Source organism: Bacillus sp. (in: firmicutes) (assembly GCF_031983925.1).
GTDB lineage: Bacteria > Bacillota > Bacilli > Bacillales > Bacillaceae_G > Bacillus_A > Bacillus_A pacificus.
Window position 1 is genome coordinate 115,344 of sequence record NZ_DALYZR010000007.1, and the last position, 91,995, is coordinate 207,338.

The window sequence follows — 91,995 nt, forward strand, 5'->3', positions numbered from 1 at the left end:
AATTCTTCTGGGGTATCTATAAACAAGGCTACACTAAAAGCAATAATACCAACGATTGGAACAGCCTTTTTATGATTAGTAAGGTTGAATATATGTCCGATTCCGATAGAAGCAGCACAATAATAACTAGCAATAGAAGCAGCAACAGTTATCATCCAAATTGGTATGAAGAGTAAATCAGTCCGGTCTATAATTCCGATGTGTAAAGAGCGTAATAAGTAAGCAACTGGTTCAGGAATAAGCTCAACTTGTTTCGGACTAAATACGATAAAGCAAATCCAAACAGTAAAAGTATAAAAAAGAGTTACAAATCCATTCGCGATAGAAATTGCTTTTAGTCGTGCCACAGGATTCCCATTTACTTTTGGGAAAGCGATAAGAATAATTTCAAAACCATACATAGCTGTAATTGTTTCCTTTGATGCTTGAATAATATTCCACCATCCGGCTTCTGTAATAGGAAAAATATAAGAAAAATCAGCTCGCGTGAGTCCTAGGGCAATTAAAAGAGCCATTGGAATAATAAGAATAGAGGCCATGACATAAAATCGTACGATGACTTTAAACGTATTATAAGCTATATAACAGCAAGCTATTGTACATAGTATGAGAATTGCAGACCATGGAGTTGCTTGTAAAACCCATACTTTAATGACATTACAAGCATTTAACATAACTGTCATACCGATAAGCGTAAAATAAAGAACATATAAAAAACCTAATAGTTTTCCGAATTTATTACCAAACATTATAGAAGAAATGTCATACATAGTTGCATCGGGAAATCTTCTTAATAAAAACCACATAAGTAAAATAATAAGTTGAATCGCAAGCCCGGCGATGAGTGCAGAAATCCATCCACCACCTTTTGCTATCGGGTGAAGACGGTTAGGTAGAGAAAGTATCCCCACTCCGATTTGGCATTGAATAACGAAAAAGGTAAATTGAACAAGTGAAATTTTACTTTGCGTGTTTGTCACCATTCTCATCCTCTCTCGTTACGTGTTGGCGTTGCATTTTTTTCGGTTTTGGATCATGTGGTCGTTCCCAAAATGACCAAATTGGTAGTCTTACAAAAGAATCTTTCATATCTTTAATCCGCATTGGTGCAACAGGAGAAAGATATGGTGTATGAAAAGAATGAAGCTGACATAGGTGAACGAAAGTTATAATGAGACCGAATGATATTCCTAAATATCCGAATATGGCAGCAAGAATCATTAGTGGAAAACGAAGAATTCGAACTGCTGAACTCATATCGTTTGATGGAACGAGAAAAGATGAGATTGCAGTTAAAGCTACAACGATAATCATTGTGTAAGAAACGAGTCCAGCTTTTACAATTGCATCACCAATTACTAAACCACCTACAATACCGATTGTTTGGCCAACTCGGCTTGGTAAGCGAATACCAGCTTCCCGTAATAATTCGAAAATCAATTCCATCAAGAGAGCTTCAAAAATAGGAGGGAGCGGTACTTTCTCTAATGAAGCTTTAATTGTATACACAAGTTCAAGCGGCAATACATCAGGATGAAAGGCTACGGTTGCGATATATATAGCTGGTAAGAGAAAAGCAATCAAAAAACTCACTAAGCGAATCATTCGGACGAAAGAACCGACAATCCAGCGGTTATTATAATCGTCTGGTGATTGATAGAAGGCAAATAACGTAACAGGAACGATAAGCGCTGTTGGATCTCCATCAGATAAAATAGCAACTCGTCCTTCCATTAAATTTGCTGCAACTCTATCTGGACGCTCTGTATTTAATTGCTGCGGAAATGGTGAGAAAGACGTATCCTCTATAAATTCTTGTATATATCCTGGAGGCATAAGTGCATCTGTCTTAATCGTTTCTAATCTTCTTTTCACTTCTGTAACTAAATCGTCATTCGCTATATTTTGCATATAAGCAATTGCCACTTTCGTGTGCATTTCTTCACCGATTGTAAAATACTTAACAACTAGATTTGGACTCTTAATGAGTTTACGAATAGAGGTTAAATTAGTTGCTAGATCCTCTACAAAACCAGTATGTGGTCCACGTACAATCCCTTCATTATCAGGCTCTGCTATATCTCTCTTTAAAGATAAAGCTGTTTCGAAAATACAAAAACTGTCGACTTGTTCATGAAAATATAATGATTTGCCTTGTAATAAGAGCTGCACGCCATAATTTAAATTCGTTTCCTTTTTCATATTTAATGTAGAAAAAGCTTTATCTAAAGCTAAATCTGACCGCGTCAATAAAGGCTCAAGGGCTAATTGATGAATTAGATTTGGGTCTGCTAAAGATTCGATATATAGGATTGCTCCTTTTCCGTTTTGAAAAGGGAGATCCAATTTTTTTATATCGTCTGAATGACAGAGCTTATTTTCGATATAATTAATGTTTTCCGGAAGTGATGGAAACATATGCTTTTGATCCGTACTCTCTTGTTGTTCTTTTTGCTCTGTCATAATTTCCACCTCTTTAGAATAAAGTTACTTCTGTTAATTTTTGTTTTTTGTGAGAAATTTATGCTTGGATTATATGAGAAAACAAATTCTATTTTATCGGCTATGATTGTCCACGCATTATTCAATTTCATAGCAGTACTTCTCACATTTGTGTCGAATTAAGAAGATATATAGGAGGGATACATATGGAAATAGCAGTAGAACGAGTTTTTACAAAAGAAATTTTAGCAAGAGCAGCAAAGACATTTCATGTAACAGTGGAAGAAAAGCCACTTGGAGATTTTGAAAATTATATTTTTAAGGCAAAGGGTGATCGTGGCGAAGATTACGTATTGCGTTTAACTCACTCTTCTCATCGTTCTAAAAAAGAAGTCGAAGCTGAACTAGATTTTTTACGATATGTTGCGGAGAATGGGGCAAAGGTAGCAGGACCCCTTTATTCAGCATCTCAAAATCTTGTAGAAGAAATCAGAGCAGAGGATGGGACTTTCTTTTTCGCTTCCTTATTTACATATGCAAAAGGGGAGCAAGTAAAAGGAGAAGAATCGCCTTATTGGGGCGAGCCTCTCTTTGAAGCATGGGGAAAAGCGATTGGACAACTGCATCGTCTAACAATGAACTATCCTAAAACGGATCATCGTGATACGTGGGAAGAAGATGAGAGTGGGATTGTTAATGAATTAGAAGATGATCAAGTGAAAAAGATCGCTGCGGTATTAATGGCTGAGATAAAGGCTCTTCCAATTGAAAGAGAAACGTTCGGCCTTATGCACGGTGATATTCATCCAGGTAATTTTCATTATGATGGTAAAGAGCTAACAATCTTTGATTTTGATGATGCGGCTTATAATTACTTTATACACGATTTAGCGATGGTTCTTTATTACTCTGTTCTATTTACACCGTGGACAGCGGAAGAGAAGACCGATTTTGCTCGTAAACAATTACAAGTGTTAAGAAAAGGATACGAATATGAACATAAGCTAGCGGATAGTTGGTATGAATCATTGCTGTTATTTTTACGTTTACGCGATATAGGTTTATATGGCACGATTCAAAAGAAGTTTAAAGGGAAAGATATGCCTGATAACTTCTTGAAATTATCAGAAGAGCTATACGAAAGAATTATAAAAAAAGAAGCAATTGTGAATATATAATACATTCTGTTCAAAACAAAGTATATAAAACAAATATATACTTTGTTTTTTTATACAAAAATATGTTTATTTTATTAAAATAATATTGTCATAGATTCGGTATACATTTATAATTTTTATATATTCTGAATATTCTTGATAAAAAGGAGGGGGAATATTGGAAGCTTTCGTAAATTGGTTAAATAATATTGTTTGGAGTCCAGCACTTGTTTATTTATGTTTAGGAGCAGGTTTATATTTTTCAATTCGAACGAGGTTTTTACAAGTAAGGCATGTAGGAGAAATGGTGAAGCTGACATTTAAAGGAGAAAAATCAGAGGCGGGTGTTTCTTCATTCCAAGCGTTAGCACTTTCGTTATCTGGACGCGTTGGAACAGGGAATATAGCTGGGGTAGCAACGGCGGTTGCCTTCGGCGGACCAGGAGCTGTATTTTGGATGTGGGCAGTAGCCTTTTTAGGAGCAGGATCAGCTTATGTAGAATCTACATTAGCACAAATCTATAAGACAAAGCATCAGGGACAGTTTCGCGGTGGACCTGCTTATTACATTGAAAAAGGTTTAGGTGTGAAATGGTATGCTCTAGTATTTGTTGCAGCGACAATTCTTGCAACGGGGCTTTTATTACCGGGTGTGCAAGCAAATAGTATTGCTGTAAGTTTAGAGACAGCTTTTGGAATTAATACTACTCTATCAGGGGCTTTATTAGTTGTTGTATTAGCTCTTATCATCTTCGGTGGAGTAAAACGAATTGTTAACGTAGCGCAAGTTGTCGTACCGTTTATGGCTGTTGGGTATATTTTAGTAGCTTGTGTTATTGTCGCTATGAATATTGAAAAATTGCCAGAAGCATTTATGTTAATTATAAGAAGCGCTTTTGCATTAGAAGCAGCATTTGGTGGTATTATCGGTTTAGCAATTTCTTGGGGAGTAAAACGTGGTATTTATTCTAATGAAGCAGGGCAAGGAACAGGGCCACATGCAGCGGCAGCAGCTGAAGTATCACATCCAGCTAAGCAAGGTTTAGTGCAAGCATTTTCCGTTTACATTGATACATTATTTGTTTGTTCAGCAACAGCGTTTATGATGATTATTACAGGCATGTATAACGTATTTGATGCAAGCGGAAAAAACTTTATCGTAAATAAATTAAATGGTGCTCAGCCAGGGCCGGGATATACACAGGCAGCGGTAGAATCTGTTTTCCCTGGATTTGGAAACGGTTTCGTTGCAATCTCATTACTATTCTTTGCATTTACAACAATTATGGCGTATTACTACATTGCAGAAACGAATATCGCGTACTTAAATCGTGATAAAGACCGCCCTTGGCTGTCTATGGTACTAAAGTTTGTATTTTTAGGAGCTGTATTCTACGGTTGTATAAAAACAGCAGCAACGGCTTGGGCTTTAGGCGATATCGGTGTAGGAATTATGGCATGGGTAAATATCATTGCGATTTTACTATTACAAAAACCTGCATTAGTTGCATTAAAGGATTATGAAAAGCAGAAAAAAGAAGGAAAAGATCCAGTATTCGATCCAGGGCCATTAGGAATTAAAAATGCTGATTTCTGGGAGCATGAATATGGAAAAGATAAGAAAGAAGAAGTATCGTAATGGAATAGAAATGAAAAAGCAAAGGGGAAATTCCTTTGCTTTTTTTATGGACAAAATGAGGCTGGAAGTTATTTTTTTGCCTATTTTTGAATATAAAAAGAATGTACATGCTTTGTTAGGGGAAGGGGTGAGTATGTTGATAGAGTTTCGTAACGTAAATAAATATTATGGTACCTTTCAAGTTTTAAAAGATATTAATGTGCAAGTGAAAAAAGGTGAAGTGGTAGTAGTTGTTGGGCCTTCAGGATCAGGAAAAAGTACATTACTTCGGTGTATAAACCAGTTAGAGTCCATTACGGATGGAGAGTTAATTGTACAAAATACGGAGGTACACAATGCAAAAACAGATATGAATGAATTACGCCGAAATATCGGAATGGTCTTTCAACATTTTTATTTATATCCACATAAAACAGTTCTTCAAAATATTACATTAGCACCTATTAAAGTAAATAAAATTTCAAAAGAGGAAGCAGAACAAACAGCGATGTTTTATTTAGAGAAAGTAGGAATTCCAGAGAAGGCTAACGTGTATCCACATCAATTATCTGGAGGACAACAGCAACGGGTGGCAATTGCTAGAGGGCTTGCGATGCAGCCGGAAATTATGCTATTCGATGAGCCTACGTCTGCTCTTGATCCGGAGATGATCGGGGAAGTATTGGATGTTATGAAAACGTTAGCTAAAGAAGGGATGACGATGGTTGTTGTCACGCATGAGATGGGATTCGCGCGGGAGGTAGCCGATCGGATTTTATTTATGGATGATGGCAAAATCATTGAGGATACAACACCGGCGCAATTTTTTGCAAGTCCTGAACAAGAAAGAGCGCGGCTATTTTTAAGCCGAGTGTTAAACCATTAAAGGAGGAGTTTTATGCTTAAAATGAAAAAGTTGTTTACGTTAATCGTATTTTCATGTCTATTCGTACTTGTCGTTGCTGGATGCGGAAGTAAAAAAGATGAGGCGAAAGAAACGAACACGAAGCAAGGCGGTGCTGTTGAACAAATTAAGAAGCGAGGGAAGTTAGTAGTTGGGGTGAAGAATGATACGAACTTATTTGGATTGAAAAATCCTTCGACAGGGCAGGTAGAAGGATTTGATGTTGATGTTGCAAAGGCGCTTGCGAAAAAGATTCTTGGGGATGAAAAGAAACTAGAGTTGAAAGAGGTAACATCTAAAACGCGTATTCCACTACTGAAAAACGGTGACATTGATGCAATTATTGCAACAATGACAATTACAGAAGAACGTAAAAAAGAAGTCGATTTTTCAGATGTATATTTTAAAGCAGGGCAATCGTTACTCGTGAAAAAAGGGAGCGATATTAAAAGTATTGATGATGTGAAAAAGGGCGTAAAAGTGTTAGCAGTAAAAGGTTCAACGTCTACAAATAACATTCGCCAAAAATCACCAGAAGCGACTGTATTAGAATTTGAAAATTATAGTGAGGCATTTACAGCGTTAAAAGCAGGAAAAGGTGATGTTTTAACAACAGATAATGCAATTCTTTACGGCATGGCAAAACAAGATTCAAATTATGAAGTTGTCGGGAAAATTTTTACGGATGAGCCGTACGGAATTGCAGTGCAAAAAGGTGCAGATGATTTAACGAAAGAGATTAATAGTTTAATTAAAGACATGAAAGCAAGCGGAGAGTATGACAAATTATATGAGAAATGGATTGGGCAAAAACCAGAGAAGTAAAGTGATGAATAGTAAAAGCGAGAGGATGAGAGCACTCATCCTCTTCTTGTAAAGAAAGAGGGGAGAATATGTGCCTGATTTTTCTATATTAACGAATAACATTGATATGTATTTAGAAGGATTTAAATATACAGTGATGTCTAGTGTAATCGCATTAATAGGCAGTTTTATTTTAGGCATAATATTAGCGGTAATGCGTATTGCACCGATTCGCATTTTAAATTGGTTGGGAGCTGCTATTGTAGAATTTGTAAGAAATATTCCGCTCGTATTAATTGCATTTATATTCTATTTCGCTTTACCTGTAATAGGAATTACTTTAAATGGTTTTGTAGCAGGAACAGTTACGCTTACCGTATATACGGCAGCGTTTATTGCGGAAGTCATTCGCGCTGGTATTTTATCAGTCGCGAAAGGCCAAATGGAGGCAGCACGTTCTTCAGGATTGACTTACACGCAAGCGATGTACCATGTCGTTTTACCCCAAGCGATGAAAATCGTAATCCCTCCTCTAGGAAATCAATTTCTCAATTTAGTAAAAAACTCTTCCATACTCGGAATTATCGCTGGTATGGATTTAATGTATCAAGGAGATTTAATTTCAACGAAGACGTTTGTTACGTTCGACGTTTATATATTTGTCGGGATGTTTTATTTAATATTAACAATTCCGCTCAGTATGTTAGTGCGTTATTTAGAAAAACGCTTAGCAAAGGAGGCGGTGTAAATGGATTTTAAGGGAGCAATAACAGGTGATCATATTCTCTTTTTATTAAAAGGGTTACTCATCACATTAGAGGTAGCGCTCGTAGCGATTGTACTTAGCTTTATTATTGGTAGTGTAATAGGAATATTGCGCTACATGAAAATCCCTGTCGTCTCACAAATATTAGGAATTCTCGTTGAAGTGGTTCGAAACTTACCACTACTTTTAATTATATTTTTCACGTATTTTGCACTTCCAGAAGCAGGATTGAAATTAGAAATTATAACAGCTACAATTGTTGCGTTAACAATATTTGAAGCAGCAATGATATCTGAAATTGTTCGAAGTGGTCTATTATCGATTGAAAAAGGACAGATTGAGGCCGCAAGATCTTCAGGATTAACGTATGTTCAAGCGCTTTGGCATGTTATTTTACCACAAGCATTAAGAAGAATGGTTCCGCCGCTTGTCAGTCAGTTTATTTCATTGCTGAAAGATACAGCGCTAGCAGTCGTTATATCACTGCCAGAGCTTATTCATAATGCTCAAATTATTAGCGGACAAAATGTAAATTATATGATTCCAACGTTTATAGTAGTAGCTTGTATGTATTTTATCGTAAATTATAGTTTATCAATTTTATCGAGAAGGTTAGAACTCCATTGACTCTTACAATATATGTAAGAGTTTTTTCCTTGTTTCTCCTTATTTTCCTCTAAATAGAATCTAAATCTTGCAATAATTCGATTTTTTATATTATTTTATCAGAAAAGTTTTAATTTTATATAGAAAATGTAATCGCTTTCGTGTATATTTTTATTATCAGAAAATTTTAACAAGATATAGGGGTATTGGTAGGGGGAGGATTTAGATGCAGCAACAAACGAATGAGAAATTACATCGTACGATGAAGAGTAGACATTTATTTATGATCGCACTAGGTGGTGTAATCGGAACTGGTTTTTTCTTAGGTTCAGGTTACACCATTAATCAGGCTGGACCAGGGGGAGCCATCCTTTCATATTTAGTAGGCGGATTTATTATGTATTTAACAATGCTATGCCTTGGAGAGTTAACGGTAGCAATGCCAGTTTCAGGTTCTTTCCAAAAGTATGCGACGAAGTTTATTGGACCAGGAACGGGCTTTATGATCGGTTGGCTATATTGGCTTGGCTGGGCAGTAACAGTAGGACTAGAATTAACGTCAATCGGTTTAATGATGAAAAGATGGTTTCCGAATGCTGATGTTTGGGTATGGTGCCTTGTATTCGGTGTTATTTTATATGCTTCAAACGCAATTTCGGCGAAAAGTTATGCTGAATTAGAATTTTGGTTTTCTAGTATTAAAGTAATTACAATTCTTGCATTTGTTGTTCTTGGTGGTAGTGCATTATTAGGGTTTATATCATATGACGGAAAAGAAGCAGCACCTCTTTTCTCTAACTTTGTAAGTGAAGGCGGGTTATTCCCGAATGGACTAGCTGCCGTATTACTTACAATGATTACAGTGAACTTCTCGTTCCAAGGAACAGAGTTAATCGGGATTGCAGCGGGAGAAAGCGAAGAGCCTGAAAAAACAATTCCACGTGCAATTCGTAATACAGTATGGCGCATTATGTTATTCTTCATTTTAACAATGACGATTTTAGTAGGATTAATTTCTTGGAAAGAAGCTGGCGTAATTGAAAGTCCGTTCGTAGTTGTATTTGATAAAATCGGTATTCCATATGCAGCTGATATTATGAACTTCGTTATTATTACTGCGTTATTATCTGTAGCGAACTCTGGATTATATGCAGCGACGCGTATACTATGGTCACTTGCAAATGAAGGAATGGCACCAAAGTCTTTCCAGAAAGTAAATAAGCGTGGTATTCCAATTACAGCACTAGTTGTAACAATTGCTGTAGCTGCTTTATCTTTATTAACAAGCTTCCTTGCAGAAGATACAGTATACATGTACTTATTATCTATAGCTGGTTTATCAGCTGTATCAAGTTGGATTATTATTGCCCTGTCGCAACTTCGCTTTAGAAGTCAGTATATAAAAGGCGGAGGAAAGTTAGAGGACTTAAAATATAAAACACCGTTATATCCAATCGTTCCTATTTTAGCTTTAATTACAAATAGTATCGTTGTTATTAGTTTAGCGTTTATTCCAGAACAAAGAATGGCGTTATATTGTGGTATTCCATTTATCATTTTCTGCTACATATATTATTATATAAATAAGAAACGGCAGAAACCGATGAAGGTGGAGACAACAAATGAAACTAACCATCAAACAAGATGATATTGAGGCAGATTTATCGTATGGTCAATTAGCGATTGGAAAAGAAAACGGGTATTCACCGTTACAATTACTCGTTTCTTCTATCGCAGGATGCAGTGCAATTGTCTTTCGAACAATTTTAGAAAAGAAACGTATTACATACGATACGTTTACAATTGAAACGGAAATTGGTAGAAGTGAAGCTTTATCAAAACCAGTTGAAAGTGTTCATTTGCACTATAAAATTAAAGCGCAAAACATTACAGAAGAGCAGTTGGATAAGGCACTGCAACTGGCAGTGAAAAATTGCACGATTGTTCAATCTGTAAAAGATAGTATAAAGGTTACGGAAACAATTGAACTAATAAAATAAAACATAAAAACGTGAGAATACGGCTCTCACGTTTTTATGTTTTTAATAAAGGGGGAAATATGATGGAATGTTTAGGGTGTAAATTAGCCAACGAAGAAGAAATTATATATAAAATATATGAAGATGACTATGTAACATGCTTTTTAGATCATGCACCTTTCTATCCAGGACATACTTTAATTGTGCCAAAACAGCATGTTGTAGAAGTAGATGAATTAGATGATGTTGTAGCAAAATCCATTATGGATGCTTCTAAGCTTATTGCAAAAGCGATTAAGGCATTATATAAACCAGATGGAGTTACAGTTTGTCAAAATGGTGGAGTATTTAATGAGTTAACACATTACCATATGCATGTCGTACCAAGATATAAAGAGCGCTCGTTTGCTGAATTTTATACGGTACAATCGGGAGAAAAGCACAATCATAATTTTGAAGAGATTAAGCATTTGTTAAAAGAAGCGATAGAGCATATGCTGCTTATTGAAAAGGCGTAGCGGTCAGGAAAATTCTAATATTAAAAAGCCCAATTTCTCAGTTAAAATAGAGAAATTGGGCTTTTGTTTATTCTATTATTAAATTTTATCTATAAAAAGATTTTGCAGTGTCACAAAGTATGGGGCTCATTCGTTATATAGAGTGAGAGGAGGAATTATATGAAGGTTACAAACAACGATTATGAAAAGATGGAAGAGCTATATGAGTTGTATGAACAAAAGATTTATTATGTAGCGTATTCTATTTTAAATAATATTCAACAGGCTGAAGATGCGGTTCAAGAGACGTTTATTACTCTTTATAAGAACCTGGCAAAGCTCTATAGCTTGAGCACTGAAGAGCTTAAACGCTACATTTTGAGGGTCGCGAAAAACAAGGCGATTGATAGTTACCGGAAAAATAAACGACATGAAACATTTTTAGAAGAATATGAAAGAGAATCAGTAGAGGCAGTAGATGAAAATATTGAAGAGTGGGAAAAACGTAAAATGTCTGAGGTTCAAATTGATGCATTGCTAAAAGAGTTAAATGAATCTAATAGACAGGTGTTTAAGTACAAAGTCTTCTATAACTTAACGTATCAAGAAATTTCAAGTGTTATGGGGATAACGGAGGTCAATGTCCGCAAGCAGTTTGAACGCGCTCGAAAACGAGTCCAAACTATTATAGGAGGTATACAACATGACGAATTCAAAGAACTCCAAAGAAATATATGAACTTGCTGAAAAGATTGCTTTAGATGATTTTGATAAAATCGAAGAACAACATGAATTTTCACATACATATACGCGCAAAAAGAAATTGTTTATGGAAGAAATGAAGCTGAAAGACGAGAAGCCACAGAAAAAGCGTAAAAAACATCGTATGTTAATCGCTGCTGCTTGCTTATTGATTGGTATGCCGACAACCGTTTTTGGTGCAGTAAAAGTCTATAATATGATTGTCCAAAAACAAAATTACGAAGTAAATGTTTCGGTAACAAATAAGGACTCAAAAAAGAGTGATAAGTGGTATAAGCTGAAAATAGGTAAATTGCCAGAAAATATGGAAGCAATCGATGACTCTGCTATGAAATATTCATTTAAAGATAATGACGCAATGGGTGGGTTTTCATTCGTTCTTTGGAGAGTAGGAAAAGATTCAAATTTTAAAACGCTGTACTCAAAAAGCTACGAAGAGAAAGAGATAAATGGTAAGAAAGCAGTGATTGTTAATAAAGAAAATGGAAACAATAATTTAGCGTTTAACAGAGAGGTCTTTCTCTTTTTTGAGAAAGAGGGGATCATGTTACAAAGTTATATTGGAAACGATATAAACGAAGAACAAATGGTGGATGTGTTAGGGAACATTTCACTTGAGCCTACGTCAAAAGAAAAGGCATCAGATATAACAGATTATGATAAAAAGTATTTTAGCGAAGAAAGTAAGCCTAAAAAAACTAAGGTGATTCCTTTGAAAAAAGATAGTAAACGACTATTTCATATAGGACAAAAGGTTCCAGTAACGATATCTATGGATAACAGCCAAATTGAATATGTGATAGAAAAAGTTGAAGTCTTTGATTCAATCAAAGATTTTACACAAGAGAACTTTAATGAACTTGGCCTAGAGATATTAAGCAAGAATAAGGCTTTAGATCAGACGGGAAAATTACTATCGTACAGACGAGATGAATATAAATTAGGGAATGGTAAAGATTCAATTGATACATTAGTAGATTCGAAATTAGTTAATGTTAAATTTGTCTATTTAACAACAACAGTGAAAAATATTGGTAAAAAGTCGACAGAAGAAATCTATATGCATCCATCTATAAAACAGCTTAAATTTGAAGGGAATGCATGGAACTACGCTAAAGAAGAGGGAATGGACGCAACGCGTATTATGACGGGTGAAGTTGATTACTTGGAACCTCACGGAGACGGAAAAAGCTTTTATAATATTGGCAGTATCCGATCTGGACAAACGGTGAAGGTTAACTTAGGTTATTTTGTAGATGAGGATAAACTAAATTCAATCTTTTTAGATGCTTTCCATTACAGAGGGAATGGTGGCACTGAAAATATGAATGCGGAATATCGTTGGTGGATTGATATTCGTCAATAGTAACAAAGAGACTAAAAAGCTGCTTATATTTAGCAGCTTTTTTCGTCTCCATACATATGTAAAATTTCTTTCGCACGTATACGTAAACCATCTATCAATTCTATCGGTTCTAACACTTGTGCATCTTTTCCAAGCCTATAAAATAAAGGGGTAATAAAATTAATTTCACCTTTATCAATTGTTGAATGTATATATCCTGTCCCGTCCTCATTTACTACAACGAATTCTTCAAGGTAAGGCACGCTTTTACATTGGCGCACACCTTCTGTCGTTAATAAAACATGTAACTGGGTAGGAATGTTTATGACGTTAGAGCTAGAGTTAAACCATTCTTCTAAATTCATGAACGTACTTTCACTTTCTTCTGTTGATAATATAGAAAGAATACGATCAACGCGATACAGTAATACTTTTTTTCTACTGAAGTCGTAGGATGGTAAGTACCATAGCCCGTCATGAGCATATACACCGATAGGATGAACATGTTTTGTTTTTATCCCCGATTTAGATTCGTATTGAAAGTGTAAATCTTTATTTTCAATAGCCGTGGTTAACACTTCATTTAAAAGAGGTGTATCAATTGTTCTCTTCGGATTCCAGAAAGCAATATAAGAGCGTATTTTATCAATTTTCGCTTTCGCATCATGTTGTAGAGAGCTGTACAGTTTGTGTGTAACGGAATTGATTTCTGTATTAAAAGGTAAGTCTCGGTAGTAGCTTAAAGATTGAAATGCAAAAAAGATGGAGACTGCTTCTTCTTCCGTAAATAAAATAGGGGGAATGACTCTATTCGTTAATACTTTATAGCCGCCGTTACGACCTTGTTCTGCGTAAATGGGCAACCCCATATCACTCAAATCTAAAATGTATCTATGAACCGTACGAACGGAAATATTAAATTCATCAGCTATTTCTTGCGCTGTAAATGTCTTTTTTGCAGAAGCAAATATAAGAATATCTAATAAGCGTTTAGCTTTTGACAAATGTATCACCTTTTTCTTTTTAACATGACATAAATTGTCATGTTTTATTGTTAGTATATTGTTTACATCATATGTTATCAAGATGAGATGCAAGGAGGGAAAGAGATGTCACGTGAAATTGTTTTATTTATTGCGGCGAGCTTAGATGGATATATTGCCAAAGAAGATGATGATTTACAGTGGTTAATGGAAACAGAAGGAGAGGGAGATAACGGTTATACAGAAATGTATGAAACAATTGATACGATAATCATGGGAAAAAGAACGTACGATTATGTAGTAGAGCATATGGAAACATTCCCGTATGTAGATAAAAAATGTTATGTTTTCTCTAACTCAGAAAAAGGTTCAAATGAATACGTGGAGTTTGTAAGTGAAGATGTAGTGGAGTTTACAAAAAGGTTGAAAGAGCAAGAAGGATCTAAAATATGGATGGTTGGTGGAGGAAGTCTACTAAGAGAATTCTTTAAGAATAATTTAATTGATGAATATGTTGTTACGATTACACCGCATATATTAGGCTCGGGAGTTCCGTTATTCCAAGATAAGAACCCGGAAATTCATTTAACTTTAACAGATACGAAACGTTTTGGGCAATTTGTAAATTTATATTATAAAGTAAGATGATAAAGAAACACGACTACTGATGGTAGTCGTGTTTTTGTATAGATGGCAATGAAATAATAAAGCAAGATCCGTGGTCGACTTCACTCGTTACAGTAATATTCCCACCGTGTAGCTCTACAATTTCTTTCACGATAGATAATCCTAAACCAGTTCCGCCTGTAGCTCGTGATCTCGCTTTATCAACTCGATAAAAGCGGTCGAAAATGTGAGGGAGGTCTTCAAGCGGAATACCTTCACCTTCATCTTCAATTGTAATGGAAATACTTTTATGTTCTTCAGTAACAGAAATGTGGATAAGAGAATACTCTTTTGAATGTCTATAAGCGTTATTTAAAATGTTCACCACAACTTGTTCGAAGCGTTGTTCATCTAGGTTCACTAGCAGTGTAGGAGGACAAGAGAAAGAAACTCTAATGTGTTTTTCTTTATATATGGCATTTACTTTTTCAGCTATGCGAGTCAGGAAGTTGTGTAAATGCACTTCCTTTACTTGAATAGAAAAGTTATGTTGTTCCATTTGTGCAAGGGAAAACAAATCTTGAACTAAGTTTGTAATGTAATCAGATTCATCTTTTATAATAGATAAATATCGTAAACGTTGCTTGGAAGATGTGGTTTCTTTTAAAGCAATGTCAGCGTAACCTCTTACGTATGTCAAAGGTGTTCGTAATTCATGAGCAACACTTGCTAGAAATTCACTTCGCTCTGTTTTCATATAATGTAAATCATTAGCAAGTGTTTGAATTGATGAGGCTAGTTCACCAATTTCATCATTTCGAGTAGTTGTTAATGAAACGGATAAATCGCCTTTACTCATTTTTTCAGTGGCATGTTTCATGTGTAACAATGGTTTTGTTAACAACCGTGATAATAGAAAGATGGTGATGGCTGTTAATAGAAAAGTAATGATCCCAGCAATAATGAATTGTCTTGTTAGCCCATTCACCATCTTTTCAATGGATTCTGTCCCAAGAAACATGTACACATAGCCTTCATGTTTTCCATCTATTACAATGGGACTAACTGTACATATATAATTAGATGTTTTCCAATGATTCTCTATAATTGCGCCTTCATGATCTGTCCGTGTTTGCATCTTTTCAATATGTCTTTTTATAGTAGTATTTATTTCGTTGGATTTAGCTAGTACATCCTTATTTGCATTTGTAATAACAACAGTCGTTTCGGCCTCGGATTCCATTAGCGCAACATGGGAAATTGTTTGCTTATCAAAATACTTTTCAAGGACATCTCTGTGACTATTTCCGCGCTTTAATAAAGCTGTCATTTCTTCATTTACTCTATTGTTGACAAGGCTATAATAAAGCAAGACAAATAGAACACTTTCGATTAAAAGTGTAACAATTAAAAAATAAAATCCGAGCTGAATAGAAATTCGCTTCATCGTTTTGCTCCTTAATCTAAAGTATCAACCCATCGATATCCGACTCCGTACACAGTTTTTAAATGATTATCAATAGGGAAATTTACTTTTCGTAATTTATCACGCAAATTACGAATATGTGAATCGACTGTTCTATCTTCTGTATTTGTATTTAATCCCCAAATTCGTTCAATAAGCTGATCTCGGCTTAATACGTAGTTCACATGACGTAAAAATAATCCGAGTAAAGAGAATTCGATTGGAGTGAGAAGAAGTTCTTCATTATGTACAGAAACGAAATGCTTTGCCTCATCCCATAAAATGCCGTCATATTGGATTTGCGCGTGTTGATTTGTTCGCCTTAAAACAGCTTTAATTCTTGCGAAAAGCTCTTCTTCATGGAAAGGTTTTGTTACGTAATCATCCGCTCCGAGTTTTAATCCTTGGACGACATCGATGGTTTGATCACGAGCGGTAACCATAATAATAGGAACGTTACTAAATGAACGGATTTTTTTGCACGTTTCCCATCCGTCCATCTTTGGCATCATAATATCGAGTAAAATAAATTTAAAGTTTTGATTTTCTATATGTGAAATCGCTTCTTCTCCGGATTGTGCACATATGCAGTTATATCCAATTGGAGTAAGATAAAGCGTTAATAATTCAAGCATTCGCGGTTCATCGTCTACGAGCAGTATATCAATCATAGAGAGCCCTCCATATATAATTTTTACTTAAATTGTAATGCAAAATCATGAAGAAATGGTGCAGATTGTAATGCGTCTGCATAATTTCTTCAGAATTGCTTGTTATTGTAAAGTTGAAATTCCATTTTAGGTAATGATATTGGCTCGAAAACGATTTATACGGAGGCGGTATAGTGAAAAAGATGACCCGAATCTTTGGGATAACAATAGTTACAGCAGTTGGTCTTGCTGCATGTGGACAAACGAACACGGATCATAAAAATCATGAATCGAAAGAAGAGAAGAAAACAGAGCAGAAGGAAATGAAAATGAATCAGGAGGTAACTGCACCGAAAGAAATGAATCAAGGTGCATCAAATGATTTATTAACGACAAGTTTAAAAAATGTAACGAGATTAAACACAAATGATCCTCTTCAAATGGTAGTATTAACTTCGCAGACGATATGGCCAGCAACACATAAAGAGAATCAGCCAGGCGCTGTTATTTTAGTACCAGTAAACGAGTGGCAATTAGGTATTGCAAGTGCAGACCTTATTCATCATCCGAATAACGGACCGATTTTATTTATAGAAAAAGAAAAGGTACCCGAGATGACGTTAAAAGAAATAAAACGGCTAAATCCGCTCGGAACGAAAGATGGAACACAAATTATGGTGATGGGGGATATAGGGGCAGCCGCACTGGAGCAATTAAAAGATTATAAAGTAAAGCAAATAAAGGAAACGGATCCAGCTATCTTTGCTAAAGATGTTGATAAAGAGTATGCGGATATAACAGGTAGTTATCCGAATAGTGTTATTATCGGTTCGTCTGAAGAAGAAGGGCGTTTATATACAACACCAGCTGTAAACTGGATTTCTCATATGCCAGAACCATTACTTTATACAGAAAAGAATAAAGTGCCAGAAGCGACGATAGAGGCATTAAAGATGCGAAAAGATAAAGCAAATATATATGTACTAGGACCAGAAAAAATCATTTCAAAAGAAGTAGAAAAAGAGTTAAGCAAATACGGGAAAGTAACGCGTATTAGTGGAGAGACTCCAGTAGAAAATTCTATTGCATTTGCAAAGTTTAAAGATGAAAAAACAAAATTTGGGTGGGGGTTCACAAAACCAGGACACGGTGTATCATTTGTTTCAAACAAAACACCAGACTTAGCAGTTGCAGGAGCACCATTTTCACATATGGGTAAACATGCCCCCGTCATCTTATTAGAGGAAGGAAAAGCTTCACAACCAGTGTATGATTTCCTTGCTACTATTCAACCGAAGTTTAAAGATGACCCAACACTTGGCCCGTACAATCATGGATTCTTATTAGGAAATACTGAAAATATTTCATTTGAAACGCAAGGTATATTGGATGAGAGGCTAGAGATTGTGCAAGAAAGTGGTCAAGGGCACGGTGGACATTAATGAAATGAGAGAAGACGCTATGAAGATAGCGTCTTTTTTAGGAAACTTTTACATAGCGAAAAATCCTCTACTCGTTATATAATAGCCTTCGTGCAGTCGGCTAGATTTTCTTATGGAGAAAATCAAATGAGAAAAGAGTAGAGGAGTGGTATTTTGTTTCAAACGATAAAAAATGACTGGTTCTCCAACGTGAAAGGAGATGTGCTATCAGGAATTGTCGTTGCTTTAGCGTTAATCCCTGAAGCAATTGCTTTCTCTGTTATTGCAGGCGTGGATCCGACCGTTGGGTTATACGCAGCCTTTTGTATTGCAGTTACCATTTCATTTGTTGGCGGAAGAACTGGAATGATTTCAGCTGCAACAGGTGCAATGGCATTGTTAATGGTAACGCTTGTTAAAGATCATGGTTTGCAATATTTATTTGCTACAACAATATTAACGGGGATTGTCCAAATTATTTTCGGTGTATTCAAACTGAGCTCATTTATGAAGTTTGTTCCGAAATCTGTTATGAGTGGTTTTTTAAATTCACTTGGAATTTTAGTTTTTACAGCGCAATTGCCACATTTTAAAAATGCAACTTGGCAAATGTATGCACTTGTCGCATTAGGACTTGCAATTATATATGTATTTCCACGTATTACGACGGCTGTACCGTCTACACTTATTTCAATTATCATTGTGACAAGTATTGCACTTATGAGCGGATTACAGTTAAAAACAGTCGGGGATATGGGAAGTCTGCCGAAAGAATTACCGTTCTTTAGCATGCCTGACGTGCCTTTTACACTTGAGACATTAGGGATTATTTTACCGTACGCAGTTATGCTTGCAATTATTGGTTTACTAGAGTCATTATTAACAGCTTCAGTTTTAGATGATATGACGCATACGGAAAGTAATAAGCATAAGGAAGCACGTGGACAAGGGATTGCAAACATTGTTGCTGGTTTCTTCGGAGGAATGGCAGGATGTGCAATGATTGGACAATCTGTTATTAATATTAAATCAGGTGGACGCGGGCGATTATCGACGTTTGTAGCGGGCGGATTTTTAATCATATTACTATTTGTTTTAGGTGATTATGTCGTTCATATTCCGATGGCAGCTTTAGTTGCAGTTATGATTATGGTTTCAATTGGAACATTTGATTGGAACTCTGTAACAACGATTCATAAAGTACCAAAAGGAAATGCATTTGTTATGATTGTAACAGTTGTGGTGGTCTTAATTACACATAATTTAGCATTAGGTGTAATTATCGGAACAGTAATTAGTGCGGTTTTATTTGCATTCAATATGGCAAAGATTCACGTGAAACATTTATATATTGAAAATAAGAAAATATACGAAATTCATGGCCAACTTTTCTTCGCATCTACGGCAGATCTTATCAATAATTTTTCATTTGAGGAAGATGTAAAAGAAATTGAGTTGAATTTTTCTCACGCACACATATGGGATGATTCAGCAGTGGCGTCAATTGATAAAGTTATTATGAAGTATGAACAAAGTGGCGTGAAAGTAAGTATAATGGGATTAAATGAACGTAGTGCAAAACTTGTTACTAATTTAGCTACTTATAATAAAAGAATTGCTAGTTAGAAGCCTCCTTTTTAGGGGGCTTTATTATATAATACGAGTAGGATAACGAAAAGGGGATTCAGCATATGTATAAACAAATTATATTAGCATGTGACGGTTCTGAACATGCACTTCGAGCAGCGGAACATGCAACATATATTGCGAAATGTAGCGAAGAAGCAAATGTTGAAGTTGTGTACGTAGTAGATAATAGAACAGCAAAATCAGATATTATACAAGGTCAAACAGATTTAGAAACAATAACGGCTAGTCGAAAAGATAAATTAAAAGAGATTGAAGGTTTATTAAAGAAAGAGAATATTTCTTATAAAATTACGATATTACATGGCGATCCAGGAGATACGATTGTTCAATATGTAAATACAGGAGATATAGATCTTGTTATTGCTGGGAGTAGAGGATTAAATACACTGCAAGAGATGGTGCTTGGTAGTGTCAGTCATAAAATAGCAAAGCGTGTGAAATGTCCGGTGATGATTATCAAATAAATTGAGTGAGATATTTTGTAGTGTAAGCAAGACCTTGATATAATTCGAGGTCTTTTTTGACGTATAAAAGGTAAGAGTGTGGACATAATAGATACATAAGTTTTAGAAAATATTAACTTACAAATTTGTAAGTTTGTTGTCAGAAAAATCGATGTTATGAAAATTATTCTATTGGTAAAATAAACATATCGAAGGGGAGATAGGGAGGATGAAAAAGATGAAAGCACTTCAAAATTTATCATATAGCCAAGGTGTCGGTCTTATTTGTTTAGGGGGATTTGCTGCATCTGTTACGTTAGCTGTTGTAATAAAGATAATTCATCAAATCTTTTAATTTTAGAGTAGGGAAGGAATTGGTTGTTATAAATAGTAAGAGAAGGATTGTAAATAAAAAATAGCTCCTGGCATGTATGTAGATGCTGGGAGCTATTTTTATGATTATTTTTCTACTTCTGGCTTCTCACTTGTTACAGTAACGTCTTTCCAATGTGAAGTTATTTGATTCACTTCAGTGTTGACATCATAATTTTTTACGCGCTTATTAACACCTGTTAAATCGAATGTGTAATGAATTGGAATCATCGGTGCTTCGTCATGAATTAATTTTTGCCATTTATCATATACTTCTTTACGATATTTTTCATCAGTAGCTTTTTCTGATAATCCAGCGTCTAATAATTTAGTATTTTCATCATTTACCCAGCGTTGATAGTTAAATCCAGCATTTTTACCCCATAGACCAGAAAGGTCAGGATCAGAACCAGTGTTCCAAGCACCAGAGAAAATATCAACCTTTGGATCATCTTTTTTAATCATTTCACGCATAGCATTAAATTCATGTAAGCGTCCATCAACAAGCTCTACTTTTAAGCCGATATCTTTCCAAGATTGAATATAGAATTTTGCAAGTGGTTCACTTGTTTCACTGCCGTTACTAGCTAGGAAGTTAATTTTAAATTCATTACCTTTTGGATCCTCGCGGAATCCATCACCATTTTTATCTTTATAGCCAGCTTCATCTAATAGTTTTTTCGCTTTATCTACATCTAAGTTATATGCGCCAACATTGTTATTATGGTACTTTGGCATAGATGGTGGAATTGGAGAGTTAGCTGGAACACGAAGTCCGTGATATACTTTTTCTCCTAATTTTTCTCTATCAATTGCATAAGCCATCGCTTGACGTAAACGAACGTCTTTGAACTTATCGTTATCCATTACAGCTTCATTCTTTGCTTTGTCCATATGTCCGAACTTAAATCCGATATAAGTATAAGCAAGATCAGTTTTACCAATTAGTTGTGTATTTTTTAATTTACTTACGTTCGGATATTGATCAGCAGTAATTGCTGCAATATCAATATCACCTTTTTTCAGAGATGCACTAACAATAGATGGATTTACAACTTTTAATGTTACATTTTTTAGTTTAGGTTTGCCACCCCAATAATCATCGAAGCGCTCATACTCAACTGATTCACCAGGGACGATTTTCTTCACTTTAAATGGTCCGAATCCAATTGGATTTTGACGGATCTTATCAGATTCAGCCAGTTTTTCAATTGGTACATCACCTAAATATTTTTTAGGTGTAGGATATGTCCAAATACCAGTTTTCAGTGAAGGGTTTACTTCTTTATAAGTAATGGAAATTGTTTTTGGATCGACTACTTTAATACCAGAAATTTTGTCAGCTTTTCCAGCGTGATATTCTTCCATACCTTCAATCATTTGCATTTGTGTATCGTAACGAATACCTGTATATTTGCTATTCCCAATAATCAAGTAAGAATATTCTAAATCCTCAGCCGTTACAGGGTTACCATCGTGCCATTTTACATTATCTTTAATCTTAATTGTAATTGTTTTTTTATCTTCAGAAATTGTATAAGTTGCAGCACCATCATTTGTAATTTCCCAGTTTTTATCTGTAGCTAATAATTGTTCATCAAAGAAATCCATAATTTCTGAATCTGGAGCAACTTCATACAATACTCTACTTAAAACACCAGCGAAAGGTGAATTTGAAACGAGTCCATAAGTTAATGATCCGTCTTTAATCTCTTTGCCATCATTTTTTACAGCAGCACTAAATTTATTTGTTTCTACTTTTTTCGTATTTGCTTTTTTGCTACCGCTATCAGCACCCCCACATGCAGATAGTAATAATGTTGAAGCAGCAAGTGTACTTAATACTTTGTACAGTTTTGGTTTGTTCATAACTTCTCCACCCCTTATCCTTTTCTTTGTCTCGCATCAGCCGCACGTTTTAACGCTTGACCAATAAAATTTATACACAGCATCAACACTAAAATCATGATTGATGCGGGTAACCAAATCCACCATTTTTCTTGCAATACATCTGGGTTTGTTGCATAACTTACAAGTGTACCAAGACTCGGTGTACTTTCTGGTAGACCAAAACCTAAGTAAGTCAAACTAGATTCAATCCCGATGTTACCAGCAAGATTTAATGTAATATTTACGATAATAATAGAGCTCAAATTAGGTAATATTTGCTGAAAGATAATCTTCCAATTTGGTGTTCCTAAAGTTTTTGATGCAGATACGTAATCAAGTTCTTTCTCAGTTAATACTTTAGAGCGTATAAGCCTTGCTTTTCCGACCCATAAGAAAGCGGTCATTATGAGAATAAATGTAGTAATATTGAAAGTTGGAACAAGTGAGATAAATACGATAACAATCATTAAGAATGGTAAAATCATCATAAAGTCGATAAAACGCATGATGATGTTATCAACAACTCCTCCAAAATAGCCAGCAATTAGTCCCATGGTAAGACCGATAAGGGTTGATAAAAGAGTAATGGCTAAACCAACTGTAAAGGAATTACGTGTACCAATAATTAATTGTCCGAAAATATCACGGCCACCATAATCAGTTCCTAGCCAATGTTCAGCTGAAGGAGGATCATAAATGGCGAACAGATCAACTCGAACGATATCTTCTTGTTTCATAATAAATGAAGTTGCGTAAACGGCTATTAATATTAAAGCTAAAAAGAATAGGGAAAACATTGCTAGTTTATCTTTACGAAATTCTCGCCACATAATGGAGAAACCAGAAGGGCTCTTTTCGTAATGAATGACCTCAGTTTGTTTTTCAGGATTTGCTAACATAACGTTTCTTCACCTCCATTAATCAATACGAATACGTGGATCAACGATGCTTAGAATAATATCGGAAAGAAGAGTCCCGAGTAGCGTTGCGAATCCAGTAAATAATACAAGAGCAGTTACGACACTGAAATCACGTTGAGTAATAGATTGGAAAAATAGTTGTCCAATTCCTGGGTAGCCGAAAATATTTTCTAGAATAATAGAGCCACCAACTAAACCTGTAATTTCATATCCTAAAAATGCTGCAATTGGTAAAAATGAATTTCGTAAAATATGTCTGGAATATACTTTAGATTCTGGTACACCTTTTGCTTTTACTGTGCGTACAAAATCTTTATGTTTCGTATCAATAATTTCACTTCGTAAATATTGTACAGTTCCTACAGTGCCAATTAATGCCCCAGATAAAGCTGGTAAAATCATATGATTTAATTTACTTAAATAATAATCAAATGATCCGGCTGCCACTTGTGGATCAACGCTACCACTTGTAGGGAAGATCGGGTATAAAAAGCCGAATAAGAATAACATTACTAATCCGAAAATAAATAGGGGTGTACCAAATCCTAAAAAGTTATAGAGTGTAATGAGTCGATCAGCCCACGTATCATTCCAACGCCCACTTATAACGCCAAGTGGAATGGCGATTAAATAAGTAAGAATAAGAATTAGAAGAGCTAACAGCACTGTATTACCAAGGCGTTCCCCAATAATGTCTGTTACTTGTATTTTATGTGCGTAAGAAATACCGAAATCCCCTTGTACGGCATTTGAGATCCACCTTACATATTGTGTGGGAATAGGATCATTTAACCCAAGTTTCTCACGTTGTTCTTCAATTACTTTTGGATCGGCTTTTGGGTTTGCTAGTTCAGCGCCACTTAATGCATCACCTGGCATTGCTTTAGCAAGTGTAAAGACGAGTACACTTAATACGAATAATTGCGGTATCATAACTAAAATCCGGCGTAATATAAATTTCCACATGTTTTATCACTCCCTTATGGTAATGCCACCCGGTGAGTTGGCGAGATTGGTTTTAAATCGTAAGCACGTCCATTTTCATTGAAATAATTTTCGTATGATTTTTCGTACTCAGCGCTTACTTCACGACGCAATTTACGCTGTTGTTCGCGGTTTTCTGGACGAATATCAGGAATAGCTGATATTAGGCGCTTCGTATAGATGTGCTGTGGATTGTTATAAATTTCAGCACTAGTTGCTTCTTCCACAATGCGTCCACGATACATAACACCTATACGGTCACACATATGGCGAATTACACCTAAATCATGACTGATAAATAAGTATGTTAGTCCGAGTTCGGATTGCAAATCTTGTAAGAAGTTTAAAACTTGCGCTTGTACAGAAACATCCAGTGCAGATACAGGTTCATCTGCGATAATAAGCTTCGGTTTTAGTGTAAGTGCGCGTGCAATACCAATCCGCTGTCTTTGTCCACCGGAAAATTCATGTGGGTATTTATAAATTGACTCTGGATTTAGACCAACTTTATCAAGATAATCTTGAACAGCTCTACGCTCTTCATCAGGTGAGAGTTTCTCAAAATTTCGAAGTGGTTCAGCGATAATATCCATAACACGTTTCTTCGGGTTTAAGGATGAATAAGGATCTTGAAAAATCATTTGAATATCTTTTCGTTGTTCTCTTAGTTCTGAGCGACTTAATTTTGTTAAATCTCTATTATTAAAATGAATACTACCGCCCGTCGCTTTCGTTAAGTGCATAATTGCTTTTCCAGTTGTTGATTTACCGCTCCCAGATTCCCCAACGATTCCGTAAGTTTCGCCAGATTGTAGTTCGAAGCTTACGCCATCAACAGCACGAACGTAATCTAAGGTACGACCGAAAACACCACCTTTAATTGGAAAGTGTACTTTTAAATCTTCTACTTTAAGCAGTGCCATGAGTTACGTCATCTCCTTTCTTATCTTGGAAGTTAAAATGCTTGTAGCAAGTACAACGCACCCAGTGGTCTGGTTTTACTTCATGTAAAATTGGATTTTCCTCGTGTTGATCAGGTCTAATCCATGGAATTCGTGCCTGGAATCGACAGCCTGTGCGAGGTAACTTAGCTAATGTCGGTACAACGCCTTGAATAACATGTAATTTTTCCTTTTCAGCATATGCAGATGGAATGGAGTTTAATAGAGAACGAGTATATGGGTGAAGAGGGTTATTAAAAATCTCTTCAACTTTTCCTGTTTCTACAACTTGTCCAGCGTACATAACGACGATACGATCGGCTGTTTCTGCGACAACACTTAAATCATGAGTAATTAAAATGATGCCCATTTTCGTTTGTTCTTGAATAGATTTTAGTAAGTCTAAAATTTGTGCTTGGATGGTTACATCAAGAGCCGTTGTTGGCTCATCTGCAATAATAAGTGCTGGGTTACAAGCAATTGCAATTGCGATAACAATTCTTTGTCTCATTCCGCCAGATAATTCGTGTGGGTATTGTTTATATGTAAGTTCTGGTTTTGGAATACCAACTTGATGAAGTAGTTCTAAGGTGCGTTCTTTCTTCTCAACTTTTGAAAGGCTTGTGTGGTAGTCTAAGTTTTCTTCAATTTGTTTTCCAACTGTCATAAGAGGATCGAGTGCTGTAAGAGGTTCTTGGAAAATCATGCCGATGTTTGATCCGCGTACTTTATTCATCTCTGCGGCTGACATCGTTAGTAAATCCTTATCTCTATAGTTAAGCTGCCCTTGTAATTTTGTATTTGCTTCATTATGCAGTCGCATAATGGAAAGGGCAAGTGCACTTTTTCCGCAACCTGATTCACCGACTATCGCGACAATTTCATTTTCATGGACTGTTAACGAAACATCATCAACTGCGGCATGATATTGATCTTGTATGCGAAAGGAAGTCTGTAAGTTTTCAATGCGAAGAAGTGGATTCTTCATGGCTATCCCTCCATCTTTCTGAAAAGACTAAATATTTTGTATGTTGTTGTTATTTTAATATAAATTGACAATGTTTGACAAGAGAAAGTTGAGAAAATATTCAAAAATCTTTTTATATAGAGATTGGATGCATGTATATAAGTAGTTGGAGTGTTTTGAAAACGCTAACATGTATAAGGAAGGGAAATAAATCTTTTGTAAGAAAAAAGTATTATATGTAGAAAAAAGAGAGATGTTCTGTAAAGAACAGTCTCTCTTTTTTTGGTAAGAATAATATTAGTGCTTAAGCTTGCTTTTGTTTTGGAGATCCTGTCTTTAAAGTAAGAGCAAGGAAGAACATTGCAAGTACACAAGATGCAAGTAACAAGATGAATCCGCCATCCCATCCAAATGCATCGACGATAAAGCCCATAGCAGCACTAGCGAAAGCTGCTCCGCCTAAGTAACCGAAGAAGCCAGTTAAGCCCGCTGCAGTTCCAGCAGCTTTCTTTGGTGCTAAGTCAAGAGCGTGTAGACCAATTAACATAACCGGTCCGTAAATTAAAAATCCAATTGCGACAAGTGCGATACTATCAACCATTGGATTACCAGGAGGGTTTAGCCAGTAAACAAGAACGGCGATAAATACACCAACCATAAATAAAATACCAGCAGGTGCGCGGCGTCCTTTGAATAGTTTATCACTCATCCAGCCGCAAAGAAGTGTACCTGGAATACCAGCCCATTCATATAGAGCGTAAGCTGTACGTGAACTACTATGAGTAAAGCTTTTTTCTTCTACTAAATAAGTAGGAGCCCAGTCTACAACACCGTAACGTACGAAATATACGAAAACGTTCGCAATCGCGATGTACCATAAAAATTTATTGTTTAGTACGTATGTAAATAAAATTTCTTTTACCGAAAGTTCGCGTTCGCGATCTTGTACTTTTTCATCTGGTGGATATTCTCCAGTATGTTCTTCAATAGAAGGTAATCCACAAGATTGAGGTGTATCTCTCATCGTAATTAATACATAAATACCAACTAAAATTGAAAGAATACCTGGGAAGTAAAAAATACTTTTCCAATCATTTGCAAAGAAATATAACCCTAATGTTACAAGGGAAGGCATAAGTGCGCCACCGACATTATGAGCGACGTTCCAAATAGACATTTTTGTACCACGTTCACTAATAGAGAACCAGTGAACCATTGTACGACCACAAGGAGGCCATCCCATCCCTTGTACCCATCCATTTAAAAACTGAAGTACAAACATAAGTATAATGCTCGTTGTAATGAAAGAAAATGAGCCGAAAACAATATTAATGATACCTGATAAAAATAGCCCAGCTGCTAAAAAGTAGCGAGGATTACAACGATCGGATACGATACCCATAAGAAATTTACTTAATCCGTAAGCGATAGAAACTGCTGAAAGGATAACCCCAAGCTCCCCTTTACTAAAGCCTTGTTCAATTAAGTATGGCATTGCTAGTGAAAAGTTTTTTCGAACAAAGTAATAACCTGCATAGCCGATGAAGATACCTAAAAATACTTGTAAACGTAATTTACGGTATTCACTATCAACGCGATCAGCTGGTAAGCGTTCCACGTGGGGCGCAGGTTTAAAGAATTGTGTGAAAAACATAAAATGAAAATCCTCCCCAATTTAATTCGAAGTGTTGTAAGTCAGAGAGAATATAAAAAGGCCATGAAATATAAAAAAGTTTCCTTTTTTATGATTCATAGCCGTGTACTCCGATTCTCCGTGACTGTCAATATTAACTTCGACGAAAATTATACAACTTTGTGACAAAAATGTAAACGTTTTTATAAATAAAAAGTGTTGACGGATTTTGTTCGCGGTATTAATATTTAAATACATTAAATATTTTGGTGCTTAAATAAGAGGTGGATAACATGCCAAATGATATGACGCATATCGATAAAATTCAAGCTCTTGCTTTTTCGATTGGAAAGAAAATGCAGACAGAGTTATTAGAACAAATGCAAGCAACAGGACTTACACCACCGCAGTTTTATATTTTAAAGATTTTAGATCATTATGGAGCTTCAAGGGCGACAAAATTAGCGAAAAAAATGTATGTAAAGCCTAGTGCAATTACAGTGATGATCGATCGCTTAATTGACCAAGAGCTTGTCGAGCGTTATCACGATAAAGATGACCGTCGTGTTGTCGTCATTGAGTTAACAAAAAAGGGGAAAGCTAGGGTAGAAGAGGCGATGACTGCTCGTAATGAGCACATTGCAAAATATTTCTCACATTTAGAGTTGCAAGAAAGAGAAGATTTGTTACGCCTTTTTGAGAAGTTAGAAACTATTATTTGCGGGACACAAGAGGAAAAAGAGAAAAAATAAGAGGAATTGAGGAGATTACATGGAGCAACAAGACAATATAAATAGAAAGTTGTTGTTAGTCGGTTTAGTAATTGCGATGCTATTTGCTGCCTTAGATGGAACAATCGTTGGTACAGCAATGCCACGTATCGTTGGTGAACTAGGCGGATTAAGTTTAATGACGTGGTTAACAACAGCTTATATGTTAACATCAACAACAGTTGTACCAATTGCAGGTAAATTAGCGGATTTGCTTGGTCGTCGTAACGTATATATAACAGGGTTAGTTATCTTTATGGTTGGCTCAGCATTATGTGGTATGGCAAATGGTATGACAGAATTAATTATTTTCCGTGGTATTCAAGGTCTTGGCGGCGGTATTATGATGCCGATGGCTATGATTATTATCGGAGATATGTTCACGGGGAAAGAACGTGCGAAATGGCAAGGTATTTTTGGTGCGTTATACGGTCTTGCTTCTGTAATTGGACCACAAGTGGGTGGTTGGATTGTAGATGCAGTGAACTGGAGATGGGTATTCTACATTAACTTGCCAGTTGGTATTTTAGCAACAATCTTTATTGCAATGGGATTAAAATCACATAAACAAACAGGACCAATTAAAATTGATATTGCTGGGATCTTTACGATGATTCTCGGTGTTGTCAGTTTATTACTGGCATTAACGTTTGGTGGAAAAGATTACGCATGGGATTCTTGGCAAATTATCGGGTTATTTGCATTAGCTTTAATTGGTATCGTTAGCTTTGTTATTGTTGAAACGAAAGCAGAAGAACCAATTTTACCGATGCATTTCTTTAAAAATCGTACATTTACATTACTAAATGCGATTGGATTTTTTATGAGTATTGGAATGTTCGGTGCGATTATGTTCGTACCATTCTTCATGCAAGGAATTGTAGGAGTAAGTGCAGCTGAATCAGGAACAATTATGACGCCAATGATGATTACAATGATTGTGATGAGTATTATTGGCGGGCAACTTGTATTAAAAGTTGGTGTAAAACCACAAATTATTACAGGAATGCTTATAATGGCTGGAGGATTCTGGTTATTAACAACGATGGATATGCACACAACTAAATTGACTGCTACTTCTTATATGATGGTTATCGGTTTAGGAATGGGTCTTGTAATGCCGACATTAACATTAGCGTTACAAGAAAGCTTCCCGAAAAAAGATCTTGGTGTCGTAACATCATCAAGTCAGTTCTTCCGTCAAATCGGCGGAACATTTGGTATTACAATTTTAGGATCAATCATGAATAACACTTCAGGTACAACATTAACAAAGAATTTAGTACCTGTATTAGATACATTCCCGAAAGAAGCGGGACAAATGGTAACGAAATTTAAAGATATGATTCATACAGATCCACAAGGTTTATATTCAATGTTATTTAGTCCAGAGGCATTAAAACAAATGCCAGAAGCGTTCGCTAACAGCATTGTACCGATTTTGAAAAACTCTTTAGTAGACTCACTTCATACTGTATTCTTAACAGGATTAGTATTTATCGTAGTAGGCGCTATCTTTACAATTTTCTTACAGAAGATTAAACTGTCAGATCGTAAAAAAGATGCTAAAGAGCCAGCTACAGAAGAAAAAGAACAAACTGTATCATATTCGTAATGAAAAAGCATCGCCTTATGGCGGTGCTTTTTTGAGTATAACCTTAAAAGCTTTTTCGTGAGAAATGATTGACGTATTTCTAGAAATACGTTATATTATTTTCTGTAAACGGTTACATGAAATGGAGAGGGAAAAGAATGAGTACGATTAAAGACGTTGCGAAATTAGCGGGAGTATCTGTTGCGACCGTTTCCAGAGTGTTAAATAAAAATGGATATGTTCATGAAGATACATTAAAGAAAGTAGAACGAGCGATTGAGATGCTAGATTATAAACCTAGTACAGTAGCACGCTCACTATATAATAAGAAATCTCGTTTAATTGGCTTAGTTGTTCCAAATATCGTGAATCCATTCTTTCCAGAAGTTGCACGTGCCGTAGAAGATGTAGCTCATAAGCAGGGATATACGGTTGTACTTTGTAACTCTGATGAAAATTTAGAGAAAGAAAAGCAATATATTGATGTACTTAGGCAAAATAATGTGGACGGATTTATTGTAGCAACAAATCCACAAAATAGTGTTAATTACATGAATTTGTCAGTACCAGTCGTTGCAATTGACCGTATGTTTAATGAGCGTATACCTGCTGTGTATGCAGATAACTATGCGGGAAGTCAGGCAGCGACAAAGCTATTAATAGATAAAGGCTGTAAACATATTGCGCATATTCGTGGACCGCGTGACGTAAGCACAGCGAATGAACGTTTTGAAGGCTTTGTAGACGTTATTACACAAAATAATCTTTCTTATATGATTGCAGAGAGTACATTTGATCCAGCTAATAGTGAGCGTGTAGCAGTGGAACTATTAGAAGAATATCCGCATATTGATGGTATTGTTGCTGGGAATGATTTAATTGCAATAGGTATCGTCAAGGCTGCGCTTCAAAAGGGGATTTCTATTCCGGATGATTTACAAATTATCGGATTCGATGGAATTTCTTTAACAGAGATGATGTATCCATCTATTACAACTGTTGCACAGCCAATTTACGAAATGGGGAAAATTGCAACAGAACTACTGTTAGATCAGATGGAAGGAAACGTATTAGAAGAGAAACATTATCGTTTACCGATTGAAATTATAGAACGAAATACAACGAAGTAAGGAGATGAAATAGATGCCAAATATTGCAGTAGTAGGTAGTATTTCAATGGACTTAGTGGCCGTTTCAAAAAAACGTCCGAAAGCAGGGGAAACAGTAATTGGTGAAGCATTTCATACAATTCCAGGAGGGAAAGGAGCTAACCAGGCGGTTGCTGCAGCGAGATTAGGCGCAAATGTAGCGATGGTTGGAGCGGTAGGAGACGATAATTATGGAACTGTAGTTAGAAAAAATTTAGAGAACGAACGCGTTTTTATCGACTATGTGGTACCGGTTACAGATACGGCGACAGGAATTGCTCATATCGTTTTAGCAGAAGAGGATAACAGTATTGTTGTCGTGCAAGGAGCGAATGCTCTTGTCAATGAGTCGGTTGTAAATCGTTCAAAAGATCTTCTTACAAAAGCAGATATGGTTGTGCTTCAACTAGAGATTCCACTTGAAACAGTAAAATATGTATTGGCTATTTGTGAGGAACACAAAATCCCGGTTATGTTAAACCCAGCGCCAGCACAAGTGTTATCAGAAGATATTTTAGAAAAGGCAACTTATATTACGCCAAATGAACATGAGTGCCGCATTGTATTAGATGATTTCACATCACCAATTGAAGAGTTACTGGCTAAATATCCAAACAAACTATTGATGACAGAAGGTTCTAACGGTGTACGTTTCCATAATGGTACGGAGATTGTACATGTTCCTAGCATTGCTGTTGATGTAGTAGATACGACTGGAGCTGGTGATACATTTAATGGTGCATTAGCAGTTGCGCTTTCTGAAGGAGAAACACTTCAAAAAGCAATTCGTTTTGCGAATATTGCTGGTGGTCTTTCTGTAACGAAACTTGGGGCGCAAGGCGGTATGCCAACGAGAGATAAAGTACGTGAAGTGCAGGTGATTGTCGGATGAAAAAGCACGGCGTATTAAACAGTGAGATTGCATCAATCCTTGCTTCACTTGGGCATACGGATACGATTGTAATTGCTGATTGCGGTTTACCAATTCCTGACGGAGTAAAAAGAATTGATTTAGCTGTTGAAATTGGAAAACCTAGCTTTTTAGATGTATTGCAAGTGGTAGCGGATGATATGGCAATTGAAAAAGTGACGTTAGCAGAAGAGGTTATTAACAATAATGCGGAAATAAATAAAGAGATTGAGCTGAAATTAGTAGAGCCAGCGCTTGAATATGTATCTCATGAACAATTTAAAGAGCATACGAAAAAAGCGAAAGCTATTATTCGTACAGGCGAGGCTACGCCTTATGCCAATGTAATTTTACATGCAGGCGTGATTTTTTAATAAAGGGAAGTGATGGGAATGCGTATTGAAATGAAAAATATTTCAAAGGCGTTCAATGGCAATCCTGTTTTGAAGAATGCACAATTTATGATTGAAACAGGAGAAGTCCATGCATTGATGGGGGAAAATGGAGCGGGTAAATCAACGCTCATGAAGATTTTAACAGGTGTATACAAAAAAGATGGTGGAACAATCACGATTGATGGGCAAGAGCACACCTTTAAAAATGCGAAAGAAGCTGAAGAGTACGGTATTGCATTTATACATCAAGAATTGAACATATTATCGAATTTAACAGTAGCTGAAAATATGTTTCTCGGTAAAGAGTTAATGTATGGAAAGACAGGGATTTTGCGTACACGTCAAATGAATGCGATTGCGCAGCAGCAACTAGCGGAACTAGGGTTACATGTAAAAGGCGCTATGTTGGCAGGAGAGTTATCGGTTGGACAACAGCAAATTATCGAAATTGCGAAAGCATTAATGACAAACGCGAGCGTTATTATTATGGATGAGCCTACAGCGGCATTAACAGATCGTGAAATTGAAACGTTGTTTACTGTCATTAATAAATTACGTAAAGAAGGCGTTTCGTTCGTGTATATCTCACACCGAATGGAAGAAATTTTTTCAATATGTGATACCATTACGATTTTACGTGATGGGGAATACGTCGGAAAGAGATCCATTCCGGAAACATCGTTTGATGAAGTAGTGAGTATGATGGTGGGGCGCAGCATTGGTGAACGTTACCCAGAACGGAATAGTCAAGTTGGCGATGTTATTTTTGAAATCCGTAATGGAACGAAAAAAGGGAAGTTTGAAAATGTTTCGTTTCAAGTGAGAAAAGGTGAAATCCTTGGTGTAGCTGGCTTGATGGGAGCTTGCCGTACGGATATTATGAAAGCGATATTTGGATACGAACCTTTAGATTCTGGCCAAATTTTTATAAATGGGCAAGAAGTAAAGATTGATAGTCCGATAGATGCGATTAGACAAAGAATCGCATTCATTACAGAGGATAGAAAATCTGAAGGGTTAGTGCTAGATTTCTCAATTCGAGAAAATTTAGCTTTACCAAATTTAGAAAGTCTTTCAAAGGGAAGTGTTCTAAGCGACGAACTAGAACAACAGTTTACAGCGGACATGATGAAACTTCTTAATGTGAAAGCATCTAGTGGAGAACAAGCGGTGAAATCTCTTTCTGGTGGAAATCAGCAAAAAGTTGTTATTGCAAAATGGTTAGGTATCCACCCGCAGTTACTCATTTTAGATGAGCCAACAAGGGGTGTTGATGTTGGAGCAAAAAAAGAAATTTACTCTATTATGAATAAGCTTACCGAGCAAGGAGATGCAGTTATTATGGTATCATCTGAGCTTCCAGAAGTTTTAGGGATGAGTGATCGCGTTCTTGTTATTCATGAAGGAAAAGTCGGCGGCATTTTAGAGAAAGATGAGGCATCACAAGAGTCTATTATGGCACTAGCTACAGGGGGAGAGTAAGGATGGCTAAGAAGGGGAATGTATTACAACAACTTGGGTCTTTAATTGGACTAGCGCTAATTATTGTAGTAATTACGGCTTTAAATCCAGCGTTTATTGAAATTCCAAATTTATTTAATATACTGCGTCAAGTATCGATTAATGCGCTTATTGCATTCGGAATGACCTTTGTAATTTTAACAGGGGGTATTGACTTATCGGTAGGTTCTATTTTAGCATTATCAAGTGCACTTGTTGCTGGAATGATGGCAAGTGGCATGGACCCGTTCCTTGCGATGGCAGTTGGATTATTAGCTGGTCTTGTAATGGGAATTGTAAACGGTATCATCATAGCGAAGGGAAAAGTAGCTCCATTTATTGCGACTTTAGCAACAATGACTATTTTTCGCGGGTTGACGCTTGTTTATATGGACGGACGTCCGATCACTGGACTTGGTGATCATTTAATGTTCCAAATGTTTGGTCGCGGTTATTTTCTCGGTATTCCGGTACCAGCTGTTACAATGATGATCGCTTTTGCAGTACTGTACTTCATTTTGAAGAAAACGACATTTGGTCGCCGTACATTTGCAATTGGTGGAAATGAAGAAGCAGCAGCACTATCAGGTATTAATGTTACGAGAATTAAAGTAATGATTTATGGTCTTTCCGGAATTTTGGCAGCGCTTGCAGGTATTGTCTTAACATCACGATTAGATTCTGCACAGCCGACTGCAGGTACTTCTTACGAATTAGATGCAATTGCAGCAGTTGTATTAGGTGGAACAAGTCTTTCTGGGGGAAGAGGATGGATCGTTGGTACATTCATCGGTGTACTTATTATCGGAGTACTAAATAACGGTTTAAATTTATTAGGTGTATCTTCTTTCTTCCAACAAGTTGTAAAAGGACTTGTAATCTTACTAGCTGTATTAATTGATCGCCGAAAAGAAGCATAATGGAGGGACAGTTCATGAAGAAATGGTTACTTATACTCGTTGCATGTATTATGGTCATTACTGCTGGTTGTTCAATGGAACCGCCAGAATGGGCAAAGGATTCTAGCGATAAAGGTCGAAATAAAACTATTAAAGTTGGATTCTCTGTTTCAACTTTAAACAATCCATTTTTTGTAACTTTGAAAAAGGGTGCAGAAAAGAAAGCGAAAGATAGCGGCATTGAATTGATTGCTGTTGATGCGCAAAATGATGCAGCAAAGCAAACGAACGATGTTGAAGATTTAATTCAAAAAGGTGTCGATGTAGTTGTTATTAATCCAACCGATTCAGATGCTGTTGCTTCAGCAGTAAGTGCGGCAAATGCAGCGAACGTTCCTGTTATTACAGTAGACCGCGTTGCAAATTCAGGTAAGGTTGTTTCTCACATTGCATCTAATAACATCGAAGGTGGTCAAATGGCTAGTGATTACATTCGTGAATTGGTCGGCGAAGGAGCAAACGTTGCTGAGTTAGAAGGAATCCCTGGATCCTCTGCTGCTCGTGAACGTGGGAAAGGATTCCATAACGTAGCCGATAAGTCTTTAAAAGTAGTTGCTAAACAAGCGGCTGATTTTGATAGAGCAAAAGGATTATCTGTTATGGAAAACATTTTGCAAGCAAATGGTGATATTAAAGCCGTGTTTGCGCATAACGACGAGATGGCATTAGGTGCACTTGAAGCATTGAAGTCTGCTGGGAAAACAGATGTAGTCGTTGTTGGATTTGATGCAACAGAAGATGCTGTAAAAGCGGTTAACGATGGGCGTATGGCTGCAACAGTTGCTCAAAAACCGGAATTAATCGGAGAGAAGGCGATGCAAACAGCAAAAGAGATCACACAAGGTAAAAAAGTGGACAAATCTATTCCGATTGAATTAGAGCTTATTAAGAAAAATAAATAAATATAAAATGAAAATTAGGAAGGAAGAATAACAAATGAAATTCTTTATTGATACAGCAAACATTAACGAAATTAAAGAGGCAAATGCATTAGGCGTATTAGCTGGAGTAACGACAAATCCATCACTTGTAGCAAAAGAAGGCGTAGATTTCCACGAGCGCATTCGTGAAATTTGCAACGTCGTAGAAGGACCTGTAAGTGCAGAAGTAATTAGTTTAGAAGCAGATAAAATGATCGAAGAAGGAAAAGAGTTAGCGAAAATTGCTCCAAACGTTGTTGTAAAAGTTCCAATGACAACAGAAGGTTTAAAAGCAGTAAAAGCGTTCTCTGACTTAGGAATTCGTACAAACGTTACATTAGTGTTCTCAGCAGTTCAAGCATTACTTGCAGCTCGTGCTGGTGCAACATACGTTTCACCATTCTTAGGTCGCTTAGATGATATCGGTCATAACGGTATGGACTTAATTCGCCAAATCGCAGAAATCTTTGCAATTCACGGTATCGAAACAGAAATTATCGCAGCATCTGTACGTCACAGTGTTCACGTAACTGACGCAGCATTAAATGGTGCACATATTGCAACAATCCCAGCAAACGTAATTGCTTCATTAGTGAAGCACCCATTAACAGATCAAGGAATTGAGAAATTCTTAGCTGATTGGGAAAAAACACAAGAGAAATAATAGAAAATCAAGAATCCTAGTTTAATTGACTAGGATTCTTTTTTATTTAAAAGAATTTTCATGCAATTTTGCATATTGTCTTTTAAATTTTTTATATAAGCTATTTAATATATATCAAATCACTTTTTATGTTTCATATTTCGACATAAAACGGTAGAAGTTCTGACCAGAAAACTGGAGGGCATGATTCTATAACAGAAAGCTTAACGTTTATAGAATTATGCCTTTTTATATAGGGAGGGAAGAAAGTAGAGCACTTGATTTAAATGCACTTATTTATCTGAATTTTAAGTTTTATAAAAGGAGAGAAATAGAATGAGAAGAAAAGCGCCATTTAAAGTGTTATCGTCATTAGCAATTGCGGCAATTATCGGATGTACATCTGTCATGAGTGCTCCATTAGCATACGCAGAAACGCCAGCAAAAGAGAAAGAAAATGTATCTACAACACCAATTGATTACAACTTAATTCAAGAAGATCGTTTAGCGGAAGCGTTGAAAGAAAGAGGAACAATTAATCCAGCATCTTCTAAGGAAGAGACGAAAAAAGCTGTAGAGAAATATATTGAAAAGAAACAAGGGGATCAGGCAAATAAAGAAATTTTCCCAGCCGATACTGCTAAAGAGGCATCTGATTTCGTGAAAAAAGTAAAAGAGAAAAAAATGGAAGAAAAGGAGAAAGTAAAGAAACCTGAAAAAAATGTTAGCCCTGAGCAAAAGCCTGAACCAAATAAAAAACAATTGAATGGGCAAGTTCCAACATCTAAAGCAAAGCAAGCGCCGTATAAGGGATCTGTTCGAACAGATAAGGTATTAGTATTACTCGTTGAATTTAGTGATTATAAACATAATAATATTGATCAAACGCCAGGGTATATGTATTCGAAGGACTTTAGTAGAGAGCATTATCAAAAGATGTTATTTGGTAATGAACCATACACGTTATTTGATGGTTCGAAAGTAAAAACATTTAAACAATATTACGAAGAGCAGTCTGGTGGTAGTTATACGACAGATGGATATGTAACGGAGTGGCTAACTGTTCCAGGAAAAGCATCTGACTACGGTGCGGATGGTAGTAGTGGTCACGATAATAAAGGACCAAAAGGCGCACGTGATTTAGTGAAAGAAGCTTTACATGCAGCTGCTGAGAAAGGGTTAGATTTATCTCAATTTGATCAGTTTGATAGATATGATACAAATGGTGATGGGAATCAAAATGAGCCTGACGGTGTAATTGATCATTTAATGGTAATCCATGCAGGTGTTGGTCAAGAAGCTGGTGGTGGTAAATTAGGCGATGATGCCATTTGGTCACATCGTTCAAAATTAGCAATAGATCCAGTAGCAATTGAAGGGACAAAATCAAAGGTAGATTACTTTGGTGGCAAAGTAGCAGCACATGATTACACAATTGAACCAGAAGATGGAGCAGTAGGTGTATTTGCGCATGAATTTGGACATGACCTTGGCTTACCAGATGAATACGATACGAAATATACTGGAACTGGTTCACCTGTCGAAGCTTGGTCACTCATGAGTGGGGGAAGTTGGACAGGGAAAATTGCAGGAACAGAGCCAACTAGTTTCTCACCACAAAATAAAGATTTCTTACAAAAGAATATGGGTGGCAACTGGGCAAAAATTTTGGAAGTAGATTACGATAACATTAAGCGTGGTGTAGGAGTTCCTACATATATCGATCAAAGTGTTACAAAATCAAATCGTCCAGGCGTTGTACGTGTTAACTTACCAGGTAAAAGTGTCGAAACGATTAAGCCGGAGTTTGGAAAGCATGCATATTACAGTACAAGAGGAGATGATATGCATACAACACTAGAAACACCATTCTTTGATTTAACAAAAGGAACAAATGCAAAATTCGATTATAAAGCAAATTATGAGTTAGAAGCAGAGTGCGATTTTGTCGAAGTACATGCAGTAACAGAAGATGGAACGAAAACATTAATTGATAGACTTGGAGAAAAAGTAGTCCAAGGAGATAAAGATACAACAGATGGGAAATGGATAGATAAATCATATGATTTAAGTCAATTTAAAGGAAAAAAAGTGAAACTGCAATTCGATTATATTACAGATCCAGCTGTAACATATAAAGGTTTCGCGATGGATAATGTAAATGTAACTGTTGATGGACAAGTAGTATTTTCTGATGATGCAGAAGGAACACCTAACATGCAGTTAAATGGATTCGTTGTTTCTGATGGAACAGAGAAAAAAGCTCATTATTACTACTTAGAGTGGAGAAACTATGCAGGATCAGATAATGGATTAAAAGCAGGAAAAGGTCCAGTGTATAATACAGGTCTTGTCGTTTGGTACGCAGATGATAGCTTTAAAGATAACTGGGTTGGGGAGCATCCAGGTGAAGGCTTCCTTGGTGTTGTAGATTCGCATCCAGAGGCACTTGTTGGCAATTTAAACGGAAAACCAACTTACGGTAATACAGGTATGCAAATTGCAGACGCAGCATTTTCATTTGATCAAACACCAGCATGGAGTGTAAATTCATTAACACGTGGACAGTTTAACTATTCTGGATTACAAGGTGTTACAACTTTTGATGATTCAAAAGTATATAGTAATAAACAAATTGCAGACGCAGGAAGAAAAGTTCCGAATCTTGGACTTAAATTCCAAGTTGTTGGACAGGCAGAGGATAAATCAGCAGGCGCTGTTTGGATTAAACGTTAATAACAGAAAAGCACATTCTTCATATGAGGAATGTGCTTTTGAATTTGTACAGTAAGTTATTATTTTAGCTTATGTAATACAAGTGTCTGTTTATATGTAGTGTATCAAATTATGTAGAGAAAGGAAATATTTCCGAGGAAATTGTCGAAGTATCGTTGGTATTGATACACTTTTTTTGTAAAAGAAGAAATGTAGTATTGCCTTTACCATTCAATTTATTTACATTGTTACTTAGCTACACACAAAAGTAATATATTCGGCCAAAAAAAGACAATGATGGAATTATCCTATCATTGTCTTTTTTACTTTGCCTTTGTTTTTTATTTTGCTTCTGACATAAATCATTCCGGCAAATGTTAATAAGAATGCAGTTCCAATAACGAAGCTGGCGCTAGGGGATGCCCCGATTGCTCCAACTGTAAAGGATCCAGCAACAACTCCTAATGAGAAGAAAGCATAAAACAATCCAAATGCTTTTCCGCGTTTATCATCTGTCGTATTTTCAACAAGTAATGCATTTATCGATGGGAAAAGGATAGCGAATCCAATGCCATAAATCATCATAACGATAAAGAGCATGCCTTTTGTTGCAAATAATCCAAGTAAAGATAATGCTAATGCCATTACTGCAATACCAATTAGCATTAGTTTTGAACGATTAAATCGATCGTAAATACGATTTGTTGGTAGTAAGAAGAAGAGGATAGCGGTAATACCGAATACACTTAACATCATGCCTGTTGTAGATGCTTTAAGCGCTAATGCCTCAACTTTCACTGGTAACATATAAGTGACAATTCCTTGTGAAAACATGAGTGTGAAAGCACCAATATATGCCTGTAATAACGGTTCTGATTTCAATAGTTCAAACATATCTTCTTTATTCATCATTTGTGTTCTTGAAGTATCTTTTCTTGATACGTTATTTGGTAAGAAGAAGAGAGATACGATTGTACCAAGAACCATTAAAATAGAAATGGTAATGAACACCCACTCTATACCAGCAGTTGCTTTCATAATCCCGCTGAAGGCAGGTCCTACAATTGCCGCTGTTCCAACAGCAGCACCAGATAGGGCCATTGCCTTACCTTGTCTTGCTGAATTTGTTTGTTTTGATAAAAACGTAAAGGCAGCAGGAATTAAAAATCCGTCACTAAACCCATGCATAAAGCGAACAACTAATAGTTGTTCACCACTTTGAACAACGGTGTATAACAAGACTATGAAACTCGTGAGTCCCATGCTTATATAAAGTATTTTTTTTGCACCAAATTTATCGACAGCAGCGCCAGCAATAATATTACCAATCATATTAGCAAATGAGTACATGCCGACAACTAGCCCAATAATAAGAGGGGATCCTCCAAGACTTTGAGCGAACGTACTCATAATAGGTAATTGTGAAAATGTATCTAGAAACGCTACGATAACAATAAAGTAAATAAAATATTTCAAGCGATATTCACCTCTCCTATGCTATTATGGCATAATGCTAATTTCAACCGCAATGAAATTGAGTTAACAGATGTGGAAAAAAGTACAAAGTGACAAAATATTGAACGTTATTTGTTAAAATTTAGTGGAAATGAGATTGTTTTTTTGAAATATATGGATAGAAGTATTATAATAGATTTGTAAACTTCACCAGGTTAAGTATATACATAGAGAGGGATGTATAAAATGAAAGCATTACTTTGGCATAATCAACGTGATGTAAGAGTAGAAGAAGTACCAGAACCAACTGTAAAACCAGGAGCAGTTAAGATTAAAGTGAAATGGTGTGGTATCTGCGGGACAGACCTGCATGAATATTTAGCAGGACCTATTTTTATTCCAAAAGAAGAGCATCCATTAACACATGTAAAAGCACCGGTTATTTTAGGTCATGAGTTTAGCGGTGAGGTAGTTGAAATCGGTGAAGGCGTTACATCTCATAAAGTGGGAGACCGCGTCGTTGTAGAACCAATTTATTCTTGTGGTAAATGTGAAGCTTGTAAACATGGACATTACAATGTTTGTGAACAACTTGTTTTCCACGGTCTTGGCGGAGAAGGCGGCGGTTTCTCTGAATATACAGTAGTACCAGAAGATATGGTTCACCATATTCCAGATGAAATGACGTATGAACAAGGTGCACTTGTAGAACCAGCAGCTGTAGCAGTTCATGCAGTACGTCAAAGTAAATTAAAAGAAGGGGAAGCTGTAGCAGTATTTGGTTGTGGTCCAATTGGACTTCTTGTTATCCAAGCAGCTAAAGCAGCAGGAGCAACTCCTGTTATTGCAGTCGAGCTTTCTAAAGAACGTCAAGAGTTAGCAAAATTAGCAGGTGCGGATTACGTATTAAATCCAGCTACTCAAGATGTATTAGCAGAAATTCGTAACTTAACAAATGGTTTAGGTGTAAATGTGAGCTTTGAAGTAACAGGTGTTGAAGTAGTACTTCGTCAAGCAATTGAAAGTACAAGTTTCGAAGGACAAACTGTAATTGTTAGTGTATGGGAAAAAGACGCAACAATTACTCCAAACAATCTTGTACTAAAAGAAAAAGAAGTGGTTGGTATTTTAGGATACCGTCATATCTTCCCAGCTGTTATTAAATTAATTAGCTCTGGCCAAATTCAAGCAGAGAAATTAATTACGAAAAAAATCACAGTGGATCAAGTTGTTGAAGAAGGATTTGAAGCACTTGTAAAAGATAAAACACAAGTGAAAATTCTTGTTTCACCTAAATAATATAGAATAGTAAAAAGTAGCTCTTTTCTAGAAATAGAAGAGGGCTACTTTTTTTCTGTACAGAAAGGTGATAGACTTTCCTGTAACTACAGGTATTTTGTTTGGAAGGGGAAGTCTAATGCTTTCATTTATGTTGACATTGAAACGGATGCTAAAAGCTTGTTTACGAGCGTGGAAAGATAAAGAATTTCAAGTATTATTCGTATTAACATTTTTAACATTAATGTCTGGTACAATTTTTTATAGTACAGTTGAAGGATTACGTCCTCTTGACGCTTTATATTTTAGTGTGGTCACGTTGACGACTGTCGGTGATGCGAATTTTAGTCCGCAAACTGATTTTGGAAAGATATTTACAATCTTATACATATTTATTGGAATTGGATTAGTGTTTGGATTTATTCATAAGTTGGCAGTTAATGTCCAACTGCCAAGTATATTATCGAATAGAAAAAAAGAGTAAAGCATGTGTATGCTTTACTCTTTTTTTACATTAGTTTAGATAAGCCTTAATAATAGTTTATTAAAATGAAAGTGCATTCATTCATTATATTCACTATGTATAAAGTTATAATGATATGAACATTTGCATATTTTAATTTAGTGATAGAAATTTCGTGAAAGGTGGGATATTCTAGTCATAGGTTAACCGGACGACATCATAGGATCCTAACAAAAAGTTTACAATAATTCGATTATAAAATGGAGGATTTCAGATGAAAAAGAAAGTACTTGCTTTAGCAGCAGCTATTACAGTAGTAGCTCCTTTACAAAGCGTTGCATTTGCTCATGAAAATGATGGGGGAAGTAAAATAAAAATAGTTCACCGCTGGTCTGCTGAAGATAAACATAAAGAAGGTGTAAATTCTCATTTATGGATTGTAAACCGTGCGATTGATATTATGTCTCGCAATACAACACTTGTAAAACAAGATCGAGTTGCACAATTAAATGAATGGCGTACGGAGTTAGAGAACGGTATTTATGCTGCTGACTATGAAAATCCTTATTATGATAATAGCACATTTGCTTCACATTTCTATGATCCAGACAATGGAAAAACATATATTCCATTTGCAAAGCAGGCAAAAGAAACTGGCGCTAAATATTTTAAATTAGCTGGTGAATCATACAAAAATAAAGATATGAAACAAGCATTCTTCTATTTAGGATTATCTCTTCATTATTTAGGAGATGTAAACCAACCGATGCATGCGGCAAACTTTACAAATCTTTCATATCCACAAGGATTCCATTCTAAATATGAAAACTTTGTAGATACGATAAAAGATAATTATAAAGTAACGGATGGAAATGGATATTGGAACTGGAAAGGTACAAATCCAGAAGAGTGGATTCATGGAGCGGCAGTAGTAGCGAAACAAGATTACTCTGGAATTGTAAATGATAATACGAAAGATTGGTTCGTAAAAGCAGCTGTGTCACAAGAATATGCAGATAAATGGCGCGCTGAAGTTACACCAATGACAGGTAAGCGATTAATGGATGCACAACGTGTTACTGCTGGATACATTCAGCTTTGGTTTGATACGTACGGAGATCGTTAAGTATTTAAAAAAGGTCAAATCTCACAATAGAGTATTTGACCTTTTTATTACTATACAAATGGAGGTATGGAACGTGAAAGGTAAATTGCTAAAAGGTGTACTTAGCTTTGGGATTGGTTTAGGAGTTTTATACGGAGGTTCTTCAGTGCAAGCAGATACGTCTACAGATCAAAACAACACTTTGAAAGTGATGACGCACAACGTGTATATGCTATCAACTAACTTATATCCGAACTGGGGACAAAGTCAGCGTGCCGATTTAATTGGGGCGGCAGATTATATTAAGAATCAGGATGTAGTTATATTAAATGAAGTGTTCGATAATAGCGCATCAGATCGTTTGTTAGGGAATTTGAAGAAAGAATATCCAAATCAAACAGCAGTATTAGGTCGTAGTAATGGAAATGAATGGGATAAAACGTTAGGTAGCTATTCATCTTCAACGCCTGAAGATGGAGGCGTTGCAATCGTGAGTAAATGGCCGATCGTTGAAAAGATTCAATATGTATTTGCAAAAGGATGCGGACCAGATAATTTATCAAATAAAGGGTTTGTATACACGAAAATTAAGAAAAATGATCGTTTCGTTCATGTGATTGGGACACACTTGCAGGCTGAAGATAGTATGTGTGGAAAAACTTCACCTGCATCTGTACGTACAAACCAGCTAAAAGAAATTCAAGATTTTATTAAAAATAAGAATATACCAAATGACGAGTACGTTCTATTTGGTGGTGATATGAACGTGAATAAAATAAATGCAGAGAACAATAGTGACTCAGAGTACGCATCCATGTTTAAAACATTGCATGCGTCAATTCCATCTTATACGGGACATACAGCAACTTGGGATGCAACGACAAACAGTATTGCAAAATATAATTTCCCTGATAGTCCTGCCGAGTATTTAGATTATATTATTGCAAGTAAGGACCATGCGAATCCATCATTTATAGAGAATAAAGTATTACAACCAAAATCTCCACAGTGGACTGTTACATCATGGCTCAAAAAATATACGTATGATGATTATTCTGATCATTATCCAGTAGCAGCAACTATTTCTATGAAGTAGTCCTAAAAAAGTTTCTTCTTAAATAGGAAGAAACTTTTTTTATTTTGTAGAGGAGATTCCAACTTTCTTTCCAATATGTATAAGACATATAGAGAAGAGGAGAGAAAAAGTGTGGATCGAGGAATTTTTAAAGAAGTTCCATTACCTTGTGCATTTTTGGATGAAGTAGCTTTAGATAGAAATATTCAATTGATTATAGAATTAAGTGGAAATAAGAAGATTCGTATAGCGAGTAAATCGTTACGTTCTGTTCCGGTTATGCAAAAGATTCTAGCTGCAAATGATCGTTTTCAAGGTATTATGTGTTTTTCACCTAGGGAAGTTTTGTTTTTAATTGAACAAGGATTCAATGATTTATTGCTCGGATATCCTGCTTATGATGATAGAGCGTTACATGAAATAAGTTTGCTAACAAAGCAAGGGCTCATTATAACTTGTATGGTGGATTGTGAAGATCATATTGTTTATTTAGAAAAAATTGCTGAGAAGTCTAAAGGATGTTTTCGTGTTTGCTTAGATATTGATATGAGTAGTCGTTTTTTAAATTTTCATTTTGGGGTCAAAAGATCACCGGTAAGAGATGTGCAAGGTGCTTTGAAAATAGTAAAAAGGTTGAAAGAATCATCATTTTTAATACTAGATGGTGTAATGGGATATGAAGCCCAAATTGCTGGGGTAGGAGATCACATACCGAATCAACGAGTAAAAAGTAAAGTGATTTCATATTTAAAGAAGAAATCAGTGTTAGAAGTTAAAGCAAGAAGAGGACATATCGTAAAAGAAATACAAAATCTAGGTATTGAACTAAGGTTTGTAAATGGAGGAGGCACAGGAAGTATAAAAACAACTGAGCAAGATCATTCAGTTTCAGAGATTACAATAGGTTCTGCTTTCTATGCCCCGAAGCTGTTTGATTATTATAAAGAAGTACAACTTCAGCCAGCTGTCGGATTTGCTTTGCCAGTTGTGCGTAAACCAGCTCCAACAATTTATACTTGTCTAGGTGGTGGATATATTGCCTCAGGCGCAATTGGGAAGGATAAAGAACCTGAGATTTGGAGGCCAAATGGTGCCAAACTATTAGCTTTAGAAGGTGCTGGTGAGGTACAAACACCGATTTTTTATAACGGTGAGGAACGAGTAGAGATAGGAGATTCTATCTTGTTTCGCCATAGTAAAGCTGGAGAATTATGTGAGCGGTTTCCGTTTTTATATCGTGTGAAAGAGGGAGAGATTGTTGGGGAGTATTCAACATATCGGGGGGATGGCCAATGCTTTCTATAAAGGGACAAAAATGGAGAAATTGGACAGGGAATGTAGAAGGAACACCGCATTATACGATGTATCCAGAAAGTATACAAGATGTAGTAGAAGTTGTAGAGCTTGCACGAAAAGAAGGGAAGAAAATTCGCGTTGTCGGTTCAGGACACTCGTTTACCCCTCTTGTGCAGACGGAAGAAATTTTAGTCTCTTTAGATGAATTGAAGGGTATTGTGAATGTTGATGCGGAGAAGATGGTTGCCGAAGTATGGGCAGGAACAAAGTTACATGAGCTAGGGAAGTTACTTGAGGAAAAAGGTTATGCGCAAGAAAATTTAGGGGATATTGATTCGCAATCTATTGCAGGAGCGATTAGTACAGGGACTCATGGCACGGGGATTACCTTTGGAAGTTTATCAACACAAGTTATAGAGATTACCGCAGTTTTATCTACAGGTGAGAGTATAGTTTGTTCACAAACGGAGAATGTACAATATTGGAGAGCTTTTCAGTTGTCTCTTGGAATGTTAGGTATCATTGTAAAAATAAAATTGAAGGTTATTCCAGCTTATTCACTCGTTTATAAAAGTGAAAAACAGTCCTTATCTACTGTAATGAACAAGCTAGAAGAATATAAGAAGAATCGCCATTTTGAATTTTTCGTTTTTCCTTATTCAGATGAAGTGCAAGTGAAAATTACAAACGAAACAACGGGTAAAAAAAGTGATTTGAAATGGCATAAACTAAAGGTAGAGTTACTTGAAAATAAGATGTTCTCTTTGTTATCTAAAGGATGTAAATGGTTTCCTTCTATAAGTAAAGGAGTAAGTCGATTATCGGCTAAAGCTGTACCGAATACAAAAATAATTGGTCCGAGTTATGAAGTATTTGCTACATCGCGTGCGGTTCCATTTTATGAAATGGAGTATAGTGTTCCTTCAAAGTATATGCAGGTCGTTGTAGAAGAAATTTCAAACCTTATTGAAAAGAAAAAGTATAAAGTACACTTCCCAATTGAATGCCGTTATGTGAAAAGGGATGACATATGGCTCAGTCCAGCGTATGGAAGAGATTCTGCGTATATAGCTGTTCATATGTATAAAGGTATGAAGTATGCTGCTTATTTTGGTGAGGTGGAGAAAATTTTTCTAAAATATGAAGGACGCCCGCATTGGGGGAAAATGCATACGTTAACGTATGAAAAATTACAAAATATATATCCAGAATTGCATTCGTTTCTAAAGGTGAGGAAATTATTAGATGAAGCAGAAATGTTTTCAAACCCTTACACAGAAAAGTTATTTACGATTATGAAAAAAAGCTGACAAAGTATTACTTGTCAGCTTTTTTTAGTACGATCGCATTTCTTGTTTGACTAATTCGCTCGTAAAATAGTAACTTATCACGACTAAATACATGTAATAAAACATGAATAATAAATAGACCGTTAATTACGAGTTGGAATAATAATATAACTACTAATACTAAAGGTTCTTTAAGATTTAAGATAGAGCTACTAGAAAGAATATAATTGATTCCACCTAAAACGAAATAGAATATACCATAACGGATGAATAGTTCCTTCAACGTAATACGATCTGATTTTCCTTTCACGTAAATACGAAGCAACGCTTTACCAATTGTCTTTCCATTCGTAAAGTATGGAATGATAATAAAGTAAATAAAGATCGAACACGTTATGAAAATGAGTTCGTATATGTTCGTGTAAGATTGAATATTAGAAACAAAGAAAGAATTTCCTTTGTTTTTAATGACAGGTACAACGATGGATAAGAAAATCCAATCAATTTGCATCGCGATAAGGCGACGAACAAATCCGACTGGTTTCGTTTCCAAATTAATATGACTATCTAATTCGTTTGCTTTCGGAAGGAAGTACGTAAATATTGGTGCAATGATAAAGCCGATTACGCCGCCTAATGTATTTAAAAACAGATCGTCTATATCAAATAAGCGGTACGCACAATTGTATATACCGTATAGTCCAGTCACTTGTGTTAGCTCGAAAAAGAGTGAAAGACAAAAAGAAATACAAATTGTTTGTAAGAAACTACGTCGGAAATAATAACGTAAGTAAATACCGAATGGAACGGTTAATAGAACGTTAAATGCTACTTGTAAAAACGCAGATTCTTTTAATAGGTAGAAATAAGTAGCTGGTTTCGTTAAAATTGCCGAAGTATGATTACTAATTTCTTGTATGAAATAAAATGGTGATAGTTGCATGTGCTGCGTATTAGCCGGTTGTAGGCTACAAGTATCATATGTTTGTGGTAACGGCAAAATCACAAGAAAATAGGCATTTAATAAGTAAAGTAATAATGAGTACAAAATAAATGAACGCCATTTATTTAAATAACCGTACTTTCGGTAGTTAAATATTAAAAAAGGTATTAAGAGGAACATTGCTAAAATAGGAAATAAAATAAATGCTGTTTTTATTGGAAATATATATGCAGTCAAAATGAAGCTCCTTTCAATGAAAATTCGTTTATCATTATAACGTTAAAAGAATCTTAAAACAAAATTAAAATATTTCGAAATAGAAAAAATTACAAATTTCAATGGAATTAAGTTATACTAAATTTAATATAATGATATTATGATTATTATAAGTTGAGAGAGGGTACAAAATATGCGATATGAGCTTTTTTCTGTAAGTGGGGATCATATTACAACTTTTGAAAGTGCATGGCGTTTTCAAGAGGGAGAACAGATTTTTGTTCATGATGATCAAATAAAACGAAATTTTATTATTATCCGCCTAACGCATGATGTATTTCAACAAAATAAACATGTTATTCGTTTGTATTGTCAAGAAAAGAAAGTATATGCATAAAAAAACGAGTCGTTCTAGTATAATAGAATGACTCGCTTTTTGATTTGTAAGTTTCACCTTATAAGAAAATAAGAGTAAGTACACCTACGATAATGCAATAGAAAGAGAAATATTTTAAATTTCCTTTTGCCATAATGTTCATAAACCATTTTAATGAAATATACGTCATGATAAATGTTGCGATAAATGCAACGATATATGGTACGAATAGTGTATCTAGATTTGGATCTTTTGCAATGTCTGTAATACTTAGTAATAAACCACCTAAGCTAACAGGGATATATAGTAAGAATGAGAAACGAAGAGCCGTTTCTTGCTTCATACCAAGTAACATCGCTGCTACGATTGTTGCACCTGATCGGCTTATTCCAGGAATTAGTGCGCAAGCTTGTGCTAATCCGACGATAATTGCGTCTTTCATAGAAAGATCGCCATCATTTTTACGTCCACGCAAGTTTCTAATAATCCAAAGTCCGACAGCGGTAATAAGAAGGGAAATCCCAACCATTTTCACACCTTTTAAGTACTGATCGATGTAATCTTTAAATAAAACACCAATAACACCTGCTGGAATGGTCGCAATAACAAGGTAAATAATAAAGAAGAAATCTGATTTTGCATCTTCTGCTCTTGTAAATATATAAGATAGACCATTCTTTGTTAGACGAATTAAATCATTTCTATAAATAAGTAATACAGCTAATAATGAAGCTGAATTAACAAGTAGTTCAAAGCTAAACCCCTCTATTTTTAGTCCTAGCAAATGCTGTGCCAAAACGAGGTGACCGCTTGAAGAAATCGGAATCGGTTCTGTTAGTCCTTGGAACAGACCAAGAATTAAATATTTTAAAATGTAGTAAAATTGTTCCATAATAACCTCCTTGTTTAATAGTCGAAAGAAACAACTTGTCCATTATAACAAAGATACGGCTCAATATTGAGAAGAAATAAATATTCGAAATATAATAAAAATCCCTTATAACAGTATAAGGGATTTTTACTATTAATGAGAAACTACTGTTTCCTCAAGACTTTTTGTTAATTGAACATCGACTTTCTCAGCATCATGAATGTGATTCATAATAGTAGTATTTAACTTTTGGAACATTTGTTGTGTATTAGCGAATTCTCGTAATATATCATCATTACAAGTCTTTTGGTTTTCAATAGCTTTAATAACATTTGTAGCGCCGTTTTGTAACGTTTGAATCATAATTAAAATATTTTCGATTCTAGCGTTTGTATCGGCACTCATTTCTACACCTTCATCGACTAAATGCAAATTATCTTTTGTATTATCGTATGCTTTTTCAATTTCTTCTTGAATTTTTTTCGTTAAGTTGCCGATGTTTTTTGTACTTTCAGCGGTACTTTCTGCTAGTTTTCTTACTTCATTGGCAACGACAGCGAATCCTTTACCGTGCTCTCCAGCACGAGCAGCTTCAATACTTGCATTTAAAGCAAGTAAATTTGTTTGTGCTGCAATGTTTTGGATGACTTCTACAATTTGCTCAATTTCTTTTGAGCGTTCACTTAAATGATTCATACTATTAGACGTGCGCTGGGATTGTTCACCTAATTTATTAATTACAATAAGTAAACGATGAACAGATTCTTTTCCTTCGTTAGAACAATCAATAATTTCTTCAATAGATTGAATTAAGCTTTGTTCTTTTTGTAGCATTTCGTTATTCAATTCATTGGAATGTGTAGTACGTGTTGAAACATTTTCGAAACATGAGCTTAATTGTTGAACTAAATTTTGAAGTGTATTGTGCTGGTTATTTACAAGTTGATGCTCTTGAACAACGCTTTGTACACGATCGTGGATAGAAGAAATAGTCTCTTGTTGTTCAATATCCTTTTGTTTTAATTCTGCTTCTAGTTCTTGTATACGACTTTCTAATTGATCAATTTTATGTTGGAGTGATTTCTTTTGAGTAAACATAGATTTATTTCAACCGCCTTTAGAAGTTATATTTTCTCTATATTTGGATTTTAGAATCTTTTATAATTTTTAAATATAGGAATTGTTAAATATTTAAGAATCTATTACATTTTATGCATAATTCCCTTTTTTTCGTCATGAAAAATAAACTGTATTTAATGGTATTGTAAACAAACTGTAAAATAAATCATGTATAACTGTATAAGAAGGGAGTCGGATTATGAACTATTTTAAGCGAATCAGTAGTCTAGTATTAGCAGGAATTATAAGTCTTTCTAGTACAGTCGCTGTTAAAGCAGAGTCAAACGACGAGAAACTTAACAACATGCAACAGCAATTGCAGCAAAACGATGCAGAAATGCAAAAGAAAGAGCAAGAGAAGCAAGCTGTTAGTAAAGAAATTCAAGGTATCGAAAACGAACTACATAATTTAAATAATACAATTGCAAAAAATAAAGAGGATCAAGCTGCTATTCAACGTAAAATTGATGAAACACATAAGCAGATTGAGCAAAAAAAGGAAGAAATTGTCGTTTTAGAGGATAAAGTCCTTGCTCGTAAGGATATTATGAGAAAACGTATGGTTTCTGTTCAAAACAGTTCAAATACAAGTTTAGTAGTAGAAGTTGTAGTAGAGTCAAAAAACTTTGCTGATTTCCTACAACGTATGAACGCAGTTTCTACTATTTTAGAAGCTGATAAAGAAATTTTACGTCTACAAGAACAAGATCTTCGTCAAATTGAAGAAGATAAGAAAACAATTGACGAGAAAGAAGCATCTTTAGTAGTAGACAAACAAAAATTAGCAAAAGCACAAGCTGAACTGCAAGATAACTTGAAAAAGCGTCAAGATAACTTACAAACAGTTCAAGCTAAATATAACCAGATTGCAAGCCAACTTAATTTAGCAGCAGAAGAAAAAGCTAAAATTGAGTCAAATATGAAGGCAGTACAAGAAACAATTGCTCGTGAACAAGAAGCAGCAAGAATTGCAGCGGAAGAGCGTGCGAAAGCAGAAGCGGCTGCAAAGGCTGAGCAAGAAGCTTTAGCGAAAGCACAAGCAGAAATTGCTGAAAAGCAAAAGCAAGAGAAAGCTAGTAAACCAGCTGAACCAGTTGCTAATAATAATTCGAAGGTAGAACCTCCACAACCTGAACCATCTCCTAAGCCAACTGCTGGTGGGAAAGAAATTTATGTAGAAGCTACAGCTTATACAGCTGATCCAGGTGAAAATGGCTATGGACCAGGTCAACAAGTATATTCTGCATGGGGACCAGGTGGTAAACCTTATAATTTAACTGCAAATCCAGGAATGAAATTAATTGCGGTGGATCCATCTGTTATTCCATTAGGATCTACTGTAAATGTTGAAGGCTATGGAATTGCAATTGCCGCAGACACTGGTGGCGCGATTAAAGGTCACAAAATTGATGTTTTAATGCCTGATAAAGCTTCATCTAGTAATTGGGGCAGAAAAAATGTTAAAGTTACAATTTTAAACTAATGCGTAATCCAACTTTACAATATGTAAAGTTGGATTTTTTTGTAAAAATAATGTTAAGTTGAGTTTACATTTTGTTAAGGGTAGCATACAATGGTGGTGAGAGGTGGTAAATTTGACCATTTTAAATAGAGTGAAGGAATTAAGAGCTCGCTTTAATTTTTCGCAAAGTGTATTAGCAGAAAAGGTTGGGGTGACGAGACAAACAATCGCGGCAATTGAAAAAGGGGATTATGTTCCTTCTTTGTTATTAGCACTTACGATTTGCGATGTATTTCAGTTAAAGATGGAAGATGTGTTTGTTTTAAATAAGGAGGGGGAAGAGGATGAATAGAATTGTTGCTTCGTATATTATAAATTTATTTTACAGTGTATTGGCATGCTGGGCATTCGTAGAGTTTTATGATTTTTATATACAGTTTGCTGATATTATTAAAAATGAAAGTTTACCATCTAAAATAACAATGAGTTTGACGCCTGTTGTATTAATATTTATTGTAGCTATCATATTAGCGTATTTTAAAAGATTGCATAAAAAGAAATATAACAAATCATCATTGCGATTATATCCTTTATTATTTCCCCAAGAGGATGAACGGGAGAAGGATATTACAGATAAAGCATGCCGCACAACATTTGTATCATTATGGTTTGTATTACCTTGTGCACTAGGGTTATTAATATTTACACCTGTAGCAAATTTATATATTTCGGCATACCCTTTATATGTTGTGTATTTGATTTATTTAATTCAAATGACAGTATTCCACATATCTCTATACAGAAATAAATTAGCTTAAAAAGAAGCCTTCTTGCCTATGCAAGAAGGTTTCTTTTTAGCTTATACTTGTACATATAGCAATATTATCTTATCATTTTATATAGAGTAAGATTTTGTAAGGGAAAGGAATTGTATATGAATAAGCAAAGAATTTATAGTATAGTAGCAATCCTCCTATTTGTTGTAGGTGGTGTATTAATCGGCAAGCCATTTTATGATGGATATCAAGCTGAAAAGAAACAGACTGAAAATGTACAGGCTGTCCAAAAGATGGATTATGAAAAACATGAGACGGAATTTGTAGATGCTTCGAAAATTAATCAACCAGATTTGGCAGAAGTAGCGAACGCATCTTTAGATAAGAAACAAGTAATTGGTCGTATTTCGATTCCAAGTGTTTCATTAGAACTTCCTGTTTTAAAGTCTTCTACTGAGAAAAACCTATTATCAGGTGCAGCAACAGTAAAAGAAAATCAAGTGATGGGAAAAGGGAATTATGCATTAGCAGGACATAACATGTCTAAAAAAGGTGTTTTATTTAGTGATATAGCTTCTCTAAAAAAAGGCGATAAAATTTATTTGTATGATAATGAAAACGAATATGAATATGCGGTTACTGGTGTATCTGAAGTAACTCCTGATAAGTGGGAAGTTGTTGAAGATCATGGGAAAGATGAGATAACGCTAATTACATGTGTATCAGTGAAAGATAATTCTAAACGTTACGTTGTTGCTGGTGATTTAGTAGGAACGAAGGCGAAGAAATAAAAAAGAAGGTCAACTCTCTAAAGAGTTGACCTTCTTTTTTACTAATGTTGAGAAATAATAGAATATTTTAGTTGGTATTTAAGTATTTTTCTATTTATGTATAATAAAGTTAGAATTCAAAATTTTGGGAGGAACAAGAGTGAAACAACAGGTGAAGAAACTTCTTTTAACAACAAGTGTAGCGTTATTGGTAGCTCCAATTTCAGCCTATGCGCATCCAGGACGTACAGATGCTAATGGGGGACATACGTGTCGTACAAATTGTGAAAAATGGGGATTGCAGTACGGGGAATATCATTATCACAATAAGCCAGCTTCTAGTAGTGGTGCAACAAGTCCAGCTCCTAGTCAAAATAATAATGGTGCTGTAGAAGCTGAAAGACAAGCGGAAGCGCAGCGTAAAGCTGAAGAAGAGAGACAGCGTGTAGCGGAGGAACAAAGAAAGGCAGAGGAAGAGAGACAGCGTGTAGCTGAAGAGCAAAGAAAAGCAGAAGAGGCACGTAAACGAGAGGAAGCACAGCGTCAAGCTGATATGGAAAAAGGGCAGCTTGAGGGACAAAAAAGTGGAGAGACTGATTTTAAAGCAGGGAAAAATGATGCGGAATCACATTTAGCTGGGAAATCAGATACATATAAAGAAGCATTCAAAACTGCTTATGCTGCATCTTGGTCTTTAGAAGAGCAGAAGAAAACGCATTTTGAAAAAGGAAAAGAGCAAGGTTTAGCACAAGAGACGATGGAAGATAGTCAAATTGCTCCAGATTTTAAGCCAAACTTTGCAGAAGGTTTCCAAGTAGGGAATAAAGAAAGAACAGAAAAAATTGAAAAAGAGCAAGCTGAACTAGGGGAAAAGGCAGGTAAGGAATTAGCTGGAAAGAACCCTGGAAATAGAGAGAAAGATGTGTACGTGAAGGCGTATGAAACAGCTTATGAAAAGGGTTATAAGTCTACAAAAAAAGCAGTAGAAAAGGCTGGCTATAAGTATGCATTTGAAAACTATGATTTGAAAGTTCCTGCTAAGTATGAAAAGAATGAATCGTTAAAGAAATGGTTCATTGAAGGATTTAAATCAAATAAAAAAGCAGCAGAAATTAGAGAAGAAGGATATAAAAAAGGAGACAGTTGGCTCGCATTCTTCTATAAGAATTTTGTGCCAAGTGAATATAAAGAACATAAAAATCTGTACGAACAAGCGATAGAAAAAGGTAAGAATGCATAAAAAAGATGAGGGGTTTCCCCTCATCTTTTTTAATCCATCCATTTTACTAATTTTTTAGAAATTAGTAATAAAACACAACCTAATACAATTGCTACAGCGCCAATTACTGTAAATACTTCAGCATATCCAAGTGAAGTTGTGAAGCTTGCAAGTTGTCCACCTAAAATGTTGGCGATTCCTGAGCTTGCTAACCATACTCCCATTAATAAAGAAGCAAGTTTTACTGGGGCAAGTGCACTAACCATTGATAGTCCAACAGGTGATAAGAATAGCTCACCTAACGTATGGAAAAGATACGTAAAGACGATAAATAGTAAGTTTGCTTTTTCTGTAATGTTATGTTCATCACTACCTGTTTTTAATGTAGCAATAACGAGAATGATATAACCGATACCGAGCAAGATCATACCAAGTCCCATTTTAGTTGGGATTTTTAAATCCCCACGCTTGCGAGTTGCAAGTTTTGCCCATAATGCTGAAATGACTGGAGCAAGTAAAATAATAAATAATGGATTGACCGATTGGAACCAAGATGTTGGAATTTCCCATCCGAACACAGAGCGGTCTACAAATTTGTTTGTATATAATGTTAATGAGCTACCAGCTTGTTCAAAGCCAGCCCAGAAGAAGACAACGAAGCATGTTAAAATGACGATAACTGCAGTACGTTGTTTTTCTTTTTTTGTTAACGGTGTATCACCTACTGATGGTTGTCCATCTGTTGTTTGTAAATCGCGAGTTGGTTTTTTACCAATATCACCAAGGAAGCGATTGGATAGTGTTGTAAATAAAATTTGTCCAATGATCATTCCGATTGAAGCGGCTAAGAATCCGTAACGGAATCCGTAATGTACAACGCCATCAACCGTTGTTTTGAATAAATTTTCTGATAAAAATCCGCAAACGAGTGGAGCTAAAAATGATCCGACATTAATACCCATATAGAAAATGGTAAATGCACTATCACGTTTTGGATCGTTCTCTTCATATAATTCCCCAACCAGTGTAGAGATGTTCGGTTTGAAGAATCCGTTACCGATAATAATAAGCGCTAATCCGAGGTATAGGCCGACTTGGTTTTGCAAGGCAAATAGTGTAAGGTTACCGATTGCCATTGTTATACCACCAATTGTGATTGCTTTTCGTCTACCTAGGAACCGGTCTGTTAAGTATCCACCAATCATTGGTGTGAAATAACAGGCTCCAGTGTAAAATCCGTAAATAGAGAGTGCCCATGCGGGACTAAACCCAAGACCACCGCTTACTAAAGCTGTCGTTAAATATAATGTTAATAATCCTCGTAATCCATAGTAACTAAATCTTTCCCACATTTCTGTAAAGAAGAGTAAGTATAAACCTGGAGGATGTTTCTTTTTTCTTTGTTGTTCTTTTTCTAGTTGTATCGCTGATTCCATGTTATTTTCCTCCTGACACAAACAAAAACAAAGTTAATAATTTTGTACATTTAATATTTTACCTTATTAAATATTATAAGTCAATAAAGGTTGATTTTTCAGAAGAAATTGGAAAAGGGATATAGCTATAGAATGAGTGTTTCTTTTATGTTAGACTATGGACTATGTTTTCTGTGTAAAGAAGCGGTTTATTGCACTTTTTTATATGTGAAATTGATTTCATAAAAGATGAAATTAAAGAAGGAGAAAGAGATGAAATTGTTACAGAAAAAAGAAATTTTACTTGTTAGTCTTATGTTATTCTCGATGTTCTTTGGAGCGGGGAATCTTATATTTCCACCTTTCCTTGGGTATGAAGCAGGAGAACATGTGTGGATTTCATTAGTAGGGTTTATTATATCAGCAACAGGTCTTCCGATATTGGGAGTTATTGCGATTGCAAAAGCAGGAAGTTTTCAAACGCTAGCGGGTAGAGTTCATTCTTCATTCGCCATTATTTTTCCATGTATCGTGTATGTATTTATTGGACCAGGCCTTGGCATTCCGCGTGCAGGAAGTCTCGCTTTTGAGATGGGACCGGGTCAGTTATTCCCGGAAGCAGGTAGCGTAATCTTATTATGTTACACAGTTATTTTCTTTAGTATTGTGTACTGGTTAAGTTTATCCCCGTCTAAATTAATGGGGTTGTTCGGAAAAGTTTTAACACCGTTATTATTAGGTATGATTGCTCTTATCTTTATAAAAAGCATGTTTACATCAGTAGGTAGTGTGAAAGAGGCTGCTGGAAATTATGGACAAGCGCCTATGTTCCAAGGGTTTTTAGATGGATATTTAACGATGGATGCATTAGCAGCTTTAATTTTTGGGATTGTGATTGCAAATGCTCTTCGTGCAAAAGGTATTGAAGATGATAAAGGTTTAGCGAAATATATGAGTATTGCTGGAATTGGTGCAGGACTATTATTATCTATTATTTATGTCATACTTGGATATGTCGGTTCAATGAGTGGGTCATTGGGGATATTTGATAATGGCGCGCAAGTGTTAGCACAAGTGATGACTACATTATTTGGACAAGGCGGAGTCGTTTTATTAGGACTTATTTTTACGATTGCGTGCTTATGTGTTTCAATCGGACTTGTTACATCTTGTAGTCAATTTTTCGCAAGTGCATTTCCGAAAGTAGCGTATAAAGTGTGGGCATTTATCTTAAGTTGTATTAGTATGATTTTAGCTAATTTAGGATTAACACAAATTTTAAAAGTATCAGTACCAATTCTTGGATTTATTTATCCAGTTGCATTGACGCTTATTATTTTAGGGCTATTCCATAAGTATATTGGAAAGTATGTATGCATATATCCAGTTACAATTGTGATTGTAGCAGTATTTAGTGCAATCGATATTTTCAATAAAAATGTGATGATGAATCAGTGGACATCAGTATTGAAATACATTCCGTTTTATATAGAAGGTGTTGGGTGGATCATTCCAGCTATTATAGGTGCTTGTATTGGTGTTATCGTGAGTAGTGTTTTAAATAAGAAGAAATGAGTAAAAAGGTGTTTTCCGATTTCGGAAAACACCTTTCTTTTTTTGGGAAAAATAGTATTGAAAATGAATAGACTAAGAGTATGATAGAAGTAATTGGTAATATATAGGTTTTGAACGGATGATGAGGGGGGAGCGTATGAAGGAGGATTTGAATAAGAAAATAGAAGCACTCGAAACGGCAATTGAAACGATTCAAGAAGCACTTTTTGAATTGAAAGCAAAACAAAGAGAAATAGAAGTAGAAAATGCTCAGCAACATGTTAGTAAGGAAAAGAAAGAATATATTGAAACGGTGATGGAGGAAAAACAAAAAGTAGAAGTAGCTACAATAAAAGAGCCTGTGCAAGAACGTGAGGTAAAACAAGTGGATATATCTGCTTTTAAGCCGGAACCATTTAATATTATTAAGTTTTGCCAAACGTGGTTACCACGCATATTTGTCGGTATTATGTTGCTTGGAGTAATTTGGTTATTTAAAGCAGGGGTAGATGCAGGATTATTAACACCAGCAATACGAATTGTGTTTGGTATTGTCCTATCAATCGGTTTTTATTATATAGGGGATATTCAAATTAAACGCGAGCGGCAAGCATTAGGGTTAGTACTAGCAGGAGGAAGTATTACGGGTATAGTTTTAACGACATTTGCGGCGCATTATTTATATGGATTTATTCCAGCGAGTGTCGCGTTTCTATGTAATATTGCATGGGTCATTTTAGGTATTTATATAGCGAAGAGGTATCAATCGGAATATCTTACTATATTCGTAGCGGTAGGAGCTTTCTTCGTGCCATTCTTATTAAATAGTACGACTCCTAATCCGTATATTTTCTTTGGATATGAGATGATACTAACGCTCAGCTTATTATGGTATGCGTTGAAAAATCGTTATCAGTATTTATATATGATTTCTTATGTTGTTGCTGCTATTGTTCTTTTTGTCTTCTTTGCTGTTATGTCAATGTTAGTAGAGGATTTGCAAGTCCAGTTAACAGTAGTTTATGGTTTAATTCACTTACTATTATTTTGGCATATGTTTACGGAGAGAAGTTTTATAGTAGAGCCACGCTTGGCGATATTTAGTGCGAATGCAGTCTTCTTTATATTAGCCATTTCAAAAATACCTGAATTTACAACATGGGGATTAATGATAAGTGCACTCGTGCACGCTATTATGTTTGTGTTTGAATATAGGAAGAATAGACATTCTACATTTACAAATCTTTTATTTGGTTTCGCAATGGGAGCATTTAGTTTAGCGATTTTATATGAGTATAGTTTAGTGAATGCAGCGATTGTATTATTATTACAAGGTTTCCTTGGTATGTTTACTTCTATTAAAGGAAAACAACAGATAAAATTGTATGTTAGTGCGACGGTTTACGCAATTGGAATGATACAGACTATTTTTAGCCCGTTTGATCAATTTATTTCGGCAGGCTTTGTTGCTCATCTTATTTTAATAGGAACGTTCTATTATTGCATGAGACAAGCAAAAGAAGTATTAGCAAGCTTTGGCAAGTATGTGTATTCTATAGCACTCTATTGGTTTATGGTGATTGTATTTATTACAATTACTAGAATCGGTGAAGTTTTGTCCACAGATGGAAGCATAATAAGCATATCTGTATCGTTATTATGGATGGTATATGCATTATTTGCAGTTTGGTTTGGACGGAATAAAAATATGAATGAAATATTGTATGCAGGCTTAGTCGTGTTAGTCGTAACGATAGGAAAGCTATTTCTTCTAGACTTACCAGAAGTTTCAATGATGATTAGGGCAGTGTTATTTTTAATAGTAGGTAGTATAGGTATCGTTATTTCAAGAATGTTTTTCTCAAAAGAAGAGAAGTGAGAAGAAGGCAATCCATATCTGGATTGCCTTTTTCATTATTTCTTATTAATCGTTACAGCTTCATTATATTTCGCTGTTGTATTTTGGCGTAGACGAAGTGTTGCTTGTCCAGTCGTATTTGGATCGATTTGTACGTTCACAATTTTTTCAGCAGAACCTAAGCTATTTGTTGTGAAAGAAAATGCACTACTATATCCGAAAGTAGATGGCCAAGTGCCGTTTGTATTTTGAACTTTTGCTACTTGTGTACCGCCGGTAGTGAATATACCTAAAGAGTAATTAGTGTATGTTGTATTTGGTAATAAGTTATTTACTTGAATTTTGATTTGGAACACTTCATGGTTTGGTAGAGTGCTAGGGTGTGTAACTACGTAGTCATTTGCTGTTACTGCACCGTTATAGCCATATGAACCAGGTTTAAAAGTATTTGTATTAAACCATTGATAACCTGCATTTGGCGCACTCCAAGGTTCAGGTTGTGGCTCAGTTGATAAGCTTGGTTGTTCAAATGTTTGTAAAGTGGTAGGTAAATCAAGTTGTAAACCATTTACTTGATCTAAACTTGTAAATGTTTCTTTATTCGATAGCCAATTTACGATATTTTCTAGTAAGATAGCATCGTTTTCTTCTTTATATCCATCGTAAGTTTTCTTTGTTTGACCAGAGTCTTCACGAACGTATTTTGGCGTAGCATCTTCAACAGGAGAAGAGTCTCCAATAAAGGCAGCTTTTCCAAGTCCTACTTTTGCGATCGCAGCATAAGGACCTTCTGCAACACCACCGCCGTTATATACACCGCTATCGACAGCGTTATTCCATTTTGACGGATTCTCTGGAAGATAAACAAGTCCTTTTGCTAGTTTTGGATTTGTAATTGCTAAAGTAGAACCAGCATGCATTGCTACAGATGAAACCCCTTCTGTAATTCCGAATGATTGTTCAGGTGATACAATATTTTTAGCGGAAACATCACCGATTGCATTATAGCGGAAGCGAATACCGAAGTTGTCAGATAGCCAATCAGAGCTTTCTACTCCTTGCATAGCTTGTGAATTGGCTTCTTCGTTAGACATTCCTTTTGCTGGATTATCCCAAGCACCGCGTCTATATCCGTTAAATACTTCAGAAGAGTCCCAACGATTTTTATTACGATCTGCATTATAATGATCGGCAATGAAGAAGATACTACCGCCATTTTTCACGTATTGTAACATAGCATCTTGTTCAGATTTTTTGTAAGGAATATTTGCTTCTGGAACGATAAACACATTGTAGTCTTTTAAATCTTCGTATGTAATCGGTGTTGATTTACGTAGTTCTTTTACATGATAGCCGTTTTGGGCAATGCCGTTTCCGAAATCAGAAAAGCCACCATCAATAACCCAGTCAGCAGTCCCGGCAGTTTGACCGTGTGTATTATCAAATAATACTTTTTTCCCATTGTTTTGATTTACAACTTTTGCAGCAATTTCAGGAGCTGGGTCTACAGAGCTTTCTGCATAAGTAGACGGTATGAACGAAGTCCCTATACTTAGTGTAATTGCTGTTGCTAAAGAAAATGTAATCCATTTTTTATTCTTCATAGAAGAATCCCCCTAATAATAAATATATGTGCTTTAATAATGTAATTTATTTTTCTGTAAAAATAAAGACGGAAAACATAAAAAATATTAAAAATTTGTAAAAATACCGTGAAATTTGTTGAGAAATATTTATAGAGATTTAAAAACATCCCTTCCAAGTAATAAGGAAGGGATGTTTTGCTTAACTAATTTTTGAATTAGGTGTTTCATCAATTTTATGAAAACCTTTCATGTAATACACGACAGCTAAACCGATAAGCCAAATTGGTCCAACAATTAATGCAATCCTTGTATCTTCTGAATACGCCATTATACATAATACGAGTGCAAGGAAAGCAAGTGAGAAATATGAACTTAATGGGTATAAAGGCATTTTATACGATAACTTTTGTTTGTTTTGCGTCGGCAAACTTTTACGGAACTTAATTTGAGCGACTAATATAATACCCCAAGTCCAAATTGCCCCGAAAGTTGAAATACTAGTGAGCCATGTAAATACTTTTGCGGGCACAAGATAGTTTAATATAACACCAACGAGTAAAACGATTGCTGTTGCTACAATTCCTTGACTTGGAATGCCATTTTTATTTAAACGACCGAATCTTTCAGGAGCTTTTTTCTGCTGAGCTAATGTATACAGCATACGGCCTGTACTAAATAAACCACCATTACAAGAAGAAAGAGCTGCTGTTAATACGACAAAGTTAATAATTCCTGCTGCTTTTGCGATACCGATTTGCTGAAATGTTAATACAAATGGACTTCCTTTCTCACCAAGTTCGTTCCATGGATAAATTGCCATCATAACGAATAGAGCCCCAACGTAGAACAGTAATATTCTCCAAAATACGTTATCGATTGCTTTTGCGAGTGTTTTTTTCGGGTTTTGCGCTTCACCCGCTGTAACGCCGATTAATTCAACGCCTAAATAAGCGAATAGCACCATTTGCATGGAGAGGAGTAACCCAGAAAAACCATTTGGGAACCAGCCACCATGTGACCAAAGGTTTGAAATGCCAGTAGCGATACCACCGTTTCCGAAGCCAAATAAAATAATACCAGCCCCAACTACTATCATACAGATAATTGTGACAATTTTAATGAGAGCAAACCAAAATTCAAGTTCTCCAAATACTTTTACAGATAAAAAGTTGAAAGCACTCATTAATAATAGAGCGAGTAAAGCCCAAGTCCAGCGCGGAATATCTGGGAACCAGTACTGCATGTAAATGCCAGCAGCCGTAATTTCAGCCATGCAAGTAACAACCCATAAGAACCAGTAGTTCCAACCAGTAATATAGCCAGCTAGTGGTCCAAGATAATCATATGCATATTTACTAAAAGAGCCAGCAACAGGTTGTTCAATTGCCATTTCTCCGAGTGCTCGCATAATGAAAAAAATAACGAGTCCAGCAATCATATAGCCTAGTAAAATAGAAGGGCCAGCTAGTTTAATAGCAGAAGCAGATCCTAAAAATAGTCCAACGCCAATAGCTGAACCGAGTGACATTAAAGTAATATGTCGTTCTTTTAAACCGCGGTTTAAAGTTCCAGATTTGTTTGTGTGCTGCATAAGAAGAATCCCCCTTGTAGAGTGAACGATATTTAAATGTGCTTACTAAATATTTAACTATTTCAAATTATAAAACATTTCCATCTGTTATGCTACAAAAATAATCATTATTAACTGTACTACATCTGCGCTTGTCAGACTTAAACTTAAAATTCGAACTATTAGCGAATATATTGACTCTTCTTTTTATTGATTGTTAAGATTAAGTATTATATTTTCTCACATACTAGTAAGAAAAGAATGTGTGATAATAATTTAGATGTAGGAAGGGTACATAACCATGTTTCAATTACAAAAATATAACACTTCTGTGAAGCAAGAGCTTTTAGCTGGCATCACAACTTTTTTTACATTTGCGTATATTCTTGTCATCAATCCGAAAATATTATCTGATGCAGGTGTACCATTTGATCAAGCTTTTACGGCAACGATTATTGCGACTGTTGTAGGGACGCTATGTATGGCGTTTTTAGCTAACTATCCAATTGTTATTGCTCCAGCTATGGGAATGAATGCGTATTTTGCTTATTCTGTTGTTCAACAGGCAGAGGGGATTACATATGTCATTGCGTTTTCAGCAGTATTTGTAACAGGTATCATTTTTCTTTTATTATCTTTCACTTCATTTAGGCAAAAGCTTATTGTCGCAATTCCTGATAGTTTAAAACATGCAATTGCAGGTGGAATTGGGTTATTTATTGCTTTTATTGGATTACGTCTATCTGGAATTATCGTCGATCATCCATCTAACTTAGTTACGATTGGTGATTTCCATTCTCCAGCCGTTATTTTAACTTTAATTGGTTTGATTTTAGCGGCGGTATTAATGACATTGCGTGTGAGCGGTGCATTATTTATTAGTATGATTGTGACAGGAATTATCGCCTTCTTTACAGGACAGCTGAAGTTTACGGATAAAATTGTTGCGATGCCTCATTTACCAGAGGGGATTATCGTTTCAAATCCAATCAACGCCTTTTCAGATGTAATTGAATACGGATTATATGGCGTTGTATTTTCATTTTTACTTGTACTGTTATTTGATACAACAGGAGCATTACTCGGTTTAATTAAACAAGCAGGTTTAATTACAGATAATACAGAGAAACGTTTTGGTAAAGCATTTATTGCGGATGCAATTGGCGGTACTACAGGCTCTATCTTTGGGACAAGCCCAACAGCAGCGACGATTGAATCGTCAGCTGGTATTGCTGCAGGTGGTAAAACGGGATTAACAGGTATTGTAGTAGTCGGCCTAACGATTATAACGGCATTCTTTAGCCCTGTTATTGCTTCTTTATCAAGCGTAGCCGCTATTACAGCTCCTTCATTAATTATTGTAGGTAGTTTAATGGCACAAAGTATTCGTGATATTAATTGGAATGAATTTGAAGATGCATTACCAGCATTTTTAATTTTCGTTGGTATTCCGTTAACGTCTAGTATTGCGAATGGAATTGCAATTGGATTTCTAGTGTATCCAGTCTTAAAAATTGTGAAAGGGAAAGGGATGGAAGTACATCCATTACTATACTTATTTACAATTTTATTTGGATGTCATTTATTCTTATAATATAGGAGAGGAGGCTTCTTATGAGGGGCTCCTTTTTTGTGTATAATAAAGTGAAACTATAAGTAGTTACGAAAAATATAAATTACATAATGGAATATATATGTTACAATAAGGTGGAGGTGGAACATGGATGGCTGTAAGTAAAATAAAAGTCGCGCGTGTTCAGTTAGATTTAACACAGCAACAATTAGCAGAAAAAGTAGGCGTTACAAGGCAAACGATTAGTTTAATTGAGAAGGGGAAATACAACCCATCTTTAGATTTATGTTTGAAAATTTGTTATGCAGTAGATAAAACTTTGAATGATTTATTTTGGGAGGAAAAGGAGTGAGGGGATGAGAATCGTGAAAGATGAACGCTTAATGATTGAGGGGCTAAAACATATTAGACTCGTTTTCATCTTACAAAATATTGTCATACTAGGTATTGTTTTTTATCGCTACGTTTTGCAAGATGCAGGATATGAAAGTGTTTCGGATTTATTAATGGTATTTATGGTCGGGATAGTAGTTATTAATTTTTTAAACTTGAAAAATTCAGTGGAAGTGTATGAGCATACGGGCGGAGTATCACGCAGTTATCTTATGAAGCTATTATTCATTCCTGTAGGTATTATTATTGGGATTTTAGCTATTTGTATCGTTGTAACATCAGATATTTCAATAAAAGAAATTAGTATGACAGGACTTATTATGTTAGCCTGTTTTTTAGTTCCTAGTCTGTTTATATACATATATATGAAAAAGATAAAAAGTGAAGATTGAAATATAAGAAAAGCTTTCCCGTATTGTGGAAAGCTTTTCTTATATTCTTTTATATAGTACTTTATGAAGACCAATTGGTTCAATTTCAAAGATTTCACCATGTTCTTGGAAGCCTAAGCGCTTGTAATAGTCAGCCACAGTAATTCGGCCATTACACCATAACATATTTGCTTGACGCTCTTGTAAGATTTGTTCTGCTTTCTGAATTAAGGAGCTTCCAGCGTGGTTGTTTCGAAATTCAGGTAATGTTGCCATTCCTCGTAGACGATAATGAATACCTGTAGGTAGGTCAGGATATATTTCTTTTGAGAAGGAAGCGATACTAATTAGTTTATCATTTATAAATGCCCCTAGGTGAAAGCTGTCTGTTTCATAGTCGGAAGGGTATTTACAATCTGCTAATGTTTGACTCGGGCGCAAAATTTTTTGACGTAATACGTAAGTTTCAGATCCGTCAATATTTTTCACGGTAATCATATTAACATCCTTTCTTATAACGCTTTTTCTGTTAATTGTATAAAGAAATAGGCAGGTGCGGCGAAAAGTCCGAGTATGCTAGCGGTTCCGAGAAGGAGTGAAAGTAAGAGGCAAGAGTACTTTATTCCATTCGACTTTTTCCATCCGTAACTACAAATTTCAATGCTAACACCGATGAGAATAATGGCACCTAGTATTTCGGCTAATAATAAAAGAGCTAAAGTTACAATAGACATAATGTGATCCATCCTCATAATATGTGATAGTAACATTTTACCATATGAAATGGAAAAAAATGCCCCTCAATTATGTGAGGGGCATTTTTTTATTCTAATATGTTTTTTAGTGTATCGATATGTTCTTTTGAGCCTGTTACAAGTAATGTATCACCGTGTTGTAGTCTTGTATCACCATGTGGGATTAATGCTTTATTTCCACGATAAATTTGAATGACTAGTACATCACCTAAAAATGGAAGGCGACGAAGTGCAACACCGTTATATTTATTGCTACGTAGTTCAACCTCACGGACTGTTTCGTTTGCTGTTGTAATTAAGCGAACGAGACTCGGTTTATCAATTAGCGCACGTAATAGAATACGTGTAGAGTTAATTGTTGAGAAGACAGCGATATGCTCTTGTGTTGCTTTTTCTTGTAGAAGTGGATCTTCTACACTTGCAATAACATGTTCAACACCTAGTTCTTTTGCGTGTTCTGCTAATAATAAGTTTTGCTCATCATCACTTGTTGCAACAACAACTCGGTCTGCATGAAAGGCTGTTTGTTCAGTTAACGATGCAATTGTGATGTCATCTAATTTCACGATAGGGAAGTCATGTGATTTCGCTTCCTGATCATTTATTTTGTTTTGACGCATCATATATAGTGTTACGTCATAATCTTCTCGTTTTAAATCAAGTGATAACGGAAGGGTAATTCTGCTCGCACCAATAATAGAAACTTTTGGTTTTGGTGTTTCCACTTTTGGGAACATCTTTTTAAATAATATAGGCGCAAAAATACAAGTAATAACTGCGCTTAAAATAAGGGAAGCAGATAAACTTGGACTGATGATCCCTAACTTTTCACCAATTTGTGCAGCTGCAATAACTAAAGAAAGTGTCGATGTTAATAAGATGGCACTCCCCAGTACGATATTACGTGGATACCATTTTCGTAAAACGAGGGATGGTAACAGTTTTGAGATAAAGAGTCCTACAATTAGAATTGGAATCATGAGCATACTAGAAGGCTCTTTAAAAATAGACCAAACCTCTAAATTTACACCAACCATTACGAAGAAAATAGGAATGAAGAAACCGTATCCGATAGAATCCAGTTTTTCAACCATATCTTCATTTGGTGATAATAATGATACGAGTACACCTGCTAAGAAGGCACCTAAAATATTTTCAGCTCCAACGGATTCAGATAACCCAACTAATATTAAGATGAGTGCAAAAACAGCTCTTGTATCAATTTGTACACTACCAGCTTTTAAGCTATCCAAGTATGGAATGTTTTTAAAACGTTTTGCAACGAAGTAAATAACAATACCAGCGCCGAATAGAAGAAGAAGGAGCCACATGCTTTGACCGCTTTCGGAATTTAATCCGACGAATACAGCAAGTAAAATCATTGTAACTAAATCCGCAATAACAGCGACTAATAAAATGATTTGTCCAATTGCTGTTTTTCCTAAGTTATTCTCTTTTAATGTTGGTACGACAACACCTAAAGAGATTGTTGAAATGATTAAAGTCATAAACATTGCATTATCTACAAATCCTAGCCATACGAATAGTAGTGATAGGGCATAAGATAAGATGAAAATAAAGAAGAAGATAATGCTTGCTGCCTGGAATGTGTTTGGTTCGTTTGTCGTGTTCTTTTTCCCTTTTTGTTTAAAGATAGAAAAATCAATTTCTAAACCGCTTAAAAACATAAGAAAGATAAATCCTAGTGTCGATAAGACTTGAAGCCACATATCTGGCTCAATAATATTAAACCCACTTTTACCTACAAAGATTCCTGCGATGATTTCTGCAACAACGACAGGAAGTGCTTTTAATTTAAAGCGTTGTAACAAAAGGGGAACGAAAAACGCGATTGCAACGACAACCATAAGTGATAGAACAGAAGTGTGATGTTCCATTGCGTTCTCTCCCTTCAAATAAATATAGTACCTATTTAGCCATATAATAGGTAGAAAAGCAACGCATATGGATTCGATTTCATAAAGAAAGAGTTTTCTTAACATTTGTCATAATAAGTATATTTTTCATGATTCTGTTGTTAATTCCGTAATGTGGATGTAATAGGGGAGGGAATAAAAAAAGACTGCTGAGCAATCTCAGCAGTCTTTTCCATGTACATTACATTGAGAAGAAGATCCATACAGTTAAACCAACTGTTGCAGTTGCAACGAAGAAACTGTAGATCATAGTAAGAATTTGAACTCTTCCTTCTCCTTCTTTTAAATGCATGAACATAATTAATTGTAACAACGCTTGCGCAACAGCCATTATGATAATGGTAGTTAAGATCGTTGATAGTGGCAGGGTTGTGTAAAGTGCCACGTATAAAGCTAGAAACGTTAGTGCAAGCGATAAAATAAATCCGAAAACGTGTGACCAAGGGAATCCGCTATGCGCATGCCCGTTTGCTTGGTTGTTATTTTGACCCATTTACGCCACCATCCCGTTCAAGTAAACTAGTGTGTAAATAAAGACCCAAACTAGATCAAGGAAATGCCAGTATAAGCTGATAATGAATACTTTACGAGCTGTAACTGGTGTTAAACCTCGTTTTAAAATTTGGATAATAACACAAATTGCCCAAATGATACCGCCTGTTACGTGGGCTCCGTGTGTTCCAAGAAGAACGAAGAATCCAGATAGGAAAGCACTTGTTTGAATTGTTGCGCCTTCACCAATATACATAATGAACTCTTCAATTTCGAAGAATAGGAAGCCTGCACCTAAAAGTAATGTAAGGACGAACCATCCAAGCATTGCTTTTTGGTTGTGCTTACGCATTTCGTGAATCACGATACCACATGTGAAACTACTTGTTAAAAGTAGTAATGTTTGAATTAAAAGCGTTTTAAGTTCAAACAGTTGTGCTGGTGTTGGGCCATCTGCCGTACGACCAGCAAGTACTAGATAAGAGGCGAAAAGTGTTGCGAACAGCATAATTTCAGCCCCAAGAAAAATCCAGAATCCTAGGATATTCAATCTGCTTTGTTCGGATTGATATTCCAAGGGTAAGCTTTTATCTAAAGCCGCCATATCATTTCACCTCTCATGCTACATGTTCTGATTTTTTAATTTCATCAACACTAATATAGTAACCTTCATCGTAATCGAATGAACGATAGATTAAGCAAGCTAAAATACCAATGCCGCCGATTGCTGCAAGCCAGAACCAGCTAAATACTAATGCGAAACCTGCAAGACCGAAGAATCCAGACGCAATAATAGGCACGCCAGAGTTACTTGGCATGTGAATTGGTTTAATATCTTCTGCTGCTGGTGTAACTGTTTCTCCGCGTTTCTTCATGTACCAGAAAGCATCAGCTTCTTTAATTTCAGGAAGTTTTGCGAAGTTGTAATGTTGTACAGGAGATTGAGTTGCCCATTCAAGTGTACGGCCATCCCATGGATCTCCAGTTGTGTCACGTTCTCCGTGACGAGCACTCCAAATTACGTTGTAACAAAGAAGTACGAAACCAATACCCATCATTACTGCACCGACAGATGCGATTTGGTTTAGCCATCCCCATCCAAGGCTTTCAGAGTAAGTGTACATACGACGAGTCATACCGTCTAAACCTAAGAAGTACATTGGGAAGAAACAGATGTTGAATCCGCTCATAAAGATCCAGAATGTCCATTTACCTAGGCGTTCATTTAACATATGACCAGTCATTTTTGGATACCAGAATGTGAATCCAGCAAGCATAGCGAATACTGTACCTGCGATTAATACGTAGTGGAAGTGAGCGATTAGGAAGTAGCTGTTATGGTACTGATAATCAGCTGCTGCCATACCAAGCATAACCCCTGTAACCCCACCGACTACGAAGTTTGGAATAAATGCCAATGACCAAAGCATTGGAACTGTAAAACGAATACGTCCTTTATACAGTGTAAACAACCAGTTAAAGATCTTAACCCCGGTTGGAATCGAAATCGCCATTGTCGAAATCGAGAAGAATGAGTTAACCGCTGGACCTGCACCCATCGTGAAGAAGTGGTGAAGCCATACGACGAAACTTAGTAAAGAAATTGCAACCATTGAGTATACCATCGCACTGTAACCGAATAGACGCTTACGTGAGAATGTACTAATGATTTCAGAGAAAATACCGAATGCCGGTAAAATAACGATATATACTTCAGGGTGACCCCATACCCAGAATAGGTTGGCCCATAACATTGGCATACCGCCGCTCGCCATCGTAAAGAAGTGAGCATCGAATAGACGGTCAAATGTCATTAATGCAAGAGCAACTGTTAATACTGGGAAAGCGAAAATAATGATAATTGTTGTAATTAAGATTGACCAAGTAAACATTGGCATTCTCATTAAAGTCATACCAGGTGTACGCATTTTTAAGATAGTAACAAGGAAGTTAATACCTGTCATTAACGTACCGAGACCTGAAATCTGTAATGCAATTGCGTAGTAGTTATTTCCTACACCAGAAGTAAACTCTGTACCTGCCATTGGGAAGTAAGAAGTCCACCCAGCGTCTGGAGAACCACCAATTACGAAAGCGATGTTGAATAACATTGCTCCGACAAAGAATAACCAGAAACTTAAAGCATTTAAGAACGGATATGCAACGTCACGAGCACCAATTTGTAATGGTACTACAAGGTTCATTAATCCCATAACGAATGGCATCGCCATGAAAAGAATCATAACTGTACCGTGTGTTGTGAAGATTCCGTTATAGTGTTCAGCGTTTAAATAAGTTGTTTCTGGGAATGTTAACTGTGCACGGATCATTAAACCGTCCATACCACCACGGAATAACATAATAACCGCAGAGATAATATACATGGCCCCAATTTTTTTATGGTCAACAGTTGTTAACCATTCGTCCCAAAGCCATTTCCATTTTTTATACTTTGTTAGTACGAAAATGATTGCTAATGTCACAAGAACGATAGAAGCGTCTGCACCGTAAATAATCGGGTCACCTGTGACAAAAAATTCATCAAGCTTCACTTTGTTCACTCCAATCTGTTGGAATTATAGCTATTATTTTTTGTTTTTGTAGTAGTTGTAATCACAATATTCAAGTGATTTTGGATCTACATAACTTAAGTGATGGCTAGAGAATGTCATACGACCAACTACACCAGGTTTAACAATTTCGTTGTACTTATCTTCTGTTAGTTTAGGAGCAGTTTGTTGTACTTCTTTAACCCACTTGTCATATTTCTCTTTAGTTTTTGCTTCAACTTCGAACTCCATGTGAGTAAATCCTTCACCAGAGAAGTTCGCGCTACGCCCTAGGTAAGAACCTGGCTTATCAGCTTGTAAATAAAGGTCCATAATCATGCCATCCATTGTGTACTTCATACCACCAAGTTCTGGTACCCAGAAAGCATTCATTGGGCCGACAGAAGTCAGTTTGAATTGAATTGGTACACCAGCTGGGATGTTTAAATAGTTAACGGTTTCAATTTTTTCCTCTGGGTAACTGAATAACCATTTCCAGTTTGCAGATGTAACATAAATCTCCACTGGTTTAATATGTTTGGACTCTTTCGGAACCTCTTCCGAAGCATAAGTTGCTTTTACTGTTGGAATCGATAATGCGATAACGATAATAACAGGAACAAGCGTCCAAATGATTTCTAATAATGTGTTACCGTGTTGTTCAGGTGGCTCATAGTCCATATTCTCTGGTTTTTCACGATAACGAATCAAGATGACTGTAAACAAGATGAATACAATTGCGATAATTAATGACATAAGCAAGAATGACCAAACAATTAAATCATACTGTGCTTTTGCAACAGGTCCTTGCGGATTTAATACTGCGAGTTTTTTATCACAGCCACCGAGGAACAGAAGTAATGATAACGGAAGAAGCGAAGCCAACTTCCAAAACGCTTTCTTTAGTTGCACGATTGAAAATCTCCTTTCTCCTTGGATTGAAACTATGCCAATAAAACAATATAAACCTATTAATTTATAGAAGGCAATAGTTTTTGAGATATTGTTAAAAAATAGACACAAATGCACACTTTTTAAGGTGAATATCATTTGTAACTTGATTACATTGTAAACTATTTTCCAGAGAAAAATGCGATTGTGAAAATTTTAAGATAAATAAAGTTATACCAGGATACCCAAGAAATAGAAAAAAGCTATCTTATGATAAGAAAGATAGCTGAATATTTTGTATATTTAGTTTACTTCTTTTTTTAGACTTATTTGTTGTTCAAATGTGACAATTTTTTTATATTTCACTTGATATAAAATGTAACAAATAACCATAAATGGAATACCGCAATAAAGAGCGATTCTCTGATCTGGAATGAAAGCTAAACTTACAAATGTAATGAAATTGAGTGAGAATGCTACGATTGGAACGAGCGGATAAAGTGGTGTGCGATATTTTAAATCATTGATGTCACCACCGTTTTTCACGAAGTTTCTACGGAAGAAAAACTGTGAAGCCGCAATTGACATCCAAACGACAACGGCAGCCATTGCTGCGATAGATGTTAAAACTAAAAAGACAGTATCTGCTGCAAATATACTTGTTAATAGGGATAAACTTGCAAAGATTAGACTGAAAATCAATGCGTTTAATGGTACACCTTTTTTCGTTAGCTTCGTAAATGCTGGACTTGCCATTCCTTGTTTTGCCATTGCCCAAAGCATACGTGAATTTGCGTATAGACCAGAATTGGCTACGGATAATACAGCTGTAATAATAACAAAGTTCATAATGTCTGCTGCATATGGAATACCAGCTACATCAAATACAAGTACAAATGGACTTTCGACTAGATTAGCCTCTTGCCACGGGAGTAAACCTACAACAACTGATATGGCTAGGACGAAGAAGAATAGCGTTCGCCAAATGGTATTTTTGATTGCTTTTGGAATTGTTTTTTCAGGATTCTCACTTTCTCCTGAAGCGATTCCGATTAATTCTGTTCCTTGGAAAGAATAATTCACTGTAATCATCGTAAGAAGAACAGCCAATGCACCATTCGGAAATAATCCGCCATTTTCAGTGAAATTGTGAAGCATTGGAGCTGGTTTTCCGTTAAAGTCTAGTAGACCGAACATAACTGCACCACCGAGTACGATGAAAATAACGATGGTTGCGACTTTTACACTAGCGAACCAAAATTCTGCTTCTGCATATGCTTTTGCTGATAGGGCGTTTACAAGAAAGAGTGCTGCTGCAAATGTAACACACCAAATCCACGAAGAAACATCTGGAAACCAGCGTTTCATTAAAATACTTACAGTTGTTAACTCTACTCCAACTGTAACAGCCCAATTTAACCAATACATCCAACCGACAACAAAACCAAAACCAGGTGAAATAAATTTGCTTGCATAGCTTTGGAATGAACCTGCTTCTGGCATAGCAACAGATAATTCACCAAGACATAACATCGTTAAATACATAACAAATCCACCGACTAAAAATGCAAGAATAGCACCACCAGGGCCGGCGTTATGGACGATTTGACCAGATCCCATAAATAGGCCAGTTCCGATAACACCACCAAGTGCAATCATAAATAGGTGTCTACTTTTCATTGTACGTTTTAAATCTGTTTGTTCTACTTGTTGATTCATATGCCCCTCACCCCGTTATTTTTTATATGTGTTAACTGGTTTTCATTCTGAGTCTTTAATCATTAGTGGGGGATATGACACATACTCGGTTTATTTACTATGAAATGAATGGAGTATGTAAAAAACGAACTATGACTAAATACCCTAAGAATGTTTTTATTAACAAGGTGATATCTTCACTATGTTAATTATTTCGATTTTAGCAAAAAAATTCAGAAAAGTATATTGTTTTTTCTTTTTATTAAAAATAATTAGAATTTTATAACGATGTAGTTGTGAACAATAATTCACAGAATCTTTCTAGCAAACTAGCAAGAAGAAAGGTACAATGGTAGGAGGTATGTCTGTAAAATAATAATTAATGGAGTTTTGTTTAAAATGAAAAAGTTAAAATATCTTTTTGTTTTTGGAATTATATTTGCTGCAGCGTTTTTTATAGGGAAAGATAAGATTATACAAAAGGCACAAGTGCTACGCTTAGACTTTCTATCTGAAATGAAAGAAGCGGCTATGATTGAAAATGTTCCGTTTATAAAGCAGTTACCAGAATTACCTCGTGGATGTGAAGTGACAAGCTTAGCTATGTTGCTACAATATAAAGGTGTACAAGTAGATAAGATGCAACTTGCTAGTGAAATTCATCGAGTTCCATTTGAACAAAATGGTTTGCGCGGAAATCCTTATGAGGGGTTTGTTGGAAATATTTATACGAAAGCTGAACCAGGATATGGTGTATACAATAAACCAATCTTTAATTTAGCAGAAAAATATGTTTCTGAAAAAGTAATTAATTTAACAGATAGAGACGTGAAAGATCTATATAAAGTAATTAGTTCTGGTTCTCCAGTATGGGTTATTATTAATACAACGTTTCAGCCGCTAGCTGAAAGTAGTTTTGAAACATGGAATACAAGTTCTGGTGAAGTGAAAATTACATATTTTGAGCATAGTGTAGTAGTAGTTGGATACGATCAAAACTTTGTATATGTAAATGATCCACTAAAAAATAATCCACGTTTCGCTGTTCCACGAGCAGAGTTTGAGAAAGCGTGGGAGCAAATGGGGAAACAAGCAATTACTATTTTATAATAATGAAAAAGCCATCTTTTGATGGCTTTTTATTTTTAAGTAAACATGATAGAAAATTCAGAAGATTCTTTTAAAAGTTAACAATTCACGTTATAATAACATTTAACTTGGTGAAGAAGGGGAGAAGAGAAATGGATGTTGCAAAAGAACTTGTTTTGTCAAAGGATCAGTTGGTTGAGTGGAGAAGGCATTTTCATAAGTATCCAGAGTTATCTTTTCAAGAAGAGAAAACATCGCAGTTTGTATTCGATATACTTCGGGAAATTCCATGTTTAGAAGTATCAAGACCTACTAAATATAGTGTAATGGCAAGGTTGATTGGAAAGCAGCCTGGTAAAATAGTTGCGGTTCGAGCTGACATGGATGCTCTTCCTATTCATGAAGAAAATGAGTTTGACTTTATTTCTACATATCCGGGTGTAATGCATGCATGTGGCCATGATGGACATATAGCGATATTACTTGGAGTTGTACATAAGTTAGTAGAAGCAAGAGAGAAGATTAAAGGGGAGATTCGTTTTCTATTCCAACATGCTGAAGAAAACTTTCCTGGTGGTGCAGAGGAAATGGTTGCAGCGGGTGTAATGGAAGGGATCGATTATATTATTGGTGCTCACCTTTGGGCATCGTTAGAGGTTGGAAAAGTAGGTGTAATTTATGGTCCCGCAATGGCTGCTCCAGATGTTTTTAAAATTATAATAGAAGGAAAAGGTGGACATGCTGGAATCCCTCATGAAACAGTTGATAGTATTGCAATCGGTACACAAGTGGTTTCGCAACTTCAGCAAATTGTATCTCGCCTCACGAATCCGTTAGATTCTCTTGTAGTATCTGTTACGCAATTTCACGCTGGGACAACTCATAATGTGATTCCAGAACAAGCGGAGATTGAAGGGACAGTGCGGAGTTTAAGACATGAGTTGCGAGAAGAAACAGAGAAAAGAATTGAACAGATTGTAAAGCATGTGACGGAAGCTTACGGAGCGAAATATACGTTTTCGTATGAATATGGATATCGTCCAGTCGTAAATGATTATGAAGTTACAGAGATTATTGAGCAAACAGCATTACAGCTTTATGGAAGGGAACGAGTTACGCGTTTACAGCCGACGATGGCTGGAGAAGATTTTTCAGCGTTTTTACAAAAAGCACCGGGGACATTCTTTTTTATCGGTGCAGGAAATAAAGAGAAAGGAATTATATATCCTCACCATCACCCTCGTTTTACGATTGATGAAGATGCATTACCGATTGGAGTGCAAGTCTTTGTATCATCGATTATGAATTTCATAAGTAAAGGAGAATGAGATGAAGAAAATACACGTATTAGCGCTTATTCCAGTTTTTTGTTTAGTTGTTGGACCCGTATTTGCTAATTCAGTTACTCCTTACATATTAGGGATGCCATTTTTATTATTTTGGGTATTATTATCAGTGCTTATTACATCTCTTTGTATGGGGATTGTGTACGTATTTGATCCTGCTAATAAGGGGGATGTAAAATGACCGCATTACTTATCATTATTTTATTTTTGTTTCTCGCACTATTTTTAGGAATTCGGGCACAACACGGAAAAGATATGAATTTAGAGCAATGGTCAGTTGGAGGAAGAGGCTTTGGTACTATTTTTGTTTTTCTTCTTATGGCAGGTGAAATTTATACGACATTCACATTTTTAGGTGGAAGTGGATGGGCGTATAGTAAAGGAGCACCTACTTTTTATATTTTAGGTTATGGTGCATTAGCTTATATTTTATCTTATTTTTTATTACCACCAGTTTGGAAGTATGCAAAAGAGCATAATCTAGTTTCACAGCCAGATTTTTTTGTGAAGAAATATAAGAGTCAGGCACTTGGCCTTATCGTTTCTATCATTGGGGTTATTTCGATTATCCCATACCTTGTTTTACAGTTAAAAGGATTAGGAATTATCGTTTCGGAAGCGTCTTATGGAAGGGTATCGCCAGTTATAGCAGTGTGGATTGGCGCAATTGTTATAACGATATATGTAATGGTTTCAGGTATACACGGCTCTGCTTGGACGGCCGCTTTGAAGGACATTATGATCCTGTTTATCGTTATGTTTTTAGGTATATATTTACCGTACCATTATTACGGAGGATTTCAGCCGATGTTTGAAGCTGTAGAAGCAGCAAAACCAGGGTTTTTATCTTTACCTGATGAAGGAATGAGCATTTCTTGGTTTGTTTCTACTATTGTATTAACGGCTCTCGGTTTCTATATGTGGCCCCATACATTCGCCTCTGCTTTCTCTGCAAAAAATGAAAAAGTATTTCGTAAAAATGCGGCCATTATGCCACTGTATTCTTTAGTTTTACTTTTCGTGTTCTTTGCAGGGTTTGCAGCTATCTTACAAGTTCCTGGATTAAAGGGAGGGGATGTAGACCTTTCGTTATTCCGTCTGGCTCTTCAAACTTTTGATCCTTGGTTTATTGGGATTATTGGTAGTGCCGGAGTTTTAACGGCATTAGTTCCAGGTTCTATGCTTGTCATGGCCGCTTCTACATTATTAGCGAAAAATATTTACCGAACAATGGTCCCATCTGCTTCGGATCGACAAGTGGCAAAAACAGCGAAATTATTTGTTCCTGTAGTAACGCTTGTAGCTGTTTTGTTTACTTTTAAAGGTGGAGAAACGATAGGAGCACTTCTTTTAATGGGATATAGTATAGTGACACAGCTTTTCCCTGCACTTGTATGTAGTCTGTTTCCGCGTCAGGTTATTACGAAGCAAGGAGCGATTGCAGGGATGGGGATTGGGTTGTTAGTGGTTGCGTATATTACTCTATCGGGTTCAACTATAGCTACGATGTTTCCGAGTTTCCCTCAATATATAAAAGATTTAAATGTAGGTATAGTCGCGTTGTTAATGAATATGATTGTGATGTTTATCGTTAGTGGGTTCACGAAAAATGTGTCTATAAAGACAGACAATATAATAGTAGGAAAGTAATTCTAATGCTAGAGCTATCTTTGAAAAGAGATAGCTCTTTTTTGTATATATTTTCTTCGATTAGCGGAATCTAACTAAAAACTTGTTGAAAAGGAAGTTAGGTGGGGGACTTGTTAGAGCTAAAAGGTAACTTATTTGAAGTTATGAAAAAAATTAGGGATGAGTTAGGTTCACCGAATGATTTAACAATTAGGGAAGTTGCCCTTGCTGGCAGTTTTACACGTTGTGCTGTTATTTTTCTGTGTGGGTTAACAGATAAGGATAATGTTTATAAATATGTAGTTCGTACACTTCAATATGAAGAAGTACAAAAAGAAGCAGCTATCGTTCAGACGTTATTGGATCGTTTTATTTCTATTGCGGAAGTCGGTAAGAAGACAACATTTCCGGATATTATAAATGCGATTTTAGCGGGAGATACAGTTATATTAATTGATAATATTCAAACAGCTATCGTGATTAATAGTAGAGCTTGGGAAAAAAGAAGTTTAGAACCACCAGTAACAGAAGATTTAATACGTGGACCGAGGATTGGATTAAATGAAGATATTAACGTGAATAAAATGTTAATTCGCCGTAGTTTACGTGACCCAAAGCTGAGATTTCAATCTTATATTATGGGGAAGAGATCCCAAAAGGAAGTGACTTTAGTATATATAGAAGACATTATTAATCCTTACATTGTAGAAGAGCTAGATCGGCGTCTTCAATCCATAGTGACAGATGTCGTTTTTGAGACGGGTACAATTGAGCAATTAATTCAAGATAATAATTTGTCGCCGTTTCCGCAGTTTTTGAATACGGAAAGGCCTGATAATATTGTGGCCTCATTAGCGAAAGGAAAGGCAGCTATTTTGGTGGATGGATCACCGTTTGCCCTTATAGCTCCGCTAGTATTTGTTGATATTTTTCAATCTGTGGAAGATCATTATGAGCGTTGGGTAATAGGGACTTTATTAAGAATTTTGCGAATGGGTTCTGGTATAGTTGCAGTTTTAATGCCAGCGATGTATGTAGCGCTCGTCTCATATCACCAAGGACTTATTCCTTCTAAATTGGCTTATTCGATTGCCGGGGCAAGAGAAGGTGTTCCGTTTCCTGCCTATATTGAAACGTTAATGATGGCATTAACGATGGAATTAATACGAGAAGCGGGAATTAGGTTACCGAAACCGATGGGACAAACAATTGGGATTGTAGGTGGTCTTGTAATCGGAGAAGCAGCGGTGAACGCAGGAATTGTAAATCCGTTTTTAGTTATTATTATTGCGGTTACAGCTATTGCTACATTTTCACTTCCAGTGTATAGCATCACAATTACGTTTCGAATTTTACTTTTCGTCTTTGTATTAGCAGCAACTGCTTTTGGGTTGTATGGAATCATTCTAGCTCTTATTGCGCTTGCTATTCATATTACAAATTTAACAAGTGTTGGTGTACCGTATACGACTCCAATTGCTCCTGCATTTTATAAAGATTGGAAAGAAGAGTTTATTCGCATGCCAAAATCAATGTTGAAAGAGAGACCGGAATATTTACAAACAAAAGATTCTACAGTACGTCCAAAGGAGCGAGAATAATTGAAACCATTTGAGTATGGCGATGAAGAAATTGGATCTCGGGAAATTGGGTTTGCGGTATCATCGACCATTATTGGTATAGGCGCATTATCTATGCCAAGGGATATTGCTAACCAAACTTTATTTTCAGATGGTTGGATTATTTTGCTTTTGGGTGGATTGATATGTGCAGTTTTAGGCTGGTTTGTAACGAGGGTGGCTATTTTATTTCCAAAACAAAACTTTGTTCAATATACGAGTGCGCATTTGACAAAGCCGGTAGCATACACGATTAGTATGGTTTTAGTATTAACGTTTGCTGCTTTGACAGCATATGAATCACGAATGATTGCAATTATTTCGCAAACGTATTTATTTAGTGAGACACCAGTACAGCTACTATCTTTTTTCTTCTTATTGGTTGTTATCTATGGAATAGCAGGATCGAGAGCAGCTTTGTTACGATTAAATGTTATGTTCTTACCTATTGTTTTAATTGCAATAGTGCTTCTTTCTTTATTAAATATAAATTTAATGGAAATAAACAATTTGTTTCCAGCTTTCCAAACGGAAGTAAGTCAATACGCTGTTGGGGTTAAAAATTCTATATTCACATTTATTGGATTTGAGGTAGCTCTGTTTTATGCTGTGTTGTTGAATGATAAGACAGCGAAAAAGGCACCAATGGCAGTTGCGAAAGCAGTGATAGTAAATGTGCTCTCATACATTTTAATTTATGTAACGTGTATTAGTGTTTTTACGTATATGACAACTCGTGGATTGACATACCCAACAATTGAATTAGGGAAAGAAATTGAAATTGGTGGAGGCTTTTTAGAAAGGTTCGATGCAATTTTTTTTACGACTTGGATTATTACTATTTATAACACTACAGCCATGTATTATGACGTCGCATCTCTATTGTTTTGTGCTATGTTTCCGAAAGTGAAGAAACATATTTTTATTTTCGGAAGCGCGCCTCTAATTTTTATGCTGAATATGCTCCCGGGTAATTTAAATACGTTATCAAGTTACGGAACGTATTTAGCGTGGATAGATATGGGGTTTGTCGTATTAGCTCCTTTGCTAGTTTTTATTGTATATAAAATAAAAAGAAGGAATGGTAGAAATGAAACACCTTCTTAAAATTATAATGGTTATGGTTTTAGCTGGATCTATAAGTGGGTGCTCTGAACTAGAAGAAATAGAAGAAAGAGGATTTGTAGTAGGCGCAGCTTACGATATTGTGAAGAAAAAGAAATCAAATCCGATTATGAAAGGGACGTATCAGATGGTACTTCCCAGTAAGTTAGCACAACAAAGTGGACAGGGCGATGGAGATAGTGAAAATTATATTAACGTAAGTGCGAAAGCAGATAGCGTCTTTGAGCAAATAAGAATAATTGCTAAAAAAATTAGTCGAACATTATTTTTTCCGCATATACAAGTCATTATTTTTTCGGATGAATTACTAGCAAATCCGTATGTTTTGCAAAATACGTTAGATGTATATTTTCGTGATCATGAAATGAGAAGAAATATTCGTTTGTTCGTTTCCAAGAAAAATGCAGAATCTATTTTAAAACAGAGTGCAAAACCTGAAAACTTACCGGCGCAGTATATTGATATGTTAGCTGAACATCCTCCGAAAAACGCTCAAATGATTGAGGCGGCGAGAATTGGTGAAGTACAAGGGAAAATGATCGCAGATCGAAGTTTTGCATTACCTCTCTTAGGGTTAACTAAACAAGGCGTACAAATGGAAGGAGCGGCATTGATTCGTGGAAAGGATAATAAGTGCGTTGGAACTTTGAGTGGAGAGCAAACATTAGGAATGAACTATGTAATAGGTAAAAAAATTGGAGGTTTCTTTACTGTTCGTAAAAAGAATCAGCTCATTACATATGAAATTCATAAGTTGCGCCGAAAGATCCAAGTGTCTACTGAAAATGCTACAAAACCGAAGTTTGATATTCATTTGTCCACAGAAGGGATATTAGCTGAGTTACATTTTAATGAACCGAAACAAGTGATGAATGAAAAGCTTTTAAAGAAAGAAATTTCAAAGGAAATGAAGAAGCGTATTGAAAAATCTATACAGCTTGTTCAAAAAAAATATAAAGTAGATGTATTGGAATTAGGAGAGGTATATAAGAAGCATAATTATAAAGAGTGGAAGAAAATTAGTAAGAATTGGGATCGAGGCCAGAATTATTTTAGTAATGCTGAAATTAATGTTCACGTTGATCCAACAATTGAACATTCAGGTTCAGCATTACCAAAGAAAGTGAAGTAAGGTGATGGAGGTTGTTTACTGGATTAGGGATTAGTTGCACAATATTAATGGCAGTTCTTCCGGGAGCTATATACTACATTCATAAAAAAATTACAACGTATGGAGCGCAGCCTTGGAATAATGATGTGCAAAAAAAGAAACCTGAATAATTTCAGGTTTCTTTCGCACAAAGCATATGTGAAGGGGGATACCTTCTATGTATGCTTTGTTTTTATACAAGCCCTAACCAATGTACCAATTGTGTAGAGAGGAATGTCACAACAATAGCGATAACGGTAGGGATTGCAAACGATAAGAATGTCCATTTTGCACTTTTTGTTTCTTTATATATGTTAACCAGTGTCGTTCCACATGGGAAATGAAGAAGTGAGAACAACATTGTGTTTAACGCCGTTAACCAAGTCCAACCATTTTCTAAGAATAGATTTTTAATTTGATTAAAATCATCTATTTCAGTTAAAGCTCCGGTTGATAAGTAAGACATTAATAAAATCGGGATAACAATTTCGTTCGCTGGTAGTCCAAGAATGAACGCAGCTAGAATAAATCCGTCAAGTCCTAACATTTTAGCGAATGGATCTAGGAAGTTTACAAAATACATAAGTAGGCTTGTGTCACCGATGAAAATATTAGCAAGTAACCAAGTTAATGCAGCCGCAGGAGCAGCAACAACAACAGCTCGTTTTAAAACATAGACGGATTTATCGAGTGTTGCACGCACAATTGTATTCCAAACCTTTGGCTTACGGTATGGCGGTAACTCGAGTGTGTAGTGAGTTGGAACGCCTTTTAAAGCTGTTTTTGATAGTACCCAAGAAACGGTTAATGTCATAACGATACCAATTACAACCATTCCAACTACAACTCCAGCAGTAACCAATGTTTGCATACTACCTGTATAACCGGCAGCCATAAATAATGAAGCCATTAAAATTAACATAGGCCAGCGACCGTTACAAGGAACGAAGTTGTTTGTTAAGATTGCAAGCATACGTTCACGTGGTGATTCAATAATACGTGTTGACATAATGGCTGCTGCATTACAACCAAAGCCCATTGCCATTGTTAAAGATTGTTTACCATGTGCACCAGAGCGTTTGAATAAGCGGTCCATATTAAACGCAACTCGTGGTAAGTATCCGTAGTTTTCTAATAGTGCAAACATAGGGAAAAAGATGGCCATAGGTGGTAACATAACGCTAATAACAGCACCGATACCACGGAATAAACCAAGTATTAAAATGCCATGTAGCCATTCAGGTGCATGTGCTGCTTGAAACCAAGATGTTAAATATCCTTCGGCCCATCCGAAGAACTCAGCAATCATATCAGATGGTACGTTAGCCCCTGCAATTGTAAGATAAAAAATGATAGATAAAATACCAAGCATAATTGGGAATCCCCAGATTGGAGATGTGAAAATTTTATCTAGTTTTTCAGAACGATACAATTTATCCGTATTTGTATATTGAACAGATTCTTTACATATGCTTGCAGATGTTCGGTAAATATCTCCGACAATATCATCTCGTATATCCTCTTTTGATAGTGCTTGTGCATGTTGAATAATATAGTCTAATGGAAGAGCTTTACTGGCTGAGTGAGATTCCATTCATTACGACCTCCCTTACAAGTGGTTCATTATGGTGTTTTTGAAGTGTAGTTAAGAAATTTTTATCTCCATCTAATATACGTAACGCAATCCAGCGTGCTGGATACGTATCACCGAACACTTTATAAATTTGTGGTTCTAATTCCTGAATCATATTCTCGATTTTTTCGCTGTAAGAAATTTTAATTGGTGTTGGAATTAGCTTTTTATTTGCTACTTTGGCAATAACATTTAGTAAATGACCGATGCCTACTCGGTTACGAGCGGAAATTTTAACTACAGGTACACCGAGTGATTTTGCTAATTTCTTTTCATCAATAACGATGCCTTTTTTCTCAGCTTCATCAATTAAGTTAATACAAATGACTACGTTGCTCGTCATTTCCATCACTTGGAGTGCTAAATTTAAATTTCGCTCCATAGCAGTTGCATCGACAACAACTACAGTTACTTCTGGTTTTTCAAATATAATATAATCCCTTGCTACTTCTTCATCTGCAGAATTTGAATATAGTGAGTAAGTTCCAGGTAAATCTATTAATGTATATTTACTACCGTTATGTTCATATTCCCCTTCAGCTTTTAAAACAGTTTTTCCTGTCCAGTTTCCAGTATGTTGTTTTAAGCCTGTTAAAGTATTAAATAATGTACTTTTCCCGGTATTCGGGTTGCCGGCTAAAGCAATGCGATGTTTGCTCATCTGAAATCATCTCCTATTAATATCCCGAAAATAAGGGAGCTTTCTTCCTTACGTAGTGCAATAGTGGTGTTGCTTACTTGATAAGCGACCGGATCTCCAAGTGGACTGCGTTGTAATACTTTAATTGTTGCCCCAGGGATAAATCCTAAATCTAATAAACGTCGTTTCATAGTTCCTTCTAATTGTATCTTCTCAATTTGTACAAACTCTCCTGTCTTAAATTCGGAAAGTGGTTTTATATTAGCCGATACCATAAAAGTTACCTCATCTCTATATTGTTAGTTTAAGTTTAAAAAGTTTCCTTAGGTAAACTTTTTGTTAGTAATATAGTAGACTACATTGGATGATGCTGTCAATTGGTACTTTAAAAATATTCATTTATTTTTAGAATTGTTCCAATTTATTTAGTTGTACTAAAAAATATTACTGAAATTCTGTGTAATGTGCATAAATTAGGCGTGTAAAAGTAACAAAATACAGCGGAATTGTAAATGTAACTTTAACTAAAAGGGAAAAAGAGCGAAAAACATTTACATTTAATTTACATTGTTAAGAGTAAATTTACATTACAGCTTAATTAGTGTGGATTTTGTTGGGTTCTTTAACTATAAATGTTGGGATTCCTAGTTTTTAAGGATTATTATCGTCATTTACTTAAAATTAAAAATTGCTTAACACTCACATAATATTATTGTCCTACAATGAATTTGTGTTCGAAAGAAGTAGATAAATGTGAAAAGTGATAATCCAAATGGGGGTACAAGACATGGTCATGAAAAAGGGTATTAAATTTTCTTTAGCAGCTTTAGTGGTAGCGGGTTCATTAGCGGGATGTGGAAAAGCAGAAGAGACATCAGGTAAAGATGCTAAAGGAAGCGATAATGCAAAACAAGAATTGTCAGGTACGATAGCAGCTGCAGGCTCTACAGCACTTCAACCTCTTGCAGAGGAAGCTGGAAAGAAATTTATGGAGAAAAATTCAAACGTTTCTATTCAAGTGCAAGGTGGCGGTAGTGGAACTGGAATTAACCAAGTAGCTTCTGGTGCGGTCCAAATTGGTAACTCAGATGTTCCATCTGCAGATAAAATAAAAGATGCTGATAAGGCGAAAGAATTAGTAGATAACAAGGTGGCGGGTATTGCATTCGCACTTGTCGTAAATAAAGATGTAAAAGTTGATAACTTAACAGTACAACAAGTACAAGATATCTTCACTGGAAAAGTAACAAACTGGAAAGAGGTAGGCGGGAAAGATGAAAAAATCAACGTAATTAACCGTCCAGCTTCTTCTGGTACACGTGCTACATTTGAAAAAACAATTATGAAAGATGCGAAAATTAATGACGGAACTGGTACTACACAAGATTCTAACGGTGCAGTAGAGCAAGCGATTAATTCTACTCCAGGTTCAGTAAGTTATTTAGCAATGTCTTACATGGTTGGCGAGAAAAAAGGTGCGCTACAAACAGTGAAAATTGATGGTGCTGAACCAAAAGTTGAAAACATTGCGTCTGGTAAATATCCATTCTGGTCTTACGAGTACATGGTAACGAAAGGTGAAGCGAAAGAAGCAACAAAAGCTTACATTGACTATGTAAAAGGTAAAGATTTTGAAAAGCAAGTAGAAGATATGGGTTATATTCCAATGTCTAAATTAAATAAGTAATAAAATTTATGGGGCTGGCTGCAAGGCCAGTCCTGTTCATTTCAATTTATGAAGTGGGGTCTGTCCTGTGATGAAGGGGAAAAAACAAATTAATTACGTGAAAAGTGAATATATAGGAAGATCACTTGTTACGTTTTGTGGTATTTTTATTGTTTTAGTTACATTAGCTATTATTGCGTTTATTTGCGGTAAAGGAATTCAATCTTTTACGCAAAGTGGTATCTCGTTTACTGAGATGTTAACATCGACAAAATGGAGTCCAAATGCTGATGAGGGAACTTTCGGGGCTGTAATTTTCATTGTAGGTTCAACGGTGGTTTCGTTAGGTGCGGTTATTATTAGTGCACCAATTGCTATAGCTCTTGCTATATTCATGAATTTAATTTCGCCGAAGTTTGGAAATAAAGTATTGAAGCCTGTTTTAGAATTATTAGTTGGTATTCCTTCGGTTGTATACGGATTATTAGGGGTTACAATTTTAGTACCGCTATTACGTGATTCGTTTGGGGGAGTAGGGTTTAGTTTAATTGCAGGTATTATTGTCCTGAGTATTATGATTTTACCTACTATTGCTAGTATCGCTTCTGATGCAATACGCTCTGTTCCATTTGATTATTTAGAAGCTTCTTATGGTTTAGGATCAACGAAATGGCAAGCGATTAGCCGAGTAATTGTTCCTGCTGCGAAAAAAGGGATTTTAACAGGTGTTGTTTTAGGTTTAGCGCGTGCTTTTGGTGAAGCGTTAGCGGTTCAAATGGTAATTGGGAATACGGTTAAATTACCAGAAGGAATATATAGTCCGACAGCAACGTTAACTGGTATTTTGACAATGGATATGACAAATACATTAAACGGAACTGCTTGGAACAATGCGCTATGGACTTTAGCAATGATTTTACTTGTTATTTCATTCCTGTTTATTTTAGTTATTCGAGCAATTGGGCAAAGAGGTGAGCGATAATAATGAATGCAAGGACGGTAAATAAAGTTTGGACAGGTATCTTTTATGCGGTTGCGGCTTTAGTCGTAGCTTTACTAGTGTTCTTAGTATTTGAGATTTTACAAAAGGGATGGGGTTTTTGGGATCCTAATTTCCTGTTTGGAGAACCAAGCAATACAAGAGCTGGTGGTGGGATTGGTCCGCAGTTATTCAATTCATTCTATATGCTTGTTATAACGCTTATTATATCTATTCCACTTGGATTAGGCGCTGGAATATATTTAGCAGAGTATGCAAAACAAGGACGTTTTTTAAACTTTGTTCGTTTATGTATCGAGACAATGGCATCTTTACCTTCTATTGTTGTTGGTTTATTCGGTTTGTTAGTGTTCGTTACAATGACAGGATGGGGATACACAGTAATGGGTGGTGCCCTTGCTTTAACGATTTTAAACTTGCCAGGTTTAACACGTGTTTGTGAAAATGCGATTTCAGAAGTTCCTGCTAATGTGAAAGAGGCGAGCCTTGGGTTAGGTGCAACAAAGTGGCAAACGATCACTCGTATTATTATCCCGTCGTCATTACCGCAAATTATTACAGGTGTTATTTTAGCGGCAGGTCGTATATTTGGTGAAGCAGCAGCATTAATTTACACAGCGGGTTTAACATCTCCAATTTTAAATTCAGCAGCGGACTTCTCAAGTCCTGCTCATCCTTTAAATCCATTTAGACCAGCTGAAACGTTAGCGGTTCACATTTGGAAGTTAAATTCTGAAGGGATTATCCCAGATGCGAAGTTAATTGCGACAAAATCTGCAGCTGTATTAATTATTATGGTATTACTATTCAATGTTATTTCACGATTAGTAGCATCTATATTGCACAAACGTTTTACAGGAGCGAAAAGAAAAAGTAAAACGACGAAGAAGGTAAAAGCTGCATAAGCTGTAAAGGGGAACTCTCTACTTATAAGTAGGGGGTTCTTTTTGAGTTTTAATATAGAAGGAAAAGGTATAGCGATTGTTGAATTTGTAATTCGTTATATAAATAAAGTGAAACTTTAATTAGTGGGGTCTTGCTGCTCGCGAATATTAGGATAAGAAGATGAAAATGAGGGAGTGGGTTTAATTTGTTTTTTCTGCAAATGTCAGGATTTCCTGGATCGGGAAAATCGACAGTTTCTAAGTATATAGCGAAGTTAACAGGTGCTGTAATTGTAGATCATGACGTTTTGAAATCAGCGTTGTTACAGTCATTGGAAATGAAAGGGATTGAATCAGCGGTTGTTGGAGGAGTATCATACGATGTTGAGTGGGCATTGATTGATTCTTATTTAGACCAAGGGCATAGTGTGATATTGGATAGTCCATGTCTATATGAAGGAATGGTTGAAAAAGGAATGAAACTGTCTAATAAACATGGTGTAAAATATAAATATATCGAATGTTATCTTAATGATATGGAAGAGATTAATAATAGGCTGCAAACACGTAAGCGTATGGTCAGTCAGGTTGGTCGAGTGGATTCCGAAGTAGCTTTTAAAAAGTGGTTAAATGGTAGTAAAAGACCTTTACATAGTGAATATCTTATTGTGGACTCTAGTGAACCGCTAGAGCGGTATGTGGAAAAAGTGATGGATTATATGAGCAGGTAGAGAAAAAGCGTTATCTTCATTCATGAAGATAACGCTTTTCTTTTAAATATCAGGTGTTTCTGTAGAAGTGCTTATTTTTCTACGAGAGCGTCTTTTTCTCCCGATTTTATCTAATAGTTCATACATAACTGGAACGACTACTAATGTAAGAACAGTTGAGACTGCCAAACCACCGATAACAACAACGGCTAGGCTTTTTGATACCATACTTCCTGCTTGTGATTGGCTAAATAGGAGTGGGAGCATAGCAACAATTGTTGTAATAGCTGTCATAATAATTGGACGTAGTCTAGTGGAACCTGCTTCGAGTAAGGCTTCTCTCGTTTCCATACCATGTTCCCGGTTTTGTTGTACTCTTTCTATTAATACGATAGCGTTTGTAACGACAATCCCGATTAACATTAATGCACCGATTAAGGAATTTACATCAACTGGTGTTCCTGAAATGATTAATCCTAAAATACCGCCGACAGCAGCTAATGGCAAGGAGAACAAGATTGCAAAAGGAGCACGTGCCTGCCCAAAGGTAATAACCATAATTAAATATACAATCCCAATTGCAATCCCCATAATCTTGAATAAATCTGTGAAGTTCTCTTGCATAGATTCAGTGGCGCCTGCGATATTTACTTTTGCTCCGCTAGGTAAATCTAAGTCGGCTATCGCTTTGTTCACTTCAGTGCTTACCTTGCTTAAATCTTCATTTGAAGCTTCTGCGGTAATTTGAATCGTTTCTTTTCCATCTTTATGGAAAACTTCTGTTTGAAGTTGCTTTTCTGAAATAGTTGCAATGTCTTTTAAAGGAATTGGTCCATTAATAGGTGATAGTATGTTTGTGTTTAAAATGTCTTCTTGTTTAGTAATACTTTCTTTTTTATGTTCTATCATAATAGTAGTTTTTTCGTTATTGATTGAAACTTCACCAATAGGTGATTTCTTCATAAGGAATGCTACTTGTTGAGCTGCCAATTCTGGTGTTAATCCTAGTTGTTCGGCCTTTGTTTGATCAACATGGATTTGCCATTCTTTCTTAGAGTCTTCTAAATTCGTTTTTACTTTAGAAAGATCATCCATATCCTTTAGTTTTGTTTCGACGATAGTAGCAGCCTCTTTTAAATTCGTTTCGTTAGTGGCTGTTACGTTGAATTGCAAATTATTGCCGCTGCCAGAGCTTGAATAACTCATTTTTATATAATCAAGTTCCGCGGGCTCAAAAGTTTTATGTTCTTTCTTTAACTCTTTAATATACTGATCAATATCAGAACCTTTTTTAAAGACTACCAATATACTTGCGAGATTATTTTTGGTCGTTTGCCCCCATTGTGCATCTTCTGCGCTAGATCCCATTCGTAAAATAACATCCGTTACATCTGAATTAGAAAGTAGCTTCTTTTCGAAATCAAAAGCTTTTTGTTTTTGTGTTTCAGGAGCGTAATCAGCTGGGAAAGTCATATTAATAGATAACATTGTGTCGTCTTCAGATTTTATATTCGCTTTCGGTAGTAATACATAGGCGGCGATCGATCCTGCGAATAATAAAAAAGAAGTAAGTAGAATAATGAATTTATGCGAAAGAGCCCACTTTAATGTAGCGACATATCGTGGTGAAGAACTTGGCTTTTTGTGTTTTGTTTTTTTGAGTAGTAAAAAAGCCATAAGTGGAACAACTGTTAGTGCAACGATTAAGGATGATAGTATAGAATATACGACTGCTAATACCATAGGTAACATTAATTTTCCGATTACTCCTGATACGAGGCCAATAGGTAAAAAAACAGCGACCGTTGTTAAAGTAGAAGAAGTAATTGCGACGGCGACCTCTTTCGTTGCATCGAGAATAATATCTTTAGAGAAAGCTTCTTTTTGTAAACGTCGGAAAATATTCTCAATGACAACGATGCTATCATCGACGAGACGTCCAACTGCAACGGCTAAACCACCAAGTGTTAGAGTGTTAAGTGTGATGTTAGATTGGTGTAGTAAAAAGAGTGTTAATAAAATAGATAATGGAATACTGACAACAGCAATGAGTGTCGTTCGGAAGTTGCGTAAAAAGATTAAGATAATTAGAGTTGCAGCAATTGCTCCAAGGATTACTTCTTTTCCCATGCTAGTAACAGCATTTTCAACTTGTTCATGAGTTGACGCTAAAAGTTTAATAGAAAATTGATCTTTATATTGTTTACTTATATCTTTAATTTTTTTATCGATTTCTTTTCCGATTGCAACTGCATTTTTACTTGGCTCTTTCATGATGATTAATCCAGTGCCTTCTTCGCCATTTATATGTGAGATTGTATCGTAGTGTTGTTTAAGTTCAATTTGAGCAACATCTTGCAATTTTACTTGAGGTGCAACGGTGATGTTTTTAATGTCATCTACATTTTTTATATCTCCGATGACACGAAGGTTATATTCTTCTTTATTAACGGTAACAGCTCCAGCTGGAGTGGAAGTTTCTTTTCCTTGTAAAACTTTTAATATTTGTTCCGGTGTTACGTTTTTATCTTTTAATTGGTTTGGATCTAGTATAATAGATAATTCAGAAGTTGATTTTCCGAAAAACATAACGTTGGCAACACCATCAATGCTTTCGAGTTGTGGTACGATTTCTTTTTCGATTTGTTTTTCATCTGCTTTTGAAAATCCGTTTTGCTTTTGGATTGCAATTTGAGCGAGTGGAATCATAGAAGTATTTAATTGGCTAACTATCGGTTTTGTTGCATCTTTAGGTAATTTAATTGTAGTAAGGGCCTTCTCAACTTCACGTGTGGCATCTTTCATATTTGCTTTGGATGTATACGCGATATCGATGCGTGATAATCCTTCGTGAGTAGAAGAGGTGATGTTGTCAATGTGTTCTAAGTTGCGAAATTGTTTTTCAAGGGGAGCGGTTACTTCTTTTGTCATTGCTTCGGCGTCGAGTCCTGGAGATAAGGTTGTAACGGTGACTGCGGGATTATCGATACTAGGTAAAAATTCCATAGGTAATTTAGAGCCGGAATAAACACCGAGTATGGAAATGAGAAAAACCATGATGATAACAGCGGCGCGGTTTTTTAATGAAAACTTCGTTAACCTATCCATAAAGTAATTCCTCCATTGGCTTATTTGTAGTTGAGTACGTCTTTTCTTACTATATAACAAAAAATGGATATTTTTCATTAATTAAATGTAAAAAAATTCTAACAATAATCTTAAGTTGATGTTTCGTTGGAATTTCGTTATCTATCCCGCCGTTGGTCGGACGATAAAATTCTCGCCTCGAATTCGGTTGGGGTGGAGCTATCTGCCAACAACCGGTTCTTTCAATTAGTAATGATTTGTGTGGAGGGACAAAAAATCAACATGTTCGTATTATTAGGAAGTGGCGAAGCTATTTTCTTTTTAAATGTGGACTTTAATGTAGAAGAGAATGAAAAGGTGGGAGGGATTATGAAAGGCAGTTTGGTTAATTAGAGTGTATTGGTATACAATCAAAATACTTATTTTCAGTAGAGAGAATAAAAGGTTTTACTATAGAAGAAAGTAGGATAGATAATTTTTTTTGTTTTTTTTATAAAAAAACACTTGTTATTTAAAAACCATGATGGTATATTAATAAACGTCGCTGATGCGGAAACGCAGAAAACGATAAAAAAGAAATTTTAAAACTTAGTTGACATTGAAAAATGAAGATGTTAATATGATGAAGTCGCTTCTGAAGCGATGGACAAGTTCTTTGAAAACTGAACGAAACAAACAACGTGAAACGTCAATTTTTATTTTA

General features: G+C 35.8%; 86 protein-coding genes and 1 pseudogene (1 of these 87 cut by a window edge). 57 read left to right on the plus strand and 30 right to left on the minus strand.

The window, feature by feature from the left end:
• Both RTP99_RS19560 and gerKA read right to left on the minus strand, forming a co-directional pair.
• Positions 1-980, minus strand: the 5' portion of a protein-coding gene (locus RTP99_RS19560; protein ID WP_041184728.1) for a GerAB/ArcD/ProY family transporter. 127 nt of this gene lie to the left of the window's left edge; only the first 980 of its 1,107 coding nucleotides appear in the window; the start codon lies at positions 978-980; the stop codon falls past the left edge of the window.
• Positions 961-2,463, minus strand: a complete 1,503-nt coding sequence (gene gerKA, locus RTP99_RS19565; RefSeq protein ID WP_046646296.1) for a spore germination protein GerKA — start codon at positions 2,461-2,463, stop codon at positions 961-963. Before gerKA ends, RTP99_RS19560 begins: the two co-directional genes overlap by 20 nt.
• 69 nt (positions 2,464-2,532) lie before the next feature.
• Here gerKA and RTP99_RS19570 point away from each other — a divergent pair.
• From RTP99_RS19570 to RTP99_RS19625, 12 genes and pseudogenes are all read left to right on the plus strand, one after another.
• Positions 2,533-2,625: pseudogene (locus RTP99_RS19570) on the plus strand (CPBP family intramembrane glutamate endopeptidase); the annotation flags it as partial.
• 23 nt (positions 2,626-2,648) lie between these two features.
• Positions 2,649-3,620 carry a phosphotransferase enzyme family protein gene (locus tag RTP99_RS19575; RefSeq protein WP_000401630.1) on the plus strand — a complete coding sequence of 324 codons (972 nt, stop codon included), beginning with the start codon at positions 2,649-2,651 and terminating at the stop codon, positions 3,618-3,620.
• A 157-nt stretch (positions 3,621-3,777) separates the two neighbouring features.
• Positions 3,778-5,238, plus strand: a complete 1,461-nt coding sequence (locus tag RTP99_RS19580) for an alanine/glycine:cation symporter family protein (RefSeq protein ID WP_000387151.1) — start codon at positions 3,778-3,780, stop codon at positions 5,236-5,238.
• A gap of 136 nt (positions 5,239-5,374) precedes the next feature.
• On the plus strand, positions 5,375-6,103 hold the full coding sequence (locus RTP99_RS19585; protein WP_014893317.1) for an amino acid ABC transporter ATP-binding protein: 729 nt from the start codon (positions 5,375-5,377) through the stop codon (positions 6,101-6,103).
• Positions 6,104-6,115: 12 nt separating this feature from the next.
• On the plus strand, positions 6,116-6,946 hold the full coding sequence (gene glnH / locus RTP99_RS19590; protein WP_000916481.1) for a glutamine ABC transporter substrate-binding protein GlnH: 831 nt from the start codon (positions 6,116-6,118) through the stop codon (positions 6,944-6,946).
• A gap of 70 nt (positions 6,947-7,016) precedes the next feature.
• Complete coding sequence (locus tag RTP99_RS19595; RefSeq protein WP_001112660.1) at positions 7,017-7,673, plus strand: amino acid ABC transporter permease; 657 nt, start codon at positions 7,017-7,019, stop codon at positions 7,671-7,673.
• The gene (locus tag RTP99_RS19600) at positions 7,674-8,318 is read left to right on the plus strand and encodes an amino acid ABC transporter permease (RefSeq protein WP_000345970.1); all 645 of its coding nucleotides are present in this window, start codon (positions 7,674-7,676) and stop codon (positions 8,316-8,318) included.
• Between the two features lie 205 nt (positions 8,319-8,523).
• Complete coding sequence (locus RTP99_RS19605; protein WP_001187347.1) at positions 8,524-9,945, plus strand: amino acid permease; 1,422 nt, start codon at positions 8,524-8,526, stop codon at positions 9,943-9,945.
• Positions 9,920-10,297: an OsmC family protein gene (locus RTP99_RS19610; protein ID WP_000778865.1), complete on the plus strand. Its 378-nt coding sequence runs from the start codon at positions 9,920-9,922 to the stop codon at positions 10,295-10,297. The genes RTP99_RS19605 and RTP99_RS19610 overlap by 26 nt, the downstream gene beginning before the upstream one ends.
• Before the next feature lie 62 nt (positions 10,298-10,359).
• A complete protein-coding gene (locus tag RTP99_RS19615) occupies positions 10,360-10,794 on the plus strand; it encodes an HIT family protein (protein WP_000388964.1) in 435 nt (144 codons plus the stop codon).
• A gap of 159 nt (positions 10,795-10,953) precedes the next feature.
• On the plus strand, positions 10,954-11,511 hold the full coding sequence (locus tag RTP99_RS19620; protein ID WP_000869262.1) for an RNA polymerase sigma factor: 558 nt from the start codon (positions 10,954-10,956) through the stop codon (positions 11,509-11,511).
• A complete protein-coding gene (locus RTP99_RS19625; protein ID WP_000185085.1) occupies positions 11,477-12,901 on the plus strand; it encodes a DUF4367 domain-containing protein in 1,425 nt (474 codons plus the stop codon). Before RTP99_RS19620 ends, RTP99_RS19625 begins: the two co-directional genes overlap by 35 nt.
• A 29-nt stretch (positions 12,902-12,930) precedes the next feature.
• Here the strand turns inward: RTP99_RS19625 and RTP99_RS19630 are convergent, their stop codons facing one another.
• On the minus strand, positions 12,931-13,884 hold the full coding sequence (locus RTP99_RS19630) for a helix-turn-helix transcriptional regulator (protein ID WP_000030246.1): 954 nt from the start codon (positions 13,882-13,884) through the stop codon (positions 12,931-12,933).
• 105 nt (positions 13,885-13,989) lie between these two features.
• On the opposite strand from RTP99_RS19630, the gene RTP99_RS19635 reads away from it, so the two are divergent.
• Positions 13,990-14,511, plus strand: a complete 522-nt coding sequence (locus RTP99_RS19635) for a dihydrofolate reductase family protein (protein ID WP_000085774.1) — start codon at positions 13,990-13,992, stop codon at positions 14,509-14,511.
• Between the two features lie 13 nt (positions 14,512-14,524).
• Here the strand turns inward: RTP99_RS19635 and RTP99_RS19640 are convergent, their stop codons facing one another.
• Both RTP99_RS19640 and RTP99_RS19645 read right to left on the minus strand, forming a co-directional pair.
• Positions 14,525-15,916: a sensor histidine kinase gene (locus tag RTP99_RS19640; protein ID WP_000822567.1), complete on the minus strand. Its 1,392-nt coding sequence runs from the start codon at positions 15,914-15,916 to the stop codon at positions 14,525-14,527.
• Between the two features lie 11 nt (positions 15,917-15,927).
• The gene (locus tag RTP99_RS19645) at positions 15,928-16,605 is read right to left on the minus strand and encodes a response regulator transcription factor (protein WP_000565451.1); all 678 of its coding nucleotides are present in this window, start codon (positions 16,603-16,605) and stop codon (positions 15,928-15,930) included.
• Between the two features lie 173 nt (positions 16,606-16,778).
• Here RTP99_RS19645 and RTP99_RS19650 point away from each other — a divergent pair, with 173 nt between their 5' ends.
• The 4 genes from RTP99_RS19650 (at position 16,779) to RTP99_RS19665 (ending at position 20,453) form a co-directional block, all read left to right on the plus strand.
• Entirely contained in the window at positions 16,779-18,026 is a 1,248-nt protein-coding gene (locus RTP99_RS19650; RefSeq protein WP_000738885.1) for a cell wall-binding repeat-containing protein, read from the plus strand.
• A 153-nt stretch (positions 18,027-18,179) separates the two neighbouring features.
• Entirely contained in the window at positions 18,180-19,631 is a 1,452-nt protein-coding gene (locus RTP99_RS19655) for a SulP family inorganic anion transporter (RefSeq protein ID WP_000487884.1), read from the plus strand.
• Between the two features lie 65 nt (positions 19,632-19,696).
• The gene (locus tag RTP99_RS19660) at positions 19,697-20,119 is read left to right on the plus strand and encodes a universal stress protein (protein ID WP_000277994.1); all 423 of its coding nucleotides are present in this window, start codon (positions 19,697-19,699) and stop codon (positions 20,117-20,119) included.
• A gap of 208 nt (positions 20,120-20,327) precedes the next feature.
• On the plus strand, positions 20,328-20,453 hold the full coding sequence (locus tag RTP99_RS19665) for a DUF4027 family protein (protein ID WP_000738298.1): 126 nt from the start codon (positions 20,328-20,330) through the stop codon (positions 20,451-20,453).
• A 104-nt stretch (positions 20,454-20,557) separates the two neighbouring features.
• Here RTP99_RS19665 and opp4A read toward each other — a convergent pair whose 3' ends face one another.
• From opp4A to glpT, 6 genes are all read right to left on the minus strand, one after another.
• Positions 20,558-22,339 (minus strand): oligopeptide ABC transporter substrate-binding protein, encoded by a 1,782-nt coding sequence (opp4A, locus tag RTP99_RS19670; protein WP_001039728.1) that lies wholly within the window; start codon positions 22,337-22,339, stop codon positions 20,558-20,560.
• Between the two features lie 14 nt (positions 22,340-22,353).
• On the minus strand, positions 22,354-23,259 hold the full coding sequence (locus tag RTP99_RS19675) for an ABC transporter permease (protein ID WP_000880731.1): 906 nt from the start codon (positions 23,257-23,259) through the stop codon (positions 22,354-22,356).
• 18 nt (positions 23,260-23,277) lie between these two features.
• Positions 23,278-24,246 carry an oligopeptide ABC transporter permease gene (gene opp4B / locus RTP99_RS19680; protein WP_000265445.1) on the minus strand — a complete coding sequence of 323 codons (969 nt, stop codon included), beginning with the start codon at positions 24,244-24,246 and terminating at the stop codon, positions 23,278-23,280.
• A 14-nt stretch (positions 24,247-24,260) separates the two neighbouring features.
• Complete coding sequence (locus RTP99_RS19685) at positions 24,261-25,187, minus strand: ABC transporter ATP-binding protein (protein WP_001196382.1); 927 nt, start codon at positions 25,185-25,187, stop codon at positions 24,261-24,263.
• Positions 25,174-26,193, minus strand: a complete 1,020-nt coding sequence (locus RTP99_RS19690; RefSeq protein ID WP_000795376.1) for an ABC transporter ATP-binding protein — start codon at positions 26,191-26,193, stop codon at positions 25,174-25,176. Before RTP99_RS19690 ends, RTP99_RS19685 begins: the two co-directional genes overlap by 14 nt.
• A gap of 283 nt (positions 26,194-26,476) precedes the next feature.
• On the minus strand, positions 26,477-27,826 hold the full coding sequence (glpT, locus tag RTP99_RS19695; RefSeq protein ID WP_000466377.1) for a glycerol-3-phosphate transporter: 1,350 nt from the start codon (positions 27,824-27,826) through the stop codon (positions 26,477-26,479).
• A gap of 272 nt (positions 27,827-28,098) precedes the next feature.
• On the opposite strand from glpT, the gene RTP99_RS19700 reads away from it, so the two are divergent.
• The 10 genes from RTP99_RS19700 (at position 28,099) to inhA2 (ending at position 39,380) form a co-directional block, all read left to right on the plus strand.
• A complete protein-coding gene (locus RTP99_RS19700) occupies positions 28,099-28,557 on the plus strand; it encodes a MarR family winged helix-turn-helix transcriptional regulator (RefSeq protein WP_001132363.1) in 459 nt (152 codons plus the stop codon).
• A gap of 19 nt (positions 28,558-28,576) precedes the next feature.
• A complete protein-coding gene (locus tag RTP99_RS19705) occupies positions 28,577-30,190 on the plus strand; it encodes an MDR family MFS transporter (protein ID WP_000437626.1) in 1,614 nt (537 codons plus the stop codon).
• Between the two features lie 137 nt (positions 30,191-30,327).
• A complete protein-coding gene (gene rbsR, locus RTP99_RS19710; RefSeq protein ID WP_000104021.1) occupies positions 30,328-31,299 on the plus strand; it encodes a ribose operon transcriptional repressor RbsR in 972 nt (323 codons plus the stop codon).
• A 13-nt stretch (positions 31,300-31,312) separates the two neighbouring features.
• A complete protein-coding gene (gene rbsK / locus RTP99_RS19715) occupies positions 31,313-32,209 on the plus strand; it encodes a ribokinase (protein WP_001132856.1) in 897 nt (298 codons plus the stop codon).
• Entirely contained in the window at positions 32,206-32,601 is a 396-nt protein-coding gene (gene rbsD, locus RTP99_RS19720; protein WP_000716156.1) for a D-ribose pyranase, read from the plus strand. Before rbsK ends, rbsD begins: the two co-directional genes overlap by 4 nt.
• A gap of 18 nt (positions 32,602-32,619) precedes the next feature.
• Positions 32,620-34,104 carry a ribose ABC transporter ATP-binding protein RbsA gene (rbsA, locus tag RTP99_RS19725; RefSeq protein ID WP_011040003.1) on the plus strand — a complete coding sequence of 495 codons (1,485 nt, stop codon included), beginning with the start codon at positions 32,620-32,622 and terminating at the stop codon, positions 34,102-34,104.
• A 2-nt stretch (positions 34,105-34,106) separates the two neighbouring features.
• Complete coding sequence (locus tag RTP99_RS19730; RefSeq protein WP_001074633.1) at positions 34,107-35,042, plus strand: ABC transporter permease subunit; 936 nt, start codon at positions 34,107-34,109, stop codon at positions 35,040-35,042.
• A gap of 14 nt (positions 35,043-35,056) precedes the next feature.
• Positions 35,057-35,983, plus strand: a complete 927-nt coding sequence (gene rbsB / locus RTP99_RS19735; protein ID WP_000758975.1) for a ribose ABC transporter substrate-binding protein RbsB — start codon at positions 35,057-35,059, stop codon at positions 35,981-35,983.
• A gap of 34 nt (positions 35,984-36,017) precedes the next feature.
• Complete coding sequence (gene fsa, locus RTP99_RS19740; protein ID WP_000667661.1) at positions 36,018-36,665, plus strand: fructose-6-phosphate aldolase; 648 nt, start codon at positions 36,018-36,020, stop codon at positions 36,663-36,665.
• A gap of 315 nt (positions 36,666-36,980) precedes the next feature.
• Entirely contained in the window at positions 36,981-39,380 is a 2,400-nt protein-coding gene (inhA2, locus tag RTP99_RS19745) for a M6 family metalloprotease immune inhibitor InhA2 (protein WP_001252971.1), read from the plus strand.
• Positions 39,381-39,662: 282 nt separating this feature from the next.
• Here the strand turns inward: inhA2 and RTP99_RS19750 are convergent, their stop codons facing one another.
• A complete protein-coding gene (locus RTP99_RS19750; RefSeq protein ID WP_000873250.1) occupies positions 39,663-40,835 on the minus strand; it encodes an MFS transporter in 1,173 nt (390 codons plus the stop codon).
• A gap of 225 nt (positions 40,836-41,060) precedes the next feature.
• Here RTP99_RS19750 and bdhA point away from each other — a divergent pair, with 225 nt between their 5' ends.
• The 6 genes from bdhA (at position 41,061) to RTP99_RS19780 (ending at position 47,341) form a co-directional block, all read left to right on the plus strand.
• Positions 41,061-42,113, plus strand: coding sequence for a (R,R)-butanediol dehydrogenase (gene bdhA / locus RTP99_RS19755; RefSeq protein WP_000645820.1), 1,053 nt, complete (start codon positions 41,061-41,063; stop codon positions 42,111-42,113).
• A 118-nt stretch (positions 42,114-42,231) separates the two neighbouring features.
• On the plus strand, positions 42,232-42,576 hold the full coding sequence (locus RTP99_RS19760; RefSeq protein ID WP_000948231.1) for a potassium channel family protein: 345 nt from the start codon (positions 42,232-42,234) through the stop codon (positions 42,574-42,576).
• A 253-nt stretch (positions 42,577-42,829) separates the two neighbouring features.
• Positions 42,830-43,681 (plus strand): phospholipase CerA, encoded by an 852-nt coding sequence (cerA, locus tag RTP99_RS19765; RefSeq protein ID WP_000731014.1) that lies wholly within the window; start codon positions 42,830-42,832, stop codon positions 43,679-43,681.
• Positions 43,682-43,739: 58 nt separating this feature from the next.
• Complete coding sequence (gene sph / locus RTP99_RS19770) at positions 43,740-44,756, plus strand: sphingomyelinase C (protein ID WP_225991017.1); 1,017 nt, start codon at positions 43,740-43,742, stop codon at positions 44,754-44,756.
• A 111-nt stretch (positions 44,757-44,867) separates the two neighbouring features.
• Positions 44,868-46,040 (plus strand): amino acid deaminase/aldolase, encoded by a 1,173-nt coding sequence (locus RTP99_RS19775; RefSeq protein ID WP_000373738.1) that lies wholly within the window; start codon positions 44,868-44,870, stop codon positions 46,038-46,040.
• On the plus strand, positions 46,028-47,341 hold the full coding sequence (locus RTP99_RS19780) for a D-arabinono-1,4-lactone oxidase (RefSeq protein WP_000948935.1): 1,314 nt from the start codon (positions 46,028-46,030) through the stop codon (positions 47,339-47,341). Before RTP99_RS19775 ends, RTP99_RS19780 begins: the two co-directional genes overlap by 13 nt.
• Before the next feature lie 7 nt (positions 47,342-47,348).
• On the opposite strand, the gene RTP99_RS19785 is transcribed toward RTP99_RS19780, so the two are convergent.
• Positions 47,349-48,500, minus strand: coding sequence for a VanZ family protein (locus RTP99_RS19785; RefSeq protein ID WP_000127968.1), 1,152 nt, complete (start codon positions 48,498-48,500; stop codon positions 47,349-47,351).
• 172 nt (positions 48,501-48,672) lie between these two features.
• Between RTP99_RS19785 and RTP99_RS19790 the strand changes: the two genes are divergently transcribed.
• A complete protein-coding gene (locus tag RTP99_RS19790) occupies positions 48,673-48,876 on the plus strand; it encodes a hypothetical protein (protein ID WP_001268330.1) in 204 nt (67 codons plus the stop codon).
• Positions 48,877-48,934: 58 nt separating this feature from the next.
• Here the strand turns inward: RTP99_RS19790 and RTP99_RS19795 are convergent, their stop codons facing one another.
• Positions 48,935-49,747, minus strand: a complete 813-nt coding sequence (locus RTP99_RS19795; protein ID WP_000434782.1) for an undecaprenyl-diphosphate phosphatase — start codon at positions 49,745-49,747, stop codon at positions 48,935-48,937.
• Positions 49,748-49,879: 132 nt separating this feature from the next.
• Positions 49,880-50,824 carry a methyl-accepting chemotaxis protein gene (locus RTP99_RS19800; RefSeq protein WP_000495022.1) on the minus strand — a complete coding sequence of 315 codons (945 nt, stop codon included), beginning with the start codon at positions 50,822-50,824 and terminating at the stop codon, positions 49,880-49,882.
• Between the two features lie 220 nt (positions 50,825-51,044).
• On the opposite strand from RTP99_RS19800, the gene RTP99_RS19805 reads away from it, so the two are divergent.
• The 5 genes from RTP99_RS19805 to RTP99_RS19825 all read left to right on the plus strand — a co-directional run bounded on the left by RTP99_RS19805 (position 51,045) and on the right by RTP99_RS19825 (position 55,093).
• Positions 51,045-52,328 (plus strand): 3D domain-containing protein, encoded by a 1,284-nt coding sequence (locus RTP99_RS19805; RefSeq protein WP_001105828.1) that lies wholly within the window; start codon positions 51,045-51,047, stop codon positions 52,326-52,328.
• Positions 52,329-52,440: 112 nt separating this feature from the next.
• The gene (locus tag RTP99_RS19810) at positions 52,441-52,659 is read left to right on the plus strand and encodes a helix-turn-helix transcriptional regulator (RefSeq protein WP_000154011.1); all 219 of its coding nucleotides are present in this window, start codon (positions 52,441-52,443) and stop codon (positions 52,657-52,659) included.
• A complete protein-coding gene (locus RTP99_RS19815; RefSeq protein WP_001080035.1) occupies positions 52,652-53,125 on the plus strand; it encodes a hypothetical protein in 474 nt (157 codons plus the stop codon). The genes RTP99_RS19810 and RTP99_RS19815 overlap by 8 nt, the downstream gene beginning before the upstream one ends.
• Before the next feature lie 116 nt (positions 53,126-53,241).
• Positions 53,242-53,874 (plus strand): class A sortase, encoded by a 633-nt coding sequence (locus RTP99_RS19820; RefSeq protein ID WP_001041721.1) that lies wholly within the window; start codon positions 53,242-53,244, stop codon positions 53,872-53,874.
• Positions 53,875-54,013: 139 nt separating this feature from the next.
• Entirely contained in the window at positions 54,014-55,093 is a 1,080-nt protein-coding gene (locus RTP99_RS19825; RefSeq protein WP_000813411.1) for a YHYH domain-containing protein, read from the plus strand.
• 29 nt (positions 55,094-55,122) lie between these two features.
• Here the strand turns inward: RTP99_RS19825 and RTP99_RS19830 are convergent, their stop codons facing one another.
• Complete coding sequence (locus tag RTP99_RS19830; RefSeq protein WP_000443132.1) at positions 55,123-56,508, minus strand: peptide MFS transporter; 1,386 nt, start codon at positions 56,506-56,508, stop codon at positions 55,123-55,125.
• A 252-nt stretch (positions 56,509-56,760) separates the two neighbouring features.
• On the opposite strand from RTP99_RS19830, the gene brnQ1 reads away from it, so the two are divergent.
• Together brnQ1 and RTP99_RS19840 are read left to right on the plus strand one after the other, a co-directional pair.
• On the plus strand, positions 56,761-58,062 hold the full coding sequence (gene brnQ1, locus RTP99_RS19835; protein ID WP_000771710.1) for a branched-chain amino acid transport system II carrier protein BrnQ1: 1,302 nt from the start codon (positions 56,761-56,763) through the stop codon (positions 58,060-58,062).
• Between the two features lie 136 nt (positions 58,063-58,198).
• The gene (locus RTP99_RS19840; RefSeq protein WP_000656724.1) at positions 58,199-59,920 is read left to right on the plus strand and encodes a DUF2339 domain-containing protein; all 1,722 of its coding nucleotides are present in this window, start codon (positions 58,199-58,201) and stop codon (positions 59,918-59,920) included.
• Between the two features lie 35 nt (positions 59,921-59,955).
• Here RTP99_RS19840 and RTP99_RS19845 read toward each other — a convergent pair whose 3' ends face one another.
• Together RTP99_RS19845 and RTP99_RS19850 are read right to left on the minus strand one after the other, a co-directional pair.
• A complete protein-coding gene (locus tag RTP99_RS19845) occupies positions 59,956-61,503 on the minus strand; it encodes a hypothetical protein (protein WP_000791520.1) in 1,548 nt (515 codons plus the stop codon).
• Positions 61,504-61,684: 181 nt separating this feature from the next.
• On the minus strand, positions 61,685-63,076 hold the full coding sequence (locus tag RTP99_RS19850; RefSeq protein WP_001164906.1) for an amino acid permease: 1,392 nt from the start codon (positions 63,074-63,076) through the stop codon (positions 61,685-61,687).
• Positions 63,077-63,356: 280 nt separating this feature from the next.
• Here RTP99_RS19850 and RTP99_RS19855 point away from each other — a divergent pair, with 280 nt between their 5' ends.
• The 3 genes from RTP99_RS19855 (at position 63,357) to RTP99_RS19865 (ending at position 65,413) form a co-directional block, all read left to right on the plus strand.
• Complete coding sequence (locus RTP99_RS19855; RefSeq protein ID WP_000487209.1) at positions 63,357-64,649, plus strand: NCS2 family permease; 1,293 nt, start codon at positions 63,357-63,359, stop codon at positions 64,647-64,649.
• Positions 64,650-64,779: 130 nt separating this feature from the next.
• Positions 64,780-64,980, plus strand: coding sequence for a helix-turn-helix transcriptional regulator (locus RTP99_RS19860; RefSeq protein WP_000301182.1), 201 nt, complete (start codon positions 64,780-64,782; stop codon positions 64,978-64,980).
• A 4-nt stretch (positions 64,981-64,984) separates the two neighbouring features.
• Complete coding sequence (locus RTP99_RS19865; RefSeq protein WP_011040010.1) at positions 64,985-65,413, plus strand: hypothetical protein; 429 nt, start codon at positions 64,985-64,987, stop codon at positions 65,411-65,413.
• Between the two features lie 39 nt (positions 65,414-65,452).
• On the opposite strand, the gene RTP99_RS19870 is transcribed toward RTP99_RS19865, so the two are convergent.
• The 8 genes from RTP99_RS19870 to RTP99_RS19905 all read right to left on the minus strand — a co-directional run bounded on the left by RTP99_RS19870 (position 65,453) and on the right by RTP99_RS19905 (position 73,735).
• A complete protein-coding gene (locus RTP99_RS19870; RefSeq protein WP_000633755.1) occupies positions 65,453-65,890 on the minus strand; it encodes a GNAT family N-acetyltransferase in 438 nt (145 codons plus the stop codon).
• A 14-nt stretch (positions 65,891-65,904) separates the two neighbouring features.
• Positions 65,905-66,162 (minus strand): DUF4022 family protein, encoded by a 258-nt coding sequence (locus RTP99_RS19875; protein ID WP_011040011.1) that lies wholly within the window; start codon positions 66,160-66,162, stop codon positions 65,905-65,907.
• A 53-nt stretch (positions 66,163-66,215) separates the two neighbouring features.
• Complete coding sequence (locus RTP99_RS19880; RefSeq protein WP_000399976.1) at positions 66,216-68,045, minus strand: monovalent cation:proton antiporter family protein; 1,830 nt, start codon at positions 68,043-68,045, stop codon at positions 66,216-66,218.
• A 220-nt stretch (positions 68,046-68,265) separates the two neighbouring features.
• Positions 68,266-68,577 (minus strand): cytochrome aa3 quinol oxidase subunit IV, encoded by a 312-nt coding sequence (qoxD, locus tag RTP99_RS19885; RefSeq protein WP_000531385.1) that lies wholly within the window; start codon positions 68,575-68,577, stop codon positions 68,266-68,268.
• Positions 68,578-69,180 carry a cytochrome aa3 quinol oxidase subunit III gene (gene qoxC / locus RTP99_RS19890; RefSeq protein ID WP_000729317.1) on the minus strand — a complete coding sequence of 201 codons (603 nt, stop codon included), beginning with the start codon at positions 69,178-69,180 and terminating at the stop codon, positions 68,578-68,580.
• Positions 69,181-69,193: 13 nt separating this feature from the next.
• Positions 69,194-71,128 (minus strand): cytochrome aa3 quinol oxidase subunit I, encoded by a 1,935-nt coding sequence (gene qoxB, locus RTP99_RS19895; RefSeq protein ID WP_000762378.1) that lies wholly within the window; start codon positions 71,126-71,128, stop codon positions 69,194-69,196.
• Positions 71,129-71,161: 33 nt separating this feature from the next.
• Entirely contained in the window at positions 71,162-72,037 is an 876-nt protein-coding gene (locus RTP99_RS19900) for a cytochrome aa3 quinol oxidase subunit II (protein ID WP_001176167.1), read from the minus strand.
• A 282-nt stretch (positions 72,038-72,319) separates the two neighbouring features.
• A complete protein-coding gene (locus RTP99_RS19905) occupies positions 72,320-73,735 on the minus strand; it encodes an amino acid permease (RefSeq protein WP_001076070.1) in 1,416 nt (471 codons plus the stop codon).
• Positions 73,736-74,113: 378 nt separating this feature from the next.
• Between RTP99_RS19905 and RTP99_RS19910 the strand changes: the two genes are divergently transcribed.
• The 8 genes from RTP99_RS19910 (at position 74,114) to RTP99_RS19945 (ending at position 81,803) form a co-directional block, all read left to right on the plus strand.
• Positions 74,114-74,824, plus strand: coding sequence for a C39 family peptidase (locus tag RTP99_RS19910; RefSeq protein ID WP_000734471.1), 711 nt, complete (start codon positions 74,114-74,116; stop codon positions 74,822-74,824).
• A gap of 131 nt (positions 74,825-74,955) precedes the next feature.
• Complete coding sequence (locus tag RTP99_RS19915) at positions 74,956-76,131, plus strand: amidohydrolase (RefSeq protein WP_000382092.1); 1,176 nt, start codon at positions 74,956-74,958, stop codon at positions 76,129-76,131.
• A 1-nt stretch (position 76,132) separates the two neighbouring features.
• Positions 76,133-76,330, plus strand: coding sequence for a DUF3311 domain-containing protein (locus RTP99_RS19920; RefSeq protein WP_000719859.1), 198 nt, complete (start codon positions 76,133-76,135; stop codon positions 76,328-76,330).
• Positions 76,327-77,799, plus strand: coding sequence for a sodium:solute symporter family protein (locus RTP99_RS19925; RefSeq protein ID WP_000125917.1), 1,473 nt, complete (start codon positions 76,327-76,329; stop codon positions 77,797-77,799). The genes RTP99_RS19920 and RTP99_RS19925 overlap by 4 nt, the downstream gene beginning before the upstream one ends.
• A 101-nt stretch (positions 77,800-77,900) precedes the next feature.
• Positions 77,901-79,379 (plus strand): spore germination protein GerLA, encoded by a 1,479-nt coding sequence (gene gerLA / locus RTP99_RS19930; protein WP_011040012.1) that lies wholly within the window; start codon positions 77,901-77,903, stop codon positions 79,377-79,379.
• Positions 79,380-80,504: a spore germination protein GerLB gene (gene gerLB, locus RTP99_RS19935; RefSeq protein ID WP_000801997.1), complete on the plus strand. Its 1,125-nt coding sequence runs from the start codon at positions 79,380-79,382 to the stop codon at positions 80,502-80,504.
• Positions 80,488-81,654 carry a spore germination protein GerLC gene (gene gerLC / locus RTP99_RS19940; RefSeq protein WP_016716486.1) on the plus strand — a complete coding sequence of 389 codons (1,167 nt, stop codon included), beginning with the start codon at positions 80,488-80,490 and terminating at the stop codon, positions 81,652-81,654. The genes gerLB and gerLC overlap by 17 nt, the downstream gene beginning before the upstream one ends.
• A gap of 11 nt (positions 81,655-81,665) precedes the next feature.
• Positions 81,666-81,803 (plus strand): hypothetical protein, encoded by a 138-nt coding sequence (locus RTP99_RS19945; RefSeq protein WP_000493992.1) that lies wholly within the window; start codon positions 81,666-81,668, stop codon positions 81,801-81,803.
• 62 nt (positions 81,804-81,865) lie between these two features.
• Here the strand turns inward: RTP99_RS19945 and RTP99_RS19950 are convergent, their stop codons facing one another.
• The 3 genes from RTP99_RS19950 to RTP99_RS19960 are packed head-to-tail and all read right to left on the minus strand — an operon-like array spanning position 81,866 to position 84,220.
• Entirely contained in the window at positions 81,866-83,266 is a 1,401-nt protein-coding gene (locus RTP99_RS19950; RefSeq protein ID WP_000443586.1) for a nucleoside recognition domain-containing protein, read from the minus strand.
• The gene (locus RTP99_RS19955; protein ID WP_000033861.1) at positions 83,244-83,966 is read right to left on the minus strand and encodes a FeoB small GTPase domain-containing protein; all 723 of its coding nucleotides are present in this window, start codon (positions 83,964-83,966) and stop codon (positions 83,244-83,246) included. The genes RTP99_RS19950 and RTP99_RS19955 overlap by 23 nt, the downstream gene beginning before the upstream one ends.
• Complete coding sequence (locus RTP99_RS19960) at positions 83,963-84,220, minus strand: FeoA family protein (protein ID WP_000252983.1); 258 nt, start codon at positions 84,218-84,220, stop codon at positions 83,963-83,965. The genes RTP99_RS19955 and RTP99_RS19960 overlap by 4 nt, the downstream gene beginning before the upstream one ends.
• Before the next feature lie 512 nt (positions 84,221-84,732).
• On the opposite strand from RTP99_RS19960, the gene RTP99_RS19965 reads away from it, so the two are divergent.
• The 4 genes from RTP99_RS19965 to RTP99_RS19980 all read left to right on the plus strand — a co-directional run bounded on the left by RTP99_RS19965 (position 84,733) and on the right by RTP99_RS19980 (position 88,226).
• Complete coding sequence (locus RTP99_RS19965) at positions 84,733-85,632, plus strand: phosphate ABC transporter substrate-binding protein PstS (protein ID WP_000245115.1); 900 nt, start codon at positions 84,733-84,735, stop codon at positions 85,630-85,632.
• Positions 85,633-85,702: 70 nt separating this feature from the next.
• The gene (gene pstC / locus RTP99_RS19970; RefSeq protein WP_011040013.1) at positions 85,703-86,593 is read left to right on the plus strand and encodes a phosphate ABC transporter permease subunit PstC; all 891 of its coding nucleotides are present in this window, start codon (positions 85,703-85,705) and stop codon (positions 86,591-86,593) included.
• A gap of 2 nt (positions 86,594-86,595) precedes the next feature.
• Positions 86,596-87,516 (plus strand): phosphate ABC transporter permease PstA, encoded by a 921-nt coding sequence (pstA, locus tag RTP99_RS19975; protein WP_000994138.1) that lies wholly within the window; start codon positions 86,596-86,598, stop codon positions 87,514-87,516.
• A 185-nt stretch (positions 87,517-87,701) separates the two neighbouring features.
• Positions 87,702-88,226 (plus strand): P-loop nucleotide/nucleoside kinase family protein, encoded by a 525-nt coding sequence (locus RTP99_RS19980; protein ID WP_000465760.1) that lies wholly within the window; start codon positions 87,702-87,704, stop codon positions 88,224-88,226.
• Between the two features lie 42 nt (positions 88,227-88,268).
• Here the strand turns inward: RTP99_RS19980 and RTP99_RS19985 are convergent, their stop codons facing one another.
• Positions 88,269-91,313 (minus strand): efflux RND transporter permease subunit, encoded by a 3,045-nt coding sequence (locus RTP99_RS19985; RefSeq protein ID WP_000375570.1) that lies wholly within the window; start codon positions 91,311-91,313, stop codon positions 88,269-88,271.
• Positions 91,314-91,439: 126 nt separating this feature from the next.
• On the opposite strand from RTP99_RS19985, the gene RTP99_RS19990 reads away from it, so the two are divergent.
• Positions 91,440-91,685 carry a hypothetical protein gene (locus RTP99_RS19990; protein ID WP_011040015.1) on the plus strand — a complete coding sequence of 82 codons (246 nt, stop codon included), beginning with the start codon at positions 91,440-91,442 and terminating at the stop codon, positions 91,683-91,685.
• Positions 91,686-91,995: the final 310 nt, after the last annotated feature.

Excerpts from the sequence above, each read along its gene's own strand:
- RTP99_RS19625 (WP_000185085.1), top strand. The coding sequence starts at position 11,477 with ATGACGAATTCAAAGAACTCCAAAGAAATATATGAACTTGCTGAAAAG.
- RTP99_RS19730 (WP_001074633.1), top strand. The coding sequence starts at position 34,107 with ATGGCTAAGAAGGGGAATGTATTACAACAACTTGGGTCTTTAATTGGA.
- RTP99_RS19880 (WP_000399976.1), bottom strand. The coding sequence starts at position 68,045 with ATGGAACATCACACTTCTGTTCTATCACTTATGGTTGTCGTTGCAATC.
- RTP99_RS19700 (WP_001132363.1), top strand. The coding sequence starts at position 28,099 with ATGCCAAATGATATGACGCATATCGATAAAATTCAAGCTCTTGCTTTT.
- RTP99_RS19690 (WP_000795376.1), bottom strand. The coding sequence starts at position 26,193 with ATGAAGAATCCACTTCTTCGCATTGAAAACTTACAGACTTCCTTTCGC.
- RTP99_RS19840 (WP_000656724.1), top strand. The coding sequence starts at position 58,199 with ATGAAGGAGGATTTGAATAAGAAAATAGAAGCACTCGAAACGGCAATT.
- RTP99_RS19860 (WP_000301182.1), top strand. The coding sequence starts at position 64,780 with ATGGCTGTAAGTAAAATAAAAGTCGCGCGTGTTCAGTTAGATTTAACA.
- bdhA (WP_000645820.1), top strand. The coding sequence starts at position 41,061 with ATGAAAGCATTACTTTGGCATAATCAACGTGATGTAAGAGTAGAAGAA.
- RTP99_RS19760 (WP_000948231.1), top strand. The coding sequence starts at position 42,232 with ATGCTTTCATTTATGTTGACATTGAAACGGATGCTAAAAGCTTGTTTA.
- RTP99_RS19925 (WP_000125917.1), top strand. The coding sequence starts at position 76,327 with ATGACCGCATTACTTATCATTATTTTATTTTTGTTTCTCGCACTATTT.
- RTP99_RS19955 (WP_000033861.1), bottom strand. The coding sequence starts at position 83,966 with ATGAGCAAACATCGCATTGCTTTAGCCGGCAACCCGAATACCGGGAAA.
- RTP99_RS19920 (WP_000719859.1), top strand. The coding sequence starts at position 76,133 with ATGAAGAAAATACACGTATTAGCGCTTATTCCAGTTTTTTGTTTAGTT.
- RTP99_RS19635 (WP_000085774.1), top strand. The coding sequence starts at position 13,990 with ATGTCACGTGAAATTGTTTTATTTATTGCGGCGAGCTTAGATGGATAT.
- cerA (WP_000731014.1), top strand. The coding sequence starts at position 42,830 with ATGAAAAAGAAAGTACTTGCTTTAGCAGCAGCTATTACAGTAGTAGCT.
- RTP99_RS19915 (WP_000382092.1), top strand. The coding sequence starts at position 74,956 with ATGGATGTTGCAAAAGAACTTGTTTTGTCAAAGGATCAGTTGGTTGAG.
- RTP99_RS19780 (WP_000948935.1), top strand. The coding sequence starts at position 46,028 with ATGCTTTCTATAAAGGGACAAAAATGGAGAAATTGGACAGGGAATGTA.
- RTP99_RS19665 (WP_000738298.1), top strand. The coding sequence starts at position 20,328 with ATGAAAAAGATGAAAGCACTTCAAAATTTATCATATAGCCAAGGTGTC.
- opp4A (WP_001039728.1), bottom strand. The coding sequence starts at position 22,339 with ATGAACAAACCAAAACTGTACAAAGTATTAAGTACACTTGCTGCTTCA.
- RTP99_RS19605 (WP_001187347.1), top strand. The coding sequence starts at position 8,524 with ATGCAGCAACAAACGAATGAGAAATTACATCGTACGATGAAGAGTAGA.
- rbsB (WP_000758975.1), top strand. The coding sequence starts at position 35,057 with ATGAAGAAATGGTTACTTATACTCGTTGCATGTATTATGGTCATTACT.
- RTP99_RS19875 (WP_011040011.1), bottom strand. The coding sequence starts at position 66,162 with ATGTTACTATCACATATTATGAGGATGGATCACATTATGTCTATTGTA.
- RTP99_RS19575 (WP_000401630.1), top strand. The coding sequence starts at position 2,649 with ATGGAAATAGCAGTAGAACGAGTTTTTACAAAAGAAATTTTAGCAAGA.
- RTP99_RS19645 (WP_000565451.1), bottom strand. The coding sequence starts at position 16,605 with ATGATTGATATACTGCTCGTAGACGATGAACCGCGAATGCTTGAATTA.
- RTP99_RS19685 (WP_001196382.1), bottom strand. The coding sequence starts at position 25,187 with ATGGCACTGCTTAAAGTAGAAGATTTAAAAGTACACTTTCCAATTAAA.
- rbsR (WP_000104021.1), top strand. The coding sequence starts at position 30,328 with ATGAGTACGATTAAAGACGTTGCGAAATTAGCGGGAGTATCTGTTGCG.
- RTP99_RS19640 (WP_000822567.1), bottom strand. The coding sequence starts at position 15,916 with ATGAAGCGAATTTCTATTCAGCTCGGATTTTATTTTTTAATTGTTACA.
- fsa (WP_000667661.1), top strand. The coding sequence starts at position 36,018 with ATGAAATTCTTTATTGATACAGCAAACATTAACGAAATTAAAGAGGCA.
- RTP99_RS19960 (WP_000252983.1), bottom strand. The coding sequence starts at position 84,220 with ATGGTATCGGCTAATATAAAACCACTTTCCGAATTTAAGACAGGAGAG.
- qoxC (WP_000729317.1), bottom strand. The coding sequence starts at position 69,180 with ATGGCGGCTTTAGATAAAAGCTTACCCTTGGAATATCAATCCGAACAA.
- RTP99_RS19705 (WP_000437626.1), top strand. The coding sequence starts at position 28,577 with ATGGAGCAACAAGACAATATAAATAGAAAGTTGTTGTTAGTCGGTTTA.
- RTP99_RS19675 (WP_000880731.1), bottom strand. The coding sequence starts at position 23,259 with ATGTTAGCAAATCCTGAAAAACAAACTGAGGTCATTCATTACGAAAAG.
- RTP99_RS19865 (WP_011040010.1), top strand. The coding sequence starts at position 64,985 with ATGAGAATCGTGAAAGATGAACGCTTAATGATTGAGGGGCTAAAACAT.
- rbsD (WP_000716156.1), top strand. The coding sequence starts at position 32,206 with ATGAAAAAGCACGGCGTATTAAACAGTGAGATTGCATCAATCCTTGCT.
- rbsK (WP_001132856.1), top strand. The coding sequence starts at position 31,313 with ATGCCAAATATTGCAGTAGTAGGTAGTATTTCAATGGACTTAGTGGCC.
- RTP99_RS19905 (WP_001076070.1), bottom strand. The coding sequence starts at position 73,735 with ATGAATCAACAAGTAGAACAAACAGATTTAAAACGTACAATGAAAAGT.
- pstA (WP_000994138.1), top strand. The coding sequence starts at position 86,596 with ATGAATGCAAGGACGGTAAATAAAGTTTGGACAGGTATCTTTTATGCG.
- RTP99_RS19850 (WP_001164906.1), bottom strand. The coding sequence starts at position 63,076 with ATGCAGCACACAAACAAATCTGGAACTTTAAACCGCGGTTTAAAAGAA.
- RTP99_RS19790 (WP_001268330.1), top strand. The coding sequence starts at position 48,673 with ATGCGATATGAGCTTTTTTCTGTAAGTGGGGATCATATTACAACTTTT.
- glpT (WP_000466377.1), bottom strand. The coding sequence starts at position 27,826 with ATGTTTTTCACACAATTCTTTAAACCTGCGCCCCACGTGGAACGCTTA.
- RTP99_RS19910 (WP_000734471.1), top strand. The coding sequence starts at position 74,114 with ATGAAAAAGTTAAAATATCTTTTTGTTTTTGGAATTATATTTGCTGCA.
- pstC (WP_011040013.1), top strand. The coding sequence starts at position 85,703 with ATGAAGGGGAAAAAACAAATTAATTACGTGAAAAGTGAATATATAGGA.
- inhA2 (WP_001252971.1), top strand. The coding sequence starts at position 36,981 with ATGAGAAGAAAAGCGCCATTTAAAGTGTTATCGTCATTAGCAATTGCG.
- RTP99_RS19855 (WP_000487209.1), top strand. The coding sequence starts at position 63,357 with ATGTTTCAATTACAAAAATATAACACTTCTGTGAAGCAAGAGCTTTTA.
- gerLC (WP_016716486.1), top strand. The coding sequence starts at position 80,488 with ATGAAACACCTTCTTAAAATTATAATGGTTATGGTTTTAGCTGGATCT.
- RTP99_RS19950 (WP_000443586.1), bottom strand. The coding sequence starts at position 83,266 with ATGGAATCTCACTCAGCCAGTAAAGCTCTTCCATTAGACTATATTATT.
- gerKA (WP_046646296.1), bottom strand. The coding sequence starts at position 2,463 with ATGACAGAGCAAAAAGAACAACAAGAGAGTACGGATCAAAAGCATATG.
- sph (WP_225991017.1), top strand. The coding sequence starts at position 43,740 with ATGGAGGTATGGAACGTGAAAGGTAAATTGCTAAAAGGTGTACTTAGC.
- opp4B (WP_000265445.1), bottom strand. The coding sequence starts at position 24,246 with ATGTGGAAATTTATATTACGCCGGATTTTAGTTATGATACCGCAATTA.
- glnH (WP_000916481.1), top strand. The coding sequence starts at position 6,116 with ATGCTTAAAATGAAAAAGTTGTTTACGTTAATCGTATTTTCATGTCTA.
- RTP99_RS19820 (WP_001041721.1), top strand. The coding sequence starts at position 53,242 with ATGAATAAGCAAAGAATTTATAGTATAGTAGCAATCCTCCTATTTGTT.
- RTP99_RS19985 (WP_000375570.1), bottom strand. The coding sequence starts at position 91,313 with ATGGATAGGTTAACGAAGTTTTCATTAAAAAACCGCGCCGCTGTTATC.
- rbsA (WP_011040003.1), top strand. The coding sequence starts at position 32,620 with ATGCGTATTGAAATGAAAAATATTTCAAAGGCGTTCAATGGCAATCCT.
- RTP99_RS19660 (WP_000277994.1), top strand. The coding sequence starts at position 19,697 with ATGTATAAACAAATTATATTAGCATGTGACGGTTCTGAACATGCACTT.
- RTP99_RS19620 (WP_000869262.1), top strand. The coding sequence starts at position 10,954 with ATGAAGGTTACAAACAACGATTATGAAAAGATGGAAGAGCTATATGAG.
- RTP99_RS19615 (WP_000388964.1), top strand. The coding sequence starts at position 10,360 with ATGGAATGTTTAGGGTGTAAATTAGCCAACGAAGAAGAAATTATATAT.
- RTP99_RS19800 (WP_000495022.1), bottom strand. The coding sequence starts at position 50,824 with ATGTTTACTCAAAAGAAATCACTCCAACATAAAATTGATCAATTAGAA.
- RTP99_RS19815 (WP_001080035.1), top strand. The coding sequence starts at position 52,652 with ATGAATAGAATTGTTGCTTCGTATATTATAAATTTATTTTACAGTGTA.
- RTP99_RS19830 (WP_000443132.1), bottom strand. The coding sequence starts at position 56,508 with ATGGAATCAGCGATACAACTAGAAAAAGAACAACAAAGAAAAAAGAAA.
- RTP99_RS19795 (WP_000434782.1), bottom strand. The coding sequence starts at position 49,747 with ATGGAACAATTTTACTACATTTTAAAATATTTAATTCTTGGTCTGTTC.
- RTP99_RS19610 (WP_000778865.1), top strand. The coding sequence starts at position 9,920 with ATGAAACTAACCATCAAACAAGATGATATTGAGGCAGATTTATCGTAT.
- RTP99_RS19600 (WP_000345970.1), top strand. The coding sequence starts at position 7,674 with ATGGATTTTAAGGGAGCAATAACAGGTGATCATATTCTCTTTTTATTA.
- RTP99_RS19870 (WP_000633755.1), bottom strand. The coding sequence starts at position 65,890 with ATGATTACCGTGAAAAATATTGACGGATCTGAAACTTACGTATTACGT.
- RTP99_RS19805 (WP_001105828.1), top strand. The coding sequence starts at position 51,045 with ATGAACTATTTTAAGCGAATCAGTAGTCTAGTATTAGCAGGAATTATA.
- RTP99_RS19965 (WP_000245115.1), top strand. The coding sequence starts at position 84,733 with ATGGTCATGAAAAAGGGTATTAAATTTTCTTTAGCAGCTTTAGTGGTA.
- brnQ1 (WP_000771710.1), top strand. The coding sequence starts at position 56,761 with ATGAAATTGTTACAGAAAAAAGAAATTTTACTTGTTAGTCTTATGTTA.
- qoxD (WP_000531385.1), bottom strand. The coding sequence starts at position 68,577 with ATGGGTCAAAATAACAACCAAGCAAACGGGCATGCGCATAGCGGATTC.
- RTP99_RS19845 (WP_000791520.1), bottom strand. The coding sequence starts at position 61,503 with ATGAAGAATAAAAAATGGATTACATTTTCTTTAGCAACAGCAATTACA.